Source organism: Acinetobacter nematophilus (assembly GCF_026344175.1).
GTDB classification, from domain to species: Bacteria; Pseudomonadota; Gammaproteobacteria; order Pseudomonadales; family Moraxellaceae; genus Acinetobacter; species Acinetobacter nematophilus.
Genome location: NZ_JAPKMY010000004.1, coordinates 1 through 115,343, shown reverse-complemented (window position 1 = coordinate 115,343; position 115,343 = coordinate 1). Strand labels below are relative to the sequence as shown.

The following is a 115,343-nucleotide window of genomic DNA, read 5'->3' as shown; positions in this document are numbered from 1 at the left end:
GGCAATTGGATCAGGAGCAATGTATAGCTTTTCTCCACATGATCATTTGGTTGCAAATGCTTATTTTGAGCAAGACGCTGAAAACCGCCCTCAGGGAAGCAGTGTAATTTTTAGATATATCCATCATTTTCAAAAATAATGGCTTTAACGGGTTTCCTGAAAATAAAACTCTGGAAAGATCTTTTTAAATGGTTAAGCTTTATCAAGCATGAAGTCTTAACCATCACCTAAAGAAATCATGAAGTGAACTTCAAGCTTACAATACTGGAGAAAGTCCATTTATGTCTTAACCGTATTGAAAAGTACGCAGGTATTGAATGCAGATTTTAACTCAGCGAAATAGTTGAGTGAAAATCAAAACAGAAAACCTGGGTGAGTATACTCAGGTTTTCTGAGGTCAAAATTAATAATTTAATGTGATACTGTGCTGCGTATTTTGATCAATTTGCTTTTGACTGACCGCATCATTTTTACAGGTGTAATTTTCAAATAACGGAAGTTGATCCGCAAAGTGTGGATCAGGTTTGCCATTTCGATGAATAAAACCACTTTGACCTGGGGCAAGAATAGAGCACATCGTCACTTGACTCGGATCCAATACCACACGGAAGGTTGCACTACCCGTATTGCCATAGGTGCTGAGTTGCTGTTGGTTTGTCTGATCAGCCCAAGGGATACCAACCGAATTTTTACTGGAGAAGCCCATTGTCGCCACTGGTATTTTCCAGTCATTTGGTTCCTTGGAATTATATTGGCGACTTAATTCGAGCAGGGCTTTTTCAAGTGCCATTAAAACCACATCCTCTGGTGATTGACCATCTAAGAAATCAACAGTTTGAGGTACAGTGGATTGTTTGCCTTGCAGGGCATTCCAAATCAGTTTAGATGCACTGGCGGGTTGAGTGCTTCTCGGATCATTGTTGACTGGATAAAGCGTATCCGTATAACGCTGATAAATATTTTCAGATAAATGAGGTTTAAGCACAATTTCTATCATTTGATTGAGCCAGGTTCTCATAATCGCAGGCGCCGCACCTTGATAGAATCTACCCTCACTGTCTGGACGTAATTTATAATCCCAACTTGCGAGTAAGGGTGCGACTTTATGTGCTAAAGCTGAAGCTTTAGGACTTTGCGCGGCTTTGACCATATCAGCAATAAAATAGCGTGCATTCAGGTCTGACCAAGCACCTGATTTATTGATATCCCAGATATCCTGTTGGGTCAATTTTTGTTTGCTGGTTAATGGTTCAATCAGTTCATTGACGCGATCGACATGCGAAAAGTTGGATGAATCTGAACGTAAGCCTGCATATGCCTTATTGTTCCAACTGCTGATATAACCTTTCTTTGGATTATAGGCTTTGGGGTTATGCGAAAAGTCATAAAAACCCTGCCATTCCATCGAACCATCACCTTGAGCAGGCAATTGAATATGCTGATTTTCAGGGCGGATCGGTAAACGTCCCAATGCTGCGACCCCGATATTATTTTGCGTATCGGCATAAAACCAAGTAATGGATGCAGCAACACGTTTGGCTTGAGCAAGAAATTCATTCCAGTTGGTTGCTTTGGCTGCATTTGCCCATCCGAGCAAGGTTTCAATTTCTGCACCTTCCCAACTTCGTTTTTGCGCATAGGCTGTATGGTTTTTTTCATCCCATGTACCGACAAAGCCCTGTTTACTTTTATAAACATCTAAAACATGATCTGTCTGATTGCGTACTTTGATACTGATTTGTCGATGATCTAAAGGAATATATTGTCCTTGATAGAGATATTGCTTTGAATTATTCGGATTTAATTTGAGTTGATAAATATCGTTGGTATCAAGAGAACCGACTGTCGACCCCCAAGCAATTTTACCATTGGTCCCAAATAAAATAGCAGGTAACCCAACAGGTGTAATCCCAGTCAGATTGTAACCTGCACCATGTAATCCAATGGAATAAGTTATTGCAGGGGTATACCAGCCTTGCTGCGGACCATTGTATAAAACAGTTTGACCTTCAATCGTTTTATCCGCTTTAACAACCCATGCATTACTTGCTGTTGGAACGCCATCCACCACACTCTTCCCCAGGGCGATTCGCGCTTGGACGAGATATTGTTTGGCAGCTTGGTCTGAGATCGGTGAAATATTCTTCACTTGGGCATCTTGATGCGCTGAAAAGGGGGCCTTTTGATCACCTTCAATAATCGTCGGCGCGCTAGGATCATCTAGCCAACGCAATTGTTGATAGAGTTTTAAACCTGCAGCCTGGCCTTTTTCGTTCTGGAGTTGTGTCAGTAAATCCAAATTTGAGACCTCTGAACTTGCAGAAAAAAATCGATTGAGAATCAAGCCTACCCAAACCATTGCAATATCTTCTGATGTCCATAGCGATGGTTGAAAGTCATAGTCGATAAATTCTTTTGGCATCAATTCAGGATTTGCCAAGACTTCTTGAATACGTTTATTGAAACCCGCGGCATAGCCATCAAAAATGGCACGATCTTCAGGGGAAAGTTGTGCAATTTGTCTTTTAATATCCTCTGGATCAAAGCGGCTGTGGGTTGCGATATCATATTGAAGATATTCTGAACCCAATACTTCAGCGACTGTCCCTAGACCAGTGCGCTTGGACATTTCCATCTGAAATAGACGATCAGTTGCGACTGCATAAGCATAGCCATAAAAAAGCCCATACGTATCATCTGCATAGATGTGTGGTGTTCCAAAATTGTCTCGCTTAATGGTGACTTGATTTTGCGGGTGATTCGATTCTAGATGTGAAGAGGAACTACAACTGGCGAGAAAGAAACAACTCAAGGCACTTGCTTTGAGCAAATGAGCTAAACTGTTCGATTGAGGAATAGATATACTTTGTTTCAATTGAAATATCCTTTTCATTATTATTGAGAAAACAGCACTTTCAGAAGCATTGATCCAAAAGCAGTGAAATTAAAGATGTACAGGCTTGCATTGTTTGTAAAATTATTGTTATTTTTATATGTAATTTTCTAGTATTTGAGAGGTATATTTTTATACTTTTACTGAACGAGGATATGTATCTACGGCAAGCTAAGCTCAAGTTATTGCGCATATGCTTTCTCGCATTAATTTTAGAAGGTGATGATTGATAGCGCTGAGATATTTATTGTTGGAAATTTGACTTTGAATTTGATTTAAACTGGAGCTTTTGTTGCTGTATTTTGATCAAAGTTTTAAGTCGGTATCAAAATATGAATCATTATCAAGCTATTGCTTTATATTTTATTTTTTCAATATATTTCATTGAGGAAGAGGTTAAAGGATAAAGATATTGCGCAGTTAAACTTGTCATGTACAAATTTAACAATTTAAAGAAATTCAATACGGTGGGTCGATTAAATGGAATTAAGACATCTTCGTTATTTTGTCACGGTCGTTGAAGAGCAGAGCATTACCAAAGCTGCAGAAAAATTATGTATAGCTCAGCCGCCGTTAAGTAGACAGATTCAGAAGTTAGAAGAAGAATTGGGTATTTTGTTATTTGAACGGGGTTCTCGACCCGTAAGAACAACAGATGCGGGTCAATTTTTTTATCAGCATGCTGTGCAAATTCTAACCCATACTGCACAAGCAACATCTATGGCTAAGCGTATCAGTTCCATCAATATGATCATACGGATCGGCTATGTCAGCTCTTTACTGTATGCGTTGCTGCCACAAATTATTTATTTATTTCGTCATAATAATCCTGATATTCAGGTTGAGTTAATCGAATATGGAACCAAGGATCAAATTGAAGCTTTAAAACTTGGAAAAATCGATTTGGGCTTTGGACGATTGAGAATCAGTGATCCTGCAATCAAACGGATTTTGCTGCGCAAAGAAAAGCTAAAATTAGCCATCCATAAAAATCATCATTTGACGGAGTATGTCCATATAGGCATTTATTTATCTCAAATTATTGATGAGTCGATATTTTCTTATCCGGCTACACAAAAGCCTAATTTTTCTACGTTGATTCAATCGATATTCACTGAATTAGGTTTGGTGCCAAAAAACATGATTGAAGTTCGTGAAATCCATATGGCATTAGGTCTGGTTTCATCGGGTGAAGGGGTTTGTATCATTCCTGAAAGTGCCAGTGATATTGGAATGAAAAATCTGGTTTATATTCCAATATTGGATATGGAAGCCTACAGTCCGATTTCTTTAGCAGTGAGAAATATGGATCAAAGTCCTTATTTATCCAAAGTGCTAGAGTGCGTTAAACAGGTATTTGAAGAAGAGGGAATTGCATTTCAATTTGAAGGATACCAGGGAAATACAGCTTAGTTGAATTACGGCTCCAATCACTGGTGTTATGCATGTTGTGCCTATCAAAAATGGATGATGAAACAGGGATTTTGCAAAAGGTATGACAATATACTTTTAATGATATGGAAAATTACATTAATAATTCCAATACTTGAGTTTAAACCTAGACACTTAAAGATTATATGCTACTGATTTTTATTTAATTTAAAAGTGAACTGGATTGAGATAACAACGGGGTTAATACCCCATCGTTGCAATAAACAAAAACTTAAGCTTTCAGGAAAGGATTTCCTATGTTGAGATTAAATGTATTTTATAAAGTGCAAAGAATCGCACTTTATACTGCTCTAGCTTACTTAAATGTTCATGCTGCTCATGCAGACTTTTTAGAAAACAGTGAAAAAAGTATTTATTTACGAAATTTCTATATGGAACGGGATATTGAAGGTACACATAAAGATATTGGCAGTTGGTCACAAGCGGTGATGGGACGTTTTGAGTCTGGGTATACAGATACACCGGTACAGTTTGGTTTGGATTTAGGCGTGCAGTATGCATTGCGCTTAAGTGATCGTTATGATGAACGATCAGATACCATTTTTAAATATGATCAATCCGAGGGACGTCAGGCACGAGATTATTTAAAACTGGGCGCGACCTTAAAATTAAAATATCAGGATACCGAACTTAAAATCGGTGAACTTTTTCCAAAAACGCCGGTATTGTTCATGGATGACTCTAGACAACTGATCACCACATTTGCAGGAGTGATGCTGGAAAGTAAAGACATTGAAAATTTAAAGCTGTCCGCGGGGAGATTTACGCATGTCAATGCACGTGATGATGACGAGTTTAGAAAATTTACTTTGGGAGCATCGTCAGATCCTGATAAACGCAGTGATGGATTGAATTTCATTGGTTTGGACTACAAGCTGACACCGCATTGGAATGGTGCTTATTGGTTTGGACAACTTGAAGATATTTATCAGCAACACTATGTCAGTGCAGCATATTCAAATCAAATAGGCGCAACAAAGCTTAAAGTGGAAACACGCTATTTCAATTACAAAGAGGATGGTGATGCTTATTTTGGAAAGATTGATGCTCAATCCACGAGTTTGCAAAGTACCCTGCAAAATGGTGCAAATACATTGTCTTTAGGCATACAGAAAAATTCAGGAGAAAATAATATTCCTTTGTTAAATGGTTTTGTCCCACAAGGCTATTTACAGACATGGTCATCAGTTGCTTTCTATAAGGCCAAAGAATTTACTTGGCATGCTTTATACAGTTATGATTTTAAAGACAACGGAATTCCTGGTTTGAAACTGACATTACGTTATTTAAATGGTAGCGGTATTTATCGAGCAGGATTTATGGACAATAAAGAAACTGAAAAAAATCTGATTGTTAATTACACAGTTCCAGAAGGGAAATTTAAAGGTCTTGGTGCTGAGTGGCGCCATATCCGTGCGGATATTAAATATGGTGCAGGAAACACACCGGGTACAGATTTCGTAGAAAATCGTATTTTGGGGACATATACATTCAAATTTTGATTTCAGCGAGCACTCAATATTATTCATTGGGCTTTTCAACGATAAAAACTCATTATTGATTGAATCGGGATGAAATAATCATCTCGATTCAATTTTAATTTTTCATGTTAAAAGCAAGCATGGTTTTCTCATTCAAAAAATTATTAAATGATAATGATATTCATTTGCATTTATGGCGCATTAGGCTTAGCATGATGTTTAGATTTTTTAAGATGTTGATAAATGAACTAAAACAGTGTGTCGGGGGATAAGGCTTGGTTTTTGAGAAATTTCCCCTTTTGAACGTGTGCTTCGATCAGTTCAAAAAAGTTATTTAATTTTTAAGGAAACTACAATGAATAAGATTGCCTTGAATTTACAGGATGAAATTGCTGATACTTTATTGATTACACTCTATGCGAAGTCGGTAGAAACCCGAAAAAAAGAGCCACTGATCAATGATCCAACGGCTTGTGAATTGGTTGAAAAAATAGATTATGATTTTTCAAAATATAAAAATAAAACGGCAAGCTCTGTAGGCATAGCCATCCGCTCTACACATTTTGACCAGAAAGTGAAACGGTTTATTCAACAGCATCAGAACCCAATTATTGTTTTTGTCGGATGCGGTTTAGATACACGTCTTCAACGTATTGGTGAAAGTGCGCAGCAGGCTCAATTTTATCAATTAGATCTCGATGAAGTGATTGAGCAACGCAAGAGACTGTTATCACCTCAAGAAAATGAACATTTGATTGCCAGTTCGATGCTGTCTACAACATGGATGGAGCAATTGAGACAGAATCATCCTCAAGGCAACTTTATGTTCGTCATAGAAGGCGTGTTGATGTATTTTACTGAGGCACAAAATCAACAAGTATTCATTGGGTTGGCAGAATGATTTTCAGGAGCAGAAATACATTTTGATATGTTGAATCAATGGATGAGCACCAAATCAGCCTTGCATGATACCGTACGTAAAAGCAAAGCGACCTTTAAATTTGGTATGGATGATGATAAAGCGATTGAAGCTTGGCATCCTAAACTGAAGCATGTGCAGACTTATTTATTTAATGAGTTTAAAGGTTGGCGTCGAATGGGGATTATTTTAACCGCTTTAATGTCAGTTATTCCACAAATGAAAACTTCTTCACGCATTTTGATGTATCAAATCAAGTAAACATATTGCATAGATGGAGCATTTTGATGGATAGGATCCAATTTATTGAATATCTTGAACTTTATTCAGAATTCAACGATCTTTGAATTTATCATCATACGTTAAAGCTTTCTTGAAGTATTTAAAGTTTTTTGATCAAATTTTAGATAGCCCATAATACCGATGATTGGACCAATCAGCATGATCCAAACGGCATTTACCCCGATGCGGTCAAAAGCATAAGTTGAGATTCCAATAGACACAATAGTAAGTAAAAAGCCGATGGAATTTTGTAAAGCCAAGGCACTTCCCAGTTGTTCAGGTCGGCAAGCCTGTGCTGACAATGCTGAAAATTGAGGTGAGTCAGCAACAACACTTATTCCCCAGACAATCAGTATAGTAAATAATGCCCATGCTGGAAGAATTTCCCATCCCAACGCATACATGAAGCAACAAAAACCTGATAATGCTAAAGCACTTAGAGCAATAATCCTGTTATGAACATATTGAGTAAGCATTCCGCCTAATATACAACCTAGCGCTCCTACAGAAATTACTGTAAATACAAGTATAGAAAGATTAAAATTTTTAAAATGTTCATTTATTTGGGTTTGAACAATAATTAATGGAACTAATGTCCAAAATGTATATAGCTCCCACATATGACCGAAATACCCAATTGCAGCAGCTTGAAAGCGGGGGTTTTTAAATGCTGAAAAGTGAACAAATGGGCTGGCTTTCTTTAACTTCTGCTCTCCTTGAATGCGTGGTTTGTCTCCCAGGGAAAAAATTAGAATGCCAGCAAAAAATGCCAGGAATGTAGAGGTAGAAATGATATATCTCCACGGTAGATCTGTCGATATAGAATTGAAAGCATAAGGTAAAGCTGTACCAAGAGTCAGCATCGCAACCAAAACTGAAAGTGCCTGACCTGCCTTTTCAGGAGCCCATTCAATCATTAATTTCATTCCAATAGGGTAAATTCCAGCCAAACTGACACCCACAAAAAATCTAAAAATCAATGCTTCATAAATATTACTGGCAAGCCAGGCAAAACATAAGTTGAATAAACCTCCGAACAGTGCCGAATATGAAAAGATTACACTGGCTTTGTAACGATCTGCGATGCCGAGTAATGCAATAAGCAGTGTGCCGAGGATAAAACCGGTTTGAACCGCATTGGTCAGTAATCCAATATCTGAAATATTGATGTTCCATTCATGCATCAAATCAAATGCCGCACTGTTGGCACTAAACCATAATGAAGTACCGAATAACTGAGCCACACTAATCGTTACAATGCAATATGTCCTCAAATATTTGAGCATTGGTGTAAATTCCTTTTATTGACCGATACTAGGTAAACATATGTATGTGTTAAAGCATTTATCCAAAGGGCGATGACTGCATCATATCCTTATGCAGCTACGAAATCAGGCATATTTTGAGATGAAAATTAATGGGTTGAAAGAAATCTCCAATCTACTCAAGACACTGCTGAAATAAAGCCCCAGATCCATATTGATGATTTAGCTTTGACCATTTTTAAAACTTTTTTGGGGACCTGTATTGTTAGGCGAGTCCTACATAAAAGCGATATTTTCCAACAATCGTTAACTCCAGTTCAAAATTTAATACAATAGCGAACAGCGTCCTTTGTCTATGGTTATAAGATTCTTTAAAGTTTTATCCTCATTTTATGAATGATGATAATTTATTAATTATCTACTAGTTGATTGATTTATTTTCAATTAATCAATTCAATACTGTCAAGAGATTAAATTTCAACTTATAGTTTTAAATACTGGTTTTAATGAAATTTAAATAGATTGAATGACCAATTTTAAAATAATAAAAATCATTTTTGTCGATCAGTATAAATCGTAACTTTTAAACCTTGTGGTTCGTTGTGACTAAATTGAATCGAATAGCCATAGCGCTCAAGAATCAGTTTAACCAAAGATAAACCTAATCCATGTCCTTTATTTTGTGAGGATTTTCGCCAAAATCTTTGCGTTAGTAAGTTAAATTCGTCATCGGCAAGTCCGACACCATGGTCAATAATCAACAGTTTACCTTTTAATAATTGAATCTCGATAGGGTGAGGAGAGTTGGCATGAATATAGGCATTTTCGATCAAGTTTTTTAAAATGATTTCAAGTTCAGTTTCTGGAATATCAATCTTTTCATCACTTTCTTTGCTGAGTTTGAGGTGTTGGCTGATTTCAGGATAAAGTTGTTCGAGTTCATGAATGACATGTTTTAGACTGTGAGCAATATCTGTATATACCGGAGCATAGTGTTGTAATGGTGTTGCTTCCATCTGACTGAGTAACAAGAGCTGTTTTAAGAGTTGTTCATAGCGATTAATACTGTGTTCTGCTTGTTCTATATTTTTAAATGCTGGGTGGTCGGTCATTTGAGCTTGAGACAGCATCAGTTTACTCAGTTGTACATGGGTCTTGATCGCAGTCAAAGGACTACGTAACTCATGTGCAGCAAAGGCGGTAAAACTCTTTTCATTTTCAAGACTTTTATGCAGTTGCTGGATTAAATCAAATAAGTTGTCGACAAATGGTTGAATTTCTTTTGGAATATTTTTTGATTTTAATTCAATAAGGTAGCGTGCAGATTCTGATAGGTTGTGTTTCTTTTGAATCAACGTGTTGGAAATATTCTGAAGCGGCATAAATTCAACACGGACCACCCATAAAATTAAAATGATACATAATAAAAGAGTTAGAATGAGTGGAATTAAAACGGACTGTAAGATTTGTTTGAGTAATGAATAGCGTAACTGGAGTTTTTCCGCAGTCACCACCTGAATATTGCCTTTTTGAATGACATAACTCCGCCACTCCGTATTCTGATAACGCCATGTACTAAATCCTGTCTTTTGCGTTTGTAGATTTTCTGGAGCGCCTCGTGTACGTGCGATAATTTTTTGTTCAATAGCGATATTTGAACTAAAAACCGAAACTTCACAGGCAATTAAATTGGGATGATTAATATCCGGAGTTTCATGTTGAAGTGTGGAATGCATGTCTTGAAGTGGGAGTTGTTGTACTAAGCGAATCACCATATGTGCAGATGCAGAGAGTCGTTCATCTAAAGTGTTTTGTAAGCGCTTGGCTAAGTCAAAATAAAGCCAACAGAATACGAATGACCACAACAATACAAAGATGATGGTGATGCTAAGCACTAATCGCCATTTTAGACTATATCCATTCACTTGGCAGGCTCCGAATTTTTTAAAATATAGCCAACGCCTCGAACGGTTTGAATAATATTGGCATGAATTTTTTGCCGTAAATGATAGATATGAACGGAGATTGCATTACTTTCGATCGAATCTTGGAAGCCATAGATTTTGTCAATAAGTTGTTCATTCTTTAGAATTTGATTTGGATGTAACATGAATATTTCAAGTAAACTGTATTCACGTCGAGATAAGTTTAATAATTGATTTTGATAAAAAACTTCTTGTGTTTCACAATTAATTTGAAGTTCGCCCATTTGTAAAATATTGGAAGAATAACCCGCATGACGCCTAGACAATGCTAATATTCGTGCAATCAGTTCATTTAAATCAAAGGGTTTGGTCAGGTAATCATCAGCGCCTGCATTAAGTGTTTCAATACATTGTTGAGTTCGGTTACGCGCCGTTAATACCAAAACTGGAACGTGAATTTGATCTTTACGCCAAGAAGAGAGTAACTCTAAACCATCTTGATCTGGCAGTCCTAAATCAAGTAAACAGAGGTCTACCGAACTTTGACGAATGAAATAATCGGCTTCACGTGCAGTACTTGCATGCTCAACTGAGATGTTTAAATAATCAAGTGCAGCCAATATACTCTGAGCGATATACGGATCATCTTCAACTAATACGACAAACATGAGATTTCCTTAGTAGATGACTGCATTTTACAAATAAATTTTGTTGTTAATACTTTCTTAATCATGATTTTTAATTCATCAAAACTTTTAGGAAAAGGTCTGAGTACGATTTATATAAGTTTCTGATGTACAGGTTATCCTGAGCAATGGCTGAAATCAAATACCGACAAGATGTATGGTGATTGTATGGATCATCAAAGGATATGCTTAGAGAGAGGGAACATGGCGTCGGTCTGTTGATGATCAGCTAAGAAATAAAAAATTGTATTCAATGGAATAATTCGAATATGAATTTAACTGATTTCAGAATTTTCAGTCATTTATTCAACATTTCAGGTATGGCCTAATTTTGATATGAAACTTGGAAATATAAAAAAACGCGACAAGCTCAGTAAAAACGATATGTAATTCTATGTAAACACAATGTATTAATATACAATGATTATCATTTGCAAATGGTATGTGTTATCATGAAATATTCCGCGCCAAATAAAATATGGCTAGTTATTGTATCAACTCCATTACTCAGTACCTCGATTTATGCTGCTACATCCGAAGAACCTATACAAGCATTGGCACAGATTGTTGTTCATGCTGAGGCGAATGAAGATATAACGGAGCACACTAAAAAGTATAAAAAAGAAAAATCTTCACAAGCAACCAAAATGAATTTGACACTTAGAGAGACGCCGCAAACAGTAACAACTGTCACTCAACAAAGAATACAGGATCAGGGGCTAACGACGATTGCTGAAGTCATGCAGCAGGTTGCTGGTGTAAGTATTGGCTATAATGATAGTGAACGCCCAAATTATAATGTGAGAGGTTTTTCGGTCGATAATATTCAAATCGATGGCATTGCTTCCTCTTACTCAGGTGTGAGTGGTTCAGTGATTGCAATGCCTGTTTTTGATACGGCCGTTTATGATCATATTGAAGTCTTAAAAGGTGTAAATGGCTTAAATACAGGATTAGGTGAGCCTTCTGCATCAATCAATATGGTACATAAAAGACCAGAGCAAGCTTTCAAAGCAAAAGTTGGGGCAAGTTACGATACCTTTGATGGTCGTCGTTTCACAGGCGATATTACTGGTGGTTTGGTGGCTGATGATAAGCTCAATGCACGATTAATTGTCGCAACATCGCAAGGGGGGACTGGTAAAAATAATTATGATAAAGACACTAAAACCATTTCAGGAGCCTTAACCTCAAAAATTACTGAACAAACGCAACTGACAGTTGGTATTGATTATCAAGATGACAATCCAAAAGGTTTGGGAGGTGGTGTACCTATTTTCTATAGTGATGGGAGCAAAACTGATTTTTCATCCAAAGACAACTTTGGTTCAATGGATTGGGTAAGATGGCAACGTAAATTACAAAACAGTTATGTCTATTTAGATCATAAATTTAATGATGATTGGAAAGCTCGGGTTGCTTTTAGTCGGCAAGATTTGGATGCCTTTGCTAAAACTTCTTATGCTTATAATGGTAATTTAAATCAGGATGGCACAGGTTTAAGTTATTCACATTGGGCATCAGAGGGTGATCTCAATCAAAATACTTATGATATTACTGTAAATGGTCTGTTCAATTTATTTAATCGAGAACATCAAATCGTCTTTGGTTTTAATGGTTGGGAGCGTGAAGCAAATGAATATGGTTTAAGCTATCCTGTTTATTCTGCAAATAATATCATTCAAGACATAGAACAATTTTATGGTAATGCTTCACCTGATTTTAAGCCACAACGTACAGGCGTAGATAAAAGTACGGATACAAAAATGCTGGGTAGTTTCATCAATGCAAGATGGAACATTACAGACCCATTTAAATTATTTACAGGTATCCGTTTATCAGATTGGGAGACCAAGACCAAAAATTTGAACAACGGCAAATTGACAAGCATCACTTCAAAGCAGCAACAATCAAGCATTGTTATTCCATATGTCGCTGTCACATATGATATTTTTCCAAGTTCAACCGTCTATGCGAGTTATACAGAAATCTTTAAACCACAGTCTAATCTTGATATTGATGGAAATTTTTTAGATCCAGTCACAGGGAGTAATACAGAATTAGGTTTAAAGAATAGTTATTTTAATAATCGCCTAGATTTAAATGCAGCAATATACTATGCCAAAAAGGACAATGTCGCTGAACAAATTGCAGGTACAGGCGTTAACGGCATTGAAGCACGTTATAGAGCGGTCAAAGGTGCAGAAACCAAAGGTTTTGAAATAGAAGCATTAGGACAATTGAATGATGCATGGACACTGTCATTTGGTTATGCCTATAACAATACGAAAGATGCAACGGGCAATAAAATCAATACAGCCAATCCTCAACAGACGGCGAAGTTAAATACGAATTATCAATTCACAGGGGATCTTGCTGGATTAAGAGTGGGAGGAAGTTTGAATTGGTATGGTTCAAGTTATGATTTTATCAATATGGGAACACGTACTGCTCCACATTTAATCAAAGCAGAGCAAAAGAACTATGTGGTCACAAGTTTATATGGCGCTTATGATCTCAACGATAAAGCCAGTATTTCTTTAAATATTAATAATCTATTTGATGAGCAATATTATACAAGGATTATTGCAAACTATAAGACTGGATATATGGGGGATGGGCGATCAGCAGTCGTTGCATTAAATTATAAGTTTTAATGACTTGAGGGAGCTTTAAAGAGAAAAAATTCTTTCTATATAGGATTTCATTATTCCGTATTGAAGAATTGTATATTGATTGGGATAACAACTCAGCAATGCCTTTGAGACGAAATGCGTATGATTTACCAATCAAAAACCCCCTTAATTTAATTAAAACTAAGGGGCTTATGGTAGAGGTGAATTCGTTAAAACGCTGGAGAACTAAACCATTGCTGGGTCACTGACAGAATCTTCACCTGTTTCAACTCGGCCTGCAAAACGGCGATAAAACTTCGCTTCCTGACTACAGGTCACAGCAAAATCATACCATTGCCAAGCATCTTTCAATTCCCAATGCTGAGTTGAAGTTTGCCCAGCCTTGACAGTGATTTTTAATGGCGCATCGGTTCGATATACGACAGGCTTAATCACCAATTCAAGGTCTTTTGTACCAGTGTTGTTGAGATCTACATACACGTTTCCGTTGGCAATATCATAACAAACGCGAATTTCAGGATTGATCTGTAAGTCCTGATTACGACTTAAATCACCTTTAAAATGACGATGAAAGCCATTTGGTCCCATGACCCAAAGATCATATAAGCCTTGATTGTCTTTTTTTACATTCCAAATGTCATCTAAGGTTTTGCCTGCTTCAACAATATATCGACGAGGAACTCTGTTTAGATTTAATTTGTCATAAACATGAAAGACTGCACCTTGAGTGCCAGTATTTGAAAATAAGAGTTTAACTGTTCCATCACTTTGACAGCGTGCACTGGTATGCAACTCATAAGGCAATGCCTTAGAGCGTCGAATACCACTGGTTTGAATCGGAAGTTGTAAGTTGGTCGGGATTGGCACATTGGGTAATTTTTGCTGTGCCGCCCGCAATTGATCTGCTTGTTCACGGGTCTGTTTGCCATTTAATTCAGGCAATACATCTTCATTAGGCGTTTTAAAGTTAAATGCAGAAGTTAAGTCCCCACAAATGGCACGTCGATAAGGGCTAATATTGGTTTCTTTCACACCAAAACGTTTTTCTAAAAACATCAGCACCGAAGTATGATCAAAAACTTGAGAGTTGACAATGCCACCACGGCTCCATGGAGAAATCACGAATAAAGGTACACGGGGTCCCGGTCCATATACGCCATTGTCTTTTTTGGGCTGACTACGGCTTCCGATAGGTGCATCATGAACATAATACTCATACTGCATATCAGTTTGGCTCAGTGTAGATTTACCTGCATAAGTATTATCAGGAAGTAATGTGGGTGCAGATGGCGATGGAACATGGTCAAAATAACCATCATTTTCATCAAAATTGATCAGGAAAACTGTTTTACTCCAGACTTCAGGAACAGCGGTTAGTGCATCTAAAATTTCCTGAATAAACCATGAACCTTGTACTGGGCTAGAAGGACCGGGATGTTCACAATAGATTGATGGCGCATTGATCCATGAGACTTGAGGCAGTTTTCCTGTTTTGATGTCGTTTTTAAATGCATCTAAAAACTCTTCAGGTTTATTGCCAGGTAGCGTATTTGCGATACCTTTATAGAGTGGGTTTTTGGCATTGTCGGTACTTGCATCATAAGCTTTATACGGTAATTTCTGTGCTGCGGCATTGTATGGGCTATTCGGTGCACCGCCACTGGAAACAGGATAACCCGAATCAATATTGGCTTTTTTAAAGGTACGGAATGCACCTAACATGTTATCACCCCATTCATCCGGCATGTTTTGATAACAGATCCAATTGACTCCAGCCTCTTCTAAGCGTTCAGCATAAGTTTTCCAGGTATAGCCAATATCAACATTTTTCGGATCCCCATCGATCCAATCCCATTCGTTATTTACGAAAGCAGTACTGGTCGGTACGGCACCATTGGTTCCAGTGAGATGAAAGGAGCGATTGGCATCGGTACCTGTATGCATGGAACAGTGATAAGCATCGCAAATGGTGAAAGCATTTGCCAAGGCAAATTGGTATGGGATTTCTTGTTCTTTAAAATAGCCCATTGCATAATCTGTTTTATAGGTTGGCCAGTTCGACATACGCCCATTGTCCCAGGCTTTTTGGCTGTCGACCCAAGTGTGATTTGTGCCTGGCGCACGCTGCGCATTATTACTAGAGCCATCTAAATGAAAGGGGGTCAGTAGAGCACCATTGCTGCGTTGTTGCTGCCAAACAGTTCGATCGTTTGACAATGGAATCGTTAAACGATCTGCAAATCCGCGTACACCTTTGAGTGTGCCGAAATAATGATCAAATGAACGGTTTTCCTGCATCAGGATCACCACATGCTCCACATCTTGAATGGTCCCTGTTTTATTGTTTGCAGGTATAGCGAGTGCTTTTTGAATGCTGGCTGGAAAGGCAGATAAAGTTGCTGCTCCAAAACCTGTTTTAAGAGTATTCGCTAAAAACTGACGACGATCAATCATGTTATTTCTCCTGATTCAATTTGTTACTTAGGGTGCACAACGCATGACTGGTTTTTTGGAACCGTCAGGTTGAGCCGCAGAATGATCATCGCTTGAATCGTTGCAAGCACTGAGCAGCAGTAGAACCGGAAAAATATAAAAATATGCACGCCATTGTTTCAAGTTTTTTAACATCGGGTTCATCCATAATTAAAGATGCCCACACCATAAACACAGCTTGTGACAACTGAGTGTCATCTTTGTGACGACTCATTGACATGGTCAAGCAAATGAATATGTTTGAAAAAACTGAGTTTAAAATATGGTGCTGAAATGCTCGAAAATTACAATGAAGCGCGCAATGCTTAATTGAAATATGTCAGCAGATTTTCTATCGCTTTAAATCCCACTTTATTCTTTATTCTTATCAAAATCCGAGACCTAATAAGGGGGGATATCTCCATATTTTTGAAGTATAAATCTAGAGTTTTTAAAAGGATTCCCTGCTGGTGTACGCAAATGAATTTGGGGTATAAGCGCTGATCAATCCTGTTAAAATATATCAATAAAAAATTATCTTTGTTGTTGCAAGCTGGGAATATTGAAATACTGGTGCTGATTATGACAAACCCGCTCATTTTCTGAAAACGGCTCAGCATACCTCGTGATTGACCATAGAATTTCGGTATTCATTATTATTCTGGCTATGCAGGATGAAACCACAGTCACTCATTGACAAGCATGATTTCCAGTTTTTGTCTCGGCAACAGCTCAATATCGGGAGTATTCAGAACAAATACACTGTTCAGTTATTTCTGTATTTCAACACTACAGATTTAATTCTATAAATAGATTATGTCCAGTCATTCAACCAAGCATATTTATAAAAGTGACAGAATTTGAATAGTCCTTGATGGCGCATCCATTTTAAAGATAATTCATATGCATCCAGACTCAAAGCCCCCCGAGATAAGACTCTAAGCAGTCTGACAACTGTTATCCTGTTGCTCGGGCATTCATATTTTCATGCGATAGAATGCCCGCTCTGGCAGCATGGAACGATAATGTCTGTTCACATTGACATATTATTTAACCTTTCAATCAACAGCATAACACAGGGTAAAACGGATATTGGCGGATTACACATCACGCTTATTGCAAATAAATGAACTTTGAAATTTTATCTGCATAGTCCACCACATCTTGGGAGATTTCATTTTTAAACACCTCTTCTGAATAGGTACTGAGAGGGCAACTTACCGAAAGAACAGCGGTGATTTCTTGTGTGGCTTGATTATAAATCGGTGCTGCGCTTGCTGCCATATCAGTATTAAAGTGTCCCCAACTGATCATAAAACTTTGACTGCGTACATATTTTAGACGTTCCAACAATGCAGGAAGATGCTGCGGCGTTCGATCAGAATAGACTTTCCAATCATTGAAATGTTCATAACGTTTGATGACTTCAGACTCAGGTAGACGAGAGAGTAATAATTGCCCAATCACTGTAGCATGGGCATGCCAACGTGTTCCAATATGTACGTTACTGGTAAATGAACCAATTGACTGTGCATTACTGGTAAAGACGATGTCGGTTCCTTCTAAAATTGAAAGATGTACGGCAATTTTAATTTTATCACGTAGTTCACGCATGATGGGTATTGCAATATCTGTCAGTGAAGACTTTGACAGGCTGTTAAAACCCAACTCCATCACATTACTATTCAGCGCGTAGGTTTTCTGCGACATTTTTCTTAAATAGCCACAAAATTCTAAAGTGTGGATGAGTCGGAATGCACTCGAACGATTGACATCCAATTTCTCAGCAATCTCAGAAATCGTCATTTCCTGATGATGTTGATCAAACAATTTTAATATGGCTAAGCCACGTACCAAACCGGGTACTAAATAACGTTCATCGGTATTGGATTCAGCATTCTGCTCTAAAAGTACATCTGTCGTTGTTGAATTCATTGTTAAGTATGCCTGTATTCATCATAAGCTTCCCCTAAAGGGAACCCGTATATTTTAGTCATCAAATTTTTTATCTCAATGTTTATATATAAAACATATTTTTTATTAAAAAACTGAAAAAAATGTGAATTTTAACTAAATATTTGAAATTAATGAATATATAAAAATTGACAATTAATTTGATCCAAGTTTATTCTATTGATAATGTTTTAAATACTAAATTATGTTTTATATATAAAACTATTAAGGACGCAAAAATGAGTTGGATCTCAGTTTGTCAACCAGACGACATTAGTCAGGACGAGCCTAAAGCGATTGAAGTCAATGGTAAAAAAATTGGTGTTTTTTTCATCGATGATCAGTATTTTGCAATTGAAAATGTGTGCCCACATGCTTTTGCCTTATTAACAGAAGGTTTTATTGAAGAGCAGACTGTGGAATGTCCATTACATGAAGCAATTTTCAATATTCAAACGGGTGAGTTGGTCAGCGGTCCTGGATGTCGCGACCTATGTACTTATCCGGTACGTGTTGAAGGGCTGGATGTCCAAATTCAACTATAAGTTTCATTAAGAAGGATGGAATCTCATGAAAACATTTAATGAGAAGCTCGCAAACTGGATTCATGCCACGCCAGCAAAAGAAGCAGGAATCAACAACATTCAAATCCCGGGGCAGCCTGAATTACTGGTGTGGCAAACCCGATATAAAGCACCGACACGCTATGAACAGGATTTTGTTGAATATTTAATTCATGCTTTCTCTACAGGGATTACCGAGCTTGATGCGTTGGTTGAATCTTTAAATCTACAGGGATTTCGTTGTGAATCTGGTGAACTTTGGACATTGGAAAATTTTTCACATGAGATGCAACGTTTAGGATATTAATTCAAGGAAGAACGACAATGAACGCAGCAATATCAGCAACACCGAGCGTAGAAGAATACTTGGATTTAGGCTTGCGGGATCTATGGCATCCAGTTTTAGCCAGTTGGGAAGTTGCAGCAAATCCTGTTGGAATTACGCGCTTAGGTGAAAACATAGTGGTATGGCGTGATGATCAAGGTCAGGTACATGCTTTAGAAGATCGTTGTCCACATCGTGGCGCCCGTCTTTCTTTAGGATGGAATCTGGGCAATCGCGTGGCTTGTTGGTATCACGGTGTCGAAGTTCGTCACGATGGTGTGGTTGAGGATGTTCCCGCAGTGCATGAATGTCCGATGAAAGGGACAAGCTGTGTGAAAAGCTATCCTGTAATCGAACAACACGGTGCGATTTTCCTGTGGTTTGGTATTGACAGTAATGAAGCACCGAAGTCGCTGGATTTCCCTGAACAGTTGGCAAGTGAGGCGTGGAGTTCATTCCTGTGTCAGGCAGATTGGAAAGTCAACCATCAATATGCCATTGATAACGTTATGGATCCTATGCATGGGACGTATTTGCATTGTACTTCACACTCGATGGCAGAAGGCGAACGTACTGCTGAAATGAAACACCGGACTACAGAACATGGATTTGTCTTTGAAAAAGAAGGACAGACAGGTGTTAATTTTGATTGGGTTGAGTATGCCAATACAGGTGCAAGTTGGTTACGCCTTTCGATTCCCTATCGTAAAGATTTTGGTCCGGGCGGTGAGTTTTGGATTGTCGGTTATGCCACACCAATTGATGCAAACAATACCCGTGTATTTTTCTGGCGTTGTCGTAAAGTGAGTGGATGGCAGCGCAATGTTTGGCGTTTCTTGTACCGTAACTATTTAGAGAAATTGCATTGGGATGTTCTCGAACAGGATCGAATCATTTTAGAAAATCTTGCACCGCAAGCACGTCAGCAGGAATTCCTTTATCAACATGATGTTGGGCTATCTCGTCTGCGCCGATTAATGAAAAAAGAAGCAGAAAAGCAATTAAAGAAAATGGTCAGTTTAAAGCATGCAAATCGTATTGAGCTGCAGGAAGAAGCACATGGTTAACATGGCATTGTTGCAAGGAAAAAAAGTCCTTGTTACTGGTGCGGCAAGAGGATTGGGGCGAGATTTTGCCCAAGCCATCGCGGAAGCAGGCGCACAAGTGATCATGGCTGATATTTTGACGGACCTTGTCAATAAAGAAGCAAATGCATTGCAAACTAAAGGTCTTGCTGTTGATGCGGTTACGATTGACTTAGCAGATCACATCTCGATTCAACAGGCTGTCGAGCAAACTGTTGCCAAATTATCTGGACTAGATGGTTTGGTCAATTGTGCTGCACTTGCAACCAATGTCGGTGGTAAGACCATGATGGATTATGCACCTGATCTTTGGGATCAGGTCATGAACATCAATGTAAAAGGGACGTGGCTGGTTACAAAGGCCTGTGTACCTCATCTCAAACAGTCGACCTGTGGCAAAGTGATCAATGTTGCTTCAGACACGGCTTTGTGGGGTGCCCCCAATTTGATGGCTTATGTGGCAAGTAAAGGTGCCTTAATTGCCATGACACGTTCCATGGCAAGGGAACTCGGGCAGTTCAATATCTGTATTAATACTTTGTCTCCAGGGCTGACTTTGGTTGAAGCTACGGAATATGTGCCGCAAGAACGTCATGATCTCTATATCAACGGTCGAGCGATTCAACGTCAACAGTTACCACAGGATTTAAATGGAACTGCCTTATATTTACTGTCTGATTTGTCTTCATTTGTGACTGGACAAAATATTCCAGTGAATGGTGGTTTTGTCTTTAACTAAGGAGATATCTAATGATTACAGGGATTGAGATTTTAAAATTTGGTGTTGAGGACAGAGTCGTTTCGAATAAATTTTTGGCGGATTTTGGTTTGGCGCATACAGCATCAGACATCGAAGGTGCTGATCTTTACCAGACACAGAATGGTAGCAGGATTTATTTGTTTGACTGTGATGATTCACGTTTGCCGCATGCAATTGAAACAGGTTCGACCCTGCGTGAAGTGACTTGGGGTGTAGATAAGGTAGAGAATTTAAATGATTTAGCGCTGCGGTTGAAAGATGTAGAGGGCTATCAAAAGACAGCTGATACAGTGCAATGTATTGATCCCAATGGAATGACCATTCGTTTTCAGCTCAGTTTTACCCATCATTTACCAGCGCTCAAAACTGAGGGAATCAACCAATATGGCAGCATCAATCGTGTAAATGCAGCAAGCCCTGTTTATGAAAAAGGACAGCCTGTTGCGATTGGTCATGTGGTGTTTTTCACTCCAGATTTAGCACGTACTGAACAATTCTACATTGAAAAGTTAGGTTTCTTCTTATCCGATGCCTACCGCAATCGTGGCGCATTTTTACGTTGTCGCGGACAAGGCTATCACCATGATTTGTTCTTGCTCTCAGTGCCAAATAAACCTGCTGGGCTTAACCATGTTGCCTTTGTGGTCCGTGACATTCATGAGGTGATCGGTGGTGGTTTGCATATGAACCGTTCTGAGTGGTCAACCTTTATTGGACCGGGGCGCCACCCAATTTCCTCGGCTTATTTCTGGTATGTCAACTCACCTTTGGGTGGAGCATTTGAGTATTACACCAATGATGATTATTTGACGGAAGAATGGCAACCGAGAATTGAAGAACATCGTTTAGAACTGTTCACAGAATGGGCTGTTGATGGTGGTTTGGACGATCAGACTCGTCGCCAAGTTAAAGCCGTGTAAAACAAGTCTGAGTTGAGAGCACAAACTATGCAAAGAGTGGTGATTGTGGGAGCAGGACAAGCCGCGGGTTGGGCTGTCAGTACACTCCGCCAAAATGGATATTCAGGTGAGATTCATGTGGTTTCAAATGAAGATCGAGTGTTTTACGAACGTCCGCCCCTGTCAAAACAGGTGTTATCAAAACAAGCCAGTTATGAAAGCCTGCATCTATTTTCTCATGAACAGATTCAGGATTTTGACATTCAATGGCATAAACCTGCGATGGCGACACAAGTGGATCGCCTTCAGAAAAACGTGGTTTTAAATAGTGGTGAAGTTCTACCCTATGACAAATTATTGATTGCGACAGGAAGTCGAGCTCGTGTTCCTGTGCATTCATGGCAATTTATTCCCAATGTGGTGACTTTACGCAATGTGCAGGATTGTGAGCGCTTGATAGACATTTTAGAGCACACACAAAAACTCGCAGTGATCGGAGGTGGCTGGATTGGGCTAGAGATCGCAGCGACCGCTCGTCAACAAGGAAAAGAGGTGCATATTTTTGAATATGGTGATCGCCTATGCGCACGTAGTGTAAGTCCAGAAGTGTCGCAATTTCTGAAAACCATACATCAGCAACAGGGCACTGAAATTCATTTGGAGAGTAAAAGTCTCCATTTGGTTGAAGCCGGGCAAAACAAAGTCGAAGTGTTGAATCATCCACATGGTACTGGGTTGTTTGACTGTGTAGTAGTGGGTGCAGGCGCGGAGATCGCAAAGGAACTTGGTGTCCAAGCAGGTTTGGAGGTCAAGGATGGCATTGTCGTGAACGGTTTCGGTCAAACTTCAGATCAGCATATTTATGCTGCTGGAGATGTTGCGATTCACCCAAGCTTGGGGTATTGCATTCAGTCTTGGGCGAATGCGCAAAATCAGGCGATTGCAGCAGCAAAATCAATGCTGGGAATTGCCACGGAATATGTCGATATTCCCTGGTTATGGTCGGATCAGTATCACTTCAATATTCAAATCCTAGGGATCTATCAACCTGAAAGAACCGGGCAGATCGTGATCCGCAAAAGTGCGGATGACCAATGCAGTTATTTGTATTTGGATGACCAACAGCATTTGCTGAACATGATTGCCGTGAATGATTCAAAACTGATCAAGCTGGCAAAGCGTTGGATGCAGTCCAATACAGTGTTAGACCCAAAATTATTAGCAGACCCTGAATTTAATCTCATGAAATTAAAACCATAAAAAATTAAATAAGGTCTCGAACTCAATCGAAGGAATGAAGTATGAGTAATGAAGAAAAGAAAGGATTAAAGCATTGGGTTCCTGCTTTTGTCCTGATGGTATGTGTCGTTTTGGCATTCTTCGACAAAATCAGTATCGCCGTATTATTCGCTGACCCACACTTTCAAGGTGCGATGGGGATTGCACAAGATAAAGCAAAGCTTGGATGGCTAATGACCAGTTTTTTATTGGCCTATGGTTTCTCGTCGATGTTCTTAAGTTTTTTGGGAGATATATTCAATCCGAAGAAAATGTTGTTCTGGAGCGTTGCATCATGGGGATTGCTCATGTTTTGCATGGGGTTTACTACCAACTATACCGGTATGTTGGTCTTGCGAATTTTACTGGGTTTGGCAGAAGGCCCTTTATTTGCCCTGGCTTATGCCATTGTGAAGCAAACTTATACCGACCACCAGCAGGCGCGTGCTTCAACGATGTTTTTATTGGGCACACCAATAGGTGCATTTTTAGGTTTTCCAATTACAGCAGCCGTATTGGCAAAGCATGACTGGCATACCACTTTTTTTGTGATGGCGGGTCTGACCGTGATTGCATTAATCGCAATTGCATTCGGTTTACGCAATTTACAACTGAAGAAAACTATCGAACTGGAATCCACCAGTAAACGCATCAACTTTAAGGGACATATTCAAAATACCAAGTCGTTGTTGCAGAACAGTTCATTTTGGTTGGTGTGCATTTTCAATATTGCCCTGATGACTTATTTGTGGGGCTTAAATAGCTGGGTGCCATCATATCTCATTCAAGACAAAGGCTTCAATCTCAAAGAGTTTGGCATTTATTCAAGTTTTCCATTTATTGCCATGTTAATCGGCGAAGTCGTGGGTGCATTTCTATCTGATCAGCTGGGTCGCCGTGCCATTCAGGTGTTTAGCGGCTTACTGGTGGCAGGCATATTTATGTATGTCATGGTCATTATGACGGATCCGATTTTGGTGATCGCAGCAATGTCTTTAAGCGCAATGGCTTGGGGTTTTGGTGTCGCAGCGGTATTCGCTTTACTTGCCTGTGTAACCACAGCCGATGTCGGTGCAACTGCGGGTGGAATTTTTAATGGCATGGGAAATTTTGCCAGTGCAATTGCACCTGTTCTGATCGGTTACATCGTCATGCAAACACACAGTTTTAATTTAGGAATTACCTTCTTGGCAGCAGTTGCCGTGATTGGATCGTTCTTCTTGCTTCCTTTATTGAAACGTTATTAATCAAACAGATCTAGGAGTTAAAAACATGACTACTCAACAATTCGAATCATGGAAACAACCAGAAGGCACAAGTTTAAAAGATTGGTTAAATACGCGTATCGCACGATTTGAGACACGTAAATATGATTTTGATGCTTTGAAGTTTCAAGCGGATTATGACCCAAAATATCGCCGCGCACAGATGCGCTATATGGGAACAGGAGCCACGGGTGTGGTAAATGATGGCAATACAGTTCCCGCTGAAAATTTTACTTTTTCAACGATGGTACTTCCAGCACAGTGTGAAGGACCTTTGCATATCCATCATGATGTTGAAGAAGTGTTTTTTATGCTGCGAGGAGAAATTGATCTATTCATTGAGCATAACGGTGAGAAATTCCAGACCAAATTGAAAGAGCGCGATTTAATTTCAATTCCACCGGGGATTTATCGCGGACTGTTCAATCCCGGTCAGGAAGATGCCTTGATGTGCGTCATGTTAGGTGCAGGTAAACCTACGATTCCGAATTATCCACCTGAGCATCCTTTGTCTCAAATCAAACGTTGATTCGATTGAACTCGTAAATGTTAAAGGGAAGACTTGATGACACTGATTGATAATTTAGCCAAATACCCAGTAAAAACCATTACTGTGGATGGTCATATACAAGCCTATCGTGAGGCAGGACAAGGTCAAGCCTTGATTTTGCTGCATGGAATTAGTTCAGGTTCAGGGTCTTGGATCAATCAATTGGATGTACTCCATCAGCATTTTCATGTCATCGCCTGGGATGCACCGGGTTATGGCCTATCCGATGACTTAGATACAGATCAACCCAATGCAACGGATTATGCACAACGCATATTGGGTTTGATGGAGGCTTTAAATATTTCCAAGGTTATTTTGATTGGTCATTCCCTTGGCGCTTTACAGGCCAGTGCCTTTACTCATCTTTATCCTGAACGGGTTGTAGCCTTGATTCTGGCGAATCCAGCACAGGGCTATCAACGCGCAGATGAAGAAACCAAGACACAGGTTTACCATAAACGCCCAAGTATGCTGAAAAGCTTAGGTAATGTGGGAATGGCCGCATGTCGTGGACCACATTTGATTTATAAACAGGAGCAACAGGCTTTGGCTTTGGTCAATGAGGTCATGAGCCATCTGACTTTAAATGGCTTTACCCGTGCATCGTATTTGTTGGCTTACGACGAAATTCGAAATTATTTAACAGAAATCACAGTTCCATGTGTCGTGATTGCAGGTGATAAGGATCAAATCACACCTGTAAAAGCAATTAAAGAACTTGCGGTAGAAATGCATTTGAGCCGATGTCATCTCATTGCAGATGCAGGTCATCTGAGTTATGTCGATCAACCTCAACAGTTTAACGACATTGTTTTATCGATCAATTAAAACATCAACGAGAGATATGGATATGAGCTTCCAAGTTGAAGGAAAAGTAGCAGTTGTCACAGGCGGCTCGTCAGGCATTGGTTTGTCAGTGGTGGAAATTTTGGTGTCAGAAGGTGCCAAGGTCGCATGGTGTGGTCGAGATGAACAGCGCTTAATCGCATCAAAAACCTATATTTTGGAAAAATATCCAGACGCCCATATTTTCACCTGTCGTTGCAATGTATTGGATAAAGAAGATGTAAAACGCTTTGCGCAGCAAGTCAACCGGCAGCTCGGAAATGTCGATATGTTGATCAATAACGCAGGTCAAGGGCGTGTGTCAAATTTTGAAGACACCCAAGATGAAGATTGGATGAAAGAAATTGAATTGAAGTATTTCAGTGTATTGCATCCAGTTCGTGCATTTTTAAACGATTTAAAAAAATCTCCATGTGGTTCGATCACCAATGTTAACTCATTGTTAGCACTGCAACCTGAGCCACATATGATTGCAACCTCAGCTGCACGTGCTGCCTTGCTGAATCTGACTCATTCTTTAGCCCATGAATTCAGTCAATACGGAATTCGGGTCAATTCGATTTTGTTGGGAATGGTGGAATCTGCGCAATGGAAGCGTCGTTTTGAAGCCCGCTCGGACACAAGTGCATCCTGGGAACAGTGGACAGGCAGTATTGCAAAAAAACGCGGCATTCCGATGCAGCGACTGGGCAAGCCAGAGGAGCCAGCCCGTGCCTTGGTATTTTTGGCATCACCGCTGGCCTCGTATACCACTGGTTCAACCCTGGATGTATCTGGTGGATTTAATAAACATTTATAAGGTGTTTACATGAAGCAGTTGATGATGATTGGTTTTGGCGCGATGGCAGCAGAAGTCTATGCCCACATGCCACAAGATTTGCAGCTTAAATGGATTGTGGTGCCCGCACGCAGTATAGAAAAAGTCAAGGCACAGGTTGCTGAGGACGTGCAGGTCATCAGTTTAATTGAACAGTGTCAGGGTACACCTGATTATGTGATTGAAGTGGCGGGTCAGGCTGCGGTGAAAGAACATGCACAAAAAGTCTTGGAAAAAGGCTGGACGATTGGTCTGATATCAGTAGGGACTTTGGCCGACAATGAATTTTTAGTTCAACTCAAAACCACAGCTGAACAACATGATGCGCATCTACATCTACTCGCAGGTGCAATTGCGGGCATTGATGGCATTGCCGCAGCCAAAGAAGGTGGGCTGGAAAAGGTCACCTATAAGGGGTGCAAAAGTCCAAACAGCTGGCGTGGGAGCTATGCAGAACAATTGATTGATTTAGACCAAGTGCTTAAAGCAACAGTTTTTTTCCGCGGCACAGCCAGAGAAGCAGCCTTGAAGTTTCCGGCAAATGCCAATGTCGCAGCAACAATTGCACTGGCAGGTCTTGGTATGGACGAAACCATGGTGGAGTTGACCGTTGATCCAAGTATTAACAAAAACAAGCACACCATTGTGGCAGAGGGTGTTTTCGGTGAAATGACCATTGAATTGATTGGCGTACCTTTGGCGGGTAACCCAAAAACTTCAACGCTAGCGGCACTGAGCGTGATTCGTGCGTGTCGTAACAGCGTCGAAGCAATTCAGATTTAAAAGGATTTGAGCATGATCAAGGAAATTTATATCGCAGGTGAATGGCGATTAGGTAAAGGCGGTACGATTCAAAGTTTATTCCCGGCAGATCAATCTGTGAATGCTGAAATTTCTACAGCGAGTTTAGATGATGTCAATGAAGCCGTTGAAAAAGCGGATTTTGCATGGCGTAAGTCTGAGTGGCGTAACAGCCTGCCACATGAACGTGCCCGTATCTTATACAAAGTGGCAGACATTATTGAAGCGCGTGTGGATGAGCTTTCTCAATTACAAACGCGTGATAATGGAAAGCCCTTGGCTGAAACACGGGCTTTGACCATGAGTGCGGCTGCAACAGCACGTTATGTGGCAGCAGCATGTGAAACATTGAATGATGAACTCACTTCGCAACGTGCATCAGATTTCATGACCATGAGTGTACATGAACCTGTAGGTGTAGTGGCTGCAATTACCCCATGGAACTCACCAATTGCCAGTGAAGTACAAAAATTGGCGCCTGCGCTTGCCGGGGGGAATGCAGTTATTTTAAAACCTGCGGAAGTCACTTCTTTAATAGCATTGGAACTGGCTAAAATCTTTGAAGAAGCTGGCTTACCTAAAGGTTTATTAAGTGTACTGGTTGGGCGTGGTTCAGTGATTGGCGATGCAATAGTAAAGCATCCTCTAGTCCGTAAGATCTCATTTACGGGGGGGACCACCACAGGTCGCCATCTCGCACATCTTGCTGCTGAGAAATTAATTACAACCTCATTGGAGTTAGGGGGCAAATCACCAACGATCGTATTGCCAGATGCTGATATTGAACTGGCAGCAAAAGGCGTGGCTTACGGTATTTTCAGTTCGGCTGGACAAGCATGTATTGCGGGTTCACGTCTATTTGTACACAGCAGTATCTATGACCAATTCTTAAATCGTCTAGTTGAGATTACTAAAGGTTTGCGTGTTGGACATCCTGAAACCGCAGGTGTACACCTTGGCTCTTTGATCAATCCAAAGCATCTGGCTTCAGTCGATGCTTATGTCCAGCTGGCAAGGCAAGAGGGGGGACAGGTTGTCATTGGTGGACAAGCACTAACTGAAGGTGAATTCGCAAAAGGCAGTTATTACTTACCTACGATCATCACAGGCTTGAAAAATTCAGCACAAACATGTCAGGAAGAAATTTTTGGCCCTGTTTTAGTGGTGATGCAATATGACGACGAAGACGATTTAATTGCAGAAGCCAATGACAGTTGTTTTGGTCTTGCAGCAGGCATCTGGACAGAGAACTATCGTAAAGCGTGGCATCTTGCTCGCACATTAGAAGTGGGAACAGTGTGGATCAATACCTATAAAAAATTCTCTATTTCTGCACCATTTGGTGGCTTTAAGGACAGTGGTATCGGACGTGAAAAAGGACGACTAGGTATTTTGTCTTATATGCAACAAAAAAGCATCTATATGGGATTAAGCGATCAGCCAAATCCTTGGGCGAATTCATAAATTCATGGAATGAATAATTTTTGAGGAAGAAAAAATGACGGAACGTGTAAATGTAGGTGAAGCAATTGCCCGTGTTCTAGAAGCACATCAAGTGGACAGTATTTACGGTGTTATTTCGATTCATAACTTACCGATTGCGGATGCAGTCGGTCGCCGTGAAAAAATCCGTTTTGTTGCTGCACGTGGCGAAGCAGGTGCGGTCACGATGGCGGATGGGCATTCTCGTTTTAAAGGGTTGGGTGTGGCTTTAACCAGTACGGGTGCAGGGGCAGGTAATGCGGTGGGTTCATTGATTGAAGCGATGAATGCAGGCAGTCCTGTTTTACATTTAACAGGACAGGTCGAACGTGAATATTTGGATCGTGATGCCAGTTTTATTCATGAAACCAAAGATCAGCTGACTTTTTTACGGGCATCAAGCAAAGCTGCATTCAGGATTACCAGCCCTGACAATGCTGTAGGTGTGATTCGTGAAGCGATTCGTGTGGCAACCACTGTACCGATGGGACCTGTGAGTGTTGAATTACCGATCGATGTTCAAGCAGCGGAAATTGATTTGCCCCTGAACCTGGGACCAGTGAAAGCGCTTGAACTTCCTCAAGCTGAACAGGTCGAAATCGATTTGATTGTCGATGCATTAAAAAAAGCCAAACGCCCTGTATTTTGGATTGGCGGAGGGACGCTCAATAGTGTTGCGGAAGTGAAAGCCATTGCTGATCTTGGGATTCCAGTGGTTTCATCCACACATGCACGTGGTGTATTGGCAGATGATCATCCACGTAGTTTAGGCGCATTCCATAACTCTGCGGGAGTGGAACAACTGCTCAAAGATGCTGATCTATTGGTTGTTGTTGGCTCTCGTTTGCGCAGTAATGAAACCAAAACCTATTCAGTACAGTTCCCTGACAATATTATCCAGATTGATGCCAATCCCGTAGCACAGCAACGTAATTATAAAGTACGAAATTTCATCTGTGGCGATGCTAAAGATGTATTGCAGCGTGTACTGACTGGCTTACAAGGCATATCAAAAATCGATACAGATTACGATCAAGCCGTTGTTCAGGCGAAGCAGGCAGCGATTGACGCTTTAAGGACTCAGCTGGATCAATATGCGCTAATTTGTGATCACTTGCGTGCTGCATTACCACAAGATGGTATTTTAGTCCGTGACATCACCATGTCTGGCAGTACTTGGGGCAGCCGCTTATTTCCAGTTCAGGCGCCCAATCTCAACATTCATTCTTTGGCAGGAGCGATTGGTCTTGGTCTAGCAACTGCGATAGGTGCTTCAATTGCCAATCCTGATAAAAAAGTAATTGCTTTGGTTGGTGATGGCGGGCTGATGCTGGGAATCGGCGAAATCGCAACCATGGCACAGGAAAATACCAATATGGTGTTGATGATCATGAATGATGGTGGTTATGGCGTAATGCGAGGAATCCAAAATAACTACTTTGGTGGTCGTCAGTATTTTAATGAATTGCATACTCCAGACTATAAGGTACTGGGTGATGCAATGGGTGTGAAAAGCTGGAAAGTGGGGAGCGCTGAAGAATTTAACACAGTGATTCAAGAAGCAGTTAAGTTTCAAGGTCCAAGTGTCATTGAACTGGATATGCACTTGATCGGTCCGCTTAACTTCGCGGGTCCACCACAGAAAAAGCTGTACTAATCCATATATGGATAAATAGCGCAGATCTTAAAACATTTACAGGCAAAAAATTTTTTGCCTGTAAAATGATAAAAACTATGTTTTACAGGTAAAACAAAAACAAGACCAACAGGATCGTTGGGACAAAGATAAAGGAATTAGGTATGAAAAAGACATCGATGATCGTGATGCTTGCTGCATTTTATTTGGGTATGACTTCCAACACTTTTGCAAAAAATTCAGCACTCGAATGGAAAAGCGAAGATGGAACAGACACTTTAAGCTTAGGTGGTGTGATTCGGACAAACTATCGTTATGAAGATTGGGAGGGTCCAAACAATGACAATGGAAAACTTTATTTCGATATTTTCAGGGTGGATCTCAAGGGTAAATTTGATAATGCCTATATCAATGCAAGTTATTTATTTCAAGATCAAGAGAAACGTGCGATTGAAAAGGCTTATGTGGGCTATAACCTAGATGAAAATAACAGCCTGGAGGCTGGTTTTGTCTACAAACCCTTTACGATTTATCCTTATCCACAAAACGGTTGGACCTATCATATTCCGTTCTTTCTAGGATATGGCAACAATATTGCCCCTGGTTTGAATTGGAATTTCCACAATAAGGATTGGGACATCAAACTGGGGTATTATCCGCAAATGTTAGCGACTAACCTGCGTTATTCTCCTGAAAGTGCCACCTATGATGATTTGGCTGAAAATGCTTTTCCCACCCAAAAAGCCTATCAAAATGAAAAGCGCCATCAATTCAATACACGCATTGTACGTAAGCTTGAAACTGAGTTTGGTAAGCAAGAGTTGGGTCTATCAGGTGCAATCGCACAATTGCACAATCAAACCACGGACAAAAATGGTCAATACTATGCTTTAGGTGTACACACCGATAATAATTACAAACGCTTTAATTTACAAAGCTCAGTGATTCATTATCAATATGATGCAAAGAACCCTGAGGGAGTGAACAATGACATGACCCTGATGGGCAATAACGGTTTTACGCCTGCTTATTTCATTGCATCCGAAGCGACAGTTGCCAGTTTAAATCTGGCCTATACTTTGCCTGTGCAGGATATGGGAAAACTCAAGGCAATTCGCTTTTATAATGATTATAGTTATATGGACAAGAAACGTGATGACTGGTCTGATTCACAAATGAATACCACAGGGATGTTATTCATCGCATCACCATTTATGGTTTGGGCGGATTATACATGGGGCAAAAATGCCAATATTATTGGCGGTGCATCAAATGCCACTGGTTTTACCTCGACAGTCTCACCCTATAGTGATCAATGGCTATACCGGATCAATTTAAACATTGGCTATAGTTTTTAATCTTGAACAAAAAAGGTGTTTAATCATATGCTTTGATCTCATTTTGAGGCATTGCATGTCAGTTGAATACAATCAGCACATCATTATACAGAAAAGATAGCTTGATCAAGCTGTTATAAGTGAAGTGCTGATTTTATTATCACTTGAGTGATTGAATAGTGTTTTAGTGTGAAGCCATTTTTTTGCTATTTGGAAAATATGCCTTGAGTTCGTCTAAAAAAAGTCGGACTTTTTTAGGCATTTTATCTGTTGAAGAGGTGATGGCATAAAAGTAAAGTTGTGCTGAATCATAGTCTTCCAAACAGCGGAATATATTTCCTGTATCTTGATCTTTTTGCGCTAAAAAATCAGGTAAAAATATAATTCCCTGATCCTGTTTACAAAAATCGAGGAGAAAGTCACCGCTATTGCAGGTTAATTTGGGGGTACAGTAGATGCTTTCTTCTTTTTTATTTTTGCTCAGCACAATTTTAGCGCTGGAATCAGCTTGTGAATATAGCAACAGGCTGTGCTGTTTTAATTCATCAATACTATTGGGCTTGCCGTATTTTTCAAAATAACTGCTTGTTGCATAAAAATGTCGATGATAAGTGCTTAATAAATGTGTGTTGCGTTCATCAATCTCTGGACTGATTCTCAACACAATATCGTATTTATCCTCGTTGATATTTAAGAACTTATCTGAAAGAAATAAATCTATTTTGATATTGGGGTATTTCAGCATGAATTTAGAGATGATCTCAGTAAGATTGGCTTGTCTAAATGAATGCGGCGCATTAATTCTGAGCTTACCTTCAGGGTATTTCTGGTCATGTACAAAATCACTGGTTGCCCATTCAAATTCACTCATAATCACTTTTGAGTGCTGGTAAAATTTTTCACCTGAATGGGTTAAGTCCATTTTTCGTGTATTTCGAATGAATAACGCTGTATTAAAAATGGTTTCTAAATGACAAATCCTTTTCGCTACTTGATCCCGTGTAATCCCCAAGTGGCGTGATGCACTACTAAAATTGCCATGTTCAACAACACTGATAAAAGTGTTGATACAGTCTAATTTATCCATTCAATTTTAATGTAATTGTCAACTTAATCATTAAAGTATCGCATCGTTCGAAGCTTAGCAATCATTGTATCTTTTCAGGATACAGTTTGTATTTAAATTGCTATCTAGTGGTTTACGTGTATTTTTGCTTTGATATAAATTCCTTTATAAATATGTTGCCAATCAGAATGAATAAAGCATTTTTAGAACAACTTAGCCCACAAAATTGTCAAATCATCTTCATCGATCAACAACCACAAATGGCATTCGGTGTTCAGTCCATAGATCGCCAAACCTTAAAGAATAATGTTGTAGGGCTGGCCAAAGCGGCAAAAGTTTTTAATATCCCGACCACCATTACCACCGTAGAAACTGAAAGTTTTTCAGGGCACACTTTTCCAGAATTATTAGATGTTTTTCCAGACGCTGCTTTGCTTGAAAGAACTTCAATGAACTCATGGGATGATCAAAAAGTACGAGATGCATTGGCTGCAAATCATCGTAAAAAAATCATCGTCTCTGGTTTATGGACCGAGGTGTGTAATATCACTTTTGCATTTGGTGCAATGTTGGAAGGTGACTATGAAATATATATGGTTGCAGATGCATCGGGAGGAACATCAAAAGAAGCCCATGATTATGCAATGCAACGCATGATCCAAGCGGGTGTTGTTCCGGTAACGTGGCAACAGGTTTTGCTTGAATGGCAACGGGATTGGGCACATCGAGAAACCTATGATGCGGTGATGGATATTGTTCGAGAACACTCAGGTGCGTATGGGATGGGGGTTGATTATGCATATACCATGGTCCATAAAGCTCCAGAAAGAACCACGACTCAACATGAAGTTATTGCAGCGGTACCTGCTAAATAAGCTCTATGAGCATACATATTCACGGAGATGATCATGACAGATGTAGCGCTGATTCTTAAGAATGGAAAAATTACTACGCTGGATGCTAAACAACCTGAAGTAACGGCGATTGCCATTGCAGATGGAAAAGTGATTGCCACAGGTGATGAAAGTCAGATCATGAGGTTGGCAAAAGATTCAACCAAAGTGATTGATCTAAATGGTCGTCGTGTGATTCCCGGTTTGAACGACAGCCATCTACATATTATCCGCGGCGGATTAAATTATAATATGGAACTGCGTTGGGAAGGTGTTCCCACCATTGCTGATGCGCTGAGGCTGTTGAAAGAACAGGCTGAAAATACACCAGCACCACAGTGGGTACGTGTCGTCGGCGGGTGGACTGAATTCCAATTTGCAGAAAGACGTTTACCTACTTTGGCTGAAATCAATAAAGCTGCGCCAGATACGCCAGTATTTATTTTGCATTTATATGCCAGTGCCATGCTCAATCGAGCAGCTTTAGATGTTTTGGGATTTAATAAAGATACCCCTGATCCTCCTGGCGGTCGCATAGAACGCAACGAAAAAGGAGAGCCTACAGGTTTACTCTTGGCAACTCCGTCAGCTGCGATTCTCTACTCAACATTGGGTAAGGCGCCAAAACTGCCTGTTGAAGATCAAGTCAATTCGACCCGACATTTTATGCGCGAGTTGAATCGCTTAGGGGTGACATCGGCGATTGATGCTGGTGGTGGTGGGCAGAATTATCCTGATGACTATGCTGTGATTAAACAGTTGCATGAAAAAGACCAGATGACGGTAAGAATTGCCTATAACCTCTTTGCCCAGAAAGCAGGGGAAGAACTGCAAGATTATCAGCGTTGGACAGAAATGACTTTTCCAGGCGAAGGTGATGCACGATTACAAATGAATGGGGCAGGTGAAAACCTGACTTGGTCAGCAGGTGATTTTGAAGATTTCTATGAGCCACGCCCAGATTTACCCGAAAAAATGGAAGCTGAACTCGAAGCAATCGTTGAACATTTATCTGAGAAAAAATGGCCATTCCGAATTCATGCCACTTATGATGAAAGTATTAGCCGTTTGCTCAATGTATTTGAACGGGTCAATGGCAAACAAGCTTTTGCAACGCGTTTTATTATTGATCATGCTGAAACGGTGTCAGAACAAAACATTGAGCGGATTGGCGCATTGGGTGGTGGAATTGCGATTCAACATCGAATGGCTTATCAAGGTGAAATTTTTGTCAAACGTTATGGCGCTGAAGCTGCCAAAGCAACACCACCGGTAAAGAAAATGCTTGAACTTGGCGTTCCTGTCGGTGCAGGAACAGATGCAACGCGTGTGGCATCATACAATCCATGGGTATGTCTGGCATGGTTAACCACTGGTAAAACAGTAGGCGGCTTTGCACTTTATGATGAAAAAGATTTAATTGACCGTCAAACCGCCTTGAAACTCTGGACCAAAGGTTCAGCTTGGTTTTCAGGAGAGCAGACTCAGAAAGGTGCTTTGGTCACAGGTGAACATGCAGATCTTGTTGTACTGTCTGATGACTATTTCTCTGTGGAGGGAGAGTGTATTCAATCTATTGAATCTGTCATGACGGTGATGAATGGACGGGTGGTTTATGCAGCAGCAGAGTTTAAACAGGAAGATCCTCCAATTCCACCTGCATCACCTGAATGGTCGCCAGTAAAACGCTTTGGAGGGCAGTGGCGTCTGTCTGAAAACCGCAATGCGCCTTCTTTGCAACCACTGCAAAACAATTCAGCAATCTGTGGATGTACCAACAATTGTGGTATGCATGGTCACTCGCATGCATGGATGATTGATATTCCAATCAATGATCAAGACAAAAAATCATTTTGGGGCGCACTCGGCTGCTCCTGTTTTGCTTTTTAATACCCACCTAAAAAATGCCATCTCACTGAAATGAGATGGCGTTTTATTGGGGAGAATGCTATGAAAATTTATTTCATCTCTTTAGCTGTTGGCTTGTTGGTGGGCGTATTGTATTACCTGTTGAATGTAAAATCGCCGGCGCCACCATTCGTTGCATTATGTGGTTTGTTGGGAATGGTCATTGGTGAGCAGCTTATGCCGATGATTAAAAATTTATTATCCTAACCATGGACGATGATAAACAATGCAATTTAAGCTCAGTAAGTTGTTAAGTTTCAATGCAGGTTATGTCGATACAGCAAGCTTCCTTGCTTTGCATGGGCTATTTTCTGCACATGTTACAGGTAACTTTGTTACTTTGGGGGCGGCTTTGGTTTCCGAAAGTCAAACGGGTGCATGGGCGAAACTGGCTGCATTGCCGATGTTCTGCATCACCGTTTTACTGGTCAAAGTGATTGATCAAAGGTTTGTGACACAGCAAAACAGTTCATATCGTTTTTTTCTTAAGACGATGTTTTTACTTTTTAGCATTGTTGCAGTATGTAGTTATTTTTATCTGCCTTTTCCAAAATACGATACGGCCATGAGCTTTACGGTTGGAATGTTATTGGTCGCGGCGATGGCAATTCAAAATGCCATGCATCGTATCCATTGGGCTAAAGAGTCTCCAACCACAGTCATGACAGGTTCCACGACACAATTAATGCTAAATGTTGCTGAACTGTTTTCCAAATCCTCTGATGAAGAAAAATATCAGATTCGGCAGCGAATTTATCCGATTCTTCCGACGATGTTGAGTTTTGCTTTTGGATGTGCCGTGGCTGCAGTCCTGTATAAATTTGCGTTGTTGTGGTTATTTGTCTTTCCTCCATTGTTGTTGATAGTCATTTATTTCAACCGGGAAAATTATAAAAAAGCCTAGTACTGTGAGCCAACACTCACCCTATTATTTATTCAATGACGAGTAAAACATGGAAAATATAGACAACCCGGCAGCTCCAGGATTCTGGAAAAGCTGTAGAGATCCTCTGTTATTGACGATTGTCGGTGGTGCAGTCGATACCATTGGGTTTATTGCACTTTTTGGTTTTTTTACAGCTCATGTGACAGGCAACTTGGTATTGGCTGGAGCCGCTTGGGTAAAAGGTGGACCGGGAATTTGGATTAAATTAGGTGCAATTCCCTTATTTATTTTAACTGTTGCCATAACGAAATATTGGATTGATCGGAGTGTACAAAAACATACGACCTTGAGTTATTTGTTTTTGGGTGAAGCCATTTTCTTAACAGGATTTATGTTGGCGGGACTATATTTTGAGCCCTTTAAAGATGCCAATAATGTCACTGTGGCTATCACGGGTGGCTTGGGGTTGATTGCTTTGGCAATCCGAAATACTTCCAGTAAAACCTTAATTAAACATATCAGCCCAAGCACCATGATGACTGGGAATACCACTCAGTTGGGTATCGATATTTCCAACTATTTTAGAGATCGCAGTGATAGCAATATGCAGAAGCTACAACATAGTTTCAGTATTGTAATGGGTTTTGTCATCGGCGCATTTTTTGGGGCATTTTTATACGTGTATTTAGATTTTTGGAGTGTCGCTTTCTTTGTCGCACCTGTTCTGTATTTGTCTTACCTTGCTGCGAAACAGAGATTTGTTCAACCGAACTAAGGAGGGAGGTCATGAATAAGTTTTGCTCGGACACAATCAGTATTGGCATCTTCTGGTCAACCATGATTCTACTGTCAACAGCTTGGTCTGCATATACCGATTATGCAGCTTATTGACCTCCACTTACGGTTTTTGTTTATGTGCTCAGTGGCTTATCGCTTGTTGTAAACCACATTGCTTGAGCAATAAGACCAACATTCAAGGATAGCTCAATGATTGGGTACAGGTCGTAAGTTATGGATCTCATCCATTCTATATGGGATATCCATTTTTCTAAGTTTTATCGATAGCAAACTCATATTGTTGATACTCGGCATGATTGTGGTTTTCTGGTTTTTATCCAAGCGACAAATTGAACAGTATTTTAAAGATCACCAAGGTGATCATTAACAATCTGTTTTATAACGAAATAACAAAATTTAAGGTAAAGCAATGTCAAATTTACTTAAAACTTCTATCCCTTTGTTTTCTTTGCTTATCACACAATTACATGCTGCTGGGCATATGTTCAATAAAAATAGTCCATATTTATTGGGTGACTGGCAAGGGAAACGGACTGAGCTTTTAAATCAAGGTATTAAATTTGATTCCAATCTGATGATTGATACGGCTTATTTGGCTGATGGGGGGTACGATTCGGGGCATTCCCCAAAGTATGCGAGTCAACTATTAATCGGTTCAACTTTAGATCTGGAGAAATTGGCAAATTTGACTGGGTTAAGTCTTCGAGCAACAATCACTGCTCGGCAAGGACAAAGCTTGTCCTCGGAAGATATTTCTGATCCAACTGCACCGCAAATTGCCAATGTACAAGCAAATTATGGTCGTGGTAACAGTAAAAGTCGTCTGACGGAGTTTTCTCTAGAAAAGAACTTCAAAGATTATGGACTCAGCATTAAATTGGGACGTTTGGGAATAGGGACTGATTTTAATGTGATGTCATGTGAGTTTCAAAACAATTCATTTTGTGCCGCACAGATGGGCAAGTGGCAGAGTGGTATTTGGTACAATTCACCGATTTCTCAATGGGGTGGCCGTATTAAATACCAACTTCAGCCAGAACTTTCTGCCCAAATCGGTGTATACGAATACAACCCAAAAAATGCTTTAGAGCGGCATGGTTGGAACCTCAATACAGATCAAGCGGATGGTGTGACGATTCCGATAGAAGTGATGTGGCAACCCAGATCTTTCATCAATGGATTGGCAGGAACATATCGCATAGGTGCAATGTACAACAGTGCGGATGACCTTAAAAATCAAAAAAACATTCGAACGGGGAAGGGTGAAAATCATACGTATGGCGCATGGTTCAACTTTGATCAGCAACTCACGTCGATGGGTTCTGGAAAACAGGGTTTGCACAGCTTTGCAAATTTTACTTTTCATAACCGCAATACCAACAAGGTTGATCATTCTCAGCAGATCGGTCTCAAATACTATGGAGTTTTCATCAGTCACCCTGAAGATAATCTAGGTTTTGGTCTCAACCGAATTCATCTCAATGACCGTTTTACTGAAGGTAAGGCACAATTTAATGCTGATGCGGAATACAATGTTGAATTAAATTATAGTTACAATCCTGCAAAGTGGCTGATGTTACATCCTAGCTTACAATATATTGTTCATCCTGGTGCGACAAAGAATAAGGACAATGCTTGGGTTTTTGCGCTGGGTACAAAGATAAACTTTTAGTAAATCGCGTTTTAAATCTAAAATTTAGAGCAGCAATCCCTGCATTTTGTGTAGCTTAAAATTCGTAGCTGATTTTTATCTATAGCGCAATCCGTTGACGTTCAAAATGACGAAGCTATTGATCAGACACAGGTGAGAAAATAACATGTACGGGTGAATCATTACGATTTAACGATGAAAAGGGTCCAATAAAGTTTTTATTTGGATTTTTTGCGAAGCTTCGATGCCATGCTCTTAGCTTATTCTCAGACAACCATTCCAATTCTAAAGCATTATTTTGATTGCCGAAGTCGATGGTATTCACTGAAAATTGATTGATTGCATTTAAAGCAGCTCGGCATTTTTCAGTTTCGCCTTTTTTAAGCACGGACACTTGGACCTGAGTTGCGCCACCAAACATCACATCGTTTTCACGACATTGAAGTACCTGAACATGATAACGACCTTCTGGTGAAGATAAATCTCTAACCACTTTATTTACATTGTTTGATTGGCAGGCGGATAGGAGCAACGGCAAGACTGCTAAGCCGAAAATTGGTTTTATGGATAATTTATTCCATTGCATGAAGTTTTCAACCTCGTATATTTTGATTGAATAAGAATGTTGTTTTTATTTCAGCAGGATTGGCCAAAAATAATATTGAAGCATGTGCATATTATTGAACTGATACTGAACGTAATTGCACAATATTTCAATAAATAAGTAAATAAAGTTTTTGATCATTCATTATATTTTTTGAAATGATTTTTCATATGATTAAATTTTATTGATGTTAATTTATATTGTGTATTTTGACCTAAGTCTAAATAAGATTTACAAAAAAAGGATATGAATAAAAACTGACTTGCTGAAAAATAAGCAGAAGTTTTGTTCTAAGTTAGAGCTTTGAATAAAATATACATATTTCTTTCAGCATAAAAAGCAAGCTGTGTTGGCTGTATAGCGGTGTTTTTTATCTAAAAAGCATTTAATTTTTAAAGTTTTATGTTGAAGTGTTTTACAGAGAATCTGACGTTTTTTGCTTTACAGATGCGATCGTCAGTTGAAGTGAGGTGTAGCGTTGAGACTTAAATGACTTACAAGCGCATTGCATCCAGTGCACAATCAAAGATTATGTGGGCATCTTGTCTGGAAGATCGAGCGTTTCTGTTCAACATATAACGAGTTCAAGGATTAATAGAATGAAAATCAAAATTGTTCTACTCACTGCACTGTTGAGCTTGCCATTGCTTGCAGATGCAGAAGGGTTAAAGTTAAAGAGCAGTCAAGGTGAATTTGATCAATATACAGGTCAAATCACGCTCAGTGGGGAGTATTCATATTATTTTGAGGATGAGGTTTTAGGTGATGTCGTCTGCTTTCATCCTTATATGCCATCAGATCAATTAATTCCGCGTAGTGCTCATGATCAACGTTCACGCTGGTTCTGTTTTAATCAGACCAATCAAGCAATCAAGGCTTTTAAAATCAATAAAAAGCCTAAAGAGGGGTATGAGGGTTATACCGGTCATGCCACTGTGACTGTCGGTGATTATGCAGTGTATAAGGGCGAGAGTGAAGGTTTTGATACTGCAAAATTAATTTCTGTTAAAAAAGCTGAAGCACCCAGATTGGTGAAGAAATCTGGTTATTAAATTACATAGTGAAGACAAGGACAAATAATGATGAAAAAAATCACTTTTTTACTGGCTGCTCTGTTGAGTATTCCAGTGCTTGCACAGGCAAAAACCTTGCAGCAATGGGAGCAATGTGCCGATAAAGCTGGTCGCAGTGTCAATGTGCAAGAGGTGGGCAATATCGGTTATGAAGCTGAAATTAAAAAACACTGTGGAACACGTCCAGTAGCTACTGCGGGTATGGTAAAACCAGATGGAAAATTGCCTTATGATGTGATTCAAGCAGAACCTTGGAAAAAAAAGTTTCAACAGATCACGGGTAAACAATACACTCATGTAAAACAATCACTCGTGGTATCTAGTCCAATGCAACGTGAGGGTGACTGGTTGGTTGGGAGCGGTTATGACCCTAAAGGTGCCGGAGCAAGTAAAGCAGTAATCGCTGTGAATACCAAAACAGGCAAAATTATGGCATTAATGAGTTCTTATGATGGTGTAGAATATTTTGGTTTTGATGAAAACACCAAAAACCTCCCGCGCAAATTACAACAATGGATCACTGAAGAAGTGGCTGCCGGTTAATTTGATCGTTTCCACACATGTGTGATGGCGGATTTGTTTGGGCTGTCATGATTCTGCTGGTGTCAGAACAATTCTTAGATCAAAGCAGTTGCTAGGTATTGCGGTGAAACGACAGTAATTGCATCTGTTGTTTCACCGCTTAAAGCCAGTCACTATGGCGTTCAAGCATTGTGTCACGTTTATTGAACCAAAGTTTCATGTAGATATTGCCAATAACATTTTCCAGATTCAACTCTGATACAAGCAGTTGAAATTCTTAACTGTGTATGATCTGGAGTCTGCTGATGCTCTTGATATTGAATCCAATAATGGTTTTTAGCTTCAAATAAGGGAATAGTATTTGAAATAGTAATTTTTAACGCAGATTTTTTGCCGATATTTTCACGAAATAAAGTACTGACTTCAGCCAAAGAAATACAATGTCCCTGAACTGTGATCATTTTAAAATTTTGATCAAAACTCGATAAAAGCTTTTTTAAGCTGTCTTGTGCATTGGGATTGGTAAAGACATCTTCAATCCAAATATGTAGGTCTACAATATTTTTTAAAGCTTCATTGATTGGGTGATTCATGCGGCTTTTCCTTCCAAACAAAAATTAAAGCGATTGCGCACAAAAGTGCTGCGATGAGAAAAGTATATTGGTAATGCAGTAAGCGATTTGAGATGGGCAAGGCACTAAAGATAGAAAGAAGAACTATTGTACCAATGCTAAAAGCCACTTGGCGATTGATGTTCCACAGCACACTTCCTTGTAATAAATCTTGACCAGTAAAATCTTCAAGTGAACTGATTTGTGCGATATTGGCACTGAGTCCACCCCCCATACCCATCAGCAAATATGAAAGAAATAATGGAATTAAATCATCTGCATGGCTTACCCAAAATAACAGCCCTATGCCTAAGCTATGCAGGGTGATTCCGATGAAAAACAATGTTTTTTTACCAAAGCGATGATAGAGAAACCCGCCACTTGTCATGCAGATCAATGCCCCTGCTGCATAGAGCAACATAAACAATCCTGTTTGTTTGGCATTAAAACCAAGATTAAATTGCAAATTAAAGATATTGAGTAAATTCACGCCAGTAAAAATCCCTGGTACTGCATAATAAACAATAAATGCCGTCCGTAAATTACAATTCTTTAATAATTGCAGATTGAGAATGGGAGCATGAGAGTGCGCTGAATGGTGTAAATAAACAATAAGCATCAAGACTGAAATTGCGAAGCTTGTGATCGCAAAGAAAATATGATGCAGATCTGTATAGAATGAAAATGACAGCAATAGACATAACAGCCCGATATTGATGATAATCATGCCTTTAAAATCAGGTTGTTGATAGGGTTGAGGTTGACCATCTCTGACCCAACTCCACGCTAGGCATGCAGTCAGTAGTGAAAATGGAAGATTTGAAAAAAATACCCAACGCCATGAAAGGGTATCCACTATGATTCCTCCCAATGTCGGGGAAAATGCAGGAGCAATTAAGGCGATAGCCATAATCAAGGTGGAGATCCGCCGTCGATCATGATGTGGAAATAGACCAAATACCAACGCCTGTCCAACAGGAATTAATAATCCGCCTGCCAAACCTTGAATGAAGCGCCAAAAAATTAAACTATAAATGGATGTGCTCAACCCAATAAAACAGATACTGATTGAAAACAGTAACATTGAAAAACAGAGTAGCTTTCGGTATCCCATTAGGCTTGAGAGCCATAAACTGATCGGCATAATCAAGACTAAACCGAGAATATAGGCATTGCTCACCCATGCAGTCATGGAAGGAGAAACTGAGAATATTGTTGCTATATTCGGTAGGGCGATTGCTGACATAAATATATTGATGCAATCAATAAAGAACCCAAGTAAAAACACTGTTGCTATTTTATAACGATAAGACATTGTAACCTCCAAGGTCATGGAGGGTACGTTGCTGTCCTTTTATTGTCGATGCATGCGCAGTAAAATCATTGTTTAATAATCTCAAACAATGAGTGATTTCATGCAGAAAAATTTCAAACAGATTGCCACTTTTTTACAGGTGGTTGATTCTGGATCTTTTACCAAAGCTGCTGAAATTCTGGGGCTGAGTCGTTCAATGGTCAGTATCGATATCAAACAATTGGAACAGTCCTTAGATGCTAGTTTGTTGATTCGAAATACGCGCAATATTGCGTTGACTGAAATCGGTAAAAATTTTTACGATGATTTCAAGCAAATTCAGTTACAGATTAATGAAGCATTTGAACGCAGCCAAAACTTAACAACCAATGTGACAGGTGTTCTGCGATTTTCTTCAACCAATGAGTTTGGGCAAAAATATATTTTGCCGTTATTGGGAAAGTTTTGTCAGCAATATCCCAAGCTGCAACTGCAATATACATTTAACTCATCACTGGATGATTTGGTAACTGAAAAATTGGATTTAGTCATTCGTCTTGGAAACTTAAAAGATTCATCGTTAAAAACACGAAAAATCGGTGAATACCCGATTTATTTAGTTGCCACAGCTGAATTTTTAGCCTGCCATCCAGTCAATAAGATTTCAGACTTAGCTGATGTGCCGTGGATTGGACACAGTTTATTGAATTGGCAGGATGCTCAATACACTTTGCAAAATCGCCGTGGTGAGAAATACACACTGCCTTTTGTTCGAAATCAATATGAGTCCAATTCAGCTGAAGCGATTCATCAGATGGTCTTGGCGTCTATGGGCATAGCAATTTGTCCTGCATGGTTGGTTGAAGATGATTTACAGCAAAAACGATTGATTCGTTTATTGCCCGAATTTGATTTGCCTGTGCAAAATATTCAATTGCTCTATTCAAATACCCGTTCTTTACCCGCTAAAACACGGGTTTTTCTGGACTTTTTAATTGAGCATTTTTCGATGTCATCTGCATAAATAAACTGACATTCGAGGGTAAAAGACCAGCAAAAGGATTTCTTTGCTGATCTTTGAATTTATTCTATTTCTGTGCAGTATTTGGGAGAAAGACCGTCATAAATCCCAACAATGGAAGAAAAGCGCATAATTTATATACCCAAATAATCCCATGGATATCTGCCAAATGTCCGAGCCCGGCAGCACCGATTCCACCAATACCAAACATCAAGCCGAACATCAAGCCTGCAATCATGCCTACGCGACCTGGCACGGCTTCTTGTGCATAGACCACTAAGGCTGAAAAGGCAGATGACATAACCAAGCCAATAATAATCGTGAGGACAGCGGTTCCAGTTAAGCCAACATAGGGGAGCATAAGTGCGAAAGGTGCAACACCTAGAAATGACATCCAAACCACAGCTTTACGTCCAATTCGATCACCTACGGGACCACCAACAAATGTTCCAAGCGCTACAGCACCCAAAAAGATAAATAAATACAGTTGAGAGGTTTGAATGGAAACATTAAATCGTTCAATCAGATAGAAGGTAAAATAATTGGTGATCGCTGCAATGTAAATAAACTTTGCAAACATTAAAATACAAATCACAGCCATAGCTTGAATAACTTGCTGGCGTGTCAGCATGGTCATTTTATGTTGAGCCGCTGTCAGCTGAACAGGAACTTGTGCTACGAGCCATTTGGTGACTCTTAACAAGACAAAGATGGCCAAAGCCGCAACCAAAACAAATAATCCAATTGCACCTTGACCATTGGGAATAATTACAGCGGCAGCCATTAATGGTCCTAGCGCAGATCCAGTATTGCCACCAACTTGAAACATCGATTGTGCTGTACCAAAACGTCCGCCAGAAGCTGTTCTTGCGATACGTGATGCTTCAGGATGAAAGGTCGATGACCCCACACCAATTAACGCAGCAGCAAATAATAAACCATGGAAACTACTGGCAATCGCCATTAATCCAATTCCAAGGAGTGTTACTCCCATGCCAGCGGGTAATAAATAGGGTTTTGGATGTTTGTCGGTATAGAGTCCAATCCAAGGTTGTAATAATGAGGCGGTAATTTGATAAACCAAAGCAATCCAACCGATTTCAGCAAAGCTTAGAGAAAATTCGGCTTTTAACATCGGATAACTTGCGGTGACGACTGCTTGGATAGAATCATTCAGCAAATGAGCAATTGCGATCGCACCGACAATGCGCAATACAAATTTCTGGGGTTGTTCATGAGATGGAAATTTTTCTTGAACAAGTGAGGCGTCAAGAGTATTGCTATTGCTCGGCATGATTTCTCCAACAAGCTGTTTCAGCTTGCATCATTGAGTAAAGACTTTGTGTCTGGATATTTTTATCCTAAACTGAACATCTGTCGGCCCACAATCATATTTGGGACATGTAGTATAGAATTCAGGCCAATTCAAATGGAGGGAGGATGCGTAACATTCGAGTCAATGAATATGAAGATGTTCCACAAATTGTTATGGCGAGTGGCAATGATTATGCAGATGGTACAATATTGCCCAGCCATAGCCATAAAAGAGGACAATGTTTATACGCGATTACAGGTGTATTAACTGTGAATACCGATCTTGGAAGTTGGGTTGTTCCTCCTCGTCGTGCATTATGGATACCTAACGGTGTGCATCATGAAGTACATATGCGCGGTATGACCAAAACACGCAGTGTGTATATCAGTCCTGAAGCGGCTAAGGTGGCAGGATTATGGGATTATTGTGCGGTCATTAATGTCTCACCATTACTGCATGAGCTTTTATCTGTTGCAGTTGATATTCCAGTGGAGTATGAATTGGAGGGGAGAGATGATTACTTGATGCGGCTGATGATTAAAGAAATTGCCATGATGCCTGAATTGCCTTTAAATGCACCGCTTCCGCAGGAGCCTCGTCTGGCGGCATTGTGTTTAGAGATTTTAAAAGCACCTACATTGGATAGGGACTTGGATGAAATCGCGAAACAAGTGGGAATGAGTCGTCGTAATTTTACCAGAATCTTTAGACTTCAAACTGGCATGAGTTTTAGTCATTGGCGGCAACAAGCATGTTTACTCAATGCCTTAATGCGTATGGAGCTTGGTCAATCTATCACCCATGTTGCTATAGAATTAGGATACAGCAGTAGCAGCGCATTTACCGCAGCTTTTAAACGTTCGCTTGGTGCAGCACCAAGTCTTTATGTACAAAGAAGACATCCACTTTAGAGTACACGCTATACTCAAAAACAAGTCTATTCATACAAAAAAACATCGAGAATCAGTACTTTCTGTCTCAAATGTAATTTTCATGACCATGCTTTGTATAACTTCAATCTTTACAATAAAAATTGGATTATCACAGGAGAAGTACATGAAAGCTTTGATCAAATTTGTTTTTATTGGTCTATGTGGTGTTGCAGGTTCTAGTTTTGCATCACAACATCATGATCAAACCATAAAAATTGATCACTTTGGTACAGGTAATGATGGTGATAATAGCTCAGGTCTTTTATTGAAACAGCCGATGAAACTCATCCCTGCATCAAAGCAAAATGGAATGAAAGAACCACGTATTGAACATTATGGTACAGGTAACGATGGCGACAATAGTTCAGGTTTATTATTGATTGACCATGAAAAAGTATATGCTTCAGCAAATACTTCTGCACCACAACCTGATCCAAGACGCATAGAGCATTATGGTACAGGCAATGATGGTGACAATACGACAGGATTACTGCTTAAGGAGTAGTTTTTATTTGAGTCGAAGCATCAACAGGATATTTCTATAGACAAAAAATGGGTGTAATCAAACACCCATTTTAATAAATCGTTTACCTGAAAATCTCAGCTTATTGTGCTGCTTTTTCAGCCTCGATAGAAGCAATTGCAGCGTCTATCCCTTCAATTGACTCAGCAGCTTTTTTAATACGAGCAAGTGCATCAACTAAAACTTCATCAGCAGTTGCATATGAAATACGCATATAACCACCTAAACCGAAAGCATCACCGGGAACAACGGCAACACCTGTTTCTTCAAGTAACCATTCAGAAAACTCTGTACAAGATTTTAAGCCTTTAGCGCGAATTAACGGGCGAATGTTTGCATAAGCATAGAACGCACCATCTGCAGGTAAGCAAGTAATTCCATGAATATCGTTAAGACCTTTGACAACCAGGTCATGGCGACGTTTAAATGCTTCAATCATTGGCTCAAGAACATCTTGAGGACCATTTAACGCAGCCTCGGCAGCCACTTGTGAAATAGACGTCGGATTTGATGTTGATTGTGATTGGATTTTTTTCATCGCACCGATTAATTTTGCAGGTCCTGCTGCATAACCAATACGCCATCCAGTCATTGCATAAGCTTTAGATACACCGTTCAATACGATTACACGATCGTAAAGATCTGGAGCAACAGTTGCAATGTTGTAGAACTCATCATCCCAACGGATTGGTTCATACATATCATCAGAAGCAACATAAACTTCAGGATATTTACGTAACACTTCTGCCAAAGCTTCAAGTTCAGCTTTCGTGTAGATCATGCCTGTAGGGTTAGAAGGACTGTTTAAAACAACCAAACGTGTTTTGTCCGTAATTGCAGCTTCTAATTGAGCCGCTGTGATTTTGAAACGCTGTTCTTCACCACATTTGACGATGACAGGGACACCTTCAGCGATAATTACCATGTCAGGATAGCTGACCCAATATGGCGCAGGGATAATCACTTCATCGCCTTTATTTAACAAAGCAAGCGCCAAGTTAAAGAATGACTGTTTACCACCACAAGAAACCAAAATTTGGTTCGCTGCATAATCAAGATTATTATCACGTTTTAGTTTAGCAATAATCGCTTTTTTAAGGCCAGGGGTACCATCAACAGCGGTATATTTGGTAAAACCGTTGTTAATTGCTGCAATAGCAGCATCTTTGATGTGTTGTGGGGTGTCAAAATCTGGTTCGCCTGCGCCCAATCCGATTACATTTTTACCCGCAGCCTTGAGTTCAGCAGCTTTGTTGGTAACAGCAAGCGTTGGAGACGGTTTGATGGCATTTACACGATCAGAGAGACGTACGTCCACGGCATTATTCCTTCTTATAGGGATTAAAAAATAAAAAGCACATTATCATAGCTTAAATTTAAAGGCTTGGTCGTTTAATATTTATGCAAATTGACCAAATATTCACGAAAAACAAAAAATTAATGTATCAAGAGAATACAAATAAACAGCAGTAATCGAGATCACTCGCATCAAGACTAAAATTTACGTACAATATAGCCAGTTAAAATTGAGTGAATCACATGAGCACCCAAAATACTCCCAAAAAAAAGCCATTGGTGAATTTACCTTTTCCAATGCCATCAGCTACTGAAAATATAGATGATGTTGCCCACAATCAAGTACGTCCAAAACCCGAGCAATATGCAGACCGTACATGGATGCCTCCACGTGGTACACGCCGTTCAATGGGTAAACGTTAAAGCTTGAACATAAAAAATAGGTGCATAGAGCACCTATTTTTATGCATTCTTTTTTAACGTATCTTTAATGTATCAAGCGGGTCTTGATAATTTAGGGAAAGTATTACTCTTTTATATTTAATTTTGTTCATTGAGCATTTCAGTGACATATTCATAATAATTTTTCTTTTTTTGATACATCAATAGATCTGCACGTTTTAACATGTTATCAATACTTTCATTGTCATGGGTTGTGGCATAACCAATTGCGATGCTGATCGGCTGTGAAGAATAATACTGATTATCAATATTCAGTAATTCTTCTATGGTCATAATGATTGATTCAACGGTCTGCTCATTTGCTGCAGGCATTAGCAGTACAAATTCATCTCCACCAATCCGCGACGCAGTATAACTGGTATTGGCGATCGTACGACTGAGAATATTGCCCATTCGACGTAACAAACCATCTCCAATATCATGGCCGAATTGGTCATTAATGGCTTTTAATCCATTCATGTCGATGAAGATTGCTGAAGTTGGACGCAATACATTGCGTTCCAAACGATTAATTTCTTCTGTATAGAATGAACGGTTAAACAATTTGGTCAATACATCGTGTTTACCTAAGTATTCCAAATAACTTTCGGCTTTTTTGCGCGCTGTAATATCGGTGAGTGCAACTTGAACTAAACTCCAGTCCTCTTCATAACCAGGAAAAACAGTAAATTGCAATAATACATTCCGTACTGAACCATCTAGGGCATAATTGATCGCTTCACGTTGATGGTGAATTTTACCATTCCATAATTCAATCAACTGTTCTCGGAATGTTTGATAAATTTCTTTTGCAAATACTTTGTTTAAGTTCTTAAACAGGGTTTCTTTATCTTGCGCTTTAAACAAGTCCAGTGTGGCTTGATTTACATCCAATAAAATTATGTCTTCTATACATTGATTCACAAAGTCTGTATGTACATCCAAAAAGGTTCTAAAGTCATCAATTCCAATTTGACGTAACTGATCTAAACGCGTTTTGACTCGACTAAAATCTTCTACCCACAATGAAGCAGGGGAGTAGATAAACCGAGATTCTGCAAGTTGTCGATTTTTTTCTTCCAGACGACGGGCATTTTGATAATCTGTAATATCTTCTGTTGTAATAAGAACTTGCTTTAAATTATGTTCTGAACCCGGCATCACCGCGCCACGTAGTTTTATGTCTAGCTTTTTTCCAGAAATCGTATAATTTACAGTGGTACTGGAAAATTCTGTTTGCCCCTCCCAAAGTGCAACCAACTCCTTGATATGTGAATCAAACATTTCTTTTTGGAAAATAACATTTAAATTTTGACAGAGATGTTTTTGATTCTTTGCTTGAAAAAGCTGTAAAGTTTTTTGATTTACTTTAATAATTTTAATTTTATGTGCGCATTGAGTAACCTGTTCTGGATGCGCTTCTAAAAAGCTTTGAAGATCAGTAATCCCTTGACTTTTCCATTGATTGAATTGTTCTTTTATCGCACTATAATCTTCTAGCCACATCGGTGTGGGGGATATATCAAAAATAGAAGAATCGGAAAATTCCATTACAAGATTCTCGTTTGCTATAAAAGTCATTTAATTGCTTTGGAATATATCCTAAAATTTGCGGATGTAAAATAACAAGCAAAGATAAAATGTAAATTATTTATTATCTCTAAAAAATAGTGATAACTGACTCACTTTGTCTATTTAATGACATTTATTGTAAAAGTGTACTTTAATATTTAAAATCATGCTGAAGACTGCCATGATGTAGATAATAGTATTGTTTATCTTTATACATCATTTGATCCGCTTTTTTTAATAAATCTGCGATATCGCCTTGCTGATTTATGCTTGCATAACCGAATGCGACACGGATTGGATCTTGTGGAAACTCTAATTGATCAGCCAATATTTTTTGTTGAATGATGGCCAAGAGAATATCAATATCTTGTTGCTTCGTTTCAGGCATTAAAATCACAAATTCATCTCCACCTATGCGCGATACTGAATAATTGGTTTTTATGGTGGATGCTCTTAAAATTTCTGCAAAACGCTGAATTAATAAGTCTCCAATGTGGTGGCCCTGAACATCGTTGATTTTCTTTAATCCATTAATGTCCAAATAAATACAGGAAAGAGAATGGAATGGCGTAGATTGTAACCGTTGGATTTCTTCACTAAAAAATGTGCGGTTATATAATTGGGTAAGCTGATCATGTTGATTGGAGTAGTGTAAATAATCTTCTAATTTTTTTCGTTCAGTTAAATCTGTAAATGCAATTTGCACAGTATCCCAATTATGTTGAGAGTCAGGGAAAATTACGAGATGTTCTTGGACATGAATTAAATCTCCATGCACCGACTGATATTCACACTCTTGTTTAATTTGATGCTGTCCATTCCATAAATATAATAATTGTTGAGAAAAATTTTCAAGATGATGTTTAAAAATACGATGTAGATGCAGACAAAACTGTTGTTTATTATAGGTACAGAAAAGATCGAGCAAAGCTTGATTAATACCTACAGTATGGATGTTTTTAAAACAAAAAAATAAAAAATCAGGATTCTTTTCGATATAGTTTTTTAGATCTGTCAAATGATTAGCTTTGAGCTGATCGAATATTGTCTTGATTTTGCTATAGTCTTTGACACAAAGTGCAGTAGGGGAATATAAAAATAATGATTCAGCAAAGCGTCGAGCATTTTGTGATTGCGAGATATCCTCTGTGGTTAAGAGTACTCGATCCCAACGTTCTTTGTCATCAGATAAAATATTGGCTCTCAACTGCACATCGATTCTTTTGCCCTGACATGTGTAGTTGATGACTGGAACAGAACAATTCATTTGTTTATTCCATAACGCTGAAAAAAATTCGATATGCATCATCTCAGTGTCCTGAGTATGCATTTCTGGGAATTTTTTTATAATTTCTTCTAAATTATGCGCTTCATATAAAGTCAGTGTGCTTTGATTGACATCAATCGTTTTAATTGCAGCCAGACAGGGAACTAATCGTTGAGGATCTTCGCTTAAATAATGCTGGAGATCAGATATACCTTCAGCAGCCCAGGCATCAAAAATTTTTTTGATGCCACTGAAATCCTGTAGCCACATCGCAATGGGAGACAAATTAAAAATCGTTAAATCGATTTGCTCCATTCTCATTCCACTTTATTATTTGTAAATTTAGCTTAAATATAACAAGGTGAAATGGCAATACCTAAATACATCGCGATGTTGAGAAAAAGTAATTTGAGGCATTAATAAAAATGGCTCACTTCTTGGCATGATGTTCTGCTTTGGGGGCCGCAATCACGCGTTGACCTGTCCAAACATCAATAAAATCTGTTTCATTTAAATGATAAAGTTCTAATAATGCCAGAATTGCACCACCGATAATCATTGAACCTTCAGAGTTAGGTTGGAATTCAATTATTTTGCCATGCAGATTGTGTAGAATATCTTGTATCTCAAAAATCCGATCACGTCCATTACTGTCATTTGGATACATAGGTGTGTTTAAAATAATGGTGGCTAGACTTTTTTCTGCGTCTGTTAAATCTAAATCTTGTATTGCTTGCTCAGGATCAGTACTGAAAATCACCTGATCTGTTATGAAACTATGCAACAATTTTTGCGTGAGTTTAGGCAATGTCTTTTCAACGAAAGGGCGGAATGAAGCCGGAAAGATTACATTACGTGCGATTCCCTTGAACATGGGAGCGATTTCTTCAACTTTATAGCCTGCAACTCCACATCCAATTGACGTAATGAAGTATTTCATTTTTGGATGATTCTTTGCATATATTTTAAAATCATCAATATAGTGCTGAATTTGTGAAAGAGGCATTTGTTGTAAATGTTCATTCATGGTTGGAATCGCAAAACTCTGACCTGCCCAACCACGCCCCACTCCTTTGGTTGCACCGAAATATAAATGCGCTGTTTTTGCAGCACCACCTTGATGTGTACCTGCCAAATTACTGCCAAAAACAAAAACAGTGTCTTCAGGTAAAGTTTTGATTATGCTTTCATCATGGTAGTGATATGTCATGTTTTTCAATCCTTTAATCTGCTTAATTCCATGTTGCTATCGAAATAAAAAAGGGTCAAGGTATTTGTTGAATATTGTGTAAAAAACCCCATTAAGCTTAAGCTACTTCTTTTGGTCGAGTCGGTTTCTGTTAAACTACTCGAGCTTCTTTCTTCCTGGTTAAAAGAGTGAATTATTGTGAATGATCATCAACCTTTTGAACTTGTTACAAACTACCAACCTGCTGGTGATCAACCACAGGCGATCGAAAAATTAGTTGCAGGGATAAATAAAGGTTTTCATGATCAGCTTTTATTGGGTGTAACAGGTTCCGGTAAAACCTATACCATGGCGAATGTGATTGCACAGACGCAAAGGCCAACCATTATCATGGCGCACAATAAGACCCTTGCAGCTCAGCTTTATGGTGAATTTAAAGCATTTTTTCCCAACAATGCTGTTGAATATTTCGTCAGTTATTATGATTATTATCAGCCTGAAGCTTATGTACCTTCTTCTGATACTTTTATTGAAAAAGATTCGGCCATCAATGATCATATTGATCAAATGCGCCTTTCAGCAACCCGTGCACTGTTAGAGCGTCGGGATGCCATTATTGTGGCGTCAGTTTCAGCCATCTATGGTTTAGGTGATCCGAATGCCTATATGAGTATGCTGTTGCATATTGTACAAGGAGATAGAGTAAGTCGTGATGACATTATTCGCCGTCTGGTCGAAATGCAGTATACACGTAATGAGCTTGAATTTTTACGGGGTACTTATCGTATTCGCGGTGAAGTGATTGATATTTTTCCTGCCGAATCGGATCAACATGCCATCCGTGTTGAACTGTTTGATGATGAAGTCGATTCAATTCGTTGGTTTGATCCGATTACGGGGAAATTAGTGCGTAAAGTTCCTCGTGTGACGATTTATCCAAAAAGCCACTATGTCACACCAAAAGATAATCTTGAGCGAGCAATCGGAACCATTCGAGATGAACTTTCGGAACGTTTGGTTTTCTTTAAAGAACATGAAAAGTTGTTAGAAGCTCAACGGATTGAACAGCGTACGCGATATGACCTGGAAATGATGCAGCAACTCGGCTATACCAACGGGATTGAAAACTATTCAAGACATTTGTCTGGTCGACCAGCGGGTGAAGCACCGCCTACATTGTTTGATTATATTCCTGATGATGCTTTACTGATTATCGATGAGTCACATGTGACTGTTCCCCAGATTGGTGCAATGTACAAAGGTGATCGCTCTCGAAAAGAAAACTTGGTTAATTATGGCTTTCGTTTACCTAGCGCATTGGACAATCGTCCAATGAAGTTTGAAGAATGGGAGCGTATTGTGCCGACCACCATTTATGTCAGTGCAACACCTGCAAAATATGAGCTGGAAAAATCCGTCCAAGTGGCAGAGCAGGTGGTTCGTCCAACAGGTTTGGTGGATCCGGAAATAGAGATACGTCCAGTTCTGACCCAAGTGGATGATGTGCTTTCCGAAATCAATATTCGAAAGGAACTGAATGAGCGTGTGTTGGTGACAACACTCACCAAACGAATGGCTGAAGATTTAACCTCGTATTTAAAAGAATACGGTGTAAAAGTAGCTTATTTGCATTCTGATATCGATACGGTTGAGCGAGTGAAAATTATCCATGAATTACGTACAGGCGTACATGATGTGATCGTGGGGATTAACTTGCTGCGTGAAGGTTTGGATATGCCTGAGGTTTCTTTGGTGGCGATTTTAGATGCGGATAAGGAAGGCTTTTTACGCTCTGAACGCTCACTGATTCAAACCATAGGACGTGCGGCACGACATGTTAAAGGTAAAGCAATCTTATATGCAGATCGTGTGACAGACTCTATGCAGAAAGCCATAGATGAAACTGAGCGTCGTAGAGCTAAACAAATTCAATTCAATGAGGAACATGGCATTATTCCGCGTAGTGCAGTTCGTCAGGCAATCAAAGAAATCGATACAGGCGAGGTGCTAACTGATGATCAAATTGATGATGCAAGTGTTGAGCAACAACATGCTTTAACTGCGGATGAACGTCATATTCTGTCTGATCCTAAACTGTTCGCAAAGCACATCACTAAACTTGAGAAAGAGATGTTAAAAGCATCTAAAGAGTTGCAATTTGAGCAAGCAGCGCGGTTAAGAGATGAAATTGTGCGTTTAAAAGCGCGAATGTTAAAGTGATTTTATTTGTTAAGTGATTGCTGTACTTAACTTAGATTGTTGCTTTAACACGAGCAAAGGATACATAAAGCTACAATCTAAGTTTACGTTTCTGATTATTTTATAATAAAGAGTAAAAATCCACGATCGAGGGTATAAAGTGCAATTATTCAAAATATTACCCAAATCATATGCGCTAAAAAAAACTATCATTGGGTTCAGTATTATTTCTGCTACTTTTTTGTGCCCTAAGGTGTATGCCGATTATTCGACATTGGCAGCTGTTCCAAAATTAGAGCTGGGCCAGTATCTTGGGTTATGGTATGAAATTGCACGTAAGCCTATGTATTTTCAGAAAGCCTGTAAGTCTGATGTCACGGCACGTTATACGGTCAATGAATATGGCAATGTTGCAGTAGATAATCGCTGTATTGATGAGAATGGAGAAGAATTGCGCGCACTCGGCGAAGCTTTTATCAGTAATGAACCGTTTAACTCTAAGTTTAAAGTCAGCTTTATTCCTGAGGCAATTCGCTGGATGCCTGTGGGAAGAGGGGACTATTGGGTGCTCAAAATTGATCCAGAATATCAAATGGCTCTGGTCGGTGAGCCTAAACGGAAATATTTATGGTTATTGTCACGTGATCCACACCCTGATGAAACAAAAGTAACTGAATTTCTGCGCTATGCACAAACAGTTGGCTTTAATTTAAAAGATATTATTCGAACCAAGCAGAATGCTTCACAATAATTCCATAAGCTGACAACCTGTCGGTTGATATATGCTTGTTTAAATCCTGTATTGAGAAAATATTGTAATATTCACAATAATTTTGAAATGAAAAAGTGATATTATTAAACGATTTGTTTGAGTTTTTTGAGGGGCGATAGATGTTTAAGGGCGTAGTATTGTCTATATTGGCATCTGTCACTTTTGGGGTATTGTATTTTTATACCAAATTATTGGGCGATTTAGATAGCCAACAAACATTTGGTTGGAGAATCATTGCAACTTTACCTTTCCTCACTGTATTTATGTTTTTCAGTGGTGATTTTGCCTACGTGAAAAATATTTACCAACGTATGGTGAAGCAACCTTCATTATTCATCCTACTGATCATCACTTCTGCGTTGACCTGTTTTCAACTTTGGTTGTTTCTGTGGGGGCCAATGAATGGGCGAGGATTACAAGTTTCATTGGGGTATTTTCTTTTGCCTTTGGTCTTGGTTCTCGCTGGAAGTATTTTTTACAAAGAAAAACTATCAAAATTCCAAATGGTCGCCGTGGCTTTCGCTGTTATGGGGGTGGGGCATGAGTTATGGCGTTTAGGCAGTATCGCATGGGAAACTATCTGTGTTGCCTTGGGGTATTCACTCTATTTTCTGATTCGAAAAGCAATCAAAACGGATAATCTTGGCGGATTTTGGTGGGATATTCTGATTTGCATACCTGTTGCTATCTATTTTACCCAAATGGGGGTAAATGCTTATGGACAGTTTATTGAAACACCCGATTTATTTTTGGTGGTTACAGGGCTAGGTGCATTCAGTGCGATTGGTCTAGGTAGTTATATTTTAGCTAGTCGTTATTTGCCTATGGTACTGTTTGGTTTACTGAGTTATTTAGAGCCCGTTTTATTGGCTTTAGCTTCATTGGCTTTAGGTGAATCTATTTCAGCAGATGAATGGTTGACTTATATCCCGATTTGGTGCGCTGTAGGTGTTTTAGTTCTTGAAGGCACTTGGCATATTTATCAACAAGGAAACAAGCGGAAGAATTTGGAACTGAATATTAGGGAATTTGATAAAAGAAAGCATTAATAGGCATTATTAAAATATAAAAAGGATAATTATTGAACTTAAATTAAAATAAGTGTTAAATATGTCTCAATATTAATGCTTTTAAGTATGCTTAAAAAGAAAAGAATATTGATCGATTATGAATATAACAATGATTCCCTATCAAATACGAGCAACCCTTTTGCAACTTGAGCCGAGTACTGATTTGAACTGGGAAAGGGTTTTATACCAAATTTTTGATGAAGCGAATATGGAAGTACGCGAGGAAATTGATCGTCAAATCTTGAAACCTAAAGAGATACAATGGAATCGAACTGAAAATACCTTTGAATTTAAAATTACAAACTCATTGGAATCGTTGAAGCATCGTTTAGACAATGAGCGCATGCGTTCGATTGCCAATAAATTAAGTAACTCACTTCATTGGTTAGAACAAATTACTGATTGTGTACAAATTGCAGATTACCTTGAAAATACTTTACATCAAATTGATTTAATTCCAGTAGATGATCATCTTGGCTTACAACGTGAAAAGTTGTTGATACGCCGAGTTTTTTTGCAAGATGTGGCGAAGTTGGTACGACATCTCAATATGCGAATTTATCCAAATGTACGTGATTTAACCATCAAGCAAATCAAATGTTTTATTGTTGAAGTGTTTATCAAGCAACAATTATTGGGATACTGGTTTAAACCCATACTCACGAAATCATCAACTCTATTTAATCATCCTTTTTTTAAATATTTTATTGTTAGTGAGCAGAAAATTCGTAAATTCGATATTGTGAAAACTTCAGAATTTATTTATTTGATTGCGCCAATACAACACTTTGAGCAAAACCCCTATTCTATACGTCGATTTTTATTTGAAGAACATATTGAATATAACAATCAAATTTATCTAACAGGGTTGGTGATTGATCCAAAACAGATTGGCGAAAATGCATATCGCTTGCAAACAGATCAATTGGTACAAAAAATGGTTACAATCCAACATCAAGTTCATCGCGATGTGATAGAGATTGTACAAGAATTTGAAAGTTTTACTGAAACCAAGCTATTGCCATTCCTAATGCAGCCGTTTGGGATGGGAGGTAAAAACAGTGATTTTGTTGCCCAGAATCATGTAAAAACAATCGAGCAAATGTTGATTGCAAATCTGTTGATGCCATTAAGAAATGCCGTAAAAAATGATTTATCTCATCTTGAAGAGTTTGAATATTTATTTATGAGTGTTCATCGCATTTTCTCAGAGATTTTATCGCATTATCGTGATTTTAAAGAGCAACCTGCATTATTTTTTAATGCGCATGTACAGATATTTGAATACCGTTTACTGGCATATTTAAAACTTTTGGAGAAGCGCAAGGACGAAATCTTTGTTCCTATGAGTAAACAGGAATGGCAAGTCATGCATGAACGATCACAACAACCTTTAAAAAAGCTTCAAGAGATTATGTCGGATCAAGTCAAAGACTATAACGAATTAAAACTCTATATCCAACAGTTGAAACATGAACAGAATCAAGTGAACGGCTCTTTGCTGAAGAAAATTGTCAAAGGTGGAAAAGTTGAAAAAGATATTCAACAAGCTAAACATGCCGCAATGATAATTAAAAAACAGACATATTTAGATGTGTTGAGTGTTCCAAAAGGCTTATCGAAATACAGTGTTTTTATTGAGTTTGAAAGTATAACTTCCTTAAGTGAACTTGAACGACATTATGCTTTTCCTTCAGGGGACAATGGGATTATTCGTTTCCCTTTTTTAATGAAAATTCCTGAGAATCTAGCAGATTTTGATTTTGAAGCTTTTCATGCATCTATTTATTTAGATTAATCTTATATTGAACAGTGACTATAAAAACATCATGATCGATGTGAAGATAGGTTTTTGACCCACCAGCGTTCAATGATAAATGCAATTAAAGCTGAGTTTAACCACGTTTAAAAGCAGGGGCTGGATGTTTTTTATTCGTGTCATGAAATGCATGTAACACTGTGTTATAAACCTATAAATAAAGAAAGATAAATTATGGTTTAAATATCAGTATTTAATTTTTATAAAAATATCTAGCATGACAAAATATTATAAAAATCTATCATGAATTGATTTCAACTAAATGAGAATTCCATTACAATTGTGGGGTTTAAAAATCCATGTCTAGATATACATAAATAGAGGACGTATCTGTGAGCAAAGACACTATCATCGCCCTACATGCAGAGCACCAAGGTCGCTGGAAAAACCGTGAAGAAATCGCGGAACGTATGATTGCATTAATCGGTCAATTATACCGTGAAAAAAATATTGTGACTTCTGTTTACGGTCGTTCTTTAGTGAACCGTTCTGTAATTCAAATTCTTAAAGCTCACCGTCGTACTCGTATGATGGATGTTGAACTTTCAGTTGTACATACCTTTCCTATTTTAGAAGCTTTAGCAAAGTTGGATAATATTGGTTCAGCTGAAGTTGATTTAGGTAAACTAGCTGTTGAATACAAAGAAAAGGGTGGCGATGTTGATGCATTTGTTGCTCAGGCTGTTCGCTCTTTAGAAGGTCGTCCAGCACAAGTGGAACCGAAAGATGTTGTGCTTTACGGTTTTGGTCGTATTGGTCGTATTCTAGCGCGTTTGATCATCAGCCAGTCTGGTCTTGGTCGTGGTTTAAGCCTGAAAGCAATCGTCGTACGTAAATCATCTGATGGTGATTTAGAAAAGCGTGCTTCATTGTTACGCCGTGACTCAATTCATGGCCCATTTGCAGGCACAATTTCTGTAGATGAAGAAAATGAAGCAATTATTGCCAATGGTAATTTCATTAAAGTGATCTATGCTTCTAGCCCTGCTGAAGTAGATTACACAGCTTATGGTATTGATAATGCACTTGTGATTGACAACACAGGTAAATGGCGTGATATCGATGGTTTATCACAACATCTTAAATGCCCAGGCGTAGGTCGTGTTGTACTTACTGCACCGGGTAAAGGTGATATGAAAAACGTTGTATTTGGTGTGAACCAAAATGACATTATCGATTCAGATAAAATCATTTCAGCAGCAAGCTGTACAACCAATGCGATTACACCTGTCTTGAAAGTCTTAGAAGACAAATACAAAGTGATCAATGGTCATGTTGAAACAGTTCACTCATTCACAAATGACCAGAACTTGATTGATAACTACCATAAAGCAGATCGTCGTGGTCGTGCTGCAACTTTGAACATGGTTATTACTGAAACTGGTGCTGCGAAAGCTGTTGCTAAAGCTCTACCTCAGTTACAAGGTAAGTTGACAGGTAATTCAGTTCGTGTGCCTACACCAAACGTTTCACTCGCTATTCTTAACTTAACACTTGAGAAAGAAGTAGATCGTGAAGAAGTAAACGAATATATTCGTCAAATCTCGATCAATTCAAGCCTTCAAGGTCAAATTGGTTATACGAATTCAACTGAAGTTGTATCTTCTGACTTTATCGGTTCTCGTACAGCGGGTGTATTTGATGCACAAGCGACAATTACATCAGGTAACCGTTTAACAGCATATGTTTGGTACGATAATGAAGTGGGTTATAGCTGCCAAGTATTACGTATTGCGGAACAAATGTGTGGTGTAAGCTATCCGAAAGCACCTGCTGAAACAAATGCATAATTTGTAATATTTAATAAGAAGGAGCTTTAGATGAAGCTCCTTTTTTTTATTTTCGAAAATGTTGATATATGATTAAATTCAAGTGAACATTACAACTTCACTAAAATAGTTAATTAAGAAACCTAAGAAAGATCAAATGAATAATAGTCTATCTATTTTATAAACATTAACTCGTTTGTGGATGGAAAAAGAACATGAAAAAAAAGCTATTCTTGAGCATGATGTTATTGTTATCAGGTGGCATAAGTGCCAAATCCTTGGAACTGCGTCCTGTATTGAAAGATCGCTTTGAGAAAAATTGTGCAATCCGGCAGCAGTATGATTTTCATGATGAGAATACAGAACTGATTGCGCCACTTGAGGATTATACCATCGATACCCAATATGTGGAGAAGTCGGCTTATGAATCAACCACTTATAAACTCAAAAAAGTCACTTATGCCAGTATTCCGATTTTAAAAATTGAATTCAGTTTTGGACGTCCAGCACAACAATACAATGAATATTTATATTTTGATCTCAGTTCAGAATGGGCTAAAAAGAAATTTAAAAAACTCAAATTTAAACAAAATCATCAAAAAGCTGATGTAAGTGTTGATTATAAAAATCATACAGCAATTGTGCAGTGCTATTGGTTAAGTGATTTTTAGAAATAATGGAGCGATGAAATATCATTTGTTTATTAATTAAACAAAATTCTTCGACTTTTATACATAAAAAAGCATATTTATTCACATAAATATTTAAAATAACTTCTAATTATTAGATAAAAAATTAAGGAATGGATTTTGCAGTTGAAGCAAATTATGGCAGGAATCGCCTTTATCTGTGTCGCCACACTGTGTGGAGTCATGATTGCTATTTGGGTATTTAAACATTTTAGTATTTATATTCCACTTGAAAATCAAGCCGTCCGTATCGACTTAAAAGAACCGCTACAGGCCAAAGTACAAATTCATGATGCCCTAAATGTTGATGTAAAGGGAAAGGTGAATGCTCAGATTCCAATCCATGAAAAATTAAATCTGCCCATTGCCCAGACTTTAACACCGCATGTTTATTTTGATAATCAGGTCCCAATCGAAACCAACATTCCTGTCAATGAAGTGATAAAAATCAATCAAGAAATGCCGATTGATACCAAAGTTAAGGTCACTGTTCTAGGTAAAGATATTAGCTTACCCTTAAAAGGAACCATTCCTGTTAAGATGGATGTACCAATTAATTTACAAGTTCCTTTGAAACAAAACATTCATTTGAAATTTGATGCGCCTGTCAAAGTTTTACTTAAAGAAAATTTGCATATTCCATTAGACGCAACGCTCAAAACCAATATTCCGATACAAGGTCATCTCAATGTGCCGATCAAATCAGCCTTGCAAGCAACGGTTGATGTGCAAAATACCTTACCTGTGAAAATTGAAAAAGGGCAGTTAAAAATACCTTTAGATAGCATTAAGTTGTCACGTCGTGAGTCAGGGCAAACATCATCACAAGTTACACCATCTGACGCATTGAATTAGGTTGATAATCAGTATGTGGATATTTAAATCATTTAAAACAGCAATATTCAGTTTTTTAATGGTTGTCTTTGCTATCGCAGTTTGTGTTTGGTTATATTTAAATATTCAAACTTCTATGCAAGTTTCTGCCCAAAAAGCACAAATCCAATTGTCTGAATCATTACCAACCAAAATTCATGTCGGTAACTATTTGGAAACCCATGCAAAAGGGGCATTAGATACAACCTTAGATGTCGATCGGGAATTGACTTTACCTTTAAATGGCAAATATTTAGCCAATTTAAGTTTTGAGGTTACTACGCCGATCGAGGTTGATCTGGACTATTCGACCCACATCCAAATCGAAACATTGATGCCCTTAGAAACAACCACTGATTTGGTTTATCAGAATAAACTTTTACCGCAGTTTCCTTTAAAACTGGATATTCCGATTAAGCTTTCGGTGCCTTTTAACATCAAGCGCCACTATCAGGTGCCAATCAAAATTATATTTGATGGTCCTGTTTACTTGGCGTTTAATGAGATGATTCATCTCTATGTGAAACATCGCTTAAAACCTACACTCAATATCAATGATCCAATGACGATGCGAAAAATTGCCACATTTGATGCAACCATGTACAACACCGAAAGACAGTCTCTAGCGGATCTTGAGATGAATATTGATTTACCTATACGGAATATTCATCCCTAAAATAAATCAGCATCAATTTAAATTGATGCTGATTTAAACTCAACATCTTAGTCTTAAAACAATGCATTTATTTGAGTCTGGATATCAATCGTTTTACGACCAATCAGTTGTTCTAAATCTGGACGATCGCTGAACATAGCACCATGTGCAGTTTGGACATCAGCATCGACAATCACACTGACTAATTCACTTGCTAAGCCAGCCGTAGTCAGTGCATGGGTATAGTCATCGGCACTGATATTTTGGTATTGGACAGATTTACCTGACGCTTGCCCAATATAAGATGCCAAGTCGGCAAGTGTAAAACTGGTTGAGCCAGCCAGTTCATAGATTTTGTTTTCATGACCTGATGAACTCAGCACTATGGCTGCTGCTTCGGCATAATCTAGTCGAGATGCTGAACTGATCTTGCCATCTTCAGCGCTTCCATAAAGTATGCCTGTTTCCGCGCTATGTTGCACATTTGCTAGGTAGTTTTCGTTATACCAATTATTTCGTAGCAGCGTATAACTCAAGCCACTTGCTAAAATGAGCGCTTCAGTTTCTCGGTGTTCCTGTGCTAAACCCAATGGGTTCTGTGTTGCATTGAGTAAACTGGTATAGGCAATATAAGGGACATTGGCGGTCACTGCTGCATCGATTACAGCTTTATGCTGTGGGGTACGGCGTCCAATTTCATTGGCTGAAATAAGTAATAGTTTATCAATACCCTGTAAAGCGGGGACCAATGTTTGTGGTTGGTCATAGTCAAATTGGCGAAGTTCTATACCGTGTTGCTGAATTGATTGTGCTTTATCTAAGTTTCGGACTAAAGCCACAATATTTTTTGCTGGGGTGAGTTTTACCAAGCTTTGGATGACCAATTGCCCAAGTTGACCAGTCGCGCCAGTAATTGCAATTTTCATAAAGTTCACCTTTTGATTGATTTGGATTGGATGTTTTTTAAACTTGATGCTATTATCATAGAGATTAAACTTACCAAATGTAAGTACGTACCGAAAAGTAAGCTAATTACTGTATGGAGAAAATTTATGAGCATTTATGCTTCGAGTCATTTAATGGGTCAAGTTTTATCCAGTGAATGTCCATCTAGAGAAATATTGGAACATTTAACCAGTAAGTGGTCTGTGTTAGTCTTGCGGTGTTTGAGTGACGGTGTGCAGCGATTTAGTGAATTACGCAATCGTATTGAAGGCATCAGCGAAAAAATGCTGGCACAAACCTTACGGGTATTGGAGCAAGATGGATTTATTTTACGTACGGTCTATCCTGAAGTTCCGCCAAAGGTTGAGTATCAATTGACGATTTTGGGTGCACAAGCTGCCGAAAAAATAAGTTATGTGATTGGGTGGATCGAAAGAAGCCTACCAGATATTTTGGCAAATAAAGAAAATTTGAATAAATCTTAGATGAACTGATATTCACCAAACTGTTTTTATTTGGTGAATATGTGCAGTCTGAAAGTGATGTTATTTTACCTGTTGGTTTTTAGACTTAGCAATCCAGTAATCATTGCACCGATTGTCGCTAAAAACATGTCTTTATGTGCATCCCATACGTCTCCTTGCTGCCCATTATAGTTTTCCGCTTCTTCCGGGGATAAACCAATTGCCAGCCACCATTCAATCCACTCGTAGAATAAACTGGTCGCCATGACGAACTGGATCACCAGTATAAATAAAACTTTTGGTTTTAAACTCGGTAGCCAAACCTGGAAAAGTCGATAGAAAAATGGATAGAGAAACAAGCCATAAAAAAAATGTACAAAACGATCAAACATATTGCGTGACCATCCCATGGCTTGATTGAGATCAAAATGTAAATATTTGATTGACCAATCATTATACGGTACATAAGAGTACAGATAATGTGCTGCTATAACATGGATGATCAGGAATAAAATATACAGTAGAAATGATGAAAAACTCAGTCCGATTTTCTTTAGGCAGAAGAATAAAACAATCAACATCAGCACCGTACCAATCTGATGCAGCATATAGGACGGATATTCCAAAGGATTGATACTTGCTAAAATAATCGCAATGGCTAGAGCGGCAAGTACAAGCCAATGTTTTTTTGTGAATTGATGATAAATCATTATGCTGTTTTCTATAAATTATTACTGCGCATTGTAATCAAAATGCAAAAAAATGCGAAGCATTGGCTTCGCATTTTTATTACTGAAAACGATTATAAATCTTAGATTTTTTCAATGAGTTCTTTAATTTGTTTGGCCTGATCAGCAGCGTTCCCTGTATAGCTTGCTGGTGTCATTTCAGCCAAGCGTGCGCGGTCAGCTGCGGGTACAGCTTCAAGCTCAGTTCCATTGACAAAGTTGACCATCATATCACGCGTCATGGCTTGACCACGAGTCAATGCTTTGAGTTTTTCATAAGGTTTTTCAACTGCATAACGACGCATTACCGTTTGAATTGGTTCAGCCAAAACTTCTTGGGCATGATCAAGATCTTCAAGCAAACGTGCAGCATTTAGTTCGAGTTTACCGATACCTTTTAAACATGCTTCATATGCGATTAAGCTTTGTGCCAAGCCAACACCCATGTTACGCAGTACTGTAGAGTCAGTAAGGTCACGTTGCCAACGCGAAATAGGTAGTTTTTCACCTAAATGTGCCAAGACTGCATTTGCAATCCCTAAGTTACCTTCAGAGTTTTCAAAATCGATTGGATTGACTTTATGTGGCATTGTCGAAGAGCCAACTTCACCTTCTTTCAAACGTTGTTTGAAGAAACCGAGTGAAATATAACCCCATACGTCACGGTTAAAGTCGATCAAGATTGTGTTGAAGCGGCGTAAGGCATCAAATAATTCAGCAATATAATCGTGAGGTTCGATTTGGGTTGTGTATGGGTTGAATGTCAAGCCTAAAGATTCAACAAAAGCTTGCGAATGTGCAGGCCAGTTGATTTCTGGGTAAGCAGAGTAATGTGCATTATAGTTACCCACCGCACCGTTAATTTTACCGAGCAATTCAACTTGATTAAATTGTTTGATTTGACGTGCTAAACGATATGCCACATTCGCCATTTCTTTACCCAGGGTTGTTGGGCTGGCTGTTTGACCATGTGTACGTGATAACATTGGTTGCTCAGCGTGTTTCTCAGCTAAATCTACAATTGAATCAACAATTTGTTGCATTGAAGCCACTAAAACATCACGACCATTTTTTAGCATTAACGCATGAGAAAGGTTATTGATGTCTTCTGATGTGCAAGCAAAGTGAATGAACTCGCCCGCATTTTTAAGTTCGTCAATATGTGCAATTTTTTCTTTCAGGAAGTATTCAACAGCTTTTACATCATGGTTGGTGGTACGCTCGATTTCTTTAATGCGGTTTGCATCTTGTTCAGAAAACTGAGCCACAATTGCGTCTAAAGCATGGTTTGTTTCAGTTGAGAAAGCAGGCACTTCAGTGATTTCAGGGCGGTTTGCAAGCGCTTGTAACCAACGCACTTCAACAGTCACACGTGCATGGATTAAACCAAACTCAGAGAGGTAAGGGCGCAAAGCATCACATTTACTTGCATAGCGTCCATCTAATGGAGAAAGTGCGGTTAAAGCGTTCATAAAGATTCCTTAAACTTTGGAATATAGGTCATGTTGATATTTCACAAATACTCAATGTTAAAACCATCTGTAAAATATCAGCATGACCTCGTGTAAAACTGAAACTCGATCAATATCAAATTACACAACCTGATATTGTAATCGAGCAAGATCCTGAATATCTTGAAGAAGTTTACGTTTGCTAAAGATCATGTTCCATGAGCTGCCACCTAATTGACGCCATAGGTGAGCCATCTGTAAACCTGTAAATAAGCTCGCGCGGATACGATTGGTATGTGCAGTATCTTTAAATGCTTCTGCATTGCCACGCACTAGAATTCTCGGATTAATTTGACCAGCAGTGTCAACATATGCTTGGGCTAAGTTAGCAAGAATACTCGGATGTAAGTAGTTGTTGTCGAAAAAAGACAACTGCTTTAAAATTTTTTGTTGTGATTGATGAATAATTTCAACAAATTTCGGATTACTGTAGACTTTTTTTTCTAATGCTAACAATGACATTGCATATGACATTGGAAGCTTTGCATTGGCTAACTTGGGAATTCTGGATTTTGGGGAGGTGGAAAAGGGTTGTGTGATGCTACTTTCCAGCGCCTTTAATCCTAGAGAGATATCAGCCAATTGATTAAAAAAATCCAGGGTTTGACCGGACTGATTATCGGAAGGACGTATATTGAGACTGGCTTTAATCAATTGTTCAAAATAAAAATTGCCACTTTCCCCGATGCTTTGACGACCCGTCATAGCCGTCATATGGGTCAGCTGCGTTGCTTGAAACACAGCTGCTAACGCCAAAGCGCGATTTTGGCGTTGATTCAAAGTCTGAGGCTGTTGAAAGGGCAACTCAACCATGCCTAAATTCCTTTAAATAATGTTTAATCATGACTCAATAAAGTTAGGTTTAGGTGCATTGGTATGATGAATCACCCCACCGCCTAAACACACTTCATCTACATAAAAAACAACACTTTGTCCCGGTGTAACGGCACGTTGTGGTTCATCAAATTCGACACGTACACCATTCGATGTATTGCTGTCTTTATAGATTGTACATGCTTGATCAGGTTGGCGGTAACGAGTTTTAGCCGTGCATCGGAAACCTGATTCAGGAATATCTTGCTCGCCTGCAACCCAGTCAATCGCTTCAGACCATAAAACGGTACTTTGCATCAATGGATGTTCATGACCTTGACCAACCACCAAACGATTGCCTTCGAGGTCTTTATGCAGAACAAACCAAGCGCCTTCTTCAGCACCTTTAAGTCCACCAAGACCAATACCACCACGTTGACCGAGCGTATAGTACATTAAGCCGTGATGATCACCAACCTCTTTTCCTGAATCTAAGACAATTTTTCCGGGTTGTGCAGGCAAATATTGTTTTAGAAAGTCATTAAAACGTCGTTCACCGATGAAACAAATACCTGTTGAATCCTTTTTCTTTGCAGTTGCTAAACCGAGTTCTTCTGCAATTTTACGAACCTGAGGTTTTTCAATCTCACCCACAGGAAACAATGTTTTATTGATTTCACGTCCATGAACCGCATGCAAGAAATAGGTTTGATCCTTGTTGTTGTCTAGACCACGCAACAAAGGTGCATATTGATCACCTTTAGCGTTGGTTGCAGTTGCACCCCGACGGCAATAATGTCCAGTTGCAATAAAATCAGCACCTAAACTGATGGCATGGTCCAAAAAAGCACGAAATTTAATTTCTTTATTACACAAAATATCTGGATTAGGTGTACGACCAGCAGCATATTCTGCTAGGAAGTGCTCAAAAACACGATCCCAATATTCCATGGCAAAGTTGGCAGTATGTAATTTGATTCCAATTTTGTCACAAACTGCTTGTGCATCAGCAAGATCTTCCATGGCTGTGCAGTATTCCGTACCATCATCTTCTTCCCAGTTTTTCATGAAAAGACCTTCAACTTGATATCCTTGTTGAAGTAAAAGTGCAGCAGAAACAGATGAATCTACACCACCAGACATACCGACGATGACACGTTGTTGCATAGGATTAGGCATCCAAATTTGAAATTAAAGGAGAGTTTTGGTGCTCATAGATGAGCGAAAGAGGATATTTTTGCCCAGATAGCGCGTCTTGTACAGCTTTAATCACAAGCGGGCTTCTTGCACGTGCAGAATCAAGTAATTCTTCAAGCGTCATCCATTGTGGACCAATAATTCCTGTATCGAGTTCAGCATCAGGAAAGTATTCTGTGACATGGGCTAAGAAGCAAAATCTAAAATAAGTACGATCTGGAAACATGGGCGGAGTGTAGGTATAGATTCCAAGTAAGCAATCAACTTCAATCACATATCCTGTTTCTTCCATTGTTTCGCGTATGGCAGCTTGAATAATGGTTTCATTGCACTCAACATGCCCAGCAGGCTGATTGAAAACAGTATGGCTAACCCCTTCTGTCTGTTCTTCTACAAACAGAAATTTTCCATCTTTTTCAACAACAGTTGCGACAGTTACATGTGGAGACCAAGAGCTCATAATCAGCACCATGGGAGATAAAGCATTATTCTACAAAATTTTGAGCTTGGTGGCTATGTTCAAGGCTTTTTCTTTAAACAAGGACATAAAAGGCATCATTCAAGCTAATTTACAATGTATGGCTAATTTCAATATAAGCTGTGAGATCAACTGTAGATCGCATATCGTCAAAAGCGCGGTTTGCTTTAAAATTCACTTTAAAAATTAATAAAAAAGTTATTTCATTTTTTTATATTTCAGCAATCAAAATATTTTTTATAATATTTTCATTATGTTAATATATTGATTTAAAAATAAATTTATTTTTTTTGGTATCATAAATTAATTCATTTTGTTTGGTTATTTACTTTTTAATGCTTAATCCCCTTGATTTTTTATGTGATTAAGGTCCATATTTAAGCGCAATCCTTATTAAAACACATGATAAAAAATAGCGATAAAGAGGGCCTTGATGAAAACAAACAAATCTTTATTTTTTCTCATCAGTTTGCTTTTAAATCAAGCAACATTCGCAGAGGCTTTCTCAGATACCTTTCAAGGACCTGCAAAACTTAATCTTAATCTCTATGTATTTGCTGCGGATGTCGATGGGAGTATTCAAAAAGGCAAGGTGAAATACGATATCGATCAGCCATTTAAAGAAACTGTGAAGGCGCTTGATCAATCCTTTATGGGTCATGTGGATTTGAGTAAAGGAAAATGGGGGCTTTATGCAGATCACCAGTATGTCAAAACATCTCAAGAAAAAACTGCAATCAATATACCTTTCGCATTGAGTACCAAGCTCAATCAAAGCAGTTATGGGGTTTATTACCAAGCTTATGTTTCACCAGAAATAACCTTGCAGCAACAAACAAAGTTTATTGTGGAACCTACCGTTGGCTTACATCGAACTCAAGCAGAAGCCACTCTGGGGGTGTTTAACCAGACATTGGCAGCAGATGCAAAGTTGACTGAGTTTTTTTGGGGATCACGCTTTAAATATAATTTTGATTCACCTTGGAATCTTGCAGCAGAATTTACATTGGGTACTGAAAATACCACTGTTGCACATGCATATCTGGGTTATCGAATTCCTGCCTTTCGTCGAAAGCTCAATCTGCGTGCAGGCTATCGTTACTTCGAACAATATCATAAATCGAATAATTTTCACTGGGATGTTCGTCAGCAAGGTCCTGTGATAGGGATCAATCTACCAATTTTCTAAGAGGGTTTAATCATGAATAAGGCAATGAAAAAAGTATTGTTTGCAGCCGGACTTTTAGTCGCTGCGGAGATAGCAACTGCCTGTACGCGTGTTGTATATCTTGGTAATAATGACGTAATGACAGCACGTTCGATGGATTGGAAAACTGATGTTGGAACCAATCTATGGATTTTACCGAATAATGTTAAACGTACAGGCATGGCAGGACCAAAGTCTATTCAGTGGACATCGAAATATGGCAGTGTTGTGGCGACAGGCTATGATATTTCTACGACTGATGGAGTCAATGAAAAAGGCTTGATGGCAAATTTACTGTGGTTGGTGGAGTCCGAATATCCAGATGTAAAAAACAGTAAAAAACCACCACTCAGTATTTCGCTTTGGGCGCAGTATGTCTTGGATAACTACGCAACAGTTAATGAGGCTATACAAGCTTTGGAAAAAGAACCATTCATGATTGTCACAGATCAAGTGCCGGGAGAGAAACGTTTGGCAACCCTGCATTTATCTATTTCTGATTCGACAGGAGACAGTGCCATTATTGAGTATATTGGCGGTAAGCAAATCATTCATCATGGTCAAAAATATCAAGTGATGACAAACTCTCCAACCTTTGATCAACAGCTTGCTTTGAATACTTACTGGAAAAAGATTGGTGGAACTACAATGTTGCCCGGAACAAATCGTGCCGCAGATCGTTTTGCAAGAGCATCGTTTTATATCAATGCAATTCCTAAAAATGCCTCACCTGAACATTCACTCGCCAGCGTATTTAGTGTGATACGTAATACATCAGTACCTTTCGGACTCAATACTGAGGAGGAACCGAATATTTCATCGACACGATGGCGAACCGTTTTTGATCATAAACGAGGACTATATTTCTTTGAATCTGCTGTATCACCGAATGTTTTTTGGGTAGACTTAAAGGAGATTGATTTTAAAGATGGTCAAACCAGAAAGCTTGACTTGGGTGCTGACCAAGCGAAAGTGTATGCAGGTAAGGCTAATTCTTCTTTTAAGGTCGCTCAACCATTCCAATTTCTGGGCATCCAATAGGATATAAAAACATGATGAAGAAACTTTGGTACATTCCTTTGAGTGCATTGCTTATCGCAGGATGTGCTTCAAATCCTAATAATGCGAATTCAAATGTGGGTACTCAAGGCTTATTAATCTGCCAGCCAAGTGAAATTTGCCCGATTGTGACAGTGGCATGGAACGAAGCACATAAAGACATTCTAAAAGTCAAACTGAGTCTAAACAGTGCATATACTAAATATAATATCGAAAAAGTTGTATTTAGTGATGGGATGAAAAGTCATTCATTTAATGTCATTGGACCAACAGAGATAGATTTCGCATTTAAGGCAAATCGTTCAAGGAACAGTGTTTTAGTTCCTGTGAATATGATGGTTGATTTTAGAGGCTCTGAAAATGTCTTTATGGAAATTCATACAGATCAGGGGGTAATTAAACGTTATATCGTTAAAGATAATGTCAAAGCACCTGTGTTTGAAGAGTTAAGCAAATACTACAAAGTGAATGAATAAGCACTTTATATCGATTAAATGGGGCTTTAATTTCACTTGTTGATGGTGAAATTAAAGCCTATTTATCATGGTATTCATAAATTTTCTTGCTGTTTTAAGCTAAAATAATATTGAAAATTAGATTGTTATACTCTTTTATCATACTCATATACAATAATTTCCTGTTTTCGAATAAACGAAATATCTGAGCTATTGGCTTGTTCAGTTGGAGGTTGAAGTATTTTCAGATCAAGTGGAAGTCATAGCTAGAGCAAAAAAGAAGGTATTCTACAGGTACAAACCCAAGCCATGACCAGCTTTTTAAAGAACCCACTTTTTATAAAACCAAGCGCTTTAAGGGATATGGACGAAATTTTTAAAGATGTAGGCATTCATTTATCTGAAAATCAGATATGGGATGATTTCTTTCTTGAACAAATTGAAGTCACGGCTGAGCAATATGATTCTGTTTCAAAAAACACTTCTATCTTAGTGATTTTTTAATTCTCAGTCTTTAAATGATTTTTGACCGGCAATTGAGGTTCTGGATGGACGCTTTAGCCAAGTGCTCTCAAACACTTAAAGAACAGTTCAGAAACTCGAGATTATGTATATTCAGCTTGGCATCACTGTGATCATTCATCAATTAAGAATATATTTTTTATTTTGATGGATATGTTCTAAATTAGACATCCATAGAAATCATAGACACTCAATTGCATCGTGAGTTTTGCTTTATCAAAAATCTCATTATTTTGATAAAGCATAAGTTTTGATCAAGTTTTAATTGGATTCATCAATATAATTGTTTGCCACTTTCACATAATGTCTTGCAGAATAAGGTAAAAATTCTTTTTCTTTGTCGGTTAAAGGGCGGACTTTTTGCACTGGACTGCCCACATATAAATAGCCGCTCTCCAAACGCTTACGGGGGGGAACCAATGAGCCTGCACCAATCATTACATCATCTTCGACGATTACATCGTCCAATACAATACTATTAATACCGACCAGCACCCGGTTGCCAATCTGACAACCATGTAAGGTAACATGATGACCAATGGTTACATCTTCACCAATGATCAATGGTGAACCATTGGGTTTTGCATCATTTTTGTGGCTGACATGAAGCATACAGTGATCTTGAACATTTGAATTTCGACCAATTTTAATGCTATTGACATCAGCACGAATCACAGCAAAAGGCCATACTGAAACATTTTCCGCTAAAGTAACTTCACCGATCACAATAGATAAATCATCAATGTAACAGGTCGAATCAATTTTAGGATGATGCTGCATATATGTACGAATATTCTTTTTCATGTTGGCGTCCTGATCAAAGCTTAAAAATCAAAAACTGTGGTCACAGTATAAAATAAAAAGGCATCCTAATCTTCGATTTGGATGCCTGTGCTTTAGTCTAACCAATGCAATCGGATTAGACCTTCATCAATAAATCAGAATAAATTGCTAAAAAACATTTTGATGTGATCGATCAAACGAGAGAAGAAACCTGCTTCTTCAACTGCTTTTAATGCTACCAAAGGTTTTTCAGCAATGACTTTACCATCCAGTGTCGCTGTAAGTTTACCAACAACCTGACCTTGTTTTAATGGTGCATTCAAGTTTGGCTGAACGGTGACTTGTGTCTTGATGGCATTTGCCTGACCTTTCGGCATGGTCACGTTGAAGTTCTCAGCTAAACCGATTTGAACATCATTTTCTTTACCAAAATAAACTTTAGCTTTGGCAAGAACTTGGTTTGCAGGGTGAACACTCACGGTTTCAAAGTTTGAATAACCCCAAGAAAGTAGTGAACGTGTTTGATTGGCACGCTCATTCATAGATGGAGCACCAAAAATCACAGAAATCAAACGCATTGGACCACGTTTAGAAGAAGTTGTTAAACAGAAACCTGCTTCATTGGTATGACCGGTTTTTAAACCATCAACACTTGGATCGGTATAAAGTAATGCATTACGGTTACCTTGTTTGATTCCATTAAAGGTAAATTCTTTTTCAGAATAAATTGGGTAGTATTTTGAGCTGTCGTGAATGATATGTTTTGCTAAAACAGCCATATCTTTTGCAGTAGAATAATGGCCATCCGCAGGCATGCCTGTCGCATTGATGAAGTGAGTATTGGTCATGCCGACACGTTTAGCTTCTTGATTCATGACATAAGCAAATGAACCTTCGTTGCCAGAAATGTGTTCAGCCATCGCTTTAGAAGCATCGTTACCCGATTGGATAATAATGCCACGCAACATTTCTAAAACTGTTGCCGTACCATTGAGCGGGACATACATACAGGATTCAGTGCTACTACCTCGACACCAAGCTGACTCATTCATGCGAACCTTTTCATTTTCAGTCAGTTCGCCTTTGAGAAGTTTTTGTTCAATGATATAGCTGGTCATCATTTTAGTCATTGAAGCAGGTGCTAGTTTTTCATTTTCATTCTTCGAAGCAAGAATTTGACCTGTCTCATAGTCCATTAAGACGTAAGATTTATTATTTAATTCTGGCGGAGTAGTTAAGACGGTTGCTGCATAAGAAAATGAAGGTAAAAGTAATAATGCAGCAATGGCGCTTTTTGGGGTCATTCTAGGTCGTTCCAATCGTTATATGAGCACAAACAGGCTAGCATTTTAGGACAAAGCAAAGCCGACTTCTATACAGAAAGTCGGCTTATTTCTTACTTATTGTAACTATTTCATTATTTGTCTAATAAATTGCATCATGTTTGTGAACGGTAGTGACTAATATCATTACAAATTGCTGTATTTTCGGTGTCTCCAGCTTTCTTGGCATCAGCTTTGGCTTCTTTTAAAGCACGTTGAAAATCCTTTTGTTTGGCTAATGTTTTTAAGGCGTCTTTCGGGTTTTTTTCATTTGGCATGTAGTCTTTCAATAAATGATTGAAACCTTTATCAAATGTAGCATCTGTTTTAATCAAACTAGGACAGATATCAGACAGTACATAGATCGCAGCAAGTTCTTCTTTGGAGACCTGTTGTTGTGTAACTTCAATATTCTGTTCATGCGAAGCTGCGTCTTTAGTTGCTGCAAAAGCATGGGTCATGAATAAACCACTGGCTGAAACAAGGCTTAATGTAAGCATTTTTAAAGTCATACGCATGATGGACCTAATCAATTATTTCTCTTAACAAGTGGCATAGAGTAAACGTAAAAATAGTCAAAAATATAGATAAAATGTATTGATGTTGTAGATTTATTTGAACTTTTAGCTCAATAATATTTTTACAGAGATGTCAAAAAATTCTTTTAACATCTCTTCTTGTGCTTATCTTTATTTTTAGTGTTTAAGTTCAAGTACATCATTACAGACGGCTTGATGTTCTACTTGATCAACTTCTTTAGCATTTGCTTGTGCTTCTTTAAAAACGGATTGATATTCAGCATCTTGTTTAAGTTGGTCTAAAGTCGTTGTTTTGGATAAATCTTTTAATAATGTCTGGGTCAAAGCATTGATCTTGTTTTGAAATGCAGGATTGTTGCCAATAAGTGAAGGGCAGACTTCAGCAAGTACCTGTGTCGCTGCAATATCTTCTTTAGCCAAGAGATCCGCTTCTTGGGTGGTTAAGCCTTCTGCAAATGCAGTATGTGTACAAAGTGTGATGAATGCAATAGAAATTGTACGAGTAAGAGAACGTGTAATCATCTTTTTAGTCACAAATTTAATTTAAAATTGAGTAAGTAACTATATATAATTATTGAATAAATTTGTATTAAATTACTCAACAGTCATGACATAATTTATGTGAAATTGAGTGGTAATTCGTTCAATGATATTAAGATAACCTTGAGACGATTTAGTTGGATAAATGGATGACCTGAACGTGCTGAGACTTAATATTGCTATATGGAGCTGATCGAGCAATGAATTAAGCGAGGTGAGAGTTTTAAATGACGTGATCAATAAGTATCTTTTTAACAACAGATTTGCTGGAACCCAGACTTTAAGTGATAAGCATAGAATGTTATACAATTCTGTGTATGGTTTAAAATGTATTGAAACACTGCTATATAAAGAGATCATGAATCGATACTGTTATTAAGAGAAATTTTTGAGTGAATATTTTAATTGCCAATGATGATGGTGTATTTGCACCGGGTATCCAAGCTTTAGCAAAAGCATTGAGACCGCTAGGACGTGTTATAATTGTTGCACCTGAAAGTGAACGTAGCGGTTTTTCTAGCGCTTTAACCTTAGATCGACCATTACGTCCGATCCAAGTTGCTCCAGATATGTGGGCAGTCAATGGCACTCCTGCTGATTGTGTTTATTTATCAATGAATGGTTTATTTGATTTTGAATTTGATTTGGTGGTCAGCGGTATTAACAGTGGAGCGAATCTAGGAGATGATGTACTTTATTCTGGAACGGTAGGTGCTGCATTTGAGGGACGTTTGATGACCTTGCCTGCAATCGCAGTTTCATTGGCGGGTAGCAATGTTCGGGCTTATGAAAGTCCTGATGATTATGCACAGGCTGCTCAATGGGTCTATGCATTTATTTCGCAAGGACTGCCACAACTTCCGCCACGACATATTTTAAATATTAATATTCCGGATGTCGCTGAAATTCAGGGTGCTCAGATTACTTATCAAGGGCGACGCATACAATCAAAACCAATCACCAGTCAGGTTGATCCACGAGGCCGTCAAGTGTATTGGATTGGGTTGGCAGGCGAGGCTGTTACAGATCCTAAAAAGAACTTACAGCATATTCAGTCAGATTTTTTTGCAATCGCCAATGGATTTGTCAGTATTACACCGATTCAAATGGATGCTACCAACTATGGGATCTTAGAAACTTTACAATCGCAGCTCTCACATAGTCATTTTGATGTATGAGTGTTATAAGTTTGTGAAAAAGCACTGCGAAACAGTGAAATAAGTGTGTTTTTTGCTAATCTTAAGCAAATATTTTTAAATTGAAGATTGTAGAGAGGGAAATCAATGCTTTTGGCTCGATCAAAGCTTTATATTCAAATGCCTAAGCGATGGGTAAAAATAATTTTATCCTCAGTTGTCATTACTTCTACAATACTTGTTACTGGTTGTGCATCGAAGCCACAGATTAATAATCCAACTCGTTATGCAGTTGCACCTGAGTACTATACTGTACGTTCGGGTGATACGCTTAGCGCTATCGCTATGCGTTATGGTTTGAGTTATTTAAGTGTCGCTGAAATGAATGATATTGCTGCACCATATCGGATTTATGTTGGACAGTCATTGCGTCTGAAAAAAGGCGGGGCGAATGTTAACCGTTCAACAACCAAGGCTTTGGCAAACAATGAGCCACAAATTCAACGCCAAACCATTAAGTTACCAACACAGCAAACGACAACATCACCGTCTGTAACAACAAGAGTACCACCTGTCACAACAGTACCGGCACAAACAACAACGACTGTACAATCCACGCGTTTAAGATGGGTCAAACCGTCTACAGGACCAGTGATCGCAAGCTATAATCTTGCAAATAATATTAAGGGATTACGTTTTGGCGGAAATCAGGGCGATCCAATCTTTGCTGCTGCAGATGGACAAGTGGTTTATGCTGCAGATGGATTGAAAGAATATGGTAATCTTGTCTTGGTGAAACATATTGATGGTTACATTACTGCATATGCACATAATAGTAAAATGTTGGTGAAAAGTGGTCAAACAGTGACTGCAGGACAGAAGATTGCTGAGATGGGATCTTCAGGTGCGACGAGCACTATGTTGGAATTCCAAGTGCGTTTGGACGGAAAACCTATCAATCCTGCAAATATTTTACCAATAAATTAAATATTTTAATGCAAAATGTAATTTTCTTCGTATAATACAATGAGTTGCTTTAAATAAAAAATGTGAAGCAGCTCATAATTTCAGAGGGAAATTTATGTTAGATCAACTTCGAGCAATGGGTGTCTTTGCTTGTGTTGTTGAAAAAAGCTCTTTTAGTGGTGCCGCGCGTGATCTTGGCATTACAACTAGTGCGGTTAGTCAGCAAATTAGATCTTTAGAACAAGAGATGGAAGTTACACTTCTACATCGTTCTACACGAAAGCTGAGTCTAACTGAAGCTGGTCAAGCTTTTTTCCACAGCTGTCAAGAAATGCTCGCTGCGGCTGAGCGTGGAAAAATCCGTATTAATGAGTTGCGAGACGATTTAGTCGGTGATTTGCGCATAGCGACCACCCCAGAAATAGGTGCTACACATGTTGTGCCTGCATTATCACATTGGATGTCTGCGCATCGTGGTTTGATGGTTCATTTTGAAGCGGATAACCAATACATCGATTTAATCGAGGAACGCATAGACATTGCCATTCGTATGTCTTCTAAAATGGAAGATGCGAATAATTTAAGTTGTATGCCACTTGCGAGAGTAGATCAAATCTTAGTCGCATCGCCAAGCTACTTAAATCAGACTGTGCCCATTTCACGACCTGAAGATTTACAGAATCATGATTTGATTCCTGTAAATATTATGAAAAATTATCAGCATTTTTCATTTCAGCATAGTGCAACAGGTGAAGTTGTAAATTTAGAAATGAAGCATCGTCTTCAAACAAATAACGTATTTGTTGCAAAATCACTGTGCCAACATGGACATGGGATTGCACGTATTCTTTATTTAGATGTACAAAAAGAATTGATGAACGGTACTTTGGTTGAAGTGCTTCCTGAGTGGAAACTACCAACTTTCACGCTAAGTGCGGTTACCTTGAAACGTGAACAGCAACCGATGAAAATTCATCGCTGTTTGGATGCTTTAAAACAATATTTTAGCCAGTTACCTGGTGGCAGAATTTTCCAAGAAGCTTCTTAAAGCCCAAGTTCTAATAAGTTTGAATAAAAAAGCCGCTTTAAAGCGGCTTTTCTATATTTCAAATTTAGATTCAGGGAAATTATAAATTTAGTCTCCCTGAATGATATTTTGCAATGGTATCATCCAAGAAATTTTTGAATTGCAGGAACTAGGCGTTGAAGCAGGTCATCTGCTTGTTGACGATTCATATTTAATGCAGGTAATAGACGCACGACATTTCCAGAAGTTACATTGATAATTAAATGATGTTCATCACGGGCGATGCTCACCAGTTCACCACAGTCTTTCGGAAGTTCAATCCCGATCATCATACCAAAACCACGGACAATCACATTCTGTGCTGCAAGTTGGCTGCGGAACTGCTCCACCAAATAAGTGCCAATCTCAGTCACATTGGACATGATATTTTCTTTTTGAATTAAATCAATCACGGTATATACAATACGTGAACCCAAATGCGTACCACTATAAGTCGAACCATGATTTCCAGCAGTCAAAACACCTACACCACGACCTTGAGTCATGACAGCACCAATCGGAAAACCATTGCCTAGACCTTTTGCGGTAGTTAAAACATCAGGAATAATATTGGTGTGTTGATAAGCAAAATATTTGCCTGTACGGCCATTGCCAGTTTGAACTTCATCTAACATCATCAACCAATTGTGTTGGTTGCAGATACGGCGAATATCCTCAAGATAGCTAAAGCCTTGAGGAGCAGTATTTACACCACCTTCACCTTGAATCGGTTCAACCAGAATTGCCACAATATCTGGATGATTAATCGCTGCTTCTTCAATGGCTTCTACATCACCAAAGGGTACGCGAATGAAACCATCAACTAATGGTGCAAAACCTTCTTGTACTTTTTTATTGCCTGTTGCAGAAAGTGTGGCAAGAGTACGACCATGGAATGAATGATCTGCTACGATAATTTTAGGATTGGCAACTCCTTGCAAGTTACCAAATTTGCGGGCAATTTTAATTGCACCTTCATTAGATTCAGCACCACTATTTGAGAAAAAGATTTCTTCCATACCTGAAACTTCAGCCAGCTTTTGTGCTGCTGCCGTTTGCCAAGGCACTTCATAAATATTACTGGTATGAATCAGTGTTGCAGCCTGTTCAGCAATTGCCTCAGCCAAAACAGGATGTGCATGCCCTAGACCACAGACAGCGATACCGGTTAATGCATCAAGATATTCAGTGCCATCTTCAGTGTAAAGATAAGAACCTCGTCCTCGGACAAAGCTGATCGGTTGACGGCTGAATACAGGCATCAAATGTGAAGGTTGATCAGTTTGTACCGGAGCAAGGGTAATGTTGTTCATGACTAACTCTTATCTGTTAGGAGGGAAAAGAAAGGATTATCTAACCAAAATATGCGGAAGATTTAAAGCCTAAATGTAAATAAAATTGGAAATAATCGTCTAGACATACTCTTTATTGTGGATTTAGGTATAATGCAGGCAGATGAGTTGAGGATTTAATCAATGACTGAACAAGCGCGTGATACAGAAGCGTTAATTCGCGACCAAATTGCTAAACATGCTGTACTTCTTTATATGAAAGGTACACCACAATTCCCACAATGTGGTTTCTCTGCTCGTGCAGTTGAAGCGCTTAGCCAAATTGGTCGCCCATTTGCTTATGTTAATATCTTGGAAAATCCAGATATTCGTGCAACTTTGCCACAAATTGCAAATTGGCCTACATTCCCACAATTATGGATCAATGGCGAGTTGATTGGCGGTAGCGATATCATGCTAGAAATGTTCCAAAATGGTGAATTAAAACCATTGATTGAACAATATAGCCCTGCACCAGAAGCAAAATAAGCCACTGATGCACAGAAAGCACCGTAAGGTGCTTTTTTATTGCCTAATGTTAATCAAAACAGATGAAGCCTCAAATTAGAGGCTCCATCAAGATAAGCTTGGGTAAATTTTACTTGCGCTTGTTCTGCTTGGTCGCCCCATCAGACTGCACTTCTTCAGTGAACGAAGCAGGTTCAATTTCAACTTTCTTGTCTTTTTTATCCTTCTTTTTTTTCTTTTTCTTCGGTTTTTGCTCTATTTCAATACCATCCTCAAGTGCTTGCCAATATTCGAGTTGAGCCATTACGGCCGCATAGATAGAGCCTTTGGTATAACGTCCTTTTTTATCCAAACTACCGACTGGGCGAGCCATTAAAATTTCTAATGCCTGATCAATCGTGTCTATGGCATGGATATGGAATTGATTTTGATTTACTGCATCTATAACGTCTTGGCGTAGCATTAAATGTTGCATGTTTTGACGTGGAATAATCACACCTTGTTTGCCAGTCAAACCTTGTAGTTTGCATGCATCAAAGAAGCCTTCGATTTTTGCATTCACACCACCAATAGGTTGCACTTGCCCCAACTGGTTCATCGAACCTGTGATTGCCCAAGATTGATCAATTGGCAATTGGCAAATTGCAGAGATTAACGCTGATAACTCAGCAACCGTTGCACTGTCACCATCAACTTGCCCATAACTTTGTTCAAAGGCAAGTGCGGCAGAGAAGTGCAGAATTTGTTCACGTCCAAAGTGTGCTTTTAGGAAGCTGGACATGAGCAAAACGCCTTTTGCATGTAAAGATCCACCTAATTCGACACTGCGTTCAATATCTAGAATATCACCGCCACCTTGATACACGGACGCAGTTAAACGTGATGGTAGTCCAAATTCAACATCGGCATATTGGATCACAGATAACGCATTAATCTGACCTAAACGATGCCCACGGGTTTCAATCAATTGCGTGCCACGCGAGAGATCTTGCCAATAAAGTTCTCTTAAATAGCCTAAGCGATACTGACGGTGTTTGAGGGCTGTATTGATGTGATGGGAGGTAACCAACTTTTCATCGGATTGTGCAGCATGATGATGTGACTCGCGAATTAAATCACCTAAGGTTAGCGCATGGAGTGACAGAGAACTTTGATCTTCAGCTTGGCGGCTAGAGTCTGTGAGTAAAGCAGCCAAGGCTGAGCGATCAAAAGGTAATAACTTGTCTTGCTGAACATAGTCTGCAATCAATTGCATATAGGCTTGTTCATTGTCATCATTACGCTGCAAGGTATCGGTAAAATCTGCACGAATCTTGAATACACTTCCCAGTTCAGGCTCTACTTCTAAAATTTCATAATAAATTTCAGGTTCTGCCAATAAAACTACTTTCAAATTCAGTGGGATAGATGCAGGTTCAATAGAAATACTTCCTGTTAAGGTCAGCATATGCTCTAACGAAGACAGTTTGAGTTGTCCTGACTTTAAAGCTCTTTTCAAACCTTGCCATGCATAAGGTTGTTCTAAAAGCTGTTCAGCTTCTAGAATTAAAAAACCACCGTTGGCTTGGTGTAATGAGCCGGGACGAATCAAAGTAAAGTCAGTGGTAATGGTACCGTTCTGAGTGAGTTGCTCTACATGCCCAAGTAGATTGTAATGGGTCGGGAAATCTTCAAAAATAACGGGTGCGCCAGAATTTGGCTTGTTGCTTACCACAACATTAGCTTGATATCTGGAAGGTACGCGATTAAAGAGAGAAGGAGAGAACTCTTCACCTTCTTGGTCTAAAATTGTTTCAACATTATCAATAATATCTGCTGCAAAAAGCTTTAAATATTGTTCTAAGCCTTGTACGGTTTTGAATTTGTTGAGAATCTGCTCAATACGAGGAATAACTACTTGTTTGGCAATATCACGATTGAGTTCCGATACTTGATCGCGAGCATCATCTTCTAAATCACCCAATTGCAGACCCAGGCGTTCCAACTTTTTGTCCATATAACGCATATTGGAGTTAATTTCTGCACGCTGTTTGCTATCCAGTGCATTAATGTCTTCCTGTGACATTTCTAATACTTTGTCATCTTTGACATGGATTGGCACAAAAATGTGTTCATCGTTTCGATTGACCAGCTTTAAGTCAAGATCTTCACCTTCTTTGGTCAGTTCAACCAGTGCAAGCTGTTGCTCATTACCAGTAATCTGGCGAATGCGTTCAATACGGTTATGATAGGTTTCCGCACTAAAACGACGTTCGAGCTGCTTGAGTATAGTTTGCCAAGTTTGGTGCAGCAGTGTTTGGAATTTGTTGGCTTGTCCTGCTTGGAAGCGTAAAGCAATCGGTTGCCTTGCATTTTTAAAGTTATAGACATACACCCAGTCATCTGGAGTTTGCATTGCTTTGGCATGTTGCTGAAGCAAACGTTTAATCATGGTGCGTTTGCCTAGCCCAGCAGTACCTACAGCAAAAATATTATAGCCGGAATAAGGTAAGGCAATACCGGCCTCAACGGATGCTTTCGCACGATCTTGACCCAGAAAATTGTTCAAAGGTTTGATTCTTCTGGTTGACGAAGGAATCTTGGAGAGATCTGGAATATGTGTCAGTTGTTCTGGTTTTAAAGCTGTGAGTGTCAAGGTATTTTGAATTTCCGTTTGATCAAAAGCAGATGGAAAATGGGTTTCAGTTTTTTGTATTAAGTTTGCGGTGTGAGTATTTGAAACAGCGGTAGAGCTTAATTGATCGTGTCTTTGGGTCACAGGTGAAATCCAAAACTTATATGGGTTGAAAGCTTAAAGGTATACAGGATTGGGGGTAAAGATCAAGCATCTATAGCGGAAATATCTGTAAAAGGTAATCTTAGTTGCATAAAAGTGATTGAAACTCTAAGCATTAAAAGGTTGAATAGCATTATTTCATTTTTCAGAAAATAACAACGCAATGACAACGCAACTATCTCAGCAATCGTCTGAGCAGAATTCAACCGCGAAAAATGGATGGAAATCTGCTTTTGCTGCATTTTTAGACCGCCGTGCTGCAATTATGCTATTTCTTGGTTTTTCAGCAGGTATTCCGATTCTATTGATTTTTTCGAGTTTATCTCTATGGTTGGGTGAGGCAGGAATTGAAAAAAGTGCTGTTACTTTCTTCAGTTGGGCAGCTTTGGGTTATTCTTTTAAATTTGTTTGGGCGCCTTTGATTGATGAATTGCCAGTGCCCGTTTTAACGAAAAAATTAGGTCGACGACGGGCTTGGTTGCTGATCGCTCAAATCCTGATTATTTGTGCAATTTGTATTATGGCATTTTCAGATCCAGCATTGGGTCAAAGTTATATCTATCAAATGGCAGTGGGTGCGGTTTTGCTTGGGTTTTCCGCTGCCACGCAAGATATTGTTATCGATGCCTATCGAATCGAGTTGGCTGAAACTGAAATGCAGACGGTACTGGCGTCAACCTATAACGCTGGTTATCGTTTGGGGATGATTGTTGCAGGTGCAGGTGCATTATTTTTAGCTGCATCTTTAGGAACGGCAAAAGGCAATTATATTTATGAGGCATGGAAATATACATATTTAACCATGGCTGTTGTAATGGTTGTGGGATTAATTACAACGCTTTTGATCCGTGAACCACAAGTTAACCGTGTTGATAAGCACTATAAAAATATTGATTACTATCGTCTGGTTCTTGTATTTGTTTTGGCTGTAGCCAGCTTTGTATGTTTTTATATTTATTCAGATGACTTGATTCAATATCTGCAAACGACTTGGAAAGTAGAAGATAGTTTTCTTAAATTTCTAATGGAAGCTGTGCGATTTTTGGGATCAGGTGCAGGGGCAGTATTTGTTGCTTCTGTATTGATTCGATTGGGTGTCGTCAATCAGCAGATGGCTTATGAAACATGGGTGAATCCGATTGCAGACTTTTTTAAACGTTACGGTTTAAAACTGGCATTGGTTTTACTGCTGCTTATTGGTTTTTATCGAATCTCAGACATCATTGCGGGGGTTATTTCAAACGTTTTTTATCAGGATCTTAATTTTACCAAAGAACAAATTGCTGAAGCCGTTAAAATATATGGTGTGATTTTTAGTTTATTGGGTGGTTTTCTAGGGGGCTTGCTTGCCCAACGCATGAACATTATGAAATTAATGTTTGTTGGAGCAGTTTTAGCGAGTTCAACCAACTTGATTTTTATTGGTTTGGTGAAGTCTGGAGTACCGATGCAGCCGGTTCAAATCCATGTAGCAGATAAAACATTTCAAGCCATACCTGATGAGGTGGGGTACTGGAAAGTCGCGATACCTAGTCAAGATTTGGTACAAGCCAAAACATTACGTATTGATGCGGCGCTAGTAGATCAAGCAGTAGCTCAACAATATAAGGTACCTTATTTGATTGACAACGGCACTGCCCAAATCAAATTATTTCCGGTCACTAGCGATAACAGTTTAACTGTAGCAGAATCCAAGCAGAGTATTGTGATCAAAGGTCAAACGGTAGGAGTAAAACTTACGGATCTTCAAGAAGATAAACCGATTACTTTGAAACTTGATGCTAAAAGCTATCCAGCCAAATTAGACAAAGATGGTCTGTTCAGTGGGACGATCGATGGAAAAGATTTACAAGCATCAGCATCTAAAAAGATCATCGCAGTAGTCAATTATAAACATCCAAAAACATCTCTTTACACTGATCAACCCTATCAGTTGGCAGAGAAAAAAGCCGATATTGATGTTGATATTCAACCAGTGCCAGTGGTGAAAGTGGATACCAATAGCTCGGTTGAAATTAAAGGTAAAGTGATTGAACAATATAGTTCTGGATGGTTGTATTTTGCGATTGTGGTTGACAATTTAGCTTCAGGACTGGCAGGTGCTGCTTTTATTGCATTTTTGTCGAGTTTGACGAGTGTATCATTCACTGCTGTTCAATATGCGATCTTTAGTTCACTCATGACATTAACACCTAAAATTTTAGGTGGTTATTCAGGAACCATTGTGACCAATATTGGCTATCCAAAATTTTTCTTAATGACGACGTTAATTGGTATCCCAATTCTATTGTTAGTATTGTGGGTGGCGAAGTTATTACGAGAACATCAATTAAGAGAGACACAAGATTAAAACCATTTATTTTCATTTTTTAAATTGATGAATGGTTTTGAGACTGACCTATTTTATCGTGAAGATAGAATAGGTTTTTTAGAGTTCCCAGTCAAAGATGAAAGCTAACTTGAAGTTAAGCGTAGCAATAGGGATCAACCTTATAGCACTTCATTTGAGACAGCAGTAAGAAAACCTCAGTTTGTGATCAAACTTCATTCATCTGATAAGTGCTTTAATCCTGCCAAATAGGGAAAAATTGAAATATTGAACAGTATTGCCTATATTGACAGACAATATCTGATTTAACAGGACAATCAATCATGCGCATGCTACATACCATGTTACGTGTAGGCAATTTAGAACAGTCTTTGGCGTTCTATACTGAAGTTCTCGGTATGACCTTACTTCGTAAACGAGACTATGAGGAAGGGCGCTTTACGCTTGCTTTTGTGGGGTATGGTGATGAAGAGCATAACACTGTATTAGAACTCACCCATAACTGGGATACGGCAAGTTATGAGTTGGGGAATGCTTATGGACATATTGCGATTGGTGTGGAGGATGCTTATAAAGCTTGTGAAGAGATCAAAGCCCGTGGCGGTAATGTAGTACGTGAGGCAGGACCAATGAAAGGTGGAGTAACTGTAATTGCCTTTGTTGAAGATCCAGACGGCTACAAAATAGAATTAATCCAGCAAGATCAAGATGCAAGAAATAATTAATCACTTAAGAGTAACTTAAATTAAGTTGATATGTGTCGTAAATAAATAGTGAACATTTCGTCAAATTAGTAGCATTATTTATAGAGCTCAGTAAGATTGAATTTTACCCATAGGTAAAATTAAACTACTGGGCTTTTTCATATTTAAAATACAGGAAGTTGCTTATGAAAATGTTGAAATTGTTGGCATTAGATCGATTTACAATATTGTTAATCGCAATGGTAGTTTTAGCTTCCTTTTTACCCATTTCAGGTCAAGCAGCTGCTATTTTTGGTAAAGTTACCACAATCGTGATAGCCATTTTGTTTTTTTTACATGGGGCCAAGCTATCACGGGAAGCTGTGATTGAAGGTATTCTGCACTGGAAATTACATGCTTTGGTCTTTGCGATCACCTTTATTGTATTTCCTGTATTGGGATTGATGGCTAAACCCGTGCTTGAGCCTTTATTGGGGCAGCAATTGTATTGGGGCTTTCTGTTCATGTGCTTTTTACCATCCACGGTGCAATCATCCATTGCATTTACTTCAGTGGCGAAAGGTAATGTGGCGGCAGCCGTATGCAGTGCATCATTTTCCAATTTAATCGGGATGTTTATTACTCCAATTTTAGTCAGCTTGTTTATATTTGGACAATCTAAGCACAATTACGATCCAACTTCATCGATCATTGAAATTACCTTATTGCTGTTGGTGCCTTTTATTCTTGGACAGGTTTTGCGCCCTTATGTATTTCCTTTAATGCAAAAAATGCCAAAAATTGTCAAAGTTTTTGACCAAGGTTCTATTTTAATGGTGGTATATGGTGCATTTAGTGGGGCAGTGGTTGCGGGACTGTGGCATCAGGTGAGTTTAACCACATTAATCTATTTGGTATTGGCTTGCTCGGTTTTACTGACTGCGATTATGCTGTTGGCTTTATATATTCCCAAGTGGCTGGGCTTTAGTCAGGCGGATCAAATTTCCATTTTCTTCTGTGGTTCAAAGAAGACACTCGCCAGTGGTGTGCCTATGGCACAAATTTTATTTATTGGGCAACCCTTAGGTATGATTGTATTGCCAATCATGATCTTCCATCAGATTCAGTTAATGGTGTGTGGGGTCATTGCAAATTATTGGTCTAAACAACAGCATTCAAGTGAGTAAATTTGATCAATTTGTTGAAAATAGATCGCAATTATAATATTTATCGCGTATAATCTTGCCCACTTGTTGTGCTTAGCTCTGACACTTATAGTCTCGGTGGGCCAAAAGAAATGGTCTGTTGTGGTGTTAACCTGCTGAAGATGTTCAGCCTTCCTCAAAGCTTCTGATGGGATGTTTGAGAGTGGTTAATTGCGATGACAGCTAAACCTTTCTTAACTTAGGAGAATCGACCATGCGTGCCGATATTCACCCAAAATACGAAAAATTAGTTGCTACTTGTTCATGTGGTAACGTTATCGAAACTCGTTCTGCTTTAGGTAAAGAAACGATTTACCTAGACGTATGTTCAGCTTGCCACCCATTCTATACTGGTAAACAAAAGAATGTAGATACTGGCGGTCGTATCGATAAGTTCAAACAACGTTTTGCTGGTATGTCACGTTCTGTTAAGCGTTAATACGACAAAACATAAAAAACGGGCTTTTGCCCGTTTTTTTGTATCTGTGATCAATGAAAGAGTGATTTATAAAGTATTGATTTGTAAAAGATTGAGTATTGAACCCCCATACTCAATCTTAAATAAGCGTTATTTATTGATCTTGAACGTCAGTTAAATGGTCCAGTTTTTTCTGGAAATATTCACCCTGTAAGAACCGAACATCTACATTCCACGCATTTGCAAATAAGCTCATATCATTGAGATTTTTAAGCAGCATTTCAACAGGTTTGATGGTTTGATACTTTTCAAGTGTCTGTTGGAATTGGCTCATGGTTGCATCACTATTCAGCTTCTGTGTAAATTTTTCGTCAAGTGTTAATAAGCTGACATCCAGCTGTTTCAATATCGTTTCGCTAGAAATGCTTGAGCCAAAGCGGCGGATTGAAATCTCAGCACCGTGGTCGCGTAGAATTGCAAATTGCTTTTGTGTTTCGAGAAGGCTTTTGGCGATATCTTCTTCATCAAACTGTAGAATCAGTGGGTGCGATTGACGGCTGCCGACAATAGTCAGAAGTTTAGAAATAAGCTCTGGAAATTGCTTATCATGGAATAAAACATGTCGATTCAAATTAACAATTAATTTTGCTTGTGGATATTGTGTAATAAAGTTATGAAGTTGTTTGCATGCTTCAACTAAAATCCAGCGATCAAGTTTAATTGACAGTTCAATATCATCATCGAGTTCAATTAAATTGCTGACTTTTTTCCATTGATTTTCAAAAATAAAACCACTGGTGACTTCATAAGTATTTAGACTACTGTCATGTTTGTCATAAAGCTGTTGATACTTCAGCTGAATTTCACCTTTCTCAAGAGATTGCATGATCTGTTCTAGGATTGGTGCGTTTTTGAAAATAGGTTTGGCTTGTATATCTCGAACAGCAGTTTCTTGAGGTGCTGGTTCAGGATCTGGCTGTGATTTTGGCTCTAATTGAAGTGAATTGCGTTCAAATTGAAGTGGTTGTGCAGCAGTTGAAGCAGGTTCTACCAAGGATAATTCAATTTTAGTGTCTTGTAATGTTGCTGATAATTGTTGCTCAGAAACAGAGTCTTTTTTGCTTAGACGATGATTATAGGCTTGTTCTAAAATATGATTAAAATTGCTTTCATTAAAGTTATTTTGCTGAATGTTGGTATAACCAATTTTCACGCTTAATGGATAGGTTGTTCCATCAATTTCAAGTAATTGCGGTTTCTCCAAAGCTTGTAGACCATGAATACGGGATTCTAAAATGGCATCTGATTCTGCTTGTAAAATCACCGCATATAACAGCATATCAATCTGATAGACTGTTGAGTTGGTCTGTTCTTTGATAAAACTCTTAAAACCGTCTAAATACTGAATCGCAGTTTTCCAGTTGGATAGTAAAATATTATCTGGGCAAGCTGCAAAACTAAATAATACGAGAGCGTTGGCGTTGGCTGGTTGATTAATCAGAGCATATTGGATTTGTTGTAAGCTATTGATTATAGGGCTAACAGTTTTTTTGCTCAATTCGGCGGATTGAGATGACGCTTTTTGTGAGACGGAATGGGTTTCAATGGTAATTTGAATACAATCTTCTTCATTGGAAGGAAGAAATTCAATTTTTAAAGGGTTTTCGGATTTGGCATTTTTGTTGAGTGTATCGATTTCAAAACGGGCTAAATCAAATTGACCTTGGGAAATTTTTTTAAAACGTTGTTTAAAGTCATTGATATTTTTAGGTTGTAAAATATCCAGTAAAGGTAAACCAATAATTTCATTCTCATCTTTTAGACCAAATAATTTTAGATATTCGTCATTGGCTTGAGTGTGAATACCTTCTTGAATCAGAGCGACTGCTTTGTGTTGTTCTTCAACTAGAGCTTGTGCCTGACTTTTTGCACTTTCAAGCTCTGTTAATAAGTGTTGCTTGCTTTGTAGAGTACGACTATAAGAGAGGGCTCTAATTAAACTGATATAAAAACGTTCAGTATATTCTAGGTTTACAACATCATAGATGCCTTTTTGTATATATGATTGATATTGGCTATGTTGATAATCTTCTGGTTTTAGTAACAGAACAGGGATGTCAATTTCAGCTGAAGCTTGAATAAGAGTGACAGCTTGCTCAATCTTAATATCATAGGCACGCCCAAAAATAATTAAATCCCATGATGTATTGAGTTGTTTTTCGAACGTTTTTAACTCATCAAGCAAAATCGCCTGTACTTGATGATTTTTGCTTTGAAAAAGACTGATAATTTCATTATAGCGAATTTGATTGTCATCAATAATAAGTAATCTAGTTTCCGAGAGTTTTAATTTTTTCGATAATAATAAATTTCTCACTTTAAAGCTTCCCATACATCTTGATTATTCAAATTGGTTGATTGGAGTTGAATGAATTGTTCAATACGATGATTTTCTTCATCATTGATCAACTCAAATTCAAACTGGACAAAACTTTGAGTAATTAACAACGTTTTAGTTAAATACACCTTAATTTCGTCAGTATCTAAACGAAGATAAATTGCTTGCTGTTCCTTAAAAAAGGGCAAATTTGGCAAAATAATTGAAGTATTTGATTCATTTAGATTTGGTACCTGCACCATGAGACATGGATGATAATTAATCGTTGAACGATCAGCAGGAACCTTGACTGCACAAGGATAGATGTCCTGTGCTAAGACCTCTAAACCGACTTCATAAGTTTTCTGAATGGATTGCTTAATCCAGCGAATGATAGCACCTTTCCATTTATTGTTCAGGCTTTCATTGATCAAGATAAACTCCCCAGTTCTTAGGTTTCGAGGCGCTTCATTTGACCAGCGAATACGATAACCGTTGACACTGATATCGAGGACTTGTGCTTGATAAATCTGTTTGGCTTCACGGTCCAAACTTTTGATCTGGCTTAAATTGGATGCTGTATTTGAACCAGTCGAAATAGAAGAGTGAATATTTGATTCTGACTGAAAAGCATAATTACTATTGAGGTTCAGGGTTTCATAGAAATTTTTTGCTTTTGAGAGATAAAAATGTGCTGTTTGTAAACTAAAACAGATTTGCAGTTGTGCCGAATATTCATAACGTTCATGGCGACGTTCAATTGTGGTTCCCAATACATTCTGTACATGAAACTTTAAAGCAGCAGATAAATAAATTTGCTCATTCTTCGATAAATATTCAGTTTCTTTGTGAATAGTTAAATTGATATGCTCAAGTAAATTTTGAGTGGAAATATATAATGATGTATGAAAGTTTGCATGTTGCTTACGGTTATAGATTGGCGGTATATCTTTACAACCATCAACAATATAGCGCGAAAGACTAGTCTCTCTCGGTAAGATTTGAACCAATTTCACCCAGTCAAAGGTACATTGATACAAAGCCTGTGTTTCAGAGGGGCGAATTTGATGCGTATTGAAAATATCCAATAATAAAACTTGTGCATAGGCTTGTTGGATATTATGAATAGTAAAATGCGTACCTTGTAGCTGATTGATATTTATGTTGAATTCTTGGTTTTTTACAGCGAGTTCATATAAATGGTGCGTGGTGAGCCATTGATGGGTCAAAGGACCGCTATAGATCATTTGTTGTTGAACAAGCAACAAACCCAATTGTTCTAAGGCATAAAATGTTGCCAAAGTTCGAGCAGTCTGCAAATTTCTCTTTTGTTTAAAATTGAAAAATGAGAATTTACTCGAAGTTAATGTTTGATGGCTTCTTTGTACAATGTTGATGTAAACATTCGCAAAATAGGTACGAATTCTAGAGGATAAATCAATGATGTGCTCAATTCGATCTGTTTGAGACAGTCCTTGATTCAAGATGCTTTTTTCTAGACTGGATAAAATACTTTCTGTAATCGGGTGTAACACCTGAATAAGGTCAAAACGCAGCATTTCACTACAGTTTAGCTCTGCAATTTCACAAATAGCATTTAAAACAGACTCAGAAGTATCACCCAATTGCATGATTGAGAGTGTAGCAACCCATGCACCCACAGAATCTACAGAAGGATCTGCAAAACTTAAACTTTCTCGTTGTAGAACCGTGATATTTTGAAAAATTTCAGAAATTTCTTTATTTATCATGAGCGTTTCAACTCTTAAAAGGTTGTGACTCCAAACAGCGGTGTTTTATTATTTTCTCCCGCAACTTCTCGAACCAGTTTTGGGACTAGGTATCCAGGTAAGCTGGCTAATACATCCTTGTAGATTTGATCAATTTTTTCTGCCCCTAAATCAAAATGATACGCACCTTTCACCTTATCCAGAACGTGTAGATAGTAAGGTAAAACTTGTGCTTCAAAAAGTCGTTGACTTAAATCAACCAGTGTTTGTGCAGAATCATTCACACCTTTAAGTAAAACGGCTTGATTCAACACAAGAATATTTTGTTTTGCCAAGTGAGCGAGTTTTGAACAGGTCAAATTATCGAGTTCAGCTGGATGATTTGAGTGTACCACTAGAATCACACGTAGCCTACTGTTTTTCAATAAAGAAACCAGTTCTTCATCGATTCTTTCAGGAATAACAATCGGAACTCGTGAATGAATTCTCAGGATTTTAATTTGACTGAGAGATGCTAGACGTTCTAACCATATTGCCAGTTTACGATTTGATAACGTAAGCGGATCTCCTCCACTTAGAATCACTTCATTGATTTCAGGATGCTGCTCCAAATAGCTTTTAATATTCAGCCAATCTTCATTTTTGGGTAGATTTTCTTGATATGGAAAATGTCTGCGGAAGCAATAACGGCAGTGAACTGCACAAGCACCTGTCAATGTTAATAAAAAGCGTGATTTATATTTATGCAAAACCCCTGGAATTTGATTGGCCTGTTCCTCGCCCAGTGGATCCGTCACAAAACCTTCATGTTCTTCAAGTTCTAGATGATGGGGGAGGACCTGTAAAAGAAGGGGATCTAGTGGATTGCCTTTTTCCATTTTTGCAACAAACGCTCGAGGAACACGCAATTTAAATTGAGCACTCGCAAGAATTGCGCCAGACAATAATTGTTGTTTCGACAAACTGAGAAGTTCGAGTAATTCTAGTGGATCAGTCACTAAATCACTAAGTTGAGATTGCCAATTTTGCTCTTGATATAAATAATTTAACATGCCACGTGCGATAAATAGTCAATGGGGGAGAGAAGGGTTTAAATGCCTGTCCAGCTGAAAGCTGTCTGATGGGTCATTGAAACACAGAGAACTGTAGCCAAATCCATACAGCCGATTCATTACAATGTACTGAAAGGAGATTCAATCAGTACAAAAAATCAATCAAACGGAGATTTTAACCTCAATCTGACAGAACATGGGTAATTTTTCATTGCTTCACGATGTATTGCTCATTTAGAATACGAAAAATGTATAATACATTCTTTATTGTTGAGAATGATCATTCTGGGTTTGTTGGCAATTCAGCGATTTTGAAGCGTAAATAGACCCGATTACAAATCAGGTGATTTGTTGATCGCATTACATTAGAGATTTAAATTAGTAAGTTTGGAGTGTGCCTTTCATGGCCTATTATTCTACAAATGATTTCAAAGCTGGCCTAAAGGTTATGCTTGATGGTAACCCATGTTCTATCATGGAAAACGAATATGTAAAACCAGGTAAAGGTCAAGCGTTCAACCGTGTAAAATTACGTAACCTTAAATCTGGTAAAGTATTAGAAAAAACTTTCAAATCAGGTGATTCATTAGAAGCTGCCGACATTGTTGAAGTTGAAATGGATTACCTTTACAACGATGGCGAAATGTGGAACTTCATGGATCCTGTATCTTTCGAGCAAATTGCTGCTGATAAAGTTGCGATGGGCGATGCTGCGAAATGGTTAAAAGACGATTCAAATGAAAAATGTACGATTATGCTGTTTAATGGTGTGCCATTAACGGTCAGCCCGCCAAACTTTGTGGTGTTAAAAATCGTTGAAACTGATCCAGGTGTACGTGGTGATACTTCTGGCGGTGGCGGTAAACCAGCGAAGCTTGAAACTGGTGCTGTAGTACGTGTTCCATTATTCGTACAGCAAGAGGAAAGCGTTCGTGTAGATACCCGTACTGGCGATTACTTAGAACGTGCTTGATCATTTTTGAATAATGATGATGCGAGGGATGATGAAAATCATCCCTTTTTTGTTTTAAATTTGAATGGAATTAAGGGTGTTGGCAGTGAAACTATGGGAGGATTTTCGACTAAAGTCGTAGATCGACATAGGATAATTAATAGTAGAGTCAAATCGTCGCAATATGACAATAATGATAAAAATAACATTGTAATGGTTTAAGTCATTGTGATGTCATGCTAATAGTACATATTCAAACCAGTTTTACATCCAAAGTCTTAGATGAAAACAAAAAAATGAGGAGTAGAGTCACCAGGGAAAGGGTCACACGGAAATGCATTACGCTTTATAAAAACAATGGAACTGCTTTTTGTAATCAAGATGTGAGGTTTTAAATGGAAAATATTCAGACAAAGTCATCCCCCTTATCAAAATTGGTCTGGGTGATTGTCGCCATAATTGGTGCAGTATCTTTTGGAATACTTGCAGTCAGTAAAGGTGAGCATGTCAATGCCGTTTGGTTAGTGCTTGCTGCGGTGTGTGTATATAGCATTGCATATCGTTTTTATAGTTTATTTATCGCCAATAAAGTTTTTGAGCTTAACCCAAGACGTTTAACACCTGCACATCGTTTAGCTGATGGTCTGGATTATGTGCCAACCAATAAATATGTGCTTTTTGGTCATCACTTTGCGGCAATTGCAGGTGCAGGACCATTGGTTGGACCTATTCTTGCAGCTCAAATGGGTTATCTACCAGGAACAATTTGGCTTTTAGTCGGAGTGGTCTTGGCGGGTGCTGTTCAGGATTTCTTGGTGCTCTTTATCTCCACACGTCGTGATGGACGTTCATTGGGGGAAATGGCAAAACAAGAACTTGGCTCATTCGCTGGTGTAGTGGTGATGCTTGGCGCATTGGGTGTGATGATCATTATCCTTGCTGTACTGGCGTTGGTGGTGGTTAAAGCCCTTGCACATAGTCCGTGGGGCGTATTCAGTATTGCAGCAACCATACCGATTGCTTTGTTCATGGGGGTGTATATGCGTTACATCCGCCCTGGACGTATTGCAGAAGTGTCAATCATAGGTTTCGTTTTGATGATGGCTGCAATCGTGTATGGTGGTAATGTAGCTGCTGATCCCTATTGGGGACCTTTCTTCACTTTAACAGGGACTCAACTGACTTGGGCACTGATCATCTACGGATTTGTAGCTTCTGTCTTGCCTGTTTGGTTGCTATTGGCGCCGCGTGATTACTTGTCAACCTTTTTAAAAATCGGCGTAATTGCAGGTTTGGCTGTGGGTATCATTGTTGCCATGCCAATGCTAAAAATGCCTTCTGTGACGCATTTTGTTGATGGTACTGGTCCTGTTTTTGCTGGGTCAATGTTTCCATTTTTATTTATTACCATTGCTTGCGGTGCGATTTCTGGCTTCCATGCCTTAGTATCTTCAGGGACTACACCTAAACTGGTGGATAATGAAGTCAATATTCGTGTAATCGGTTATGGTGGTATGTTAATGGAATCATTTGTCGCGATTATGGCAATGATTTGTGCGACTGTGCTTGAGCCAGGTGTTTATTTTGCAATTAATGCACCTGCAGCAGTTTTGGGAACGACCGTAGAGAGTGCTGCTGAAGCAGTACGTAATCTGGGTTTTGTAGTCACACCTGAGACATTGAGCCTGCTTGCAAAAGAAGTGGGAGAAAGTACCATTCTTTCACGTACAGGGGGCGCACCAACATTTGCAATTGGTATGGCACATATCATCACTGATATTTTTAATAATCGTTCGATGATGGCGTTTTGGTATCACTTTGCGATTTTATTTGAAGCATTGTTTATTTTGACTGCGGTTGATGCTGGTACACGTGCATGCCGTTTTATGGTTCAGGATACTGTAGGGATCGTGGTTCCCGCACTTAAAAATTCACATAACTTCATTGGAAACATGATTGGTACAGCTGTGGCGGTTGCAGGCTGGGGCTTCTTTGTTTATCAAGGTGTTGTTGATCCTCTCGGTGGTATTAATAGTTTATGGCCTTTATTTGGTATTGGTAACCAAATGCTTGCTGCTATGGCACTGATTTTAGGAACAGTGATTCTGTTTAAAATGAAGAAAGAAAAGTATGTATGGGTTACGATTATACCTACGATTTTCTTATTCATTACCTGTATGACAGCGGGTTGGCAAAAAATCTTCCATTCAAATCCGAAGATCGGTTTTTTGGCACAAGCTGATAAATTCTCCGCAGCGATTGCTCAAGGTGAGATTTTAAAGCCAGCGAAAACGCTTGAAGAGATGCAAACGATTGTGCTATCGAATCAGATCAATGCGGCATTGTGTGCATTCTTTATGATCGTTGCAGTGGTCATGTTGGTGGCTGCTATCGGGGTGATTCGCCGTGCATTGGCAAGTCCTACACCAACAGTGAATGAAGCACCGGCAGTATATGCAGACCCTGAAGAAACTGTCGTATCGTCTGCAAAGCATTAATTGACTTATAAGTGAGGTGAGTAAGATGAATCTTAAATTCGCCAAAGGTGGTAAGACGGTGATTTATAAAATCATCAAAATGACCATCATGTCGCAAAAGGATCTAATTTTTAATCCTAAGAATTGGTCAAGAATTGCAACATTGTGGACACGCTTACAGCAGAGTTTTCGTTTGATGGTCGGTGTACCTGATTATCAAAACTATCTGGAACATATGAAAAAGCATCATCCTGACATGGATGCAATGGATGAGAAAACTTTTCATCGTTACTGTGTTGATGCTCGTTATCCAACTGCTGGCGGGACCTTGAAAAAGTGTCCATGTTGATTTGAGAAATCCAATAAAAAGCGGTACTTCGGTACCGCTTTTTATTGGGCATTGTTTTTTATTGGATGATTTTAAGCAAGCTTATGACCGCGTGGCATTATTGCAAGTTGCCACGAAATAAATATGATGAATTGTCGGATAGCTGACAATTCATTTCACTTGTCTCAGATAAGATACTGAAACAGATAGAATAACAGAATTAGATTTGCTAAAGGGACGTTAAGATGAAAATCTGTATCTATGGTGCTGGAAGTATTGGGTGTTATATTGGGGGGCGATTGGCTGCTTCAGGCGCAGATGTAACATTTATAACTCGTCCAGACACATATCGTGAATTATCCAAATCTGGTTTGAAACTTACAGATTATTTAGGAAATAACTTATCTATACCTGCACATGAATTAAAACTATCACTTGATCCAAATGTGATTTTAGATGTTGATATTGTTTTTGTCTGTGTTAAATCAACGGCAACTGAGCAAGTTGCTGAAAGGCTTCAGCAAATACTCGCTGACAGTAACTCTAAACTAAAGCATACCCCTTATATCATTAGTTTCCAGAATGGATTGAGTAATGTGGCGATGCTTAAACAGTTTTTACCAGATTTGAGAATTTTAGAGGGCATGATTCCATTTAATGTGGTTGCCTTGGGAACAGGGTGTTTTCATCAAGGTACAGCAGGTGCGATACATGTTAAAAAATTTTCACATCAACAAGATTTAGCCCAACTTTTTCAAAGAGCTCAACTAGATATTATATTTGATCAGGACATGCTTGCTGTACAATGGGCCAAAGTTCTACTTAACTTAAATAATTCAATTAATGCCTTATCAAAGTTACCTTTAAAAGCACAATTGTTGAATTATCAATATCGTCAATGTCTTGCGATGGCACAACAGGAAACCCTTGATTTATTGGATTTGGCACAGATCAAACCAGCAAATTTGACTGCAGTTTCTGCGCATTTTCTTCCCAAAATCATTAGTCTGCCCAATGTTTTATTTAAAATATTGAGTCGTAAAATGTTAAAAATTGATCCTGTGGCACGTTCATCAATGCAAGACGATTTAATTGCGGGTCGACGTACAGAAGTCGATTGGATTAATGGAGAGGTTGTTAAACTTGCTGATCAACTTAATACCCAAGCTCCGATCAATGCGCTATTAATCAAATTAATTAAGCAAGCAGAAGTTTCGGGTATTGAATTTTCAATTAGTGCGGATGAGTTAAAAGCCAGGCTGAATAGCGTGAAAAAATAGTGACCTAAATCGTTGATCAAGACCTCAATCGAAATACTCAAAATTATATGGATAATTTTTTATTCAAAGTACCAGCATGTTTCTGGGTTTATGAATTGTTATACTTTGAGTATCCTTCAAAAACGTGTATGTTAATCAAATTACTTAAAAAATTATGATTGGGGAAAAAGGTGATTTGGGGAGCAAGACAGGGAAACGCAATACAAAAGAATTCCGAACGGATTGATTTAGATCAGTCACATTATTATTCGAAGGTTGATGAATTCTTAGTACAAATTAACCTCATCATTTTAGATAAAAAACAGCAAACCAAGCTTGCCTTGTGTAGCTTATTGGCAGGTGGGCATTTACTCTTTGAAGACTTACCTGGCTTAGGTAAAACAACTTTAGCTAGCAGTTTGTCTCGTTTAGCGGGGCTTGATTTTCAACGGATTCAATTCACCAATGATATGCTGGCCAGTGATGTCATTGGGATTAATATGTTTAATCAAAAAGAACATCAATTTGAATTTAAGTACGGTCCCATTTTTACCCAAATACTACTTGCTGACGAAATCAACCGCTGTAGCCCAAAAACCCAGAGCGCATTGTTGGAAGCGATGGAAGAGGGCAATGTCACCGTAGATGGCATTCGTTATGCATTGCCGCAGCCATTTTGGGTGATTGCAACACAAAATCCACTTTTTCAAAGTGGTACATATAGCCTACCTGAATCCCAGTTAGACCGCTTTTTGATGCGGCTATCATTGGGTTATCCATCACGTTCTGCAGAAAAATTACTTTTACAGCAGCATTCTCGCCATGACTTAATTGATAATTTACAGTCCATTTTTAAACAAGAAGATATATTGCAATTACAATGTATGGTCAATAGCATTGCAATCAATGATTTAATATTTGATTATATACTTGATTTAGCGGAAGAAACGAGAAAAGGGCGTCATGGGCTGTCTACCCGTGGCGTTTTAGCGTTGAAAAAGGCTGCTCAAGCGCATGCATTGATTGAAAAAAGAGCTTTTGTAATTGCAGATGATGTGCAAGCTGTGTTCGTTGCGGTCACTTCGCATCGTATAGGATTAGGTGAGTCTGAAACTTTAGCCTTGATGCAAAAAGTTCCTGTTCAAGGTTAGTTAGGATTTAAGCATGTTTGCTAAAAGATTCGTACAGTGGTTGCACCAAAGATTTCGTTACACAGGTATACGGACGCTTAAGCAAAATGAAGTCTTAGTATTTATCTACCAACAAGGCTTTCTGTATCTTGTACTTATTTTGATCACATTTATTGCGGGAATTAACTATGCAAATAACTTGATTTTAGGTTTTTGCTTTTTAATAAGTGCCATTTTGTGTATTAGTTTTTATTTGAGTTTTAAGCAATTGCACGGTGTGACCATTGAAGTCATTGCTGATGAAGTCGGTAAGGTGAACGAGGCTTTTAAAGTCACCGTGATTTTGCAACAACACCGAGCAAGCCTGAAGTTTCTAAATTTTAAATTCGATGATCAGTTACTGCCTTTTTTATTTGAGGATAAGCAGCAAAGCTTTGAGTTAAATTTTATACCGCAAAAACGTGGTAAATTTTCAATTCCTCCAATTCAGATTTATTCAACCTATCCATTAGGTTTAGTCCGAGCATGGACATACATTTATTTGACCAATGATTACTGGATTGCTCCTGAAGCAAAGTCTGGTCTGCAATATTCACATATTCAGGCGAATACGGGTGAGCCTGATCTGGATGAATTTAAAGAATTGAGAAATTTTAAAATAGGTGATTCATTACAGAGTATTTCATGGAAGCAGGCAGCTCGAGGACAAGGGCTATTTGTCAAACAGTTTGAAGATTTACTGGACACCCATGCCATGCAAATTGAATATGCCAAAATGCCCAGTGCAGCGCATGAAGAAAAACTAAGTTTAATGATGGAGTTGGTTGATCGTTGTGAACAACTACAATCTCCATATTGTATTATTTTACCCCATGCTCAGACAGAAAATGGTGTAGGTGAACAGCATTATATTCATATCAAAACCTTGTTGGCACAAGCTTGAGGATTGGACATGAACAAATCAATCCAAATTTCAATTTTAGTCGCCTTAAGTTTGATTTGGTTGGCACAGCTTGCCTATATGCCGATTGCCTTATCGATATTGTTTCTGGTCAATCTTCTCTGTTTAGGGTGGTATTATCAAAAAATCAACGCTCATCAAACATTCAATTTCCCTCGAGTTTTAGTTCAAGCACCAAAGCTGTTATTTGCATTTTTTGCATTGCTGATTATCTATCTCGATACCCAAACATTTTTAGGTGTAGAGGCTGGTACTGCTGTTCTTTCTACTTTTTTATTTGCCAAAGCACTAGAAACCAAGTCTAAACGTGACTTTATTATCCTGTTTAATTTTGCTTTGTTTGTGAGTGCGAGTTTATTTTTACATAGCCAATCTTTTGCAATGGCTGTTTTAGTATTGTGTTGCCTAATCAGTTGCTTGGTTGGATTATATCGAGTACAAACCGTCAATTTTGAAATTGCACAGCCTGTTTTACAATCACTGAAAAACGACTCGCTCCATATTCTTAAATTTATTGGTCTGGCTTTACCTTTTTTTATATTGCTGTTTTTGTTTTTTCCACGTTTGCCCCCACTTTGGCAAATTCCGATTCCTAACCATCAAGCAGTAACAGGATTGAGTGATCGCATGTCCCCAGGGGATATTGCATCATTGTCGCAATCGAGTGCCTTGGCTTTTCGAATTATTGGAGACATGAAGCAGTTCCCGAACCGCAATGAATTGTATTGGCGAGCAATGGTATTAGATCATTATGATGGTACAACTTGGACAAGTGAATCTAGTAACAAACAGAGCAAATCCTATTCAAAAATCACAGGTCAACAGGATGGTTTTCATTATCAGTATCTAGCCGGTGATCCTGCTCAGCAGTGGATCACAGGTTTGGAAAAGTCAATTCCAATAGAACAACGTTTTGAATTACATCAAGACTGGTCTATTACACCAAGACAACTTGTACAACGGGTACAACCCGTCGAATTGCAATGGATTGGCTCGCGTGTTCAGGATGTTCAAGTACCAGCATTTGAACAATTCATGCTTAAAAATAATCTAAAATATCCTAAAAATCGTGATCTACAAGCGCAGAAGTTTGCATTGGCTATGTTTCATCAAAGCCAGGAAAATCCTGATACGTATATCCAAAATATTCTAAATTGGTATAAAAAGGAAAATTTTGTTTATACACTCGCGCCGGGGAAATTGGGGAATCATCGAATAGATGAGTTTTTATTTCAATCAAGACAGGGGTTCTGTGAACACTATGCCTCAAGCTTTGTTTTACTGATGCGTTATGTCGGAATACCTGCTCGTGTCGTCACAGGTTATCAAGGTGGTGAACTGGCGCCAGATGGGAAAAGTTGGGAAGTCCGTCAATTAGATGCCCATGCATGGGCGGAAGTGTACCATCAGGGACAATGGCATCGAATTGATCCTACAGCCATCATTGCGCCAATGCGAATCGATCAGGGAATGCAAACGACCATAGAGGGTAATGCGGCAATTTTTGGTGATGGCGCTTATTCAAATATACGCTTTCAGCATTCATCCATATTGAGAACATTAAGAGTCTGGAGTGACTATGCAAGTTTTCAATGGCAAAGCAAAGTCGTGGGCTATGATGCTGAAAAGCAAAGTGGGTGGATGAAAAAACTCGGACTGACTTCAGTGTATAGTTATGGGTTGGTCTTAATTTTAGGAATCATTGGATTATTAATGGCTTATTGGGGAGTGACAAAACTTTTTCGAGTAAAACAGATGTCTGAGATTGAGCGATTGATTTTTAAGTTTAATCGCCAGTTGTCAAAAGATGATCAAAAAGTAGAGTCTGAAACTTTTCAACAATGGATGTCTCGTTTGGCCAGTCGGGTTGAAGAAAAAAAATCATTTGAACAGGCAAATAAAGTTTTCCAAAAAATTACTTATTTAGATAATGAAAATCAACAAGATATTCAGGAAATCAAGAAATTGCTTAAAGAGTGTTCGAATGCGTTAAAAGCGGGAAAATAAGTCTTGTCATATTGCTGAAAAATGAATAATATTCTCAGCACTTCAGGTGTATAGCTCAGTTGGTTAGAGCGCTACGTTGACATCGTAGAGGTCTCCAGTTCGAGTCTGGATATACCTACCAAATTCCTAAAATCATATAAACTTGTATAGTCTTATATGTATGTTAAAACCCTGAATTATAATGATTTAGGGTTTTTTTATACCTTTTTATAAACTATCTTGAACTCGTATAGTAGATCAATCCTTTAAACCAAGTTGAGTGAATCCGCTCAACTTGGCTAAAATATTTTTTATTTTAAGTTTTGATTAAAGAAGTTAGTCATCTTATCAAATGGAATGATGTCAACACGGTCATAAAGATCAACATGACTGGCATTAGGAACAATATAGAGTTCTTTGGGTTGTGCGGCTGCCTCATAAGCTGTTTCACTAAAATAGCGTGAATGAGCTTTTTCACCATGAATAAAAAGAATAGGGCGAGGTGAGATCTCTTTAATATAGGTTAAAATTGGCATATTCATAAACGAAATTGGTGTCGTCACCGACCAGGCATTTCCTGAATTTACCGCACGAGGGTGATACCCACGGGAAGTTATATAGTAGTCATGATAATCGACTAGGAATTGGGCCTCGCCACCTTTTAATACATTATAAGGTGATTGATAGGCAGGCTTTCCATTTTTTGCATCGATCCAACGTTGAGCACTGAGCTGTTCAAGCGTTTTGCTACGTTGTTCAGGTGTGACACTATCATTATATCCTTTAGACATTACTCGGGTCATATCGTACATTGTGCTCGTAACTACGGCTTTTATACGTTTATCTACGGCTGTCGCATTGAGTGCCATACCACCCCATCCACAGATCCCGATCATTCCAATACGGTTTTGATCAACATTGGGTTGTAGTCCAATAAAGTCTAAAGCTGCACTGAAATCTTCGGTATTGATATCTGGTGAAGCAATATTACGGGGCTCACCACCACTTTCTCCTGTGTAAGATGGATCAAATGCTAATGTAATAAAACCTCGTTCTGCCATAGTTTGTGCATAGAGTCCAGAAGATTGCTCTTTTACTGCTCCAAAAGGCCCACCGACCACGATAGCGGGAAGTTTACCTTTTGCATTTTTAGGTATATATAGATCAGCAACTAAAGTAATGCCATAACGGTTTTTAAACGTTATCTTCTGATGCTTGACTTTGTTGCTTTGAGCAAAGGTTTTATCCCATTTAGTAGTGAGTTTTAAATCCTGATTAGCCAAAACAAATTGACTTATACCTAACGCTCCAATACTCAGGGTAAAAATAGCAAATGTTCTTTTAAGAAAACGACTTGATGTTGCAGCTGTATAGTGAGACATAAGATATATTCCTGTTATTTTGAAATATTTGAGATCTTGACCTTAACAGGCCTATCGCTTGAAAATGCTTTTGGTAAAGTATCGAATTTGCCAAGGTAAATAAGACTATTAGCAACACCATCAAAATCTTTGTAAAAGACGGCGAGATTGCCCCAAGGAGCATAATAGGTAATATCGCCGGCTTTTGCTGGGTGTCCCTTTGGAGCTCTTTGAGAGGTTAATTTTTTAGGTAGGTAGGCAATTTTTTCTGTTGCAGCATAATCGGTCAATTCTAAAGTAAGAGGAAGCTGCTTGATAAAATCCTGTGTAGTAGGTGAGTCTTTTAAGCGAACAAATACTGGCTGAGCTGAGCCCTCAATATCAAAACGAATATTCATTCTGGAAACCTTTTGTGAAGTCGCTTGTTCAGTATTAGTCTTTGCTTTTGTACAAGCACTAATCCCAATTGTCAGAACAAGTACAGCAATTCCACCGATAACCGGAAAGGCATGTTTAATTTCTTGCATCATGTTGCTCTCCCGACCAGGTAGATAATTAAAAATTAGACATAAGCATGAACCATGCTTGTCTGCTGAGATGATTTGAAATTCAGTATAAAGGTGAAGGTGGTTAAGAATTAGCCCCTAAAAACTGCATAGTCCTATGAATCTCATTCATAAATTAAGGGCTAAAATAATTTTTATTCTGAAAAAACTGGTTAATCTAATTCTGATTAATGAATTTGCCTCATAACTCTATTCACGGAAAGGTACTTATTCAGGAGATAAAGCACCTTTATCATGGTTTCTCATTTTTATAGAGAAAGTCTATGATACCTGCACATCAATCTTCCGAGATAGAACAGCAGCCAGCATATTGGAGTGGCGTATTTGCCATGACATTGTGTGTATTTGCATTGATTGCTTCCGAATTTATGCCGGTCAGTTTATTGACACCAATTGCAAAGGACTTAAGTGTTACTGAAGGTTTGGCTGGGTACGGAATTGCTATTTCAGGTGCATTTGCAGTTATCACAAGTCTATCGATTTCACGTCTGGCAAGAAACATTAACCGTAAAACGCTATTGCTTGGATTGACCGCATTAATGGCGGTTTCGGGAGCGGTAGTTGCACTTGCTCCCAATTACTGGGTCTATATGACTGGTCGGGCTTTGATTGGGGTGGTTGTGGGTGGTTTCTGGTCAATGTCGGCAGCAACGGCGATTCGTCTTGTACCAACCACCCAAGTGCCGAGAGCACTGGCAATCTTTAATAGTGGTAATGCATTAGCAACTGTGATTGCACCACCTTTGGGAAGCTATCTAGGAGCAATGATTGGCTGGCGTGGTGCTTTCTTCTGTTTAGTGCCTGTTGCGGTGCTTGCCTTTATCTGGCAATGGATCAGTCTACCATCTCTAAAAAACAAAGCCTCTATTTCCAATTCATCAGAAGGGATACTTAATCTGTTGCGGCAACCTATTGTATTGATTGGCATGTCAGCAACAGGTCTACTTTTTATGGGGCAGTTCTCGCTTTATACCTATATCCGTCCATTTCTAGAAACAGTGACTCAAACCAGCGTATCCACATTATCTTTTACCTTGTTTGTCATTGGGGTCATGGGTTTTATCGGAACTTTGCTGATTGGTTTTGCGCTAAAACGTCATTTTTATGGGACGTTAATTGCCATCCCTGTTCTCATGGCAGCAATAGCTTTCATATTGATTGGTTTTGGAACATGGACCGCTTTAGTCATTGTGATGTTAGGTATATGGGGCTTATTGGGAACATCTGCACCTGTTGGCTGGTGGAGCTGGATTGCCCAGACTTTTCCGAATAATGCCGAGGCCGGTGGAGGCTTGTTTGTCGCTATTGTTCAGCTATGTATCGCATTGGGTTCAACTGTCGGTGGTTTGTTGTTTGATCATAGTGGCTATCAGATGACTTTTGCTATGAGTGCAATTCTTCTAATTATTTCTGCTGCTTTAACACTTTGGGTTTCACGATTAAAAGTAGCATAACAATCGATTTCTTAAGGAGTCATCTATGCAATATTCTTACTTGGGACGTACTGGCTTACAAGTCAGCCGTATTACCTTAGGTACAATGAATTTTGGTGAGTTAACCGATGAATCTACCAGTTTTAAAATCATGGATGAGGCGATAGAAAAAGGAATTAATTTCTTCGATACTGCAGATGTATATGGTGGGCCACAATCACCAGATATGAAAAAGGGTTTTGGGATATCGGAGGAAATCATTGGTCACTGGTTAGCTCAAGGTGGGCGTAGAGATAAAATTGTGTTAGCAACCAAAGCGTATCAACCTATGGATACAGGCCCAAATGACCGCAGATTATCTGCTTATCACATCAAACGTGCCTGTGAAGCCAGTTTGAAGCGTTTAAAAACAGATCATATTGATCTCTATCAAATGCACCATATTGATCGAAATACGCCATGGGAAGAAATCTGGCAAGCCATGGAACAGTTGATCCGTGAGGGTAAAATTACCTATGTGGGCAGTAGTAATTTCGCTGGCTGGGACATTGCTACTGCTCAATGTAGTGCAAATGCTCGTCATCAGCTCGGTTTAGTATCAGAGCAAAGTCTGTATAACCTGACCCAACGTAGTATTGAACTGGAAGTCATCCCTGCATTACGTCATTTCGGCATAGGTTTGATCCCGTGGAGTCCAATTGGTATGGGCACATTAGGAGGTGTATTTAGTGAGCTTCCAGAAGGTGGTCGTAGAGCGACTCCAGAACTACAACAGCGAATCCAAACACTTCGTCCACAGCTTCAAGCTTATGAAAGCTTATGTGTAGAACTTGGTCTTAGTCCCGCATTAGTTGCTTTAGCTTGGTTATTGCACCAACCCGCTGTAACTTCTGTTATTAGCGGTGTACGTACGGTTGAACAATTAAAAGAAAATATTAGAGCTTTGGATTTAAAGCTTTCGACTGAAATATTAGCAAAACTTGATGAGATTTGGCCGCCCTGCGGTGAAGCACCGCAAGCCTATGCTTGGTAAATAAAAATAAATAGTCTGCCTGAATTTTGGGCAGACTATTTATTGTGCTTTGTTTATTTAATATTCTAGAGTCTGGTTATCAATCACAAAACGATATTTCACATCACCTTTTAACATGCATTCTCTTACTTAAATAATCACCGAATAACTTGTTGGGATGTGTGTCCACTTGTACTAATTTTTTTCTTTTTCATTTGGGCATTTTTTTTAATTTCTAGCACTATCAGCATAAAAATTCAAAATAAGAATCTAAAGTAGAAGAAATTTATGAATAATCTTTATTAGTGTTAGACACGATACAATGTTTAACGTGTAATAAAGATAATGACAAATATTTAAAATGGGAGTTCACATCTTGATTAGCAGAGAGAATTATAATGATCTACATGCTTTTCTCATGGTAACTCGAGAAGGCAGTTTTACCAAGGCAGCAGGTAAACTTGGTGTTTCACAATCAGCCCTAAGCCATAGCATTCGTGGTCTTGAGGAGCGCTTGGGTATTTTATTGTTAAATCGAACTACTCGTAGCATTTCACCTACCGAAGCGGGTGAGCGTTTAAGGCAAACCATTAGTGCCAGTTTTGACCAGATTGATAATGAACTGACGTTGTTAAATACGTTTCGGGATACTCCAGCAGGTAGAGTTAGAATTAATGCTAGCAGCCATGCTATACAACATATTTTGATTCCAAAGCTAGCAAAAATTGCTCATCTCTATCCAGATGTTGAAGTAGAGTTTAGTGCCAATAGTGGTATGGTGGATATTGTTGCCGAACATTTTGATGCAGGTGTCAGGTTTGGTAGCCGGGTAGCTGATGGTATGGTTGCCGTGAGAATTGGAGACGATGTCCAAATGGCTGTAGTCGCAACATCAGATTATTTTCAGCGTTACAGTATTCCTCAAACCCCCAAAGATTTAGATCAACACCAATGTATTGGGTTTAGGTTAATGACTCAAGGTGGAATATACGCATGGGAGTTTGAAAAAGAAAGACAGGAATTTAAAGTTAAAATTAATCCCCAATGGGTGTTTAATGAAAGTTTTGATATTGCTCAAGCAGTCAAATCGGGTATGGGGCTCGCTTATATTCCTAAAGATATGGTAGAAAAAGAGATCGAGCAAGGCGATTTAATACAAGTGCTTGAAGAATATAGTATCCAGTTTTCAGGTTATCATCTTTATTATCCTCACCGTAGACAGCAATCTTCGGCTTTAAAATTAGTTATAGAGAGCTTAAGAGTATAATTAAGAAAGAATAGTAATTTTTTAAGACAAATAATTTCAGTCTTTTAAAATACCAATAGTTTTTGCTGCTTCTAAAGCTATCCAAAACCGCGTAATACCTAAGCTTGTTGTGGGCTTTATACCAGTTAATTCTTCTATAACTTTCAATCTATAGACTAGTGTCTGCCGATGAATATCTAATTTAGAAGCGGTTACCTTCCAGTTCCCATCATATTTTAAAAATACGGCTAAGGTTTTGAGCAATGGTAGAGAGTTAGTTTGTTCATATTCTAAAATACGGCCAAAATAATGATCAACAACAGCTCTCGCTTCTGCGACAGTCTTAGGTCCTAAAGCTAATTCTAGATCTAGATGATTGTAGTAAATTAAATCAGTTTGGCTTTCTTTGATTCTTCCTAAAGCTAAACATGACTGGAAAATACTTTCTTTGAAACCAAGCATTGCTGTAATTGGGCTACTTATACCTATTTTTGTTCCTTTTCCAAAATAATTAATAAGAGCATTTAATAAATTACTATCATCAGGAAGTACCGCAAATATTCTATTTTTATCACGAGAAAATAATGGATAAATTTTATAAAATTCAGGTATGTGGTGAATGTCAGTGTATTGGCGAGATCCTTTGTTTGAGGGATCAATTGCGATAGTAACTAATTTACCTTGTAAGCCACGTCTTTCTAACATAATTTTTGCAGCACCAAATTCAATTTCCCCATTTAACAAGTCATCAAATAAAGCTTCACCTTCTTCTCGAATTCCATCACGGTCTATCATTTCACGTTCTAGCTCAATACTAAGTAAGCCAGCTAAAATACGTGGTAAAAATGTCTCATCAAAAAAACGCGATTCTTTATTAATAATATTTAGAGTAGTTTGGGTTCTACCCGGTATTTTTACACTATAGGGAATATTTTCTTTCGATACTGGAGAACTAAAATTAAAAATAGGAGTGAGTGTTTCATTATCTAAGATTTGTAAATTTAAAGATAATTTTTGCCCGATAATATGTAATCGTTCATCTAATTGTGAACTTTCCCATAACGCATCAGTATAGACTTGAAATAGCTTATTTCCTGCATCAAAACGGTCTCGTTGAGCTTGCAAAACACTTTCAATTACCAAACGAGCTAATCGTAAAAACTCTAAATCAAAACTAGCTCCTAATATTGGAAATCCTAAATCACTTGCTTCATCTAGCATCTCCTGAGTAATAGAAGGAGCAAAATCTCTAGGAGCAATAACAAGGGCACTAGCTTGAGCTTCAGAGAGCTGACGTAACCATTCAACCTGTTCAATGGGTTCTGTTGGTAAACCACCGCCAGTGGTCATTACGAGGGTACCGGGTGATATCCAATGCCAAGGATCTGGTAAATCTACAGCATGGGCCCATTTAACTATACGTTTACCTCCAGATCTACCAGACTTAAAAGTTAGGCCTAAATTATTGTTTTTCACCAATTCATCAATGGTAATCATAAGCATCCTGCTTTTTTCATCATACATTTGTATAAAAGATAGCAGTTTTTATACTTATCTTACCAATAGAATCGTGCTTAACATGACCTTAACATCCTCAATCAATACTAAAAATGTTTGAGGAATAATAAATGAATGAAGCACTTAAGGATGAGCTCATCAAGTTACCAAATATTCCATATTGGTATGAAAAAACTGATGAAAGACAAGCGTTAAATAATGAAGTTGATGCTGATGTAGTCATTATCGGAGCTGGTTATACAGGCCTATGGACTGCGTATTACTTACTTAAAACATCACCTTCTCTTAGAGTTGTTATTTTAGAGCGCGAATATGCTGGATTTGGAGCATCAGGCCGTAATGGCGGTTGGGCTTCTGCCATATTTCCAATTTCTCTTTCTAAAGTAGCAAAAAATTCATCTCACCAAAGCGCATTATTTTTACAGCAAGTAATGAATGAGACAGTAGATGAAATTGGTCAAATTCTTCAACAGGAAGGTATTGACGCCAATTATTCTAAAGATGGCTTTTTATCAATAGCGCGAACACAAGCTCAACTGCAACGTGCAAAATCCTCAGTTAAGGCTTCGAAAGATTTTGGTTTACCTGATCAATGGTATTTTCTTGATGCTAAAGCTACAAAATCAAAGATTAATGTAGCTAATGCATTGGGTGCAATTTATACACCGCATTGCGCTGTAATTCATCCAGGTAAGCTTGTTAGAGGTTTGGCTAAAACTGTAGAAAAATTAGGAGCTAAAATTTATGAGAAAAGCGCCGTAACGAAAATAAACACGGGGCAAGTTATTACTCTAAATGGAAAAGTTAACGCTCCTATTATTGTAAAGGCTACAGAAAGTTATTCATGTCAATTAGATGGATACAAACGTTCAATTATTCCTTTGTATTCATTAGTACTAGCCACAGAACCAATTCCGGTATCTGTAAGAAATGATCTTAAGTTAAACCATAGGTTAGCTTTTAATGATATGAGGCATTTGCGTGTATATGCACAAATGACTGCTGATGGGAGATTAATCTTTGGTGGGCGCGGTGCTCCTTATCATTATGGTTCAACAATTTCACCGGAATTTGATCTTGTTGATAACGTTCATGAAAGTATCCGTAGCACTATTAATGATTTTTTCCCAACTTTAAGCAATTTAAAAATAACTCATCGATGGGGCGGAGCACTTGGGGTCGCCCGTGATTGGTCACCATCTGTAGGTTTTGATCCGAATACAGGCATTGCTTGGGGTGGTCATTATGTAGGTGATGGTGTTGCGATGAGTAACCTTTCGGGACGAATTCTCAAAAATTTAATTCTAAACATTCAAGAACCAGTTAATAAGCTACCAATCGTAAATCATGCTTCTCCTTTATGGGAGCCTGAGCCTTTACGATGGATGGGTATTAATTTTGGTTTATCTGCAACGGCGTTTGCCGATAAAGAAGAAAACATGACTAATCGTCCTTCTACTGTTGCATCTGCACTAGAAGCATTGACTGGCGCTCATTAATTTTAAAGGAGTAAATGCATGCCAACTATGACTATTGTTAAGCGCGATGAAATTGAAAACGGTAATTTACCTGCTGCAGGTTTACGTGCTGGCGCTGATAGTGGAAACCCTCAATTAGGAGTTCAAACTCTTGCACCTAATGCTCAAGGGAATTTAGGGATATGGGAGTGTCAACCAGGAGGATGGCCTGTTATTGACAGAAAAGATACCGAGTTTTGCTACATCATTTCTGGTAAAGCAACTCTAACTGATGACAAGACAGGTGAGGCCATTTCTGTAAGTGGAGGCGATTTGATAATTCTGCCTGTTGGCTGGACAGGTCGTTGGGATGTAACTGAAACAGTTCGAAAAATATTCACAATTTATTAATTCAATCATTTCCTTAAGGAAAAGTAAGGAATATATCTAAAGTTAAGGAGAATTAAATGAGCCAGATCGTTGGACATTTTATCAATGGTGAAGTAGTTGTAGATGAAAGCAATACTCAACCGGTATTCAATCCATCAACAGGTGAGATTAGTAAGCAAGTAAGTTTAGGTGGAGCTAAAACAATTGATGAAGCAGTCGCTTCAGCTAAAGCAGCATTTCCATCATGGAGTAAAACTCCTCCACTAAAACGTGCTCGCATTATGTTTAAATTTAAAGAGTTATTAGAACAAAATACTGCTGAAATTTGTCGTTTAATTGGCGAAGAGCATGGAAAAATTATTCATGATGCAGCAGGCGAGTTACAACGGGGCATTGAGAATGTTGAATATGCATGTGGTGCACCTGAGTTACTAAAAGGCGAGCATAGTCGTAATGTTGGTCCTAATATTGATTCTTGGAGTGAGTTTCATCCACTAGGTGTGGTTGCTGGAATTACACCATTCAACTTTCCTGTAATGGTCCCATTATGGATGTTCCCAATGGCAATTGTATGTGGAAATACTTTCGTCCTAAAACCTTCTGAACGGGATCCTAGTGCGACTTTATATATTGCTCAGTTGTTAAAAGAAGCTGGTTTACCTGATGGTGTACTTAACGTAGTAAATGGTGGCAAAGAAGCTGTAGATGCTATTTTGGTTAATAAAGACATCCAAGCAGTAAGTTTTGTAGGTTCTACTCCTATTGCTGAATATATCTACAGAACGGCTACAGCTAATGGTAAGCGTTGCCAAGCACTTGGGGGTGCGAAGAACCACGCAATTGTTCTACCTGATGCAGACTTAGACAATGTAGTGAATTCCTTATTAGGAGCTGCTTTTGGTTCTTCTGGAGAGCGATGTATGGCTCTATCAGTCGCAGTTGCTGTGGGTGATGAAATTGCTGATAAAATGATTGCAGCTTTAAAAGATGCGATGGCAAATTTAAAAGTAGGTATTCATTCAGATAAGCAAAATGATTTTGGACCAGTAATTACCGCAGAACATAAAACTAAAGTTATTGGACATATTAAAAGTGCTGAACAGCAAGGAGCTACTATTTGTGTAGATGGTTCAGATCTCGTCCATACAGATTATGAAAATGGTTTTTATGTCGGGGCTACATTGATCGATGGAGTTACCAAAGACATGAGTAGTTATCAGGCAGAAATTTTCGGTCCTGTACTTCAGGTTATGCGTGTTAAGACAATGCAGGAAGCAATGGAATTAATTAATGAACATGAGTATGGGAATGGTACCTGTATTTATACTAGAGATGGAGAAGCTGCTCGTTATTTTGCAGATAACATTCAAGTTGGTATGGTTGGTATTAATATTCCACTGCCTGTGCCAGTAGCTTATCAAAGTTTCGGTGGCTGGAAGCGTTCATTATTTGGTGATTTATTTATGTATGGTCCAGACGGTGTACGTTTCTTCACTCGCCGTAAGACTATCACTCAACGTTGGCCAACTGCACAAATTCGAGAGGGTGCTCAATTTTCAATGCCTACCTTATAGTTTGAGTAATTAAAAAAGATAGTTAAATGACTTAAATCTCATGAGGTTCAAGTCATTTTTATATAATTAAATAAATATTTACCGCTTTTCCATTATTAAGACACTTCTAAACTAGAGCTTTCCAGTTCGTTTCCGTAATCGGTAGTTTATAAATTATCTTAACGCTTATAGGATTGTTGTTTATTATCCAAACGCTACAACGAGACTATTTCTCTAACCAATGGTCAGGTTTTCAAATAAATAAGTATTGAAAACATCCTTCCTGAATGAACCATGGAATCATTCGATAAAAGCATTTTATGTAGCTAGCTTGATTATATGTACTACTTTTTTATCTTTGCGCAACTCTAGCAATTTGGCTGAGTTCAACTCAGGATTATTATCAACATAAAACTACCTTGGAAAAGCCACATTGCTGCCTAAGTTTAACTTCATGCTCAACCAGCAAAAATATGTCTATTTCGAGGTTTAGTTTCAGTAGTAATTTACCGATAATATTCAGAGTGCAGAAGCGCTTATCACAATATAAACTGCCATTCATAGAATCTAAAGCCTAATGAAAGTTTTCTAATGCAGCTACCTGTAACGGTTGTGAAATACTGTTTACTAATGCTTACCACTTCCGGCGACGGGCTAAATTTAAGCCCATTAGACAATATACTAGATAAACCCGCTTATGATTTCAGTCATAACCATGGCGATGAATACTACCAAAACACTTCTAGAACACTAATTGAAGAGATTGTATAAGTACGTTTGAATAGCTTACTTAGGGGAAGGGGACAATTGAGGTCATAAAGCTTTTATATCTAAGCATAGTATTAATTATTGATTTACAAATTAAAATCTCGGTAGCGTTATACCGAGATTTATTAAATTAAGAATAGAAGATAATTACGATTATTTAGTGTGTCTTAAGGAATTCACTTGTGGGACACGTGATGCCCTATTAGGGCTAACAATTTTCATAGCGCCGTATGCAATTACAATAACAAAGATTGCGATTAAGGACTGTAATAAGCTAAGTCGTGTAGCTGGATTTATCCCCATACTAACTAAAACAGCGATGATGCATAGAGTTACAAATAACGGTAACCAAGGATGCAACCACATTTTAAATGTTAGAGTTCCTTCCTGGACCCATTTTTTACGTAATTTTAACTGTGATAAGCAAATCATTAAATAGATAAATAAGAATAGAGCTCCAGAGGAATCAAGTAGAAACTGGAAAGCAGTGTCCGGCCATAATGCCGCAATTACAACACATCCATATCCAACTAAAGTAGAAGTCAGTACACCCCAAACTGGTACACCTCGCTTATTTTTTCTCGCCAACCAACTTGGAGCTTCATTATTTGAACTTAATACATGCAATAATCGAGATGCAGTATATAAACCTGCATTAAGTACAGATAATACGGCAACAAGAATTACCACTGTCAGCATTGTACCTGCACCAGGAATACCAATTTTCTCAAATGTTGCCACGAAAGGTGATTTGCCTGGAATTATATTAGTCCAAGGTTGTGCAACTACAATGAATAGTGTAGATAAAACGAAAAAGACTAAGATACGTGCCATTACAGTGTTTACAGCACGGCGGATGTTTTGTGAAGGATTATCTGATTCTGCAGCAGCGATAGTAGCAACCTCTACCCCACTCATTGAGAAAATTACTGAAACCACACCAGAGAATAGAGCTAATGTGCCGTGGGGTAAGAAACCGCCATGCTGAGTTAAATTAGCAAAAGAAGCTGTTGAGTTTGGCCATACTTTAAATACATATGCTCCGACAATAACTAAGAATACAACAATAGCTGCTACCTTGATTCCAGCAAACCAATATTCTGCTTCGCCAAAAGAACTTACTGATAATAAGTTGAGAGAAGTCATCAGAATTAGTAAGCCAAGTGAGATAATCCAAACAGGAATATCTGGTAACCACTGATTAATAATTTGTCCACCAACAACTGCCTCAAAACCAACGACAACTACCCAGAAATACCAATAAAGCCATCCAGTTGAAAAGCCTGCAAGATTACCAAAGGCTAATCTAGAAAAATCTACAAATGAACCATTGGTAGGACGAGCTGCCGCCATTTCTCCTAACATTCTCATGATTAAACCTACCATGATTCCTGTAATGGCGTAGCATATAAAGGCGGCTGGACCCGCTGCAGCTATTACTGAGCTAGAACCGACAAATAAGCCAGCTCCAATTACTCCACCAAGGGCTAACATACTAATGTGGCGGGTTTTGAGTGTAGATTTCAGACGTGGATCATGTTCCGTATGAATAGGCATCTTTTATTCCTCTATGATTATAGTTTTAACTCCATTTGAGGGAATATAAGCATTCCTATAAGAGATTGCCTATATGTAAAAAAGATGAATTTACCTAACCCTTTTATATAAATGTATGAAAGGTTGATCTATGGAGCAAATTCGAGAATAAAAAAGAATTTCAAAAGTAAGATTTTGATATTAAATAATTTCTAGCATTTTTTAATCAATTGCTCAACTTTATGATAATTTGATTTCATTTAATTAAGGAAGTAAAAATAAAGTAATCTAATGACCTGCTTAACAAGAGTTGGAGTTTTTTAAAGCTTTGAACTTGTTTAACAAAAATTTTGAAGAGAGGATGATAATTTTTTAAAAACATGTTCAAGAAATTAGCTATAAGTTTTACCTTATAAGGATTTGAATTTTTTAAGTTATTAGGTTCATAAAATTATATAAAGCAAAAATACATTATCTTTACTTGATTGAATTTTTTTTTATTTAGTTCAAATAATTGGTATAAGTTCGATTTATTCAAAGTATTTGAATGAGAAAAACTCATAGATTAAATACTTTTACTCACTTTTTATTAAGAAATATTTATGACATTTTATGAGTTTTCCTAATGAATGGATTAAGTTTGGAGAAATTCTCAGCTTTCATGCTAAAAACTCATGGTTTATTCATTAAAACCATGTTCAAAAGCTTTTTTTCGTAGTAAATAAGCTATGTTAAAAGAACCCAAATTGGAAAGGGGGTTCTATGGAAATAGGGCAAGTCAGGAGTGTCCATGAAAATTAAGCCATTGCCACCAATGAATAGCTTGATTGTGTTTGAGGCAGCTGCCCGCCACCTTAGTTTTACACAAGCAGCAAATGAATTAAATGTCACACAAGGGGCGATTAGTCGCCAAATCAGACAACTTGAAGAGTATTTAGGTAAAGAATTATTTGTTCGAGCAAATCGTAATATTTCATTAAGTCCTACAGGGTTA

102 protein-coding genes and 1 tRNA gene (1 of these 103 running past the window's edge) are annotated in these 115,343 nt (G+C 38.5%); 68 read left to right on the top strand and 35 right to left on the bottom strand.

All coding sequences use genetic code 11. From position 1 onward, the window contains the following. A protein-coding gene (locus OSH00_RS09665; protein ID WP_266130244.1) for a SphA family protein crosses the window boundary here: on the top strand, positions 1 to 139 show its end. 797 nt of this gene lie to the left of the window's left edge; the window shows 139 of its 936 coding nt (coding positions 798-936); its start codon lies off the left edge, out of view; its stop codon occupies positions 137 to 139. A gap of 264 nt (positions 140 to 403) precedes the next feature. On the opposite strand, the gene OSH00_RS09660 is transcribed toward OSH00_RS09665, so the two are convergent. Next, the gene (locus tag OSH00_RS09660) at positions 404 to 2,875 is read right to left on the bottom strand and encodes a penicillin acylase family protein (RefSeq protein WP_420909513.1); all 2,472 of its coding nucleotides are present in this window, start codon (positions 2,873 to 2,875) and stop codon (positions 404 to 406) included. Between the two features lie 498 nt (positions 2,876 to 3,373). Between OSH00_RS09660 and catM the strand changes: the two genes are divergently transcribed. The 4 genes from catM to OSH00_RS09640 all read left to right on the top strand — a co-directional run bounded on the left by catM (position 3,374) and on the right by OSH00_RS09640 (position 7,006). Then, positions 3,374 to 4,306: a cis,cis-muconate-binding transcription regulator CatM gene (gene catM, locus OSH00_RS09655; protein ID WP_266130242.1), complete on the top strand. Its 933-nt coding sequence runs from the start codon at positions 3,374 to 3,376 to the stop codon at positions 4,304 to 4,306. 275 nt (positions 4,307 to 4,581) lie between these two features. Then, positions 4,582 to 5,847, top strand: a complete 1,266-nt coding sequence (locus tag OSH00_RS09650; protein WP_266130241.1) for an OprD family outer membrane porin — start codon at positions 4,582 to 4,584, stop codon at positions 5,845 to 5,847. A gap of 334 nt (positions 5,848 to 6,181) precedes the next feature. Next, positions 6,182 to 6,727 (top strand): class I SAM-dependent methyltransferase, encoded by a 546-nt coding sequence (locus OSH00_RS09645; protein WP_266130240.1) that lies wholly within the window; start codon positions 6,182 to 6,184, stop codon positions 6,725 to 6,727. 42 nt (positions 6,728 to 6,769) lie between these two features. Beyond that, a complete protein-coding gene (locus OSH00_RS09640) occupies positions 6,770 to 7,006 on the top strand; it encodes a hypothetical protein (protein WP_266130239.1) in 237 nt (78 codons plus the stop codon). Between the two features lie 101 nt (positions 7,007 to 7,107). Here OSH00_RS09640 and OSH00_RS09635 read toward each other — a convergent pair whose 3' ends face one another. The 3 genes from OSH00_RS09635 to OSH00_RS09625 form a co-directional block, all read right to left on the bottom strand. Continuing rightward, the gene (locus tag OSH00_RS09635; protein WP_266130238.1) at positions 7,108 to 8,313 is read right to left on the bottom strand and encodes an MFS transporter; all 1,206 of its coding nucleotides are present in this window, start codon (positions 8,311 to 8,313) and stop codon (positions 7,108 to 7,110) included. A 530-nt stretch (positions 8,314 to 8,843) separates the two neighbouring features. Next, positions 8,844 to 10,217 carry a sensor histidine kinase gene (locus OSH00_RS09630; protein ID WP_266130237.1) on the bottom strand — a complete coding sequence of 458 codons (1,374 nt, stop codon included), beginning with the start codon at positions 10,215 to 10,217 and terminating at the stop codon, positions 8,844 to 8,846. Then, the gene (locus OSH00_RS09625; protein WP_266130236.1) at positions 10,214 to 10,885 is read right to left on the bottom strand and encodes a response regulator; all 672 of its coding nucleotides are present in this window, start codon (positions 10,883 to 10,885) and stop codon (positions 10,214 to 10,216) included. The genes OSH00_RS09630 and OSH00_RS09625 overlap by 4 nt, the downstream gene beginning before the upstream one ends. Before the next feature lie 470 nt (positions 10,886 to 11,355). Between OSH00_RS09625 and OSH00_RS09620 the strand changes: the two genes are divergently transcribed. Further along, on the top strand, positions 11,356 to 13,560 hold the full coding sequence (locus OSH00_RS09620) for a TonB-dependent siderophore receptor (RefSeq protein ID WP_266130235.1): 2,205 nt from the start codon (positions 11,356 to 11,358) through the stop codon (positions 13,558 to 13,560). 204 nt (positions 13,561 to 13,764) lie between these two features. Here the strand turns inward: OSH00_RS09620 and OSH00_RS09615 are convergent, their stop codons facing one another. The 3 genes from OSH00_RS09615 to OSH00_RS09605 form a co-directional block, all read right to left on the bottom strand. Continuing rightward, positions 13,765 to 15,993 carry a phosphocholine-specific phospholipase C gene (locus OSH00_RS09615; protein WP_266130234.1) on the bottom strand — a complete coding sequence of 743 codons (2,229 nt, stop codon included), beginning with the start codon at positions 15,991 to 15,993 and terminating at the stop codon, positions 13,765 to 13,767. Between the two features lie 27 nt (positions 15,994 to 16,020). Beyond that, entirely contained in the window at positions 16,021 to 16,167 is a 147-nt protein-coding gene (locus OSH00_RS09610) for a hypothetical protein (RefSeq protein WP_266130233.1), read from the bottom strand. Between the two features lie 957 nt (positions 16,168 to 17,124). Then, positions 17,125 to 17,946, bottom strand: coding sequence for an IclR family transcriptional regulator (locus tag OSH00_RS09605; protein ID WP_266130232.1), 822 nt, complete (start codon positions 17,944 to 17,946; stop codon positions 17,125 to 17,127). Positions 17,947 to 18,203: 257 nt separating this feature from the next. Here OSH00_RS09605 and OSH00_RS09600 point away from each other — a divergent pair, with 257 nt between their 5' ends. The 14 genes from OSH00_RS09600 to OSH00_RS09535 all read left to right on the top strand — a co-directional run bounded on the left by OSH00_RS09600 (position 18,204) and on the right by OSH00_RS09535 (position 31,629). Continuing rightward, complete coding sequence (locus tag OSH00_RS09600; RefSeq protein WP_196074376.1) at positions 18,204 to 18,509, top strand: non-heme iron oxygenase ferredoxin subunit; 306 nt, start codon at positions 18,204 to 18,206, stop codon at positions 18,507 to 18,509. A gap of 25 nt (positions 18,510 to 18,534) precedes the next feature. Then, on the top strand, positions 18,535 to 18,834 hold the full coding sequence (locus tag OSH00_RS09595; RefSeq protein ID WP_196074355.1) for a recombinase-like helix-turn-helix domain-containing protein: 300 nt from the start codon (positions 18,535 to 18,537) through the stop codon (positions 18,832 to 18,834). A 17-nt stretch (positions 18,835 to 18,851) separates the two neighbouring features. Next, positions 18,852 to 19,919 (top strand): aromatic ring-hydroxylating oxygenase subunit alpha, encoded by a 1,068-nt coding sequence (locus OSH00_RS09590; RefSeq protein WP_266130231.1) that lies wholly within the window; start codon positions 18,852 to 18,854, stop codon positions 19,917 to 19,919. Further along, positions 19,912 to 20,676, top strand: coding sequence for an SDR family oxidoreductase (locus OSH00_RS09585; protein WP_266130230.1), 765 nt, complete (start codon positions 19,912 to 19,914; stop codon positions 20,674 to 20,676). Before OSH00_RS09590 ends, OSH00_RS09585 begins: the two co-directional genes overlap by 8 nt. Positions 20,677 to 20,687: 11 nt before the next feature. Continuing rightward, positions 20,688 to 21,617, top strand: coding sequence for a VOC family protein (locus OSH00_RS09580; protein WP_266130229.1), 930 nt, complete (start codon positions 20,688 to 20,690; stop codon positions 21,615 to 21,617). 27 nt (positions 21,618 to 21,644) lie between these two features. Then, positions 21,645 to 22,856, top strand: coding sequence for an NAD(P)/FAD-dependent oxidoreductase (locus OSH00_RS09575; protein ID WP_266130228.1), 1,212 nt, complete (start codon positions 21,645 to 21,647; stop codon positions 22,854 to 22,856). A gap of 41 nt (positions 22,857 to 22,897) precedes the next feature. Continuing rightward, positions 22,898 to 24,121, top strand: a complete 1,224-nt coding sequence (locus OSH00_RS09570; RefSeq protein ID WP_266130227.1) for an MFS transporter — start codon at positions 22,898 to 22,900, stop codon at positions 24,119 to 24,121. 25 nt (positions 24,122 to 24,146) lie between these two features. Next, entirely contained in the window at positions 24,147 to 24,668 is a 522-nt protein-coding gene (locus OSH00_RS09565; protein WP_266130226.1) for a cupin domain-containing protein, read from the top strand. Positions 24,669 to 24,701: 33 nt separating this feature from the next. Beyond that, positions 24,702 to 25,517: an alpha/beta fold hydrolase gene (locus OSH00_RS09560; RefSeq protein WP_266130225.1), complete on the top strand. Its 816-nt coding sequence runs from the start codon at positions 24,702 to 24,704 to the stop codon at positions 25,515 to 25,517. Positions 25,518 to 25,539: 22 nt separating this feature from the next. Continuing rightward, positions 25,540 to 26,334: an SDR family oxidoreductase gene (locus tag OSH00_RS09555; protein ID WP_266130224.1), complete on the top strand. Its 795-nt coding sequence runs from the start codon at positions 25,540 to 25,542 to the stop codon at positions 26,332 to 26,334. Between the two features lie 9 nt (positions 26,335 to 26,343). Then, positions 26,344 to 27,135 carry an aspartate dehydrogenase gene (locus tag OSH00_RS09550; protein WP_266130223.1) on the top strand — a complete coding sequence of 264 codons (792 nt, stop codon included), beginning with the start codon at positions 26,344 to 26,346 and terminating at the stop codon, positions 27,133 to 27,135. Positions 27,136 to 27,147: 12 nt separating this feature from the next. After that, entirely contained in the window at positions 27,148 to 28,617 is a 1,470-nt protein-coding gene (locus OSH00_RS09545) for an aldehyde dehydrogenase (protein ID WP_266130222.1), read from the top strand. Positions 28,618 to 28,651: 34 nt separating this feature from the next. Further along, entirely contained in the window at positions 28,652 to 30,292 is a 1,641-nt protein-coding gene (locus OSH00_RS09540; protein ID WP_266130221.1) for a thiamine pyrophosphate-binding protein, read from the top strand. Positions 30,293 to 30,435: 143 nt separating this feature from the next. After that, positions 30,436 to 31,629 (top strand): hypothetical protein, encoded by a 1,194-nt coding sequence (locus OSH00_RS09535; protein ID WP_266130220.1) that lies wholly within the window; start codon positions 30,436 to 30,438, stop codon positions 31,627 to 31,629. A gap of 163 nt (positions 31,630 to 31,792) precedes the next feature. Here the strand turns inward: OSH00_RS09535 and OSH00_RS09530 are convergent, their stop codons facing one another. After that, the gene (locus OSH00_RS09530; protein WP_266130219.1) at positions 31,793 to 32,695 is read right to left on the bottom strand and encodes a LysR family transcriptional regulator; all 903 of its coding nucleotides are present in this window, start codon (positions 32,693 to 32,695) and stop codon (positions 31,793 to 31,795) included. Between the two features lie 167 nt (positions 32,696 to 32,862). Here OSH00_RS09530 and OSH00_RS09525 point away from each other — a divergent pair, with 167 nt between their 5' ends. The 6 genes from OSH00_RS09525 to OSH00_RS09500 all read left to right on the top strand — a co-directional run bounded on the left by OSH00_RS09525 (position 32,863) and on the right by OSH00_RS09500 (position 38,831). Then, positions 32,863 to 33,549, top strand: coding sequence for a hydrolase (locus OSH00_RS09525; RefSeq protein ID WP_266130218.1), 687 nt, complete (start codon positions 32,863 to 32,865; stop codon positions 33,547 to 33,549). A 33-nt stretch (positions 33,550 to 33,582) separates the two neighbouring features. Continuing rightward, positions 33,583 to 35,457, top strand: coding sequence for an amidohydrolase (locus OSH00_RS09520; RefSeq protein WP_266130217.1), 1,875 nt, complete (start codon positions 33,583 to 33,585; stop codon positions 35,455 to 35,457). A gap of 60 nt (positions 35,458 to 35,517) precedes the next feature. Next, the gene (locus OSH00_RS09515; protein ID WP_196074371.1) at positions 35,518 to 35,682 is read left to right on the top strand and encodes a DUF1427 family protein; all 165 of its coding nucleotides are present in this window, start codon (positions 35,518 to 35,520) and stop codon (positions 35,680 to 35,682) included. A 19-nt stretch (positions 35,683 to 35,701) separates the two neighbouring features. Then, a complete protein-coding gene (locus tag OSH00_RS09510) occupies positions 35,702 to 36,379 on the top strand; it encodes a YoaK family protein (RefSeq protein ID WP_266130216.1) in 678 nt (225 codons plus the stop codon). A 49-nt stretch (positions 36,380 to 36,428) separates the two neighbouring features. After that, positions 36,429 to 37,136 carry a YoaK family protein gene (locus OSH00_RS09505; RefSeq protein WP_266130215.1) on the top strand — a complete coding sequence of 236 codons (708 nt, stop codon included), beginning with the start codon at positions 36,429 to 36,431 and terminating at the stop codon, positions 37,134 to 37,136. Positions 37,137 to 37,568: 432 nt separating this feature from the next. After that, positions 37,569 to 38,831 (top strand): carbohydrate porin, encoded by a 1,263-nt coding sequence (locus tag OSH00_RS09500; RefSeq protein ID WP_266130214.1) that lies wholly within the window; start codon positions 37,569 to 37,571, stop codon positions 38,829 to 38,831. Between the two features lie 115 nt (positions 38,832 to 38,946). On the opposite strand, the gene OSH00_RS09495 is transcribed toward OSH00_RS09500, so the two are convergent. Then, complete coding sequence (locus OSH00_RS09495) at positions 38,947 to 39,396, bottom strand: hypothetical protein (RefSeq protein ID WP_266130213.1); 450 nt, start codon at positions 39,394 to 39,396, stop codon at positions 38,947 to 38,949. 617 nt (positions 39,397 to 40,013) lie between these two features. Between OSH00_RS09495 and OSH00_RS09490 the strand changes: the two genes are divergently transcribed. Both OSH00_RS09490 and OSH00_RS09485 read left to right on the top strand, forming a co-directional pair. Next, complete coding sequence (locus tag OSH00_RS09490; RefSeq protein WP_196075792.1) at positions 40,014 to 40,466, top strand: hypothetical protein; 453 nt, start codon at positions 40,014 to 40,016, stop codon at positions 40,464 to 40,466. A 30-nt stretch (positions 40,467 to 40,496) separates the two neighbouring features. Then, positions 40,497 to 41,030 (top strand): hypothetical protein, encoded by a 534-nt coding sequence (locus OSH00_RS09485; protein ID WP_196075793.1) that lies wholly within the window; start codon positions 40,497 to 40,499, stop codon positions 41,028 to 41,030. A gap of 179 nt (positions 41,031 to 41,209) precedes the next feature. On the opposite strand, the gene OSH00_RS09480 is transcribed toward OSH00_RS09485, so the two are convergent. Continuing rightward, positions 41,210 to 41,602 carry a hypothetical protein gene (locus tag OSH00_RS09480; RefSeq protein WP_266130212.1) on the bottom strand — a complete coding sequence of 131 codons (393 nt, stop codon included), beginning with the start codon at positions 41,600 to 41,602 and terminating at the stop codon, positions 41,210 to 41,212. After that, positions 41,583 to 42,935, bottom strand: coding sequence for an MFS transporter (locus OSH00_RS09475; protein ID WP_266130211.1), 1,353 nt, complete (start codon positions 42,933 to 42,935; stop codon positions 41,583 to 41,585). The genes OSH00_RS09480 and OSH00_RS09475 overlap by 20 nt, the downstream gene beginning before the upstream one ends. Positions 42,936 to 43,035: 100 nt before the next feature. Between OSH00_RS09475 and OSH00_RS09470 the strand changes: the two genes are divergently transcribed. After that, positions 43,036 to 43,938: a LysR family transcriptional regulator gene (locus tag OSH00_RS09470; RefSeq protein WP_266130210.1), complete on the top strand. Its 903-nt coding sequence runs from the start codon at positions 43,036 to 43,038 to the stop codon at positions 43,936 to 43,938. Between the two features lie 64 nt (positions 43,939 to 44,002). On the opposite strand, the gene OSH00_RS09465 is transcribed toward OSH00_RS09470, so the two are convergent. Then, positions 44,003 to 45,229 carry an MFS transporter gene (locus OSH00_RS09465; protein ID WP_266130209.1) on the bottom strand — a complete coding sequence of 409 codons (1,227 nt, stop codon included), beginning with the start codon at positions 45,227 to 45,229 and terminating at the stop codon, positions 44,003 to 44,005. Between the two features lie 146 nt (positions 45,230 to 45,375). Between OSH00_RS09465 and OSH00_RS09460 the strand changes: the two genes are divergently transcribed. Next, complete coding sequence (locus tag OSH00_RS09460) at positions 45,376 to 46,161, top strand: AraC family transcriptional regulator (RefSeq protein ID WP_266130208.1); 786 nt, start codon at positions 45,376 to 45,378, stop codon at positions 46,159 to 46,161. Positions 46,162 to 46,306: 145 nt separating this feature from the next. Next, positions 46,307 to 46,687: a hypothetical protein gene (locus OSH00_RS09455; RefSeq protein WP_266130207.1), complete on the top strand. Its 381-nt coding sequence runs from the start codon at positions 46,307 to 46,309 to the stop codon at positions 46,685 to 46,687. Between the two features lie 100 nt (positions 46,688 to 46,787). Here OSH00_RS09455 and OSH00_RS09450 read toward each other — a convergent pair whose 3' ends face one another. Further along, positions 46,788 to 48,023, bottom strand: coding sequence for a pyridoxal phosphate-dependent aminotransferase (locus tag OSH00_RS09450; RefSeq protein ID WP_196075800.1), 1,236 nt, complete (start codon positions 48,021 to 48,023; stop codon positions 46,788 to 46,790). A 221-nt stretch (positions 48,024 to 48,244) separates the two neighbouring features. Between OSH00_RS09450 and OSH00_RS09445 the strand changes: the two genes are divergently transcribed. Beyond that, positions 48,245 to 48,424: a hypothetical protein gene (locus tag OSH00_RS09445; protein ID WP_266130206.1), complete on the top strand. Its 180-nt coding sequence runs from the start codon at positions 48,245 to 48,247 to the stop codon at positions 48,422 to 48,424. Between the two features lie 117 nt (positions 48,425 to 48,541). Here the strand turns inward: OSH00_RS09445 and OSH00_RS09440 are convergent, their stop codons facing one another. The 3 genes from OSH00_RS09440 to OSH00_RS09430 form a co-directional block, all read right to left on the bottom strand. Next, positions 48,542 to 49,993: a sensor domain-containing diguanylate cyclase gene (locus OSH00_RS09440; RefSeq protein WP_266130205.1), complete on the bottom strand. Its 1,452-nt coding sequence runs from the start codon at positions 49,991 to 49,993 to the stop codon at positions 48,542 to 48,544. 172 nt (positions 49,994 to 50,165) lie between these two features. Then, the gene (locus OSH00_RS09435; protein ID WP_266130204.1) at positions 50,166 to 51,596 is read right to left on the bottom strand and encodes a sensor domain-containing diguanylate cyclase; all 1,431 of its coding nucleotides are present in this window, start codon (positions 51,594 to 51,596) and stop codon (positions 50,166 to 50,168) included. A gap of 115 nt (positions 51,597 to 51,711) precedes the next feature. After that, entirely contained in the window at positions 51,712 to 52,491 is a 780-nt protein-coding gene (locus tag OSH00_RS09430; RefSeq protein ID WP_266130203.1) for an A1S_2505 family phage non-structural protein, read from the bottom strand. 177 nt (positions 52,492 to 52,668) lie between these two features. Here OSH00_RS09430 and uvrB point away from each other — a divergent pair, with 177 nt between their 5' ends. The 8 genes from uvrB (at position 52,669) to OSH00_RS09390 (ending at position 62,337) form a co-directional block, all read left to right on the top strand. Next, positions 52,669 to 54,690, top strand: a complete 2,022-nt coding sequence (gene uvrB, locus OSH00_RS09425; protein ID WP_266130202.1) for an excinuclease ABC subunit UvrB — start codon at positions 52,669 to 52,671, stop codon at positions 54,688 to 54,690. 139 nt (positions 54,691 to 54,829) lie between these two features. Continuing rightward, positions 54,830 to 55,420: a lipocalin family protein gene (locus OSH00_RS09420; protein WP_266130201.1), complete on the top strand. Its 591-nt coding sequence runs from the start codon at positions 54,830 to 54,832 to the stop codon at positions 55,418 to 55,420. Positions 55,421 to 55,560: 140 nt separating this feature from the next. After that, positions 55,561 to 56,490, top strand: a complete 930-nt coding sequence (gene rarD, locus OSH00_RS09415; protein WP_266130200.1) for an EamA family transporter RarD — start codon at positions 55,561 to 55,563, stop codon at positions 56,488 to 56,490. 118 nt (positions 56,491 to 56,608) lie between these two features. Then, positions 56,609 to 58,309 carry a PIN domain-containing protein gene (locus OSH00_RS09410; protein ID WP_266130199.1) on the top strand — a complete coding sequence of 567 codons (1,701 nt, stop codon included), beginning with the start codon at positions 56,609 to 56,611 and terminating at the stop codon, positions 58,307 to 58,309. 353 nt (positions 58,310 to 58,662) lie between these two features. Then, positions 58,663 to 60,120 carry a glyceraldehyde-3-phosphate dehydrogenase gene (locus OSH00_RS09405; RefSeq protein WP_005029703.1) on the top strand — a complete coding sequence of 486 codons (1,458 nt, stop codon included), beginning with the start codon at positions 58,663 to 58,665 and terminating at the stop codon, positions 60,118 to 60,120. Between the two features lie 194 nt (positions 60,121 to 60,314). After that, positions 60,315 to 60,770 (top strand): hypothetical protein, encoded by a 456-nt coding sequence (locus tag OSH00_RS09400; RefSeq protein WP_266130198.1) that lies wholly within the window; start codon positions 60,315 to 60,317, stop codon positions 60,768 to 60,770. 138 nt (positions 60,771 to 60,908) lie between these two features. Then, complete coding sequence (locus tag OSH00_RS09395; protein ID WP_266130197.1) at positions 60,909 to 61,643, top strand: MFS transporter; 735 nt, start codon at positions 60,909 to 60,911, stop codon at positions 61,641 to 61,643. A gap of 13 nt (positions 61,644 to 61,656) precedes the next feature. Continuing rightward, entirely contained in the window at positions 61,657 to 62,337 is a 681-nt protein-coding gene (locus tag OSH00_RS09390; RefSeq protein WP_266130196.1) for a hypothetical protein, read from the top strand. A 53-nt stretch (positions 62,338 to 62,390) separates the two neighbouring features. On the opposite strand, the gene OSH00_RS09385 is transcribed toward OSH00_RS09390, so the two are convergent. After that, positions 62,391 to 63,242, bottom strand: coding sequence for an SDR family oxidoreductase (locus OSH00_RS09385; RefSeq protein ID WP_266130195.1), 852 nt, complete (start codon positions 63,240 to 63,242; stop codon positions 62,391 to 62,393). A 126-nt stretch (positions 63,243 to 63,368) separates the two neighbouring features. Between OSH00_RS09385 and OSH00_RS09380 the strand changes: the two genes are divergently transcribed. Beyond that, entirely contained in the window at positions 63,369 to 63,746 is a 378-nt protein-coding gene (locus OSH00_RS09380) for a winged helix-turn-helix transcriptional regulator (RefSeq protein ID WP_196075814.1), read from the top strand. A 65-nt stretch (positions 63,747 to 63,811) separates the two neighbouring features. Here the strand turns inward: OSH00_RS09380 and OSH00_RS09375 are convergent, their stop codons facing one another. The 5 genes from OSH00_RS09375 to OSH00_RS09355 all read right to left on the bottom strand — a co-directional run bounded on the left by OSH00_RS09375 (position 63,812) and on the right by OSH00_RS09355 (position 68,434). Beyond that, positions 63,812 to 64,435 carry a DUF2238 domain-containing protein gene (locus tag OSH00_RS09375; protein ID WP_266130194.1) on the bottom strand — a complete coding sequence of 208 codons (624 nt, stop codon included), beginning with the start codon at positions 64,433 to 64,435 and terminating at the stop codon, positions 63,812 to 63,814. 101 nt (positions 64,436 to 64,536) lie between these two features. Beyond that, positions 64,537 to 65,925, bottom strand: coding sequence for an adenylosuccinate lyase (gene purB, locus OSH00_RS09370; RefSeq protein ID WP_266130193.1), 1,389 nt, complete (start codon positions 65,923 to 65,925; stop codon positions 64,537 to 64,539). 120 nt (positions 65,926 to 66,045) lie between these two features. Continuing rightward, positions 66,046 to 66,777, bottom strand: a complete 732-nt coding sequence (gene hflD, locus OSH00_RS09365) for a high frequency lysogenization protein HflD (protein WP_196075817.1) — start codon at positions 66,775 to 66,777, stop codon at positions 66,046 to 66,048. Between the two features lie 27 nt (positions 66,778 to 66,804). Further along, the gene (mnmA, locus tag OSH00_RS09360) at positions 66,805 to 67,944 is read right to left on the bottom strand and encodes a tRNA 2-thiouridine(34) synthase MnmA (protein ID WP_266130192.1); all 1,140 of its coding nucleotides are present in this window, start codon (positions 67,942 to 67,944) and stop codon (positions 66,805 to 66,807) included. A 4-nt stretch (positions 67,945 to 67,948) separates the two neighbouring features. Next, a complete protein-coding gene (locus OSH00_RS09355; RefSeq protein WP_266130191.1) occupies positions 67,949 to 68,434 on the bottom strand; it encodes an NUDIX hydrolase in 486 nt (161 codons plus the stop codon). A 451-nt stretch (positions 68,435 to 68,885) separates the two neighbouring features. On the opposite strand from OSH00_RS09355, the gene OSH00_RS09350 reads away from it, so the two are divergent. The 4 genes from OSH00_RS09350 to OSH00_RS09335 all read left to right on the top strand — a co-directional run bounded on the left by OSH00_RS09350 (position 68,886) and on the right by OSH00_RS09335 (position 71,677). Next, complete coding sequence (locus tag OSH00_RS09350) at positions 68,886 to 69,641, top strand: hypothetical protein (RefSeq protein WP_266130190.1); 756 nt, start codon at positions 68,886 to 68,888, stop codon at positions 69,639 to 69,641. A gap of 12 nt (positions 69,642 to 69,653) precedes the next feature. Then, the gene (locus OSH00_RS09345) at positions 69,654 to 70,700 is read left to right on the top strand and encodes a linear amide C-N hydrolase (protein WP_266130189.1); all 1,047 of its coding nucleotides are present in this window, start codon (positions 69,654 to 69,656) and stop codon (positions 70,698 to 70,700) included. An 11-nt stretch (positions 70,701 to 70,711) separates the two neighbouring features. Further along, a complete protein-coding gene (locus OSH00_RS09340) occupies positions 70,712 to 71,194 on the top strand; it encodes a hypothetical protein (protein ID WP_196077330.1) in 483 nt (160 codons plus the stop codon). A 288-nt stretch (positions 71,195 to 71,482) separates the two neighbouring features. Beyond that, a complete protein-coding gene (locus OSH00_RS09335) occupies positions 71,483 to 71,677 on the top strand; it encodes a hypothetical protein (protein WP_196077329.1) in 195 nt (64 codons plus the stop codon). Positions 71,678 to 71,956: 279 nt separating this feature from the next. Here the strand turns inward: OSH00_RS09335 and OSH00_RS09330 are convergent, their stop codons facing one another. The 4 genes from OSH00_RS09330 to OSH00_RS09315 form a co-directional block, all read right to left on the bottom strand. After that, positions 71,957 to 72,499 (bottom strand): gamma carbonic anhydrase family protein, encoded by a 543-nt coding sequence (locus OSH00_RS09330; protein ID WP_266130188.1) that lies wholly within the window; start codon positions 72,497 to 72,499, stop codon positions 71,957 to 71,959. A 134-nt stretch (positions 72,500 to 72,633) separates the two neighbouring features. Then, positions 72,634 to 73,782: a D-alanyl-D-alanine carboxypeptidase PBP5/6 gene (gene dacC / locus OSH00_RS09325; protein WP_004831225.1), complete on the bottom strand. Its 1,149-nt coding sequence runs from the start codon at positions 73,780 to 73,782 to the stop codon at positions 72,634 to 72,636. A 134-nt stretch (positions 73,783 to 73,916) separates the two neighbouring features. Next, positions 73,917 to 74,318, bottom strand: coding sequence for an MCR_0457 family protein (locus OSH00_RS09320; protein WP_266130187.1), 402 nt, complete (start codon positions 74,316 to 74,318; stop codon positions 73,917 to 73,919). Between the two features lie 177 nt (positions 74,319 to 74,495). Next, positions 74,496 to 74,861: an MCR_0457 family protein gene (locus tag OSH00_RS09315; protein ID WP_266130186.1), complete on the bottom strand. Its 366-nt coding sequence runs from the start codon at positions 74,859 to 74,861 to the stop codon at positions 74,496 to 74,498. A 410-nt stretch (positions 74,862 to 75,271) separates the two neighbouring features. Here OSH00_RS09315 and surE point away from each other — a divergent pair, with 410 nt between their 5' ends. From surE to OSH00_RS09300, 3 genes are all read left to right on the top strand, one after another. Beyond that, positions 75,272 to 76,057 (top strand): 5'/3'-nucleotidase SurE, encoded by a 786-nt coding sequence (gene surE, locus OSH00_RS09310; RefSeq protein WP_266130185.1) that lies wholly within the window; start codon positions 75,272 to 75,274, stop codon positions 76,055 to 76,057. Positions 76,058 to 76,162: 105 nt separating this feature from the next. Beyond that, the gene (locus OSH00_RS09305) at positions 76,163 to 77,002 is read left to right on the top strand and encodes a peptidoglycan DD-metalloendopeptidase family protein (RefSeq protein WP_266130184.1); all 840 of its coding nucleotides are present in this window, start codon (positions 76,163 to 76,165) and stop codon (positions 77,000 to 77,002) included. Between the two features lie 94 nt (positions 77,003 to 77,096). Further along, entirely contained in the window at positions 77,097 to 78,029 is a 933-nt protein-coding gene (locus OSH00_RS09300; protein WP_196077322.1) for a LysR family transcriptional regulator, read from the top strand. Between the two features lie 119 nt (positions 78,030 to 78,148). Here the strand turns inward: OSH00_RS09300 and OSH00_RS09295 are convergent, their stop codons facing one another. After that, a complete protein-coding gene (locus OSH00_RS09295; RefSeq protein ID WP_266130183.1) occupies positions 78,149 to 79,360 on the bottom strand; it encodes an aspartate aminotransferase family protein in 1,212 nt (403 codons plus the stop codon). Between the two features lie 162 nt (positions 79,361 to 79,522). Here OSH00_RS09295 and grxD point away from each other — a divergent pair, with 162 nt between their 5' ends. Next, positions 79,523 to 79,867: a Grx4 family monothiol glutaredoxin gene (grxD, locus tag OSH00_RS09290; protein ID WP_004831217.1), complete on the top strand. Its 345-nt coding sequence runs from the start codon at positions 79,523 to 79,525 to the stop codon at positions 79,865 to 79,867. Positions 79,868 to 79,976: 109 nt separating this feature from the next. Here grxD and OSH00_RS09285 read toward each other — a convergent pair whose 3' ends face one another. Further along, positions 79,977 to 82,604 carry a Lon protease family protein gene (locus OSH00_RS09285; protein WP_266130182.1) on the bottom strand — a complete coding sequence of 876 codons (2,628 nt, stop codon included), beginning with the start codon at positions 82,602 to 82,604 and terminating at the stop codon, positions 79,977 to 79,979. A gap of 181 nt (positions 82,605 to 82,785) precedes the next feature. On the opposite strand from OSH00_RS09285, the gene OSH00_RS09280 reads away from it, so the two are divergent. The 4 genes from OSH00_RS09280 (at position 82,786) to rpmE (ending at position 87,278) form a co-directional block, all read left to right on the top strand. Beyond that, the gene (locus tag OSH00_RS09280; RefSeq protein WP_266130181.1) at positions 82,786 to 84,972 is read left to right on the top strand and encodes an AmpG family muropeptide MFS transporter; all 2,187 of its coding nucleotides are present in this window, start codon (positions 82,786 to 82,788) and stop codon (positions 84,970 to 84,972) included. Between the two features lie 302 nt (positions 84,973 to 85,274). Further along, positions 85,275 to 85,676, top strand: coding sequence for a lactoylglutathione lyase (gene gloA, locus OSH00_RS09275; protein WP_196077318.1), 402 nt, complete (start codon positions 85,275 to 85,277; stop codon positions 85,674 to 85,676). A 164-nt stretch (positions 85,677 to 85,840) separates the two neighbouring features. Next, positions 85,841 to 86,821, top strand: a complete 981-nt coding sequence (locus OSH00_RS09270; RefSeq protein ID WP_266130180.1) for a bile acid:sodium symporter family protein — start codon at positions 85,841 to 85,843, stop codon at positions 86,819 to 86,821. 232 nt (positions 86,822 to 87,053) lie between these two features. Then, positions 87,054 to 87,278, top strand: coding sequence for a 50S ribosomal protein L31 (gene rpmE / locus OSH00_RS09265; protein WP_004831212.1), 225 nt, complete (start codon positions 87,054 to 87,056; stop codon positions 87,276 to 87,278). A gap of 133 nt (positions 87,279 to 87,411) precedes the next feature. On the opposite strand, the gene OSH00_RS09260 is transcribed toward rpmE, so the two are convergent. Genes OSH00_RS09260 through epmB form a run of 3 tightly spaced genes read right to left on the bottom strand, consistent with a single transcriptional unit; the run spans position 87,412 to position 92,416 of the window. Next, entirely contained in the window at positions 87,412 to 89,649 is a 2,238-nt protein-coding gene (locus tag OSH00_RS09260) for an EAL domain-containing protein (RefSeq protein ID WP_266130179.1), read from the bottom strand. Beyond that, entirely contained in the window at positions 89,631 to 91,385 is a 1,755-nt protein-coding gene (locus tag OSH00_RS09255; RefSeq protein ID WP_266130178.1) for a GTPase, read from the bottom strand. The genes OSH00_RS09260 and OSH00_RS09255 overlap by 19 nt, the downstream gene beginning before the upstream one ends. 14 nt (positions 91,386 to 91,399) lie before the next feature. Further along, a complete protein-coding gene (gene epmB, locus OSH00_RS09250; protein ID WP_266130177.1) occupies positions 91,400 to 92,416 on the bottom strand; it encodes an EF-P beta-lysylation protein EpmB in 1,017 nt (338 codons plus the stop codon). Positions 92,417 to 92,819: 403 nt separating this feature from the next. Here epmB and efp point away from each other — a divergent pair, with 403 nt between their 5' ends. The 8 genes from efp to OSH00_RS09210 all read left to right on the top strand — a co-directional run bounded on the left by efp (position 92,820) and on the right by OSH00_RS09210 (position 101,651). Then, positions 92,820 to 93,389 carry an elongation factor P gene (gene efp, locus OSH00_RS09245; protein ID WP_004831207.1) on the top strand — a complete coding sequence of 190 codons (570 nt, stop codon included), beginning with the start codon at positions 92,820 to 92,822 and terminating at the stop codon, positions 93,387 to 93,389. Positions 93,390 to 93,763: 374 nt separating this feature from the next. Next, positions 93,764 to 95,866, top strand: a complete 2,103-nt coding sequence (locus OSH00_RS09240) for a carbon starvation CstA family protein (RefSeq protein ID WP_266130176.1) — start codon at positions 93,764 to 93,766, stop codon at positions 95,864 to 95,866. A 25-nt stretch (positions 95,867 to 95,891) separates the two neighbouring features. Continuing rightward, positions 95,892 to 96,194 (top strand): YbdD/YjiX family protein, encoded by a 303-nt coding sequence (locus OSH00_RS09235; RefSeq protein ID WP_057063749.1) that lies wholly within the window; start codon positions 95,892 to 95,894, stop codon positions 96,192 to 96,194. Positions 96,195 to 96,418: 224 nt separating this feature from the next. Beyond that, positions 96,419 to 97,453, top strand: coding sequence for a 2-dehydropantoate 2-reductase (locus OSH00_RS09230; RefSeq protein ID WP_266130175.1), 1,035 nt, complete (start codon positions 96,419 to 96,421; stop codon positions 97,451 to 97,453). 170 nt (positions 97,454 to 97,623) lie between these two features. Then, a complete protein-coding gene (locus tag OSH00_RS09225; RefSeq protein ID WP_420909512.1) occupies positions 97,624 to 98,583 on the top strand; it encodes an AAA family ATPase in 960 nt (319 codons plus the stop codon). A gap of 13 nt (positions 98,584 to 98,596) precedes the next feature. Beyond that, positions 98,597 to 99,505: a DUF58 domain-containing protein gene (locus OSH00_RS09220; protein ID WP_196077310.1), complete on the top strand. Its 909-nt coding sequence runs from the start codon at positions 98,597 to 98,599 to the stop codon at positions 99,503 to 99,505. Between the two features lie 9 nt (positions 99,506 to 99,514). Beyond that, positions 99,515 to 101,530 (top strand): transglutaminase TgpA family protein, encoded by a 2,016-nt coding sequence (locus OSH00_RS09215; RefSeq protein ID WP_266130174.1) that lies wholly within the window; start codon positions 99,515 to 99,517, stop codon positions 101,528 to 101,530. Positions 101,531 to 101,574: 44 nt separating this feature from the next. Then, positions 101,575 to 101,651 (top strand) — tRNA-Val (locus OSH00_RS09210). A 169-nt stretch (positions 101,652 to 101,820) separates the two neighbouring features. On the opposite strand, the gene OSH00_RS09205 is transcribed toward OSH00_RS09210, so the two are convergent. After that, the gene (locus OSH00_RS09205) at positions 101,821 to 102,891 is read right to left on the bottom strand and encodes an alpha/beta hydrolase (protein ID WP_266130173.1); all 1,071 of its coding nucleotides are present in this window, start codon (positions 102,889 to 102,891) and stop codon (positions 101,821 to 101,823) included. Between the two features lie 14 nt (positions 102,892 to 102,905). Further along, positions 102,906 to 103,397, bottom strand: coding sequence for a cyclophilin-like fold protein (locus OSH00_RS09200; protein WP_419376121.1), 492 nt, complete (start codon positions 103,395 to 103,397; stop codon positions 102,906 to 102,908). A 302-nt stretch (positions 103,398 to 103,699) separates the two neighbouring features. Here OSH00_RS09200 and OSH00_RS09195 point away from each other — a divergent pair, with 302 nt between their 5' ends. From OSH00_RS09195 to OSH00_RS09185, 3 genes are all read left to right on the top strand, one after another. Further along, entirely contained in the window at positions 103,700 to 104,890 is a 1,191-nt protein-coding gene (locus tag OSH00_RS09195; protein ID WP_266130171.1) for an MFS transporter, read from the top strand. A 25-nt stretch (positions 104,891 to 104,915) separates the two neighbouring features. Further along, complete coding sequence (locus OSH00_RS09190) at positions 104,916 to 105,902, top strand: aldo/keto reductase (protein ID WP_266130170.1); 987 nt, start codon at positions 104,916 to 104,918, stop codon at positions 105,900 to 105,902. A 355-nt stretch (positions 105,903 to 106,257) separates the two neighbouring features. Next, a complete protein-coding gene (locus OSH00_RS09185) occupies positions 106,258 to 107,148 on the top strand; it encodes a LysR family transcriptional regulator (RefSeq protein ID WP_266130169.1) in 891 nt (296 codons plus the stop codon). Positions 107,149 to 107,184: 36 nt separating this feature from the next. On the opposite strand, the gene OSH00_RS09180 is transcribed toward OSH00_RS09185, so the two are convergent. After that, on the bottom strand, positions 107,185 to 108,624 hold the full coding sequence (locus OSH00_RS09180; protein ID WP_266130168.1) for a PucR family transcriptional regulator: 1,440 nt from the start codon (positions 108,622 to 108,624) through the stop codon (positions 107,185 to 107,187). A gap of 131 nt (positions 108,625 to 108,755) precedes the next feature. Here OSH00_RS09180 and OSH00_RS09175 point away from each other — a divergent pair, with 131 nt between their 5' ends. From OSH00_RS09175 to OSH00_RS09165, 3 genes are read left to right on the top strand one after another with little or no spacing between them, the layout of a single operon-like run. After that, positions 108,756 to 110,144 carry an NAD(P)/FAD-dependent oxidoreductase gene (locus OSH00_RS09175; protein WP_266130167.1) on the top strand — a complete coding sequence of 463 codons (1,389 nt, stop codon included), beginning with the start codon at positions 108,756 to 108,758 and terminating at the stop codon, positions 110,142 to 110,144. A gap of 18 nt (positions 110,145 to 110,162) precedes the next feature. Beyond that, on the top strand, positions 110,163 to 110,513 hold the full coding sequence (locus tag OSH00_RS09170) for a cupin domain-containing protein (protein ID WP_266130166.1): 351 nt from the start codon (positions 110,163 to 110,165) through the stop codon (positions 110,511 to 110,513). A 56-nt stretch (positions 110,514 to 110,569) separates the two neighbouring features. Then, entirely contained in the window at positions 110,570 to 112,066 is a 1,497-nt protein-coding gene (locus OSH00_RS09165; protein WP_266130165.1) for a CoA-acylating methylmalonate-semialdehyde dehydrogenase, read from the top strand. Positions 112,067 to 112,966: 900 nt separating this feature from the next. Here OSH00_RS09165 and OSH00_RS09160 read toward each other — a convergent pair. Next, on the bottom strand, positions 112,967 to 114,370 hold the full coding sequence (locus OSH00_RS09160) for an amino acid permease (RefSeq protein ID WP_266130164.1): 1,404 nt from the start codon (positions 114,368 to 114,370) through the stop codon (positions 112,967 to 112,969). A 769-nt stretch (positions 114,371 to 115,139) separates the two neighbouring features. Between OSH00_RS09160 and OSH00_RS09155 the strand changes: the two genes are divergently transcribed. Then, positions 115,140 to 115,343: LysR family transcriptional regulator (locus OSH00_RS09155; RefSeq protein ID WP_266130163.1), on the top strand; the 204-nt coding region annotated here is incomplete at its 3' end.

What these genes read in the sequence shown, in the direction of transcription:
- catM (WP_266130242.1), top strand. Translation starts at nt 3,374, where the DNA reads ATGGAATTAAGACATCTTCGTTATTTTGTCACGGTCGTTGAAGAGCAG.
- OSH00_RS09650 (WP_266130241.1), top strand. Translation starts at nt 4,582, where the DNA reads ATGTTGAGATTAAATGTATTTTATAAAGTGCAAAGAATCGCACTTTAT.
- OSH00_RS09645 (WP_266130240.1), top strand. Translation starts at nt 6,182, where the DNA reads ATGAATAAGATTGCCTTGAATTTACAGGATGAAATTGCTGATACTTTA.
- OSH00_RS09640 (WP_266130239.1), top strand. Translation starts at nt 6,770, where the DNA reads ATGAGCACCAAATCAGCCTTGCATGATACCGTACGTAAAAGCAAAGCG.
- OSH00_RS09635 (WP_266130238.1), bottom strand. Translation starts at nt 8,313, where the DNA reads ATGCTCAAATATTTGAGGACATATTGCATTGTAACGATTAGTGTGGCT.
- OSH00_RS09625 (WP_266130236.1), bottom strand. Translation starts at nt 10,885, where the DNA reads ATGTTTGTCGTATTAGTTGAAGATGATCCGTATATCGCTCAGAGTATA.
- OSH00_RS09620 (WP_266130235.1), top strand. Translation starts at nt 11,356, where the DNA reads ATGAAATATTCCGCGCCAAATAAAATATGGCTAGTTATTGTATCAACT.
- OSH00_RS09615 (WP_266130234.1), bottom strand. Translation starts at nt 15,993, where the DNA reads ATGATTGATCGTCGTCAGTTTTTAGCGAATACTCTTAAAACAGGTTTT.
- OSH00_RS09610 (WP_266130233.1), bottom strand. Translation starts at nt 16,167, where the DNA reads ATGTTAAAAAACTTGAAACAATGGCGTGCATATTTTTATATTTTTCCG.
- OSH00_RS09605 (WP_266130232.1), bottom strand. Translation starts at nt 17,946, where the DNA reads ATGAATTCAACAACGACAGATGTACTTTTAGAGCAGAATGCTGAATCC.
- OSH00_RS09600 (WP_196074376.1), top strand. Translation starts at nt 18,204, where the DNA reads ATGAGTTGGATCTCAGTTTGTCAACCAGACGACATTAGTCAGGACGAG.
- OSH00_RS09595 (WP_196074355.1), top strand. Translation starts at nt 18,535, where the DNA reads ATGAAAACATTTAATGAGAAGCTCGCAAACTGGATTCATGCCACGCCA.
- OSH00_RS09590 (WP_266130231.1), top strand. Translation starts at nt 18,852, where the DNA reads ATGAACGCAGCAATATCAGCAACACCGAGCGTAGAAGAATACTTGGAT.
- OSH00_RS09585 (WP_266130230.1), top strand. Translation starts at nt 19,912, where the DNA reads ATGGTTAACATGGCATTGTTGCAAGGAAAAAAAGTCCTTGTTACTGGT.
- OSH00_RS09580 (WP_266130229.1), top strand. Translation starts at nt 20,688, where the DNA reads ATGATTACAGGGATTGAGATTTTAAAATTTGGTGTTGAGGACAGAGTC.
- OSH00_RS09575 (WP_266130228.1), top strand. Translation starts at nt 21,645, where the DNA reads ATGCAAAGAGTGGTGATTGTGGGAGCAGGACAAGCCGCGGGTTGGGCT.
- OSH00_RS09570 (WP_266130227.1), top strand. Translation starts at nt 22,898, where the DNA reads ATGAGTAATGAAGAAAAGAAAGGATTAAAGCATTGGGTTCCTGCTTTT.
- OSH00_RS09565 (WP_266130226.1), top strand. Translation starts at nt 24,147, where the DNA reads ATGACTACTCAACAATTCGAATCATGGAAACAACCAGAAGGCACAAGT.
- OSH00_RS09555 (WP_266130224.1), top strand. Translation starts at nt 25,540, where the DNA reads ATGAGCTTCCAAGTTGAAGGAAAAGTAGCAGTTGTCACAGGCGGCTCG.
- OSH00_RS09550 (WP_266130223.1), top strand. Translation starts at nt 26,344, where the DNA reads ATGAAGCAGTTGATGATGATTGGTTTTGGCGCGATGGCAGCAGAAGTC.
- OSH00_RS09545 (WP_266130222.1), top strand. Translation starts at nt 27,148, where the DNA reads ATGATCAAGGAAATTTATATCGCAGGTGAATGGCGATTAGGTAAAGGC.
- OSH00_RS09540 (WP_266130221.1), top strand. Translation starts at nt 28,652, where the DNA reads ATGACGGAACGTGTAAATGTAGGTGAAGCAATTGCCCGTGTTCTAGAA.
- OSH00_RS09535 (WP_266130220.1), top strand. Translation starts at nt 30,436, where the DNA reads ATGAAAAAGACATCGATGATCGTGATGCTTGCTGCATTTTATTTGGGT.
- OSH00_RS09530 (WP_266130219.1), bottom strand. Translation starts at nt 32,695, where the DNA reads ATGGATAAATTAGACTGTATCAACACTTTTATCAGTGTTGTTGAACAT.
- OSH00_RS09525 (WP_266130218.1), top strand. Translation starts at nt 32,863, where the DNA reads ATGAATAAAGCATTTTTAGAACAACTTAGCCCACAAAATTGTCAAATC.
- OSH00_RS09520 (WP_266130217.1), top strand. Translation starts at nt 33,583, where the DNA reads ATGACAGATGTAGCGCTGATTCTTAAGAATGGAAAAATTACTACGCTG.
- OSH00_RS09515 (WP_196074371.1), top strand. Translation starts at nt 35,518, where the DNA reads ATGAAAATTTATTTCATCTCTTTAGCTGTTGGCTTGTTGGTGGGCGTA.
- OSH00_RS09510 (WP_266130216.1), top strand. Translation starts at nt 35,702, where the DNA reads ATGCAATTTAAGCTCAGTAAGTTGTTAAGTTTCAATGCAGGTTATGTC.
- OSH00_RS09505 (WP_266130215.1), top strand. Translation starts at nt 36,429, where the DNA reads ATGGAAAATATAGACAACCCGGCAGCTCCAGGATTCTGGAAAAGCTGT.
- OSH00_RS09500 (WP_266130214.1), top strand. Translation starts at nt 37,569, where the DNA reads ATGTCAAATTTACTTAAAACTTCTATCCCTTTGTTTTCTTTGCTTATC.
- OSH00_RS09495 (WP_266130213.1), bottom strand. Translation starts at nt 39,396, where the DNA reads ATGCAATGGAATAAATTATCCATAAAACCAATTTTCGGCTTAGCAGTC.
- OSH00_RS09490 (WP_196075792.1), top strand. Translation starts at nt 40,014, where the DNA reads ATGAAAATCAAAATTGTTCTACTCACTGCACTGTTGAGCTTGCCATTG.
- OSH00_RS09485 (WP_196075793.1), top strand. Translation starts at nt 40,497, where the DNA reads ATGAAAAAAATCACTTTTTTACTGGCTGCTCTGTTGAGTATTCCAGTG.
- OSH00_RS09480 (WP_266130212.1), bottom strand. Translation starts at nt 41,602, where the DNA reads ATGAATCACCCAATCAATGAAGCTTTAAAAAATATTGTAGACCTACAT.
- OSH00_RS09475 (WP_266130211.1), bottom strand. Translation starts at nt 42,935, where the DNA reads ATGTCTTATCGTTATAAAATAGCAACAGTGTTTTTACTTGGGTTCTTT.
- OSH00_RS09470 (WP_266130210.1), top strand. Translation starts at nt 43,036, where the DNA reads ATGCAGAAAAATTTCAAACAGATTGCCACTTTTTTACAGGTGGTTGAT.
- OSH00_RS09465 (WP_266130209.1), bottom strand. Translation starts at nt 45,229, where the DNA reads ATGCCGAGCAATAGCAATACTCTTGACGCCTCACTTGTTCAAGAAAAA.
- OSH00_RS09460 (WP_266130208.1), top strand. Translation starts at nt 45,376, where the DNA reads ATGCGTAACATTCGAGTCAATGAATATGAAGATGTTCCACAAATTGTT.
- OSH00_RS09455 (WP_266130207.1), top strand. Translation starts at nt 46,307, where the DNA reads ATGAAAGCTTTGATCAAATTTGTTTTTATTGGTCTATGTGGTGTTGCA.
- OSH00_RS09445 (WP_266130206.1), top strand. Translation starts at nt 48,245, where the DNA reads ATGAGCACCCAAAATACTCCCAAAAAAAAGCCATTGGTGAATTTACCT.
- OSH00_RS09440 (WP_266130205.1), bottom strand. Translation starts at nt 49,993, where the DNA reads ATGGAATTTTCCGATTCTTCTATTTTTGATATATCCCCCACACCGATG.
- OSH00_RS09435 (WP_266130204.1), bottom strand. Translation starts at nt 51,596, where the DNA reads ATGGAGCAAATCGATTTAACGATTTTTAATTTGTCTCCCATTGCGATG.
- OSH00_RS09430 (WP_266130203.1), bottom strand. Translation starts at nt 52,491, where the DNA reads ATGACATATCACTACCATGATGAAAGCATAATCAAAACTTTACCTGAA.
- rarD (WP_266130200.1), top strand. Translation starts at nt 55,561, where the DNA reads ATGTTTAAGGGCGTAGTATTGTCTATATTGGCATCTGTCACTTTTGGG.
- OSH00_RS09410 (WP_266130199.1), top strand. Translation starts at nt 56,609, where the DNA reads ATGAATATAACAATGATTCCCTATCAAATACGAGCAACCCTTTTGCAA.
- OSH00_RS09400 (WP_266130198.1), top strand. Translation starts at nt 60,315, where the DNA reads ATGAAAAAAAAGCTATTCTTGAGCATGATGTTATTGTTATCAGGTGGC.
- OSH00_RS09390 (WP_266130196.1), top strand. Translation starts at nt 61,657, where the DNA reads ATGTGGATATTTAAATCATTTAAAACAGCAATATTCAGTTTTTTAATG.
- OSH00_RS09385 (WP_266130195.1), bottom strand. Translation starts at nt 63,242, where the DNA reads ATGAAAATTGCAATTACTGGCGCGACTGGTCAACTTGGGCAATTGGTC.
- OSH00_RS09380 (WP_196075814.1), top strand. Translation starts at nt 63,369, where the DNA reads ATGAGCATTTATGCTTCGAGTCATTTAATGGGTCAAGTTTTATCCAGT.
- OSH00_RS09375 (WP_266130194.1), bottom strand. Translation starts at nt 64,435, where the DNA reads ATGATTTATCATCAATTCACAAAAAAACATTGGCTTGTACTTGCCGCT.
- purB (WP_266130193.1), bottom strand. Translation starts at nt 65,925, where the DNA reads ATGAACGCTTTAACCGCACTTTCTCCATTAGATGGACGCTATGCAAGT.
- hflD (WP_196075817.1), bottom strand. Translation starts at nt 66,777, where the DNA reads ATGGTTGAGTTGCCCTTTCAACAGCCTCAGACTTTGAATCAACGCCAA.
- mnmA (WP_266130192.1), bottom strand. Translation starts at nt 67,944, where the DNA reads ATGCAACAACGTGTCATCGTCGGTATGTCTGGTGGTGTAGATTCATCT.
- OSH00_RS09355 (WP_266130191.1), bottom strand. Translation starts at nt 68,434, where the DNA reads ATGAGCTCTTGGTCTCCACATGTAACTGTCGCAACTGTTGTTGAAAAA.
- OSH00_RS09350 (WP_266130190.1), top strand. Translation starts at nt 68,886, where the DNA reads ATGAAAACAAACAAATCTTTATTTTTTCTCATCAGTTTGCTTTTAAAT.
- OSH00_RS09345 (WP_266130189.1), top strand. Translation starts at nt 69,654, where the DNA reads ATGAATAAGGCAATGAAAAAAGTATTGTTTGCAGCCGGACTTTTAGTC.
- OSH00_RS09340 (WP_196077330.1), top strand. Translation starts at nt 70,712, where the DNA reads ATGATGAAGAAACTTTGGTACATTCCTTTGAGTGCATTGCTTATCGCA.
- OSH00_RS09335 (WP_196077329.1), top strand. Translation starts at nt 71,483, where the DNA reads ATGACCAGCTTTTTAAAGAACCCACTTTTTATAAAACCAAGCGCTTTA.
- OSH00_RS09330 (WP_266130188.1), bottom strand. Translation starts at nt 72,499, where the DNA reads ATGAAAAAGAATATTCGTACATATATGCAGCATCATCCTAAAATTGAT.
- dacC (WP_004831225.1), bottom strand. Translation starts at nt 73,782, where the DNA reads ATGACCCCAAAAAGCGCCATTGCTGCATTATTACTTTTACCTTCATTT.
- OSH00_RS09320 (WP_266130187.1), bottom strand. Translation starts at nt 74,318, where the DNA reads ATGCGTATGACTTTAAAAATGCTTACATTAAGCCTTGTTTCAGCCAGT.
- OSH00_RS09315 (WP_266130186.1), bottom strand. Translation starts at nt 74,861, where the DNA reads ATGATTACACGTTCTCTTACTCGTACAATTTCTATTGCATTCATCACA.
- OSH00_RS09305 (WP_266130184.1), top strand. Translation starts at nt 76,163, where the DNA reads ATGCTTTTGGCTCGATCAAAGCTTTATATTCAAATGCCTAAGCGATGG.
- OSH00_RS09300 (WP_196077322.1), top strand. Translation starts at nt 77,097, where the DNA reads ATGTTAGATCAACTTCGAGCAATGGGTGTCTTTGCTTGTGTTGTTGAA.
- OSH00_RS09295 (WP_266130183.1), bottom strand. Translation starts at nt 79,360, where the DNA reads ATGAACAACATTACCCTTGCTCCGGTACAAACTGATCAACCTTCACAT.
- grxD (WP_004831217.1), top strand. Translation starts at nt 79,523, where the DNA reads ATGACTGAACAAGCGCGTGATACAGAAGCGTTAATTCGCGACCAAATT.
- OSH00_RS09280 (WP_266130181.1), top strand. Translation starts at nt 82,786, where the DNA reads ATGACAACGCAACTATCTCAGCAATCGTCTGAGCAGAATTCAACCGCG.
- gloA (WP_196077318.1), top strand. Translation starts at nt 85,275, where the DNA reads ATGCGCATGCTACATACCATGTTACGTGTAGGCAATTTAGAACAGTCT.
- OSH00_RS09270 (WP_266130180.1), top strand. Translation starts at nt 85,841, where the DNA reads ATGAAAATGTTGAAATTGTTGGCATTAGATCGATTTACAATATTGTTA.
- rpmE (WP_004831212.1), top strand. Translation starts at nt 87,054, where the DNA reads ATGCGTGCCGATATTCACCCAAAATACGAAAAATTAGTTGCTACTTGT.
- OSH00_RS09260 (WP_266130179.1), bottom strand. Translation starts at nt 89,649, where the DNA reads ATGGGAAGCTTTAAAGTGAGAAATTTATTATTATCGAAAAAATTAAAA.
- OSH00_RS09255 (WP_266130178.1), bottom strand. Translation starts at nt 91,385, where the DNA reads ATGATAAATAAAGAAATTTCTGAAATTTTTCAAAATATCACGGTTCTA.
- epmB (WP_266130177.1), bottom strand. Translation starts at nt 92,416, where the DNA reads ATGTTAAATTATTTATATCAAGAGCAAAATTGGCAATCTCAACTTAGT.
- efp (WP_004831207.1), top strand. Translation starts at nt 92,820, where the DNA reads ATGGCCTATTATTCTACAAATGATTTCAAAGCTGGCCTAAAGGTTATG.
- OSH00_RS09240 (WP_266130176.1), top strand. Translation starts at nt 93,764, where the DNA reads ATGGAAAATATTCAGACAAAGTCATCCCCCTTATCAAAATTGGTCTGG.
- OSH00_RS09235 (WP_057063749.1), top strand. Translation starts at nt 95,892, where the DNA reads ATGAATCTTAAATTCGCCAAAGGTGGTAAGACGGTGATTTATAAAATC.
- OSH00_RS09230 (WP_266130175.1), top strand. Translation starts at nt 96,419, where the DNA reads ATGAAAATCTGTATCTATGGTGCTGGAAGTATTGGGTGTTATATTGGG.
- OSH00_RS09220 (WP_196077310.1), top strand. Translation starts at nt 98,597, where the DNA reads ATGTTTGCTAAAAGATTCGTACAGTGGTTGCACCAAAGATTTCGTTAC.
- OSH00_RS09215 (WP_266130174.1), top strand. Translation starts at nt 99,515, where the DNA reads ATGAACAAATCAATCCAAATTTCAATTTTAGTCGCCTTAAGTTTGATT.
- OSH00_RS09205 (WP_266130173.1), bottom strand. Translation starts at nt 102,891, where the DNA reads ATGTCTCACTATACAGCTGCAACATCAAGTCGTTTTCTTAAAAGAACA.
- OSH00_RS09200 (WP_419376121.1), bottom strand. Translation starts at nt 103,397, where the DNA reads ATGCAAGAAATTAAACATGCCTTTCCGGTTATCGGTGGAATTGCTGTA.
- OSH00_RS09195 (WP_266130171.1), top strand. Translation starts at nt 103,700, where the DNA reads ATGATACCTGCACATCAATCTTCCGAGATAGAACAGCAGCCAGCATAT.
- OSH00_RS09190 (WP_266130170.1), top strand. Translation starts at nt 104,916, where the DNA reads ATGCAATATTCTTACTTGGGACGTACTGGCTTACAAGTCAGCCGTATT.
- OSH00_RS09180 (WP_266130168.1), bottom strand. Translation starts at nt 108,624, where the DNA reads ATGATTACCATTGATGAATTGGTGAAAAACAATAATTTAGGCCTAACT.
- OSH00_RS09175 (WP_266130167.1), top strand. Translation starts at nt 108,756, where the DNA reads ATGAATGAAGCACTTAAGGATGAGCTCATCAAGTTACCAAATATTCCA.
- OSH00_RS09170 (WP_266130166.1), top strand. Translation starts at nt 110,163, where the DNA reads ATGCCAACTATGACTATTGTTAAGCGCGATGAAATTGAAAACGGTAAT.
- OSH00_RS09165 (WP_266130165.1), top strand. Translation starts at nt 110,570, where the DNA reads ATGAGCCAGATCGTTGGACATTTTATCAATGGTGAAGTAGTTGTAGAT.
- OSH00_RS09160 (WP_266130164.1), bottom strand. Translation starts at nt 114,370, where the DNA reads ATGCCTATTCATACGGAACATGATCCACGTCTGAAATCTACACTCAAA.